Genomic DNA, 83,884 nt, shown 5'->3' on the forward strand with positions numbered 1-83,884 from the left:
TGCATGTGCCGGTAGGCTACTGATGACGGAACATCAGGTTCCTCGTCGGGGTTGCCCCCGTTGGAACAATTACTCAGGCGACTTCACGTCGCACGCGTTTGATGAACTCGGACGGCTGGTAGCCGCCCTCGCCAAAGCCAAACTCCATATTGGCCATAGCGCGTTCCATGCGCGTAGCCTGGCGGTCGGAAAACACCAGCTCGCCGTTGCCGTCCATGAGGTTGATGAACTCATGGATGTTGTCGCCCAGCATCGACGCCAGGAACCCGTCACCGAACTTCTGCATCAGCTTCTGCGCAGTGACTTGCCCGATGGTCGGGATGCGCTTCAAGGCTTTCAGCACGGCCGAGGACTGGTCGCTGCCGGACAGGCTGCGCGGGCGGATCAGCGTCCACAGGGGCGCGGCGCAATGGCTGCACTTCCTGCGGTACTCCTCGGCTTCGAGCGCGACCGGGTTGACCGGCTCGCCGTCGAGGTCGGTGATGACCGTGCCGCAGTCAGGGCACGCTGCCACGTCGCCATGGCGGGTGCGCCGCGTGGTGAAGACGGGCTTCCAGTGGAATCCCATCCGCATCCGCACGCGCCCCAGGACAAAGAACTCCTGGCCCGTGGGCTGCACACCCAACTGCTCGCGCAGCTTGATGAGTTTGACCAGCGTATCCGGGCCGTTGAGCACCCAGACCTTGGCGCCTGCCACCGTCTCCTGGATCTCACGCCGCCACTTGTAAACAAGGTGCGGCGGCGAAAGTACCAGGGTGCGGCAGTAGCCTTCGGCGTTGAGAACGGCGGCCGTGGCGATGCCAACGGTCGTCTTGCCGCAGCCCATTTCGCCATTGACGATCGCGGCGCGTTCGCCACGGTCGATCAGCAGCTCGGCGGCGGCATGGACGACTTCGGCCTGAGCCTGGAACAGCTTGCGCTTGAGGCTGGCGACGACGAGTTGGCGATGCGCCTGCGGTTGGCCGGTATAGACCGGCGGGTTGGCGCGGTTGAGCGAGTCGAGCAGTTCGTCGCCGAACTCACCGACGAAATCCTGAAGGCTCAGGGTCAGAGGGGATGATTCCGCGTCGAGCAGTTCGCCCTGTACGGGCGCGGCGTCAGCGGCAGTGGTTTCGAGATCGAGGGACATGGTGATGCTCCAATGAAAAATGGGGCATGCACCACCCCCAGCGGGGCAATGGCACGCCCCGTGGTGGGAAGTACATCGGCGCGCGGCCGAAGGTGGTTGAAGATGCTGGCCTGAGTGGCCTGCGGGTGAACCGTGCTCAGTCTTCGGACGGCAGCACGATGGCGGTGACACTGCGCCCCGCATCGGTGATGATGCGAATGGCGAGTCCCGGGTGGATCACATAGTGCGATTCCAGCGACGCGCCCGATTGAAGTGCAACGCCGTTGGCGTGCCATTGGTAGACGTTGACGTCACCCCAGTCGCCACGGGTGTGGCGCCTGAAGTACGGAATCGGGTCCAGGCGACCCGCGCGGACAAGGCGATCAATGCCTCGGCTGAAGATGAGCGCCCCGATGGGGAACGCCAGCCTCTGGCAGTAGGTTTCGATGCGATGCGATGCCATGGGCTCCTCCTTGAAAGGCTATTGAGCCACGACACCCCTGGCGGAGTGAAGTGGCTCCGTCAAGTGGATGGGATGACGAGGCGGCGCCTTCAGATCAGGTCGCGCTCTTCGGGAAGCTGGACCACCGTGGTCTGGTGGTCTTCGCTGGTCTTCACGAGCAACACCAGTTCCGGCGTGATCCGGTACTGGGAGATCATCAGGTTGTCCTGTTGGATTGCGACGTCGTTGGCTTGGCGGGTGGCCTCATCGATCTCGCCCCAGTCCCCGCGCACATGGCGCTGGACATAGGCCAAGGGGTCGATCAGGCCTCGCCGAGCCAGCCAATGCACCTTCTCGCTCAACTTCAACGTACTCGGTGCGAACAAGGGTTGCTTGCGCGGCGCAGGCCGCTTGAATGGATTGGGGAACATGGTGTTTCTCCTTCGAGGTGGTACAGCAGGACGGCAGCGCGTCCGGTGGATCAGCGGATGGTCAACACCTCGCCCCGTGTCGGGGAGCCAGGCGTCATGTCCCACGCGCGGATGACAGGCACGAACTTGTCGGTGAGGATGCGTGTCTCGGCGATGGAGCCGTCTTCGCGTTCGGTGAATTCCCGCTGGAGCGTCTTGTCCTTGTGGGTGTCACCTTTGACGACGAGCACGCGCCCCGTCTGGGAGCGCACGACGCCGGAGATCGCGCCCGCGGCCAGAGCCAGGGCGAGATGCCAGTGGGACAAGGCCCGCGCCGGTGGACGCAGCGACTGCTGCGCGGTCCCCAAGTGCGTGTCCAGCGACGGCCAAAGGCCTTGCAGCCGGCCAACCTCGTCGGCGAACTGTTCGGGCTCCATCGTCACGCGGAAGAAATGCTCCGGCTCGGCCGGACTGGCGGGGACGATGTACGGCAGGAACGGCCATTCGCTCGGCAGTTCCTCGGCTTCGACTTCGCCAAGCCCAACCTGCAGCAGCAGATTGCGCACGGCCTTGACGCCATCGGGTGCCAGCTCCCGCTGACGGACCCGGCGGCCGAAGATCACCACCTGCTTGAACTGCGTTTCCACCGCTCGGTAGATACGCAGATCGGTGTAGTGGCGCGTCAACCAGCCGACCAGCTCCGCGTCGAGCACGTAGCCGGGGACGATGAAGACCAGCACGCCGCCGTATTGCAACAGCGACAGCGAACGCTGATAGAACAGCTTTTCGAGGCGGGCACGGCCCTGGCCCTGATAGCCGATGTTGCCGTTGACGTCCTTGGACAGGTCGCCATACGGTGGATTCAGCCACAGTAGTCCGAAGGACTGCTTGGAGATCATCGTGTCCATCAGGTCCGCGTGCAGGCAGTGATCGACCAGGCCGCGGGCATGGCGCGCCCGCTCGGCGTCGAATTCGACGGCGAACGCCTTGGTCTGTTCGCGCCCGAGGGCATGAGAGGCTTCGGCGATTGCCACGCCTTCACCGGCGCAGGGATCGAGGATGCACATCGGCCCGTCGCTGGGCATCAGTGCGTTGAGGGCTCTTTCGAGCGTGGGTTCGTCGGTCGGGTAGTACCCATTTTTGGCGAAATTGCGGGCGAGCCGCGGGAACATGAGAGCCATGGGAGTCTCCTGGTTGGCGGGGATGAATGACGGAAGCACGCCAAGGCGTGCCTCCGAGGGTGGGTCAAGCCGCTACCGCTTCCGGCGTCCAAATCTTGGCCGGATAGGGATAGGCGGTGAGCGCGTCACTGCGGATCAGGGAGCCCAGCGCCAAGCTCAGCGCCGGCACGTCGATGGCGAGCCGATGGCCTTCCAGCGGCCCGAGGGCGAACGGAAGGCGGGCCAGCATCTCGCGGCTTTGCAGCAGTTCCAGCACGGTCTCGCGCCAGTGGTCGAGCAGCGGCAACGGGCAGGTGTCCCGCACCAGCATCCACAGGCGGTCAAGCCGGTGGGCGCTGTCACGTGGCAGCAGTGCCAATGCGCTGGCGTTGGCCTTGTCGGGCTTGACGCAGCGCCGGTCGAACAGCCACACGTTGGACAGCGAACCGAACAGCGTTCGCCGGTAGGCGCGCGTGATGCGCTTTTCCAGGCGATCGACGTTGCCGATGAATACCGGGACGCTGCCGCCCTGGTCGGTGATGACGTGGAACTGGTCCAGTCCCTGCTCGTCGCGCCCGAGGGTCAGGCGTGCAAGGAACTGCTGGACGGCGGTGTCCCGCGCCCAGATGGACAGGAAGATCAGGTTGCCCTGGTCATCGCCGACGCAGGCGTCGGCCATCACGTCCGGGCATTCGTCGATGCGGTACAGCGTGGAAGAAGTGTTTGCGGGCATGGTGGTGTCCTCGGATGAACGGGAACAGCACCGCCCGCTGGGGCAAGTACTGCCCCAGGGGGTGGAAGAAAACCGCTCAGTCCGGCTCGAACTGTTGGGTGTGCGGATTGAAGTGAAGCGCCTCGTCCACCGCGGTGATCGGCGTGAAGCCGTCCAGGTAGATGTTGTTGAGGTACTGGTCGCGGTAGGTCAGCGCCTGCCGTGCCTGCTCCTCGGTGAGGCCGTTGTCGATGAAGTACCCCAGCATTTCCTCGTCGGAGGAAACTTCGTCGTTGGACAAACTGCCTTCAACGAGCTTCAACAGCGAGAGCGGGAGTGCAGCCAGGATCGGGTCCATGTCGGTTCCTCCTGGCTCAGGCCAACAGCGCCGCGGCGGGTGCCGTGACAGCCGTGGGTGTGCGCCGCCGGGCGTGGTAGGCGCGAACGCCTGCACGCCAGTCGGCGGACTGCTCCGGTGCGAGGTCCAGATAGGACAGCGGGCACGAGTAATAGTACGGATGCATGGACTCTTCCAGCGGCTTGTAGCCCCACTGGTTGCCGCTGCGTTCCAGCAGATCGCAGCGGATGTAGCGCAGGGACTGGCCCGGCGCGAGATCACGATGCACACCTTCGACCTTGGCGGTCAGTTCGACCACGGACCACAGCACGTTGCCGCGCAATGCGTGAGCGATAACCTTCGCGCTGACGCGCTCGGTCTGCTGTGGTGCGATCAGTTCCGCGATCAGTTCAGACCGCGATTGGGGAGAGAAATACCAGCCCATGAGAGGCCTCCTCGAAAAGTTGAGCTGGAGGCCTCCCCGTGGGGAAGAACCCCCAGTGGGTGATGGAATGCCGCAGGTGCAGCGAAGGAAAACCTATGCCTTGGCCTTAGTCCCAGTCGTCATCGTCGCGATCACAACCGGCCGGGCAGCAGCCGAACTCGATCCCATGCGAGCAATAGCCATGCTCCGCATTCCAGTCCTGGGTTTCCTGCCGTTCGGCAGGTGTTGCGTAGTCCCATTCCTGGGCCGCGATTTCGAGAGCCTGAGCACGTTGCTCATCCGGCAAACGATTGGCCTGTGCGTCGATCGCCGAACTGAAGAGCGTCACGTAGTGGTCGTAGGACAAGCCGCAACCGCGCTGGGCGTGTGCGGCGGCCGCCTTGCAGAGTTCCCGCCACGCGGGTTCATCCAACGTTGAACGCGGGGTATCGCAAGCGATGGTGAACATAATGGGGACCTCCAGAAAATGGCCAGGGCCTCCCCCGCATGGGGAAGGAACCCCGGCAGGTGGATGAAGAACACCGCGCATGCGGCGTCTGCTCACGCAGCTTGTGGTTCGGCCTGGCGGCTCCACTCCTGCGTCTTGAAGTCCAGCGCGTAGCCCAGCTCGCCCAGGCGGGCGATCTGCGCGCGCAGGGTGCGGCGGTCGATGGTCGAATCCAGTTTCACGGACTCGCCCAGCGGCCACAGCAGGCCGAACAGCGCGGCGTCACCGTCTTCGGTGCTGCCGGGGGCAGCGGCCGCAGCAGGCGGTGGCGCATCCACGCCGAAGGGCGTGGTATCGACCAGCGGGTCCGCGGACGCCTGCACGGGTGCGGGCTTGGCAGGCCTGGATGCCTTGGCGGGCTTGGCCGGCGTTGCCGCAGGCTGCGCCCCTTGCTCTTCATCGAGCGGATCGACGTCCTGGGTGGCGAAGCTGCGGGCTTCGTCGCGGCTCAGTTTGTCGATGCCATTGAGCGTCATCCCGTCGAGGCTGGCGCGGATCTCGAACCGCATGCCGCCCCCGACCGGGTAGGACTTCGGAAAGATGTAGCGGATCACAAACTCCCCGTCGTATTTCCCTTCGGGGTACTGCTCCAGTTCCGGGTCTTTGACCTCGAACGTACCGAGGTGCGTCGCGAGGCGGCCGACCGTGAACGGGCCGTTCTTGCCGCGAATGGTGCGCAGCGTGAGCTGGCCGGGGACGACGATGGGCGCGACCGATTTCTCGGGTGCCGGTGTGGCTGCCATGATGGTTCTCCTTGAAGAATAGGAAAAAGCAAGGCCCCGTGAGGGGCCATGCCGGATCAGAACGAAGCAGCCAATGCCGGCTCCTGCTCCTCGACTTGCGCCTCGGGCTCGCGCTCGGCGGGCTCGGCAGGCTGGTCTGCAGCGGGGTCGGCAGCAGTGTCGATGGCTTCGTCGGCTTCGGACGCGGATGCGTCTTCGGCCGGCGACGCCTCGGCTTGCGCCTGGCTCGTCGGATAGACCTGGGTACCGTCGATCTTGATGAGACCGATGTGGACCAGCGTCGATTCCAGGCTTGCGGCCGGTTCCCCGGCGTGCTCGCCCTTGGTGCGGATGTACGGATCGATCTTCATGTCGTTCAGACGGAAGGCGATCAGGACCTTACGGTCCCCCTCGATGGCCTGGACGCACCGGCGAGCCAGATGCTCGGCTTCCGGGGTGGCGACGATGATGTCGAAGTACCGATACTCCGGTTCATCGACAGGCCCGGCCAGTGCTGCGACCGTGCAAGAGAGGAACGAGTCGCCAGCCTTCGGGGTGACGTCCTTCACACGATTGAGATAGCCGATGCCGCGGGTGATCAGCTCGTGCTGCTCGATCGAAGCCAGTTCGGCCCGGTCGATCAGTTCGGCCTTGAGCAGTCGCGCCTTGAGGGACGCGGCGGCCTGACCCTTCTGCTCACCCTTGTCGCGGATGTACGCATCGCCCCACAGGTCACCGAGGCGAAAGCGCACCAGCGGGCGCTGCTTGGGATCGTCAACGCCGATGTAGCGCTGAACGAGCTTCTTGGCCTCGGCTCCCGAGACCTTGACGTCGAAGTAGCGGTAGCTGGGGTCCCGGGCGGGGCCGACCAGCGCGGCGATGGTGCAAGCCAGGAAAGGCTGCGCACGGCGGCCGCCCCGGACGGGCACTTCACGGACACGCTGGATGTAGCCGATGCCCGAGGTGTGGAGGTCGAAATACGATTTCTCGTTGGACGTGGTGTTCATGGTGAATCTCCATTGGGATGAAGCGGAGACACACCGGCCCACGCATGCGGGGAAGGTGCGTGACCCCGCGGTGGGTTGATAAGGCGAAAGCATCCGCCACCAGAGGCTGGTGGCCGCTCGCGGAAGGATGCGGTGCGAGCTGGCTCGGTCACGCAGTGGGAACTGCGCCGCAACCTCGAAGACCGATGGTTGCCTGGCATGTCGCTGACGACGTCAGCAGGCATGGGGCCAGCATGGCGGGGCCTCGCGCGCGCGGCAGCAATCAATCGGCACCCGGGCGCTTCCCTTTGTCCGCGCCACCCGGCGCCTGTCACAGGCACTTGGCGCCGCGCAGGTGCTCGGGGGTATCGGCGCGCGGACGGCCGGGACGGCTCCAGGCGCCGCCACCGCGCGCGCCGATCAGCCGCCAGCCGGCGGCGCGCAGGCTGGCGCCACCTTCGTCGGGCATGGTGTAGGTGAGCAGGCGTATGTAGCCCAGCGCCCTTGCCGCCTGCCAGGCCGCGCCGTAGAGCTTGCTGCAGGCGCTGGGTGTGCCGTCGGTGCACAGCCGCGTGACTTCCAGCGTCCAGGTGCCGCGCGACCGGGCGGCCGACAATGGCCACGCCGTGGATCAGGTCGCTGTCGCTCAGCGTGACGGCCAGGGCGAACTTCGCGCCCTGGACCGGGCGGTGGTGGCGATGGTGCGACAGAACGAATGCATTGGCCGTGCGCAGCGACACCGGTAGGAGGTGCAGCCTCGGCGAGGTCGATGGCGTGTTCATGCGGTTGTCTCCGGTGGCATGCCGGCGTTGTGGCCGGCGGGGCGTGCCTCGGCGGCTGGAGACAAACGCGCACGCGCGGCGATGGCGGCGGTGCGAACAAAAGAAGGCCCCCGATGCGGGGGCTGCGAGGCGGTTGCCGCGTCAGGCGGGAGGCACCACTGCTAAGGACAGGTGCGTGGCGGTGGCGGAAAGCACGAGATCGTCCGCCGAGTGCTGGAGGCGCGTGAACAGGCCGTCCTTCGGGTCGAAATACTCCGCGAAGTCATCGCCGCCCAGCTCGCGGCCGGCGAGGTGCCACCAGTCATCGAACGGGTCGGTGTCCGGGTTGCATCCGACGGCGTAGGCGAGCAGTGCCTGGCGCCCATCCGGGCGACGCTCCCCACGCTCGGCGAGGAAGTACACGCCCTGATCCTTGACCAGGACAATGCGGCACTGATTGGGGACGTCTCAGAAAACGGAAAAAATCGTACGCTAAGCCGGTTGCAGCGGTCGTAGCGGCCTGAACTTGCCCGCGCCGATCTTGGCGCTGCTGCGCCAGAGGTAATCGCCGGTCAGGTTGATGTGCTCCCAGCCCAGCGGCGACAGGTACTGCAACAGGGCGTCATCGACAGTCTGGCCGTGACCGCGTAAGGCGTTTGAGGCCCGTTCCAGATAGACCGTGTTCCACAACACTATGGCCGCCGTCACCAGGTTGAGGCCGCTGGCCCGGTAGCGCTGCTGCTCGAAACTGCGGTCGCGGATTTCGCCCAGCCGGTTGAAGAACACGGCGCGGGCTAGCGCGTTGCGGGCTTCGCCCTTGTTCAGTCCGGCATGCACGCGGCGGCGCAGCTCGACGCTTTGCAGCCAGTCCAGGATGAACAGCGTTCGCTCGATGCGGCCCAGCTCGCGCAGCGCCACGGCCAGGCCGTTCTGGCGCGGGTAGCTGCCGAGTTTCCTGAGCATCAGCGAGGCCGTCACCGTGCCCTGCTTGATCGAGGTGGCCAGCCGCACCTTGGCGTTGATCGCCTTGCCGGACGCCTGGAACTGCTGCTGATGCTTGTGCTTGGCAGCGTTGAACAGCTTGCCCAGGATGCGGTCGTGCAGGTCGATGATTTCGTCGGTGACGGTGGCCATGCCCTCGATGGCGAGCGCACCAGGGTCGCGTAGCGGCGCTGTGCCTCGAACTTGGCCAGATCGGCGGGCGTCATCTGGCCGCCTTCGCGGGCGATCTTGAGCAGGCGGTTCTGGTGCACCGACCGCTCGATGCCGGAAGGCAGGTCGAGCGCCTGCCAGGCTTTGAGGCGCTCGATGTGTTCGAGTATGTGGCGCGAGTTCGGCTTGACGGGCGACTGGCGCAGCCAGGCCAGCCAGGTCGTCTTGCCGTTGTCGTGGCGCTTGAGCAGATCGTCGAGGCGGTGCCGGTGGGTGGCCGACAGGGGATCGGACAAGGCCGCGTAGATGCGGCGGTTGGCGCGGCTGTAGGCGTTCATCGAACACCTCCCTTTTCCTCATCCGGCGCAACAGGACAGTTGCTTCACGTCCTTGTTGAAGGTCTGCGCCGCGAGCTTCAGTCCCTCGACCATGGTCAGGTAGGGGAACAACTGGTCGGCCAGCTCCTGCACGGTCATCCGGTGGCGGATCGCCAGCGCGGCCGTCTGGATCAGTTCGCCCGCTTCCGGCGCGACCGCCTGTACGCCGATCAGCCGCCCTGAGCCAGCTTCCGCCACCAGCTTGATGAAGCCGCGCGTGTCGAAGTTGGCGAGCGCCCTCGGCACGTTGTCGAGCGTCAGCAGCCGGCTGTCGGTCTCGATGCCGTCGTGGTGCGCTTCCGCCTCGCTGTAGCCCACGGTCGCCACCTGCGGATCGGTGAACACCACCGCCGGCATCGCCGTCAGGTCCAGCGCCGCGTCGCCGCCGGTCATGTTGATCGCGGCGCGCGTGCCGGCCGCCGCCGCCACATAGACGAACTGCGGCTGGTCGGTGCAGTCGCCGGCAGCAAAGATGTGCGGTGCGCTCGTGCGCATGGCGCGGTCGATGACGATGGCTCCCTGCGCATTGACTTCGACGCCTGCCGCTTCAAGGTTCAGGCTGCGCGTGTTCGGCGCGCGACCGGTGGCGACCAGCAGCTTGTCGGCGCGCACTTCCCCCTGCCCGGTGGTGAGCACGAATTCCCCGCCCGCATAGGCAACGTGGCTCGCCTGGGTGTGGTCCAGCACCTCGATGCCCTCGGCGCGGAAGGCGTCTGTTACGGCTTCCCCGATGGCCGGGTCTTCTCGGAAGAACAGCGTGCTGCGCGCCAGGATCGTGACCTGGCTGCCCAGCCGGGCGAAGGCTTGCGCCAACTCGACCGCCACCACGGAGGAACCAATCACGGCCAGCCGCTCGGGGAGCGAGCTGCTTTCCAGCGCCTCGGTGGAGGTCCAGTGGGGTGTGTCCGCAAGGCCCGGGATTGGCGGAAGCGCCGGGCTCGCGCCGGTGGCAATCAGGCAGCGGTCGAAGTTCACCTCGTGCGTGCCGCCGTCAGCGGTCGCCACGGTCAGCGTGCGCGTGTCCCTGAACCGGGCCTCGCCGCGCAGCATGGTGATGGCCGGAGTGCTTGCCAGGATGCCTTCGTACTTGGCATGGCGCAGCTCCTCGACGCGGCCTTGTTGCTGGGCCAGCAGCCGCTCGCGCAGTACAGCGGGCGCTGCGGCCGGCAGGCCAGCATCGAACGGGCTTTCGCGGCGCAGGTGGACGATGTGCGCGGCGCGGATCATGATCTTGGACGGCACGCAGCCGACATTGACGCAGGTGCCGCCGATGGTGCCGCGCTCGATCAGCGTGACGCGGGCGCCTTGCTCCACGGCCTTCAAGGCAGCCGCCATCGCCGCGCCGCCGCTGCCTATCACAGCCACGTGCAGCGCTTGTTCACCGCCAACATGCTTCGTTTCGCCACCGAGCCAGCCCAGCGCCTTGTCTAGCAGGCCGGCAGGCTTGTTCGGCGTGTCGGTAAGCCGTGCGCGATAGCCGAGCGTGGCCACTGCGGCAACCAGCGGGGCCACGCTCACGCCTGCATCCGCCTCGATTTCGGCCTGCCGCTGCGGATAGGACACCGAGGCCGCGCGCACGCCGGGCACGTTCGTCAAAGCCTGCTGGACGTGCTCGGCGCACGACGTGCAGGTCATGCCTTCGATGTGGAGGGTGATCGCCTCGGCCATGATTACGCCCTCACTGCTTGACGCTGGACGGGTAACCCGCGTTTGCGGTGGCCTTGGTCAAGGCGTCGGCATTGGTCTTGGCCTCGTCGAAGGTGACGACGGCCTCCCGCTTCTCGAAGCTGACTTCGGCCTTCTCGACGCCGGCGACCTTGGACAGAGCCGTCTTGACCGTGATCGGGCACGCGGCGCAGGTCATGCCGGGCACCGACAGGGTGACGGTCTTGGTGGCAGCCCAGGCGGGCGCGCTTAGAGCGGCGGCCAGGGCGATGAGGGTGGTGAGGGTGGTGAGTTTCTTCATGGTGATCTCCTTTCAGTAGAACAGCGGCAGGACGTAGGGAAACGCGAGGGCAACCAGAACCAGGGCGGCCACGATCCAGAAGATCACCTTGTAGGCAGTCCGCACTTGGGGCACAGCGCAAACGTCGCCGGGCTTGCAGGCATGGGCTGGTCGGAAGATGCTGCGCCAGGCGAAGAACAGCGCGATGAGCGCTGCGCCGATGAAGATCGGCCGATACGGCTCCAGCACGGTCAGGTTGCCGATCCACGCGCCAGAGAAGCCGAGCGCGACCAGGACAAGGGGGCCGAGGCAGCAGGCCGAGGCGAGGACGGCCGCGACGCCGCCGGTCGCCAGTGCGCCGCGGCCGTTCTTGGGTTCCGACATAAGGTTCTCCTTCCGGGACTTCGCTTGATGCTGTAACGTTACTTCCGTAGTCAACTACGGAGTCAAGCGCCATGGAGAACGCTCAAGAGAATCTGACCATCGGGGCCTTCGCCAAGGCAGCCCGGGTCAACGTGGAGACGATCCGCTTCTATCAGCTCAAGGGCTTGCTACCCCAGCCGGAGCGGCCCTACGGTCGCATCCGCCGCTACGGGCAGGCGGACGTGGCGCGGGTGAAGTTCGTGAAGTCAGCCCAGCGCCTGGGATTCAGCCTGGATGAAGTCGGCCAGCTCCTGAAACTGGAGGACGGCACCCATTGCAGCGAGGCGGCCGAACTGGCTGCTCACCGGCTGGCCGATGTGCGCGCACGCATGGCGGACCTCACGCGGATGGAAGAGGCCCTGTCGACGCTAGTGAGAGAGTGCAACGCGCACCATGGCAATGTTTCCTGCCCGTTGATCGCAGCTTTGCATTGCTGCTAAAGGGCCCACTTCGGCTCTTAGCGTACGATTTTTTTCCGTTTTCTGAGACGACCCCTGATTGGCGATGGCTTCGGTCAGCACGGGGCGCAGGTCAGCGCCTTTGAATCGCAGTGACATGGATGAAATCTCCTGTGTGGAAGAATGAGAAAGGCCTCCATCCGATGGGATGAAGGGCCTGTAGTGCACGCGGCCGGAACGGCTGGAACGCCGTGGCGGATGCCTCGGGTCAGCCGCAGGACCGCCTGGTTTCGCTGCGGGGCGTCATGCCGGGACGGCCTGGCGCTTGCGGGCCGCTTTCGCGTCGAGGATGCTCACGTCGATCTGGCGCCAGCGCCCGTCGTCGATGAGCCTCTCCAGCACTTCGCCGAGCATGTCGAAATACACCTCGTCGTGCCGATCGACCAGTTCGACCGATTCACCGTTCTGACGGTGCAGTTCCACCACGTAGGTGTCTCCGCCGCGGTCGTAGAGGATCGTCACCCGGCCCTCGAACTTCGCGGTCGAGACCGTGAAGCTGATCGCCGGCGGGGTCTCGATGATCTTGGAGGGCGTGGGATCGACCCAGGTGAAGTCGCGGGCACCGGCATCCACCAGCATGTGGGTGATGCGCCGGAAGCGATCGGGGGCCGGCATCTCCTCCAACTGCTCGATGAGCTGGCCCAACTCCATGCACTGCGGCGTGGGAATGGGCAGCTTGGCCGGCGCCGAGCCGAGGATGTGCCTCGTGATGGTGTACGGCGTGCCGTCCGAAGTCTCCTCGGTGATGACCTCCGGCGTGTCCGCGCGCAGTCCGTCGAAGCGACGACGGGCATAGGGTTGGACATGCACCTTGGCGCCTTCGGCAGGAACCGTGGTCACCAGGCTGGGATCGAGCACCGCGAACTCGGAAGGCTTGAGCTTGACGACGATGGCATCGTCGGTCGCGGCGACCACCTTGCCGTCGAAGGGTTGGGGGTCGATGGCGAAGCCCAGCGTTGAGGACAGCGGCTGATCATCGAACACGCGGTACTTGAACGACCGCACGTTGCGGGGCACATGGCCTGCGACCAGCGAAGGCATCATGGATTTGATGAGGGAACGATCCATGGGGAAACTCCTTGAGGAAAAACAAGGGATTCCCCGCCCGCAAGGGAGAGGTCCCTTGTGGGTGGCGTGGATGGACGCGGTAGGTCCGTAGGAAGAAACGACCAGCACGGTTTCCCGCGCTTGCAGCCTCGAAGGTCTCGACTGCCTGGGCATGTGCCGGCAACGCCGACGAACATGGGGCAAGCATGGCCCTGGGGCGGTCTGCCTGCCCGCAGGAAACGGCACCGCACCACAACCGTTTTCCTGTGCTGCGGGCAAGAAAAAGCCCCTCGAAAGGGGCTGGAGGAATCAGGCTTGGTACACGAAGTAGTGCTCGCGCTGACGCGGAAAGAACACGTGTTTCCACGTGTCGCCGCTTGTGTTGCCACCGTCGAAGACGACCATTTCGTAGTCGTCCACGTCGGTGTCCACCAGGTCGGCGCTGGCGATATGGCGCATGTGCAGCGTGCCGCTCATGCGCTCGAATACCAGGATCTGGCCGATGGCATCTTCCTGGCTCATGGCGTTGACGCAGGCTCCGAGTTGGTGCTCGAAGTCGGATGCGGGTGTGATGAGGTCGGGGAACATGGGATCGCTCCTGTGAAAGTGCGCCGGCCCGGCTCTCTGGCGGGAGACCGGGCCGGCATGCGGTGAGGACAAGGAAGGCCGGGGATGTGTGTGGCAGCTATTCGCCGGCCAGCGATAGGCCCGGCAACACGGGTGCGTCGGCATCGAGGATGAGGATGCGCACGTCGGCCTGGCCGGCCAGTTCAAGGATCTGTGCCAGCTCGTCCGGCATGCCCTTGCTGCGGTGCTCCTGCCGAAGCTGCTCGGCGGCGATCCCCTCGACGTCCTGCAGGTGCTGGTCCGTCCAGGGCGTGGAGATCAGCTTGACGCCGATCGCCGGGCTGTAGGGAATCCGGAACGCGATGAACAAAAAGGCCTCCGGCGTCGCGAGGTCAGCCAGGTTGGCCAGGTACTGGCCGGTTTCGCGGCTGATGTGCGCGCTGCTGATTTCCCAGCACCGGCTGTAGTAGCCGGTCTCGAAGCTCAACCGCTGCACGACTTCCCGTGCGGCCTCGGCCGAATAGGTGTCGCCAATGTGGACGAGGCGGCCGTCGAAGTCGTCGCCGTGGATCGCGTACACCACGGCACCCACCATGCCTTCGCCGCTGCCCCCTTCAGCCGCGTCGCATTCGGCGATCAGTGCGGCGCCGACAGGTTCGGTGCCAGTCCTGACCACCGCGAAGTCGCTGGTGATGATGCAAGGAGAAGAAACCAGCGCCGCGTCGCAGAGGTGCTGCTGGCTCGGGTGGATGTTTCGCCAGACATGCGGGCTTCCGTCCTCGTAGCTGATGGACAGCGTGCGGACGATTTTCAGATTCCAGTAGCCGCGTAGAAAGGGATTGGGATTCTGGGACATGGGATTTCTCCAACAGAATAATGATGGAGCAAATCCCCGCCACCGGGAATTGACCCCGGTGGGTGGAAAGAAAGGAAACAGCGTCAGGTGACGCTGATCGTTGGCGTTTGGGCCAATCGCTCGGCGACGCGCCGGCGCAAATTCATGCGGAATGGCTCGTCGCTGACGCCCGCCAGCAGATTGATGGTCTCCAGCGCGATCAGGGCCGAAGCCTCTTCGATGTCGGCGGCCACAATGGTCTTGCGCAATTGGTCGCCGAGCTGGAGGGCCTGGGAGGAGGAGCTGATGAAGCGGACCTCGCGGCTCAGGTAGCAGCCGTTGCCGCCGAACTCGAACAGCCGCGGCTTGCTGCAGTACCAGCAGCCCTCGAACTGGATGGCGGTCAGGTGGTGCCCGTCATCGAACCGGGTGGCGATCAGAAACAATGCGTCGAGATCGGCGGTGTCCTCGAACGAATGACGGTCGATCAAGTTCCCCAGCTCTTCGTCCTCATCGGCACGGAAGTGCACGGCGAGCAGTTCGAGCAGCGGCGGGATCGACAGCCCTTCGTCGTCCGGCATCGGAATACCGAGTTGCGTGGTCAGGTCTTCCAGGCCATCGAGCACGTCCGGCCATTGCGGATTGGTGGTCTCGGCGATCTGGGCGATGTAGGCCTGCCCGTTGCCGGGGTGGCTCTCGTCCAGCGCGAAGGCGCCGAACAGCGCCTGGATGACGGGCGTCACACGGTCGAGCACGAGAACGCCGGTGGCTTCGTAGTAGTTGTTGGCCATGAAGGCTCCTTTCGATGAATGAACGGAGCCAGCCCTTGCGGACGATGGCATCCGCAGGGGAAACCGCCTGATGCCGGATGGCGCTGGGCGGGGAGAAAACGCGAGGGACATGGCCTCGAACGAGGCGCATGTCCCTCATGGGGTCCCGTGAACGCAGTGATGAAGGTGTGCCAGGGACCGGCTCACCAACCGCTGTAGTTCAGCAGCAGGTCGGCGATCACCTGGCGACGTGGCAGATCGAGGCCGTCGAAGTCCGACAACCCGTTGAAGTGGCAGCGCTTGAGCATGGCACCGCCCTCGCGCGCGTTGTAGAAGCTGACCATCGCGGACAGGAACATGCGTTCCCCGCTGCTCAGGACGCCGAGGGCGTCGTTGAGGCGCAGCATGTCGGGACGCAGATCCCACTTGCTCTTGGCCTGGTTCAGACCTTCACGGGTGCCATCGCCAAACCATTGCGGGCCGGCGATCTCGACACCACGCTTCCATGCCTCGAAAAAGGCTTGGGGCGCGGCGCTGAAATGCCGTTCTTCCCGAACGATCTGATCGACGACTTCCTGTGGCAGTAGCTGGTTCATGACGTGATTCCTCCAGTTGGATCAGGGAATGGCGAGCTGGGACCAGCCGCCTCTTTCGAGGGCACGTTGAGCCGCGGCATGGCTGCGGAAGTACTCACGAGATTCCCGCGAGACGGGACCTTCGGTATCGCGCGTGCCGATGTAGTGGCCGGCGGCGCTGTGCAGGACTTCGAGCGGCAGGAACTTGCCGCAGTAGGTCAAGGCCAATTGACCGAATCGGCCGAAAGAGGCTTGCTGGGACATGGATGGGCTCCTTGGAAAAGCGGGGCCCTGTCCCTCACGGGATGGCAGCTCCCGCACGCGGTTGAAAAAAAGCATCAGCGTCTTGGGGACGCGCGTCCGCGCAATGGATGCGATGCGGACTGGTGGGTTGCGCGGAGAGAACCCCGCGGCAGCCTGAAACCCTGGCTGCTGGCATGTGCTGACGAATCAGCGAACATGCGGACAGCTTCGTGAGGGTGCCGCGCCACGTCAGTTGGAAATCGGCATCTGGTCCAGCCCCGATTGATGTGCGCAGGGACAAAGAAAAGCCCCGCAACGAGTGCGGGGCGGTCATGACGGTGCGGTGAGGCTGGATCAGCGGGGCTTGTCGCCCAGGACATGCTGCTTCCAGATGGCGAATGCCTCGTCCGCTGGCAGCTCGGCCAGGATGACGATGGGCTGGTCCTGTCGGCTGCGCAGCTTTGCGAAATATGCCGCGCGTTCGGCAATGGCCTTGAGCTTGATGCCCTTGAGGAACAGCAGCCGGCCGTCCTTGATGAACAGCACCTTGTTGCCGATGTCGCGGTTGAACGCGGTGCGCAGCTTGCGCTCTGCGTGCATGGCATCGGCCAACTGGTCCACGAGGAAGTCGAGCGTCATGTCGATGAGAAGTGGCTCGTCGTCCTCGCGCTCGACGTCGAGCGATGCCGGCGGCAGGCTCTTGGCAAATTCCTCGGCTTGGGCCAGCAGCGCGGCCTGGCCTTGCAACGCGCGCACGAACGTCGAGCCGCCGTGTCCGTCATTGCGGGCTTCGGCGATGGGCCTGCCGTCGAACATGACGGTGGCGGTGAAGCACAGCGTTTCCTCGCTCGCGAAATCCGCGACCTTGAGGTTCTTGAGCGTGATGCGGTCTTGTCGGGTGATGGTGTCCATGGAAAGTCCTGATATCGACCGGGTTGACGACACGCCCCTGACGGGACGCGGCATACATCCCGTGGGTTGGAGGAAGGTGGCATCGATGCCCGGTGGGCAGCGTTCGCCGGAGAGATGCCGGGGCGAACTGGCGGGTGGCGTGGGAGGAACCCACGGCAGCCTTGACACCCTGGCTGCTGGCTGTTGCCGATGCGTCGGCAATGCAGGAGGGAGGATCACGCGGCCCGCCGGCCGCGTCGTGCATCAATCCGAAGCGCTCGATCCCGTCTTGTGCAGGCACTGCACCAGCCGCTGGCCCAGCCACGCGACGCACGGCACGGCCATGGAGTTGCCGATCGCCTTGTAGCGCGGCGCGTCGGCGGAGGGCCTGCCGCGGTACGGCACCAGCGTGTAGTCGTCGGGCATGCCTTGAAGCCGCTCGCATTCGACCGGCATCAGCCGACGCACCCGCCACTGCGACCAGTCGCCCGGACCGGGGTTATTCCAGTCGTAGCGGAAATGTGCCTCGAAGTCCGGTGCCAGCACATGGGGCTTGTCGGCACCGCCGCTGCTGGTGCGCAGCGCGGTCGAGACGCCATCGCCCAGTTCAGCGGCCAGGCCTTCGGTGCGACCGCGCAGCGCCACGCCGATCACCATCGGCCGGCCTTGGCCCGGCTTGCCGCCACCCGTGGAGAGCGTCCCGGCAAGCTGGCCGTGGCCGGATTCCAGCCGCAGCTCGCCGCGCGAGTTCTGCGCGAACGCGATGGCCGGCACCACGCCGGCGTTCGCGTGGCTGAGGCGATGTCTGCCGGCACGCAGCGTCGGTGCATGGTTCGTCGTCGCATCCGCCCCGCAGCCCTGTGCGGTGAAGGCAATGATCGGCACACCCTTGCCGGTGCCGTCCTCGCTGCAGCCCTTGCCGCCGTTGGCGGTGCTGAGCGTGTGGCTGATGCTGCCCGCGATGGACTGCGCCACGAAGGTCTCGACCTCGAAGTCGTTCTTCGGGCCGGGCGCCGCGGTCAGGCAGGCCGCGACGTCGATGGGTCCTGCGGTCTTGCCCCCGCCGAATCCGAACGTCACCGTGGCCTTGCCGTAGGGCTGCTTCAGTCCTGCATATCCCGAGTACCAGCCTGCTGCCGCAGCGCCCGATCCAGCAGCGCCGGCAGCGTCTTGCCACGGCGCGAAGCCCGGCGAAGAATCCCCGCGCAGGCCTGGGCGCTCAAAAAGTACCTCGGCGGGATCGACGCCACCTCCACCACTTGCCACAAGAAACACGCGACGGCGCCGTTGGGCGACGCCGAAATATTGAGCATCGAGCAAGCGCCAGGCGATGCGGCGCCGGGGTCCAGACACACAACCTGCGTGCGCCCATTTTTGCCCTGGCGGTTCGAGCGCACGGCTTTCGCCGGCCAGTGCGCCCAGGAAGTGTCCGAAGGCGTTGCTGCAGTCGCTGAGGACGCCGGGGACGTTTTCCCAGACGAGCGTTGCCGGCGGGCGGCGGTCTTGGCGGCGGGTTTGGTCGATGGCATTTGCAAGCTCCACATAGGCAAGGGTCAGGGCGCCGCGCGGGTCAGCCAGGCCACGGCGGGCGCCGGCCACGCTGAACGACTGGCACGGCGTGCCGCCGACCAGGAGGTCTGGCGCGGGCACGGTGCCGGCGCGGACCTGGCGGGCGATCGTGGTCATGTCGCCCAGGTTGGGCACGAGGGGGTTACGGTGGGCGAGCACGGCGCTCGGGAACGGCTCGATCTCGGCGAACCACGCGGCTTCGAGGCCGAGCGGTTGCCAAGCGAGGCTCACGGCCTCGATGCCGCTGCAGACGCTGCCGTAGAGCAGCGGCGTGTTGCGTGGCGGTGCGCAAAGTTTCGGGTGCATGTCGGTCTCCTGTTCGTATGGCGCAGGGCCATCGCCCTGGCCGGGGCGTTGAAAGGCAGGAGAAAGGCGCCGAAGGCCCCAGGGGCCTTCGGCTCGGGAGGAAAGAAGAACCACCCGTGGGCTGATTGGCAGGCCCGGTCGTCGCTAGAACCGTCTGCTCATCCAGCAATCACACCCGGCCCATGTCGTGGCTGGGGCCGGCATCGTCTGGCGCACATCCGCGCACAAAGGGAGCCCGTTTTTGCGCCGGCGGGCACCGGCACCGAATACCGCTGACCACGAAGGGTCTCCGGGTGGCTCGCACAGGCAAGCCATCGGGGGACCCTTCGCAGCGTGCGGAAGAGATGCGGACGGGGAGAACGCGCGGGGTGCGGTTCGCGGAGAAGCTACCTTCAGGTCCCGCGGCCGGGGGCGGCTGAACGGGACGCGCACACGGACAAGAAGGCGTTGCGCGCTGGGCGTCCCGCAGGGCATGCGGAACACGGGCCACGCCGCCGATGGCGGGCACGGCTCACGGGGAACGGGGGTCGGTCAGGAGCCTTTGCGGCCGCTCTTGCGTGGGCGCGAGGCACCACGCTTGGACGTGCCGGTTTCGACCGGCAGCGTGCCTTTGCAGTCGGGATAGCGACTGCACGACCAGAACGGGCCGCTCTTGCCGGTGCGTTGGCGCGTGGGCGCGCCACACTGCGGACAAGCCGGTCCTTGGGGCACCTTGATGGACAGGGACGTGCTGCCGTACTGCGCGATCAACTGCGAAATCCATGCAGCCTGCTTGCCGATGAACACATCCAGGGTGAGTTGTCCGGCCTCGATCATGTCCAGCGCCTGTTCCCAGACGGCGGTGGTGCCGGGGTCGGCAATCGCCGCGGGCACGGCGTCTATCAGCGTGAGCGCCGCATCCGATGCGCGGATGGAGCGTCCCTTCTTCACGATGTAGCCGCGGGCGATCAGCCCGCTGATGATGTTGGCCCGGGTCGCCTCGGTGCCGATGCCCGTCGTGTCCTTGAGCTTCTGCTTCAGGCGCGGGTCGGTCACGAAACGCGCAACGCCCTTCATCGCCTTGACCAGTTCGCCCTGGGTATAGGGCTTGGGCGGCATCGTCTTGAGGGCCTTGATGTCGGCCCCGGCGACCTGACATGCCATCCCGTCGCGCAATGCGGGCAGCACCTGGCTGCGCGGGGCATCGCCGTCCTCGTCGGCGCTGCCTTCACGTTCTGGCTCGGCCAGCACCAGGAGCCAGCCCTTGACGACGACCTGCTTGCCCGTGGCCACCAGCTTCTGCTGGCCGCAGGAGAGGTCCGCCACGGTGCGGTCGAACTCGTGGTGCGGGAGGAACTGGGCCAGGTAATGCGCCCGGATCAGCCGGTACACCGCCTGCTCCTTCTCGCTCATGGCGGAGAGGTTCGCGGGTTCGAGCGTCGGGATGATGCCGTGGTGCGCCGTCACCTTACTGTCGTTCCAGGCGCGCGAGCGCTGGGCGCGGTCGAGCTGGCCCATGATCGGGGCCAGCGTGGGATCGGTCTTGAGCAGGCTGTCCAGGACCGTGGGCACCTCGGCGAACATGCTTTCGGGCAGGTAGCCCGAATCCGAGCGCGGGTACGTCGTGGCCTTGTGCGTCTCGTACAGAGCCTGGGCGATCTCCAAGGTTTCCTGCACGTCCAGCCCAAGCTGCTTGGAACAGACTTCCTGCAAGGTGCCCAGGTCGAACAGCAGCGGCGGGCCTTCGCGCACGCGCTCGGTCTCGACCGACACCACCTGGGCACTGCCCGCGGCGCGGATCTGTTGCGCGGCCTGCTGTGCGACGGGCTGCTGCAGGCAGCGGCCGGCGTCGTCGGTGCTGGCGTCGGGTGCCACCCACTGCGCGGTGAACGTCTGACCGCCTGCGGACAGGGACACGTCGATGGCCCAGTACGGCACGGACACGAAGGCCGCGATCTCTCGGTCGCGGTCCACCACGAGTTTGAGCGTCGGGGTCTGTACACGCCCGACCGACAGCACGCCGTCGTAGCCGGCCTGCCGCCCGAGCACGGTGAACAGCCGGCTGAGGTTCATGCCGACGAGCCAGTCGGCGCGCGAGCGCGCCAGCGCCGAGTAATACATCGGCAGCGTCTCGGCCGAGGGCCGCAGCTTGGCGAGCGCGGTGCGGATGGACGCATCGTTGAGCGCCGACAGCCACAGGCGTGCTATGGGGCCGCGGTATCCGCACAGGTCGATGATCTCGCGGGCGATCAGTTCACCCTCGCGGTCGGCATCGGTGGCAATGACGAGATGGGTCGCCTTCGCCAGAAGCGTTTTGACGACCTTGAATTGCGTGGCGGTCTGCGGTTTGACCTCGACCCGCCACTGCTGAGGGATGATGGGCAACTGCTCCAACGACCAGCGCTTGAGCGCCGCGTCATAGACCTCGGGTGCTGCCGCTTCGACGAGATGGCCGATGCACCAGGTGACCGTGACGCCGGAGCCGTTGAGGCAGCCTTCACCGCGCTGCGTGGCGCCGAGAATCCGGCCGATGTCTTTGCCCTGGGAGGGCTTCTCGCACAGAAACAGCCGCATGTCCGTCCATCCGCTTCCCGTTGTTCATGGAGTTGCTGGGATCGAGGATGCCGAGCGCCTGTTGGGGCAGCAGCAAACAAGCTGCATGCGGCAGCGACCGCTTTCACGAGATGGGATGGCTGAGGCGGGGATGGCGTGCGGCCGGCGATGTGCGAGTCGGGAGCCGCGATGTTCGGGAGCGCGTGGAAGCCGGTGGACGCTGGTGGCGCTGTCCCCTGGGGATAGCTCGCGAGGACATGGGGGGCGGCAACGTACTGCGGCCGCCCCCCCGTCGGATCACTTCCTGCGCTTGGGCTCCTTCGGCGCAGCCGGTTCCTGGGCGGCCTGGGGCTTGGGCTGCGCGTCCTGTGCGGTCTCCTGCGATTTGGGGCTCAGGACGACGGACTCGATGCGGAACGGCAGGATGCCGACGCTGCGCGCGTTGATCTGCCAAGTCTCACGTGGCTGATCCTCGTTGTCGGTCCAGGGTTCGCGCTCCATGCGGCCGACGACCAGCACGCGCATGCCCTTCTGGTAGAGGTCCTTCCAGTGCGCGGCGTCGCGGTGCCAGATTTCCACCGGCGCCCAGAAGCCGCCGCGATCCTCATAGTCGCCGCCCTTGGTGGGAACGGGGTTGTCGAAATACACGTTCAGCCGCAACAAGCGCCGCGGTTCGTCGTTGCCGTTGGGGAACTCCCGGTACTCGGGGGGCGAGCCGATGTTGCCTTCGCCCGAAAAATGCGTGCTCATGTTGCAATCTCCTTGGTGGTTGAAATACCCGCACCTGGTCGGCGCCGGGCGCGTGCTGGGATGCCCGGCGCAATCACCGATCGCGCATTGCGGCGGGAAAGGACGTGAGCCGGCGCAGGTAGGCGTCTTCCGCCTCGGCGGCCTTGCTGGCGCACTCCTGCGCCTGCCTGCCCAGGGTGTGCAACAGGCTGATCTGCATGTTCAGCGTGATGCGCTGCAGCTCGATCGCGTGCAGGTCGGCCAGCAGGTTGACCGGCGTGCTGGTGCTCGCCATCAGCTCCTGCCACAGGGCCACGCCCATGGCCGAGCGGTCGTGCCTGCGCCAGCGCAGGAACGTCGTTCCCGCGCCAGTGGTCTGCTGGGCCAGTTCCACGGGCAGCAGGTGGAAGGGATGCCCACTGGCCTGTTGCAGCACTTGTCGCTGCGCCAAGCCGATCAACTCGTCGCGCATGGCGAAGCACTGGCCGGCCCAGGCCTCCAAGTCCCCTTTACCTTTAAAAGGCTTTAAAAGGCCTTTTAGAGAGGCCGCGTGTTCCAGGCGCATGAAGGCTCCCTGTTGCAGGCCCCGGAAGTAGCGGGTCGGCTGGTTCAGATCGCTCATGCGGATTCGTCCTCGCCGGCAGTGGCTGCGTTTTCGGACGGGTCGGCAGCAGCGGCCGCATCACCATCGACGCTGGTAGCGGCTGCGGCAGGACTCTCACCGCGCTGTTGCAGACCACGGCGCACGATGGGTGGCGCAAACTTCGAGCGGCGCGTGCCTTCGAGCACGTCCTGCGGCAACTCGCCGAACTTCTCCAGCGCGGCCCGCGCTGCCGCATTCTTCGCCGCGAAATCGTCGCGGGTGCAGCCCGAATAGCGATACTGCTGGGCCAGCGAGAACAGGCTGCGCAGCGCGTGCGCGCCCTCGTTGAGCCAGCGCTCTAAGGTGCTGCGGTCGATCAGCGCGGTGTGGTGGGCGAGGATCAGCTTGCGCGCGATGTCGTCGTAGTCGGCCAGGAGATAGACAGCGGCAAAGCCCAACTGCGCATTGACGAACAGCGGCAGCTTGACGGGCTGCACGTTGAGGTTCTCGCCCAGGGTCAACGCGGCGGGCACGCCGGCCAGGGCCTGGTCCACCTGTTCGCGCAGCGTCTGCAGCGTGGTCTTGGTCTGGTCGAGCTTGTCCTCGATGCGCAGCATCCACCAGTCGCTGTACGGGTCGTCCTGCTCCGAGCCGCGCTTCATTTTGTTCATGACGGCGATGTAGCCGTTCAGGCCGACGATGCCCGGTCGCCCCTCGGCGGCGGCGCGGCCATGCCAGATGCGCGAGGCGTGGTGGGTGTGCAGCGTCAGCGACATTGCGCTGCGCAGGGAGCCGAGGTTGAGTTGCAATGGTTCGTTGCTGGTTGCCATGGTGATCGCTCGCTGGTGGACAGGGAGCCGCCAGCATCCGCATGCGGCGGAAGGCAGTCAGTCAACAAACCGAAATGAGCCGGCCCCCGGTTCTGTGCGCGCTGGCGGCGCAGCGCGCAACGGTCCCCTGGGGACCGCTCCGCAGATGGGCATTCACGTTGGCGCTCCGGGCCTCGGTCGTCGACGGGTTGCGTGCTGCACCGCACGTCGCGCTGTCGTTCGACACCATCCTTCGCAGCACGGCCGTCCCCAGGGGACCGTTCCGCTGAGCGCCATGGAGGTTTGCTTCATGGCCTTGCCAGGCGCTTTGCCCAGGTTTCGCGCAGCAGGTCGCGCCGTCACCCGGCGCTTCACCGCACAGCCGTCCCCAGGGGACCGTTTCTGCCGACCGCCATGGAGATCTACTTCACGGCTTTGACGAGCCCTGTGCTCAGGTCTTGCGCAGCAGGTCGCGCAGGCGCTCGATGTGCTGCCGGGCCACCTCGGGCGGCACGACGTTGCGCGGCGGCTCGGATGGTGGCGCTCGCGCCGCCGATGGTGTTGGCGGTGCCGGGCCGGTCTGCTTGGCCCACGCATTGAACTCGCCGCGCATGGCGCGCTGGATGATGCCGAACAGATATCCGGCGGGGTTGCGGATGCCATGCTTGCCGCACCGTGCGGCCCATTCGTCCAGCACGGCCTGCCCCAGGGCAGCGTCCACCTGCTGCAACGCCATCCTGGCTCCGGCCTGCTGTTCCGCCTTCAGTTCCGCGAAGCGCTTGGGCCATTGCAGGTCGCCCAGCGCACGCGCCTGCGCGGTAGTACGTACTTCATTAATACGACTACTACGTACTGTACGGTCCTGCTTCGGATTCCGAAGAGCGCCGTCTGGCGCGGGTTTCGGCCCTGCTTCGGATTCCGAAGAGGGGCGTTCGCCATTCCGAAGAAGGCTCGCGGGCCCTTCTTCGGAATCGTGGATCGCATCCTCCTGTGGATAACTTTGAGTGGCGGTGATGCCCTGGTCGGCCAGGCGCTCGGCGAGCACTTGCAGCCGCGACGGCAAGGTGCGTCCGGACAACATCGGGTCGTCCGCGATCTCCTGGAGGGTGTTGAGTCCCACCACCTGAACGGCCTTGGCCGAATGCCCCAGCGACTGGCTGACCAGGGCCAGGTAGTCGGCGTCGAGCTGCATGGCCTCGAACGGTGTCAGGGGTTCGTCATGCAGGACGTAGAGGTTTCCGAGGATGCGGCCGGTCTTGGGGTCGCGCCGTCGTCGCACGAGGCTCAGCCAGCGCGTCAGGCGCAGCAGCGTCAGCGCCCGCGCGACGGTCTCGTGGGAGGCTTGTCCCGCGCAGGGCATGGACGCCAGCCAGGGGCGCAACTGCTCATAGGTCGGGAACGCCGTGACGCCGTCGTCGTTGAGCATCAGCCGGAACACCTGCCAGGCGTTGCGCTCCAGCGGTGTCAGGCGGCGGTCGAGGAACAGCCGCCGCGGCACGCTCTCGTGCCGATTGCCACTGAACAGGAAGGCGTCGCCGGACGCGGCAGGCGTGGGCACTGCCATGGGCGCTGGCGCGCTGGGATGTGGCTTGGGCGTGAGGTCCTTCAGCGCAGCGTCGAACAGGTCGGCGAGTGCGACGGGGCCTTGACGCGGGGCTCGTGGGGCGGTGTCGTCCACGGCCATGGCCTAGCCCAATCCCTGATCGACCCAGTTCCTGATCGCGGCCCAGACCACCGAGAGCGGCAGTGACATACCCTCGGCCAGGTCCATGGCCGCATCGAGAATCGAGGTCTCGTCCTCCAGATCGACGTTCCTGCTGCTGGTCACGGCTTTCCATTGCCGCCACAGTTCGGTGTCCTGGGTCTCGTCCAGGACGGGGTGGCGCCCCTTGCGCTTGGGCAGGCCGAGGATCTCCCGCCGCAGGGCGACTTCCTGATGGGTCAGGCCATAGAAGCGGCTGACCATCTCCGTGCTGGCCCCCAGCCGCAGCATGCGATCGACCGTGGCGATTTCCTTCTCCACGTCCTGTGCCTGGTTGAGCAGGCGCTGCAGCACTTCGCGGTTGACCGTGACCGAGCACCACGAGACGCTGGCGTTGGCCAGCACGCTGATCAGCGCGGGGTGCTTGAGCGCATCCAGCTCGGCCTCGCCGAAGCCCATGGCCTTGCAGCGGCGCAGTTGGCCGTTGCGAAGGTCATACAGCGCCTGGGCGATCACGGCCTGGTTGAGCGGATGCGATGTGGACATGCGACCTCCCTCGCTCACGTCCCGGGCGCCGTGGTGCCGGCTTCCAGGTCCAGCAGACGCCGGGCCAAGCGGAGCAGCCGAAAGAGCTTGACCAACGCGGTGTCGCTCAAGCGCCTTGCGCCGCTGCCATGGCCTTGGCTCTGGCCGTGCAACAGGGTCGGCAGGTCGGCGGCGAGCTGCGCGCCGTCCAGGCCCGCTTCGGCGACGGGCTGACCCGTCAGCGAAGTGAGGAGCGTCAGCACCGCGCGGCCGAGCGGCGACGGGGCTTGGCCGCGGGCGCGGCACGCAAACCCGATGCCATCGGCGCGATCCTCGATGTACTCGTCCAGGCCTGCCTCCCCGGCGATCTCGCGCGCGAACTGCGCGATGTGGATGCGCAGCCGATCGGGCGTGTCCAGGCCGGCGTCGATGTACCAGACATCGGAGATCGGATAGAGTCCGCCGGCTTGCACCGGGATGGACTGCAACACGCTCGCCGAGAAGTCGGGCGGCAGCGCATCGCCCAACTGGTCGGCGACCATGCGCTGGATCGACTGCAGCCGTTCGGTCGTCGGTGCCGGCGAGACGATGTGCTCACGAAGCAGATCGCTCGGTGCAGCCGCCGGGCTTCCCGTGGCCGCTTCGCCAGCCGCCGTGTCGTCGTGGCGCAAGGTGGGCTCGGACGCCGGAGGGCTGGCGGGTGGAGGACCGGCCGCCGCTGCAGGCGTGGCGATGGACGATGCTGCGCCCGGCGGAGTCGGCGTGCCGGCGGTGGGCGAAGGCAACGCCGGCTGCGCCGCAGGTGGCGTCGGGTCACTGACCAGCGCCCGGTGGCGGCTTTCCGATTCGGTCAGGTCCAGCGCCAGCACGTCGTAGCCGATGCCCAGCAGCTCGGACATCTGGCCGATCAGCTCGTCTTGCACGCGCTGCGGCGCGAACTCGTCGCCCTGCGTGTCGAACTGCGCCAGCACCTCCTGAAAAAAGCTGTCGAAGTCCAGCGGCAGCGAGCGGTCCTTGGCGTAGTGCTCCCAGGTGCGTTTGCAGGCCGTGCGCATGACCGACAGCCGCTCGACCTGGTGGCGCCCAAGGCCGCCATAAAGCACGGTGGGAATGGCGGGCAGCAGGTAGCGCACCGCGTCGGCCATGCGGGTGATGTGCGACCGCTGGACGGGGAAGCCATCGGCCGCCAGGCGGCGGGCCAGTTCCGACTGGCTCAGGGCGGCGCCGCTCTCCTGCTCGTAGAACTCCCGTGCTTTCTCGACGCCGAGCGCGCGCTCGATGAACGTGAGGCCGCCGCGCAGTTCGTTCTCGGCAAGATGCCCGGTCAGCGCGACGATTTCACCGCGCTCCGGCCATGGTCGGAACAGACACGATATGCGGAAGAAGCGTTCTTCCTTGGTCTCCGACCAGAGTTCGCGCAGGATCGCCAGCCGCGTGTTGCCGCCGTTGCGGATGATGTAGTGGTCCCCGCCGGGCCGGCGCGTGATAGCCGGCGCCGCGTCCAGGCCGCGCTCGCGGATGGACGCCTTGATTTCCTCGTAAGCCGGGTTGCGCTTCATGCGCGGGTCATGGTCGTAGGGCCGCAACTGGTCCAGCGTCACGACCATGGGCGTGTCCGCGATCGGGTCGCTCAAGGCCGTAGCCGCTGGGCCGCTGCGCTCGAAGCCGGCCGCGAGCAGCTTGCCTGCCATGTCCTGCGAGGTCATGTCAGCCATGGCCGCACCCCTCGCAGTCCCCACGACCGCCGGCCGGCGCCATGCGGGCCTCTCGCTCGGCGCGGCGGATCTGCGCACGGGCGTTCAATTCGGCCCGGTGGTCACTCGCTGTCGAACTCGTGTAGATCGCCGCGCAGCCGGCCTTGGTGAACTTGAGGTGCCCGCCCGGCGTGCGCTTGACGTGCCAGCCCTCACCGACCGCGAACTCGATCAGGGCGCGCAGCCGCTTGTGGCCGCGGGCCAGCTCATGTGCGTTCGCCATGGGGCCTCCCAGGATCAAGAGGTCGCTGCGGGCGGCCGGATACTTGAGCCAGTCGGTCCTGCCATTGCGGGAACAACTCGCTGGCGAGCGCGCGCATCGTGTCGAGCGCGGCAGGGGCGACTCTGCCGGGCGGCTGGCGGTGCTCGACCCGATGCACCGGCAGGCCGCGCGTTGCGGCACGTGGATACGCTTCTATGGCCGGCACGTCGGTGGCGAGCACGCGGATGCCGGCGCTGTCCTGGAACAGGTCGCGCAGGGCCTGCTGGATCAGCCGTGCGTTGGCGGACACCGGGTGGACGCGGTTGATGAGCAAGTGCAGCGGCGGCGGTTCGATACCCAGGTGCCGGTACGGCGCAATGTCTTCGAGCAACTGCATGGTGCCGCGCCGCAGCTCGCGTGCCGCGAGGATTTCCGGCGTGACGGGCGACAGCGCGAGATCGGAGGCGAGCACCGCCATCTCCAGCAGCACGGAACGCGCGCCCTGGGTGTCGATCAGCACCAGGTCGTAGAGGGGAGCAAGTGCTGGCAGCAGATGCCGCAACCGCAGGCGGCCATCCGGCGCATGCAGCAACAACGTGTTCAGCTCGCCCCGGTGGTCGTTGGACAGCACCAGGTCCAGGCCCGCGATGATCGTGCGGGACACGAGCTGGCCAAGGTCGCGCTCGTTGAAGGCCAACAGCTCATAGATGCCGCCCGGCGCGCGCTGGGTCAGTTCGTAGTAGGAGGACAAGGTGGGCTGCACGTCGAGATCGAGCAGCAGCACGCGCAGGCCCGCGTCCGCGGCGAGCCCGCCCAGGTTGGCGGCCGTCGTGGTCTTGCCGACGCCGCCCTTCGTTGAAATGATGGACACGACCTGCATGGCGCTCTCCGGCTGGGAATGGGAAGTCCGCGGGAGAGCGGGTCAGGTCCGGTGGTTGAGGCGCTCGGCGATCCACTGGTCGATTTCGATCGAATCCCAGCCGACAGCGCGCACGCCCAGGCGCAGCGCCTGAGGGAACTGGCGCTTCTTCATCAGGTTGTAGATGTGGGCGCGTTTGAAGCCGGACTTCGCTTCGACTTCATCGAGCCGCAGGATGCGGCGCTCGTTCGGCGGGAGTACAGGGGTCTGCGACATGGCGGTCACTCCTGAACGCTCGGTGGCGTTTGTTGGCGTGACCTCTATTCAATAGACCTGGCTGCGGAAAGACATTGCAAATGCAATCTCCGCGATTGCACATACAAGCTGGATAACCTCATGCGCTTGCGCTACGAACGTACCTCTTAGCGTTGGCGAACTTTCCGTTTAAGGTGCGCTCAGTGATGCCCATGGTGCCGCCGTAGTGGGCGACCAATGCAGAGACAAGGGCCTCCTGCGTTTTGAAGCTGGAATAGGGCACGCCTGAAGGCGACTGGCTCAGCATCAGCGTCAACATCCCTCCAATGATGTTGAGATAGGTCGTTTCCGCCCGTTCGCTGATCTCGCATTGCTTGGATGCCAACAGCACCGAGGATTGCTTGAGTAGCGTGTCGTGCTGCTCCTGCAGTTCTCGCATCTCACGTCGGGCTTGTTCAAGCGCGGCCTGAAGGGCCAGCCGCTCCACGAGGATCGCCTGTCCTGTTTCCATGGTGATGAAAGGATGCGCCATGCGTTCGCCACGGCTGAACAGAAATCCTGGCCGGTGCTCGGGATAGTGGGTGCGCATCCAGCGTTTTAGATCGACATGGCGAACAGTCAGATCCAGAGAATTGAGCAGCTTCGGATCATTGAGCGTGATCCCGTTCTTGCCGTAGGGCAGCTCTCCGTTGAGGATGCCGTCATAGATACGTTCCGAGTGCAGCCGGCACTCATTCCATCGAGGGCAGTTCAGCGACCGAGGCAGGACACGCGGTGACGCGATCGTGGCCAGGATCATCGGGAGATACCGCAGCAACCCAGCCCATCGGATGGCCGCCTCGATGGGACGATAGAACACCTTTGATGTTGAAATGTCCTTGTGCATGTCTTCGTCTCCTTTCGGGTGCGCTACATCACCGGCTCCTTTCTTGCCCAAGGGCTGTTGTGTCGTTATGGCCTGCGACGGACGCTTGAGGCGATGCCCTAAGCGAAGGCGGAGGAGGCCATTGGCGTCCGCCGCAGGTGGCCTTGTCTTGCTTGATATGCAAGAATCGATCAGTTGCCGGCCCATCGAGCGATGAGGACGCAAGCTCGATATTGGCGCTCACGGTACCAGCGTCATAGGTGGCGCAAAGCCCATCAAGACCGATTTGGTATGGTCTGATATCCAGACGGTTCAAGACCAGCGAGTTGAAGCGTTCGACGCCCCTACGTCCAGTTGGTGACTGGAAATCAGCGGTTAGTGATGCATCGCTCCACATGCTGATATATCGACAAAGTATCTGCCGCAGTACCAGTGACCCTGCCAGGTTGCCCCAGCACATAGGAGACGGAGATGGCTGAACATTCCCATGAACATCAACATCACACATCCGGTCAGATGGGTAAGCACGGCCGACCATACGCCAAGTTCTGGGTGAACATGGTGTTGGGCCTCGTCGTCATGTACTTCGTAATGTTCAGCATGATCGACGGCGCCAGGGACTTCAGAAACAATCTCAACATGCTCTACATGGCGGTCACTATGTGGGCGCCAATGGGCATCTTCATGCTAGCGACAATGCCCGGCATGTTTCCAAACCGGCGGCTCAATCTCGTGCTGTACGGCTTGTTTGCCGTTCTCACACTCGGTTCTTTTGCCGCGACCCGTGCTCAAACCGGAATCGGCGATCGACAGTTCATCGCGTCTATGGTCCCGCACCATTCGGGAGCGATCCTCATGTGCCGCGAGGCGCAGCTCTCAGATCCGGAACTCGTCAACCTATGCCAAGCGATTTCCGATGGCCAGCGCGCGGAGATCGAGCAGATGAACCGGATTGCTGCACGCCTTCGTTGAGGCTGGCTGCCACTACACTGGCGCCGCGTTGCGCTCCGGCGAAGTTAGCCGCAGCGATGTAAAGATGAGTACTTGCGGTGTTCCGATGCCGGCGGTTGTGTCCTACAGCCGTCCAGGTGCCAGGCAGTCCACGCGACACCACCCCGCGCTGCCTGCGGAGCGAGCGCAAGTCATGATCGTCGCAAGTTGGAGTTCGATAGCGAACCCGCTCAGCAGCTGGACGCATCAGGCGTAACGACGGGTGGATGGATCATCCTTGGACGCTGGTGGAAGTGGTTGGATGAACTTTGTTGCCGAGGGCGAAAAACAAGGCTATAATTGAGTTCTTCGCTGATCACCACAGTGGAGAAAGTGATTGGGAAACAGAGACTTAGCGCTCTAGTGCATGACTCGTCTCCCGCTCCAGATTTTTTCTGGCAGCGCGTGGTACGGCAAAGCGCTGCAGGTGCAGGACAATGCGGGAGTAGCTCAGTTGGTAGAGCGCAACCTTGCCAAGGTTGAGGTCGCGAGTTCGAGACTCGTCTCCCGCTCCAAATTTTGATCTACAGACTTCTACTGGGGTCTGTAGGTCATTGAAAAAAGGAGCTTCGGCTCCTTTTTTCATTCCAGCGAGTGCCACGGAAATCCACCCACAGCTACCGTTTTTGAGTGACCAAATAAGGCACAAGAATACGGGTGGGTCGGCTACCGGATAGTTGCTGGGGCTGAGCGGGAACCATGACGAGCATAGGGCCTAAGTCATTACTTAGGAGTCTCGAAATGGCGCTCTCTGATCTGACCGTCCGGCAGGCGAAGACCACCGGAAAACGCTACACCCTCTCCGACAACGACTGCCTGGGCCTGATGGTCTCAGCCGCAGGCGGCAAGTCATGGCAATTCCGCTACTACTGGCTGGGCAAGCAAAAGCGCCTGTGCCTAGGCGGCTATCCTGCCCTCAGCCTGCGTGAAGCCCGGACCGAGCGAGACAAGGCCCAGGCCCTGCTTGCCAGGGGGATCGATCCCCAGGTCGAGCGCGACCAGAAACGGCACGCGGCCAAGCTGGCAGGCGAATACACCTTCAAGACCGTCTTCGATGCTTGGGTCGAGCATCGCCGTAAGGAACTCAAGGAAGGCCGTCAGAGCACGCTTTCCCAGATCCTACGCATCTTTAACAAAGACGTGCTGCCCACTCTGGGGAAGATGTCGATCTATGACATTCGCCGCCCTCAGCTTCTGGGCGTCCTGGCGGCGATCGAGAAGCGCAAGGCGTTCACTACTGCGGAAAAGGTCCGCACCTGGTTCAACCAGATGTTCCGTTATGCCCTGGTCATCGCCGAGGGGCTGGAGGTCAACCCGGCCGCAGACCTGGACGTGGTAGCCGAACCCAAGCCCCCGGTAGCCCACAATCCCTACTTGCACCTGCCCGAGATGCCCGAGTTCCTCCAGAAGCTCCGGCTCTACAACCCCCGTGGCTGGCAGACCCAGCTTGGCGTCCGGCTGCTGTTCCTGACCGGGGTGCGCACCGGCGAACTGCGGTTGGCCGAACCCGAACAGTTCGACCTCGACCGCGGCTTGTGGATCATCCCACCGCAGATCGTCAAGCAGCTCCAGGATGAAATGCGCAAGGCAGGGAAGCGGCCGCAGGATGTGCCCCCCTATATCGTGCCGCTATCCCTGCAGGCCATCGAGATCGTGCGCTATCTTCTGGGGGTGATGCGGCCGGCGCAGAGGTACCTGCTGTCACACCGCAGCGAACTCAAGAAGCGCATCAGCGAGAACACTCTCAACAAGGCCGTGCAGCTCATGGGCTATGAGGGGCGCCTGACCGGCCACGGCATCCGCGGCACCATCTCGACGGCGCTCAACGAGATTGGCTACCCGAAGATTTGGGTGGACGCGCAGCTTTCCCATTCCGACCCCAACAAGGTGAGTTCGTCCTACAACCACGCCAAGTACGTTGAGCCGCGCCGTCGGATGATGCAGGACTGGGCCGATCGGCTCGACCTGCTCGAACAGGGCGAAGTGGAAGCCGCGAGCGCGCACCTGACCATCCGTATCGACGGAGTGCCGGCGATGGCGGAAGCGGAGGAAGCGGTGGAGACGGCCCCCACGGTGGCCGAGCCCACTCTCACCAGCGTCTCGCCCGTTGTAGCAACACCCATTGTCGTGACCTCGAATGGCGGCGGGATCACGTTCCAGCGGCTGTCTCAGGTGCCGCCGCCTCCGACGCATGCCCCAGAGCCGGAAGTGTCCGCGATCCAGCGCGAGCGCGAGGAAATGCTGACCATCTACGAGTCTCCAAGCAGCTTGCCGGTCCCGCTGTTCGGCAAGCTGGCCGGAAAGTCCAAGGACCAGATCAACCGCGAACTGAAAGCGGGCAAGTTGCTGTCCATCAGTTTGGGCAATCGGGGGCAGCGTGTTCCCGATTGGCAACTGGTGCCGCTCAAGCACAAGCTGGCCCAGGTGCTCATGAACCAGTGCCCGCACGCGGATTCGTGGGATCTGTACCGCATGCTGACCCAGCCGCACCCTGACCTGGGGGATCGCGCGGCCATTGATGCGGTCACGCCGACCAACGTGCCGGCAATCATCCGGGTCATCATGGGCGACTACCAGCACCATGCGGATATGCCCGAGGCCATTGCCCCGTACCCCATCCCCGAGGATGTGCGGCAAAGCGTTCGTCGGCTGGTGGATAGCGCAGTAGTTCTAGACGGAGCATAGGGCTCTCAAACCTTGCAGGGGCCTTGTGGCCCCTGCATTACGCTTGCACCGCCTCCACGAGTTCGCTCAGCGTGCGCGGTGCGGGAGCGAAGAACACGGCGCCGGTGTGCGCCGTCGAGAAATCGAGCAGGCGGTCGTGCATGCCTGGCGGATCGCCGAGGAACATGCGCTCCAGCATCTTCTGCGTCACCCACAGATGCCTGGAGTAGCCGATGAAGTAGGTGCCATATTCGCCCTGGCCGGGGCGGCCGAAGGGCATGTTGTCGCGCAGGATGTCGTGCTCGGTGCCGTCGTCGTCCACGATCGTGGCGAGGGTCTTGTGCGATTTCTGGCCGCTCGTCGCGTCGGGCAATTCGACATTGCTGACGATCTCCCGGCCGATGATCCGCTCTTGCTCGTCCTTGGCGAGCCGAGCCCACGGCTGCATTTGGTGCAGATACTTCTGCACCACCAAGTAGCTGCCGCCGGCGAACGCCTGATCTTCACTGCCGACCAGCGTCGAGGCGCCGATGTCGTGCCCGGTCGGGTTGGCCGTGCCATCGACAAAGCCAAGCAGGTCGCGGGAGTCGAAGTAGCGAAAACCGACCACCTCGTCGGCCACCGTCACGCTGCTGCCCAGTTGGTCCAGCAGCAGGCGCTCGAATTCAAAACAGAGGTCCTCACGTTCGGCACGGATGTGAAAGAACAGGTCGCCGGGCGTGGCAGGCGCGGTGTGCTTAGCACCCTCGATGGGCAGGAAGGGCCGTAGTTCCTTCGGGCGCTTCCCGGTCTGGAAACGGTCCCATAGCGCCGATCCCAGTGCAGTGATACACGACAGCCGGCCGTTGAGATCGCGGAAGCCCACCGTTTTGATCAGGTCGTCCAGCCCGTCCAAGACGCCGGCGACCACCTGAAGGGCCTCGTGGCCCTCGGCGACCGTCAACGTGAGAAACACCGCCGCGCGCGACAGCGGCGCATCGATGCTTTGCGAGTCAATTGGTACTCGGTCCCAACCACTTCCAACCATTCGTGCCTCCAAAGACCATGTTCATTCATCATATTGCCAGAGATGAAAGTGCTATCACTGGCGCGCTAACAGGCGCGTGCCGCTGTAACTACCCGCACGCAGCCTCGGCGAGAGCGGGCTATGGGTTGTTCGAGCAAGCCGCGCTGTCCCTGGCAACCAGCATTGCCCTGTGCTCGAACCGCTCAGAAACAACATTGGCTCGTCCGTGGGGCCGCTGCAGGTATGTCACGATCTCGTAGGGGCCGTCTGAAAGCGGTCGCATAGTGATCCCCCACGCATGGGCACGCTCAATGCGCGATTGCGCGGAGAGCCCCACTCCGTAGCCAGCGGTCACCCAAAGCGCCATCATCTCGAACGAAGTCACATGCTGAATGCTCTGCTGGCTCAACGGAAGAAAGGACAGTCGCTGATCCAGCAGTAGGCAAGTCTCCGCCGGCCAGCGAAACACCGGATAGTCCAGAAGCTCGGCAAGCGTGATCTTCGCCTGGGCAACTAAGGGGGACCCCAGCGGCACTGCAACAGCCACGTTCTCCACCCAGAGCGGTTGGCTTTTCACGGCCGGAGCACCAGCGTTCCGAAGCGACATTCCAGCGTCGTAGCGGCCTTCCTCAAGGCCCGTCAACAGATCATCGGCTGAGGTCTCAAAGAACGTGATGGTGACTTCTGGTTCCTCCGCGCGCTGTAGGGCAAGAAGCGTTGTGAGGCAAGAGGATGGCACTCCGGGCGCGATAGCAAGCCTGAAATGGGAAAACTGGCTGGTGGCGTCATGCATGAGGGCCCCCAATAAGCGATCTGTCCAGAAAGGCAAACCAGCGTTGCAGGAAAGAGTGAAGTTTAACGTCGTTATCTTTAACGTGGTTAATTGTGGCAGATTGTTTGACGCTTCTGCTAATGCAGAAATCAACAATTCAGCCAGGCCGTCCTTCTGGCACATCGACGTATGAATCCGAGTCGGCGTCAGCCTTCGGAAAGGCCGTGCGCGCTGCGCGCGTCGCTCAAGGAGTCGCGCAAGACGAGTTCGCATCTCGGGCAAGCATTTCGCGTTCTCACATGGGTAAGATCGAGCGTGGTGAGCACGTGCCCACGCTTCCGCTCATACTGAAAATTTCTACGGCACTTGGAATAAGCGCGGCTGACCTGATGACGGCGACCGAACGCAATCTGCGTGCCGACACTGATCCCTGAGTGTCTAGCCTGCCAGCTCCGTCAACCGTCCGAAGAGTCGCGAAGGCGAACGATAAAACGCTCCACCGAAGCCGATAAATTGCCGCCGTCGGGCCGAAGCAGGTAGGTGGTGATCACGGCGGAATCCATCGCCAAGGGGCGGATCACCACATCCGGCCGTTGGGAGATGGGAATCTTGGTCGCCGTCATAAAGCCGATGCCGTAGCCGGCGCCGACCAACGTGAGCATCATGTCTAGCGAGGACACTTCCTCGACAACATTCAGCTTGTGCTCCAACGTGTTGAGCAGCCGCTTGAGTTCGCGGCAATAGCCCTCGCATACCTGCGGGTCGCACAGGACAAGTGGATGGCCTTGAAGTTCTTGAAGTGGCACCTCCTTGTAGGTGAGCAATGAGTGACGAGCTGGCACCGCAATCACCAGCGGGTCATGCCAGATTGGTTCGGCAGCGATACCGTCGCCGACATCGGCCGTGTGCGCGAACCCGATCATGAAGTCGCCCGAACGCAAGCCACGCACTTGCTCTGCCAGAGGCACTTCTGACAAGCGTATTTCGATCTCCGGCTCCTCGGCGCGGCAACGAGCCAGAAATGCCGACAGCCGTGGATCGATAGCCCCATCTGATACAGCGATGCGCAGGCTACCGCGCAAGCCCGATGCCACAGCCTTGGCATTTTCACGAGCCTGTTCCAGCACTGTGAATAGACGGCGAACATCTTGCAAGAAGACCGCGCCCGCCGCCGTTAGAACTGTTCCTCGTCGGTTTCGGTCGAAGAGCACTACGCCCAACTCGTCCTCAAGTTCCTTGATGGCTCGTGATAGCGGTGGTTGTTCGATATGCAGGCGCTCAGCCGCCCGCGTGAAATGTAGCTCCTCAGCAAGAACTACGAAGCAGCGAAGATGGCGCAGCTCCATAGGCCACCCTCCCGTTCCGACTTATCCAACACTGTGCTATCTCCCTATAGAAGTGACTGCCATTCTGGCGGCGGCGAGTTCGGCCACATCATTGGAAACTTCTGGCTGAATGAGCCAGGGCTGGGTTGACCGTGCGATGGCCCGAGGCAGGCACAACACCAGGCGAGCCTGATCAAGTCCGTGGGGTGATAAGGATCAGACGAAGGCTATCTCCAGCCACGCACGTCAATGGATGCCGTGCATCGTCCCCGTCTGACCCTTGGCCGATTGCGAACCAAGCGCTTGAACACGCTTGCGGTTGATCATCACCTGCGGATTGCTGAGGCTCTGCTCCTGGTCCGAGCCAAGGCAAGTACCTTGGGGCAGACGGCAAATGCCGGCGAAAATATTCGCCGGCTCAAGTTGCTGCCCGGAGACTGGCGGGACCAGAATGCCTCTCACCAGAAAGTGTGAGACATCCTGATGCTTAGCCCGCGCCGGATGCTTAATGCCGCACTGAACCATGCGGGTCGATGACGTACTTGTATGCAGAACCCGCGTCGAACTCTTTGTACGCGGCGGGCGCGTCTTCGAGCTTGATGAATTTAGTGTTCATCATCGGCGAAAGGTAAGGCATGCGATCGTTCAGTATCGCCCGCATTAACGCGTGGTTGTAGTTGGCCGTCGGAGATTGACCAGCCGACATTCGCGGCGACTTGATCCAGGCGTTGGACCATTCCAGATCCATATGGCCTTTCTTGGCTTTCGGGTCTTTCGAGATCGGGTTTGCGCAGTACACACCGACCGTACTGGTCATTCCGCCGAAGCGGACATATTTGAGCATTGCGTTGGTAACAGCGCTCTCCACGATCTTGTCAGCCTCCGCGCCAAACCCGCGGCAGTCCACACCAACATAGTCGATGACGCGATCCACCTCCCTGTGCCCGGTAATGCGTTCGAGATGCTCCTCGATCGGCACGCCGTCGGAAAGGTTGATGGTTTCCACGCCGTGTGGCTTGAGAAGGTCCAGCCGCTCTTGAATGTAATCGGCAACGATGATGGCGCCTGCACCCAGAAGTCTGGCGCAGGCGGCACCCGCTCTGCCGACCGGCCCGGCACCGAAGATCAGGATGTTTTCGCCGACGACGTAGGCCGGTGCGGCTGGCCAGTCCGGGCCAGCGAACCCATGGAAAGCTGTGGGTAATACGTCAGAGAGAAGGGTCAGGTCGCGGATTTTTTCCATGGCGGCATCCTTGTCAGGGAAGCGAAGGAGATTGAAATCCGCATACGGTACGAAGAGATAATCACCTTGCCCCCCCGTCCAGCCACCGAGGTTGAACCCGTAGGCTCCGCAGTCGATTTCGGGGTTGGTGTTCTCGCATACATCGGAGCGCATATGCTTGCAGTTGTAGCAACGCCCACACCCCACATTGAAGGGAACGGAAACGATGTCGCCCTTCTTCACGACTTCGACGTCTGATCCCACTTCGATCACTTCGCCGGTCATTTCATGGCCCATGGTCATTCCCTTGGGAACAGCAAACGAACCGCGATAAATGTGAAGGTCGCTGCCACAGATATTTGTGGTAACTATTTTGAGGATAGCGCCATGGGGTGCGCTTTTCCCTTGAGGGGTTATCAGCTCTGGAAATTTGAAGGTGTTGACCTTCATTTCCAAGGGCTTCTCGAAAGTCACGATTCGGTTACCGGTCGGAGTCATTTCGTCACCTCTGTGCGTTAATGTTTCCATCTTCTAAATCGAAGTGGGAAACGAGACTTACCGCTGTCAAGAAGAACGATCGTGGTACTGCCTAGCCGTTGGCCGCGTCTCCTTCTGCGGTCTTGACAGCATCGGATCAAGCTCAGAAGTGGTCAAACTGGAATAATCTATGTGCAGATAGGCACGATCTATCTACGCGGGATCGTCGAGCCGTGCTCGTCTCCTAGCCGGGAGAGGGCAACGATCATGGCTACATCGCGCCTCCTAGCTTGATCTAGGAACAGTCAGCTCGACCCAGCGAGACATGAGGAGGCCGCATGCAGCAGGTACTCCTGTCCCCCGAGTTGCCCCTGGACCTGGTGGCCTTCGATGGGTTGCTCAGCACGTGGCGCCTGTTAGCGGCGCACACGGCATGCCTGCAATCTTCGCCTGGTTGAAGCAATACAGAGTTGCTCTTCAAGACTCGCTATTTCAGGGGGCTTTGAGATGAGTCTGCTTTGGGCTGGAACCGACGATGGATCGATATAACGGATTGAAGAGTGGCGGCGAGTTCGGGGGTGTGCACCATTTCGAGCAATGCACGCGATGACGGTGCCTCGAACGCATTTTTCCCGGCAACGAATCCGACATTTGAGTGCGACATTGGTCCATTGATTGCGATTGCGTGGAGATTTGGAATGTGCGCGAGTTGGCCGGCGAGAGATTGCGGAAGAACTGCCGAATATTTTCCTGTCGCCACGTGTGCCGATAGCACGTCAATTGAATCAGTGCGAATAGTCTGCGCGGTACATTGCATCAGCCTATCTTGAATGGGTTCAGGTACTGCCGAGTTCAGCACGCAGAGTTGTCTATTGAGAACATGGTCCCACGTTGTGCTTCGGGGTTGCTGTGTTCTCGCGGCGTGAAAAAGGAAAATGCGTTCACGGTACAGAAGGTGAGTATCGAAGTCTTCCCCTGGGATATCCTCCAAATGCATGAGTGCGATATCCAAATTGTTTTCTCGAATCGCCTGTAGCAGGGAAGAAGCGCCGGAAACCAGAACTGATTGTTGAAGTAAGGGTGTTTTTTCAGCAAGGGCGATGCTTAATGTGGGCGCTACACCGGCAGTTCCTGGGAGTATCCCTAGCCGGAATTGCCCCTCTATACCTCGCCGTAATGCGGAGAGTTCTCGCTCCAGCCCTTTGCAGTCGTCATACATCTGCTGAGCCCAAGACAGTACGCGCATCCCTTCAGAAGTGAGGCCGTCATAGCGTCGCCCATGACGCACGATCTCGACACCCATGTCTTCCTCCAATTGCTTAATGCCCGCGGAGAGTGTCGGCTGAGAAACATTGCAGCTTTTGGCCGCGTTGCCAAAATGGCCTTCACGGTGCAAAGCAAGCAAGTATTCAAAGTTTCTTACGATCATAGATTTTCTTCTGATAAAGTTGATTAGATTTTATACTTTCACGAAAAACCCTGCGCACGCTTCGATCCGCGTCCAACCTTGGGCACGTAGCTGGCACGCATGAAAGGCTGCCGCGCGCAGTGCCCATACTGTAGGTTCGACTCGTCATCGACGGTCAGCACCACAACGCACGGGACAGCCAATAGCGCGAACACAGGTGCTTTGCGCTGTGGGGCGAGTCGTCCTCATGTAGCTTAGCAGTTGGCGCGTTCTGGAAGGGAGTAAGCGTGAGTGGTGAGGCACGCAACCGCAAAAGGCGGTGCTAAGCTCTTGAACTGTTCGGGTCGTGGCCGTTGAAGCGGCGAGAAAATGGAGCCTGCCATGGCCGTTGTGGCGCAGCTAGTACACCATGCCCCCAGCGTTTCCTTAGCTGCGATTGACGGGCATGCCTGGCGGTAGCTCAATAACAGCCATTTATGGATGAAGGAACGAGGGGAATAAGGCAGATGAAAATATTCACGATTGGATTCACTAAGACCTCCGCGCGGTCCTTCTTCACCAAGTTAAGTGCTTCTGGTGCCAAGCGCCTTGTCGATGTTCGCCTGAATAATGTTTCGCAATTGGCCGGCTTCGCTAAACGCGAGGATCTTCGATATTTTTCCGAGGCGTTGTGTGGGATGGAATATGAACATCTACCAGCACTTGCTCCAACCAAAGACATGTTCGAGGAATATAAAATAAAAGGGGGAGATTGGGATATCTACGCCAGGAAATTTCTGGATTTAATGTCGTCCCGAAGGATTGAGTCAATCGATAAAGAAAAGATTGATAACAGTTGCCTGCTTTGCAGCGAAGACAAGCCCCATCACTGCCATCGGAGGCTAGTGGCCGAGTACCTTGCAGGCAAATGGCCGAATGTTGAGATCGTGCATCTTTAGAGGGGCGACGTAGCTCCACGTTTCCAACGCCTCGTCTGGAGGGCTAAGAGAGACAAAGGCGCGTATCGGCGGGAGCCGGCGCCACACATTGGGCGTACAGAGCAACCTCGCCCGCCACGGCTCGATGTCGGCGCTCAACGAGGCGAGTGGCTCTAGGTGCATTGGCAGACGGGCCGTTGGCTGACGTCGTGGCGATCGGCGGATATGCACTGGGAAGCCCGCCCATGTGTTGGGCTATCATGTTGGCGACGCCTGCGCCCAGGTGGGGCGCGGCAGGATCGCCGTCATTTACACCCCAGTTTGGTACTGCTATAGGTCTTCTGAAATAGCCGATACATCAGGACAAATTGAAGTAGCTCAATTAGGAGATATCTAATGTCAACCGGTATGTTTATTCTGCACTCCAACTATACGCCGGCGGGGGACCAGCCAGAGGCGATAGCGCGCCTGCTGTCGGACATAGAAGACGGTGCGACGCACCAGACGCTGAAAGGTATCACCGGCTCAGGTAAGACCTTCACCATGGCCAATGTGATTCATCGTCTGAAGCGGCCTACGTTGATCTTGGCTCCTAACAAGACGTTGACCGCGCAGCTTTATGGTGAAATGAAGCACTTCTTTCCTGAGAACGCGGTCGAGTACTTCGTTTCCTACTACGATTATTTTCAGCCCGAAATCTATATGCCGGGCACCGATCGTTTCATTCCAAAGGACTCGGCCATCAATGACCACCTTGAGCGCCTGCGCCTGTCCACGACCAAATCCTTGATTGAGCGTCGTGACGTGATCGTCGTCGCTTCGGTGTCTTCAATCTACGGCCTGGGTGATCCAGATGCATACCGAGCGCTACAGATCGCTCTGTCCCCTGGGGTCAAACTAAACCAGAGAGAGCTAATTCGTCGCTTGGCTTTGCTGCAATATGATCGCACGGAGCGCACTCTCAAGCGTGCAACGTTCCGCGTCCAAGGTGATGTGATTGACATTTTCCCCGCTGATTCCGAGTACAGGGCGGTTCGGGTGGAACTGTTGGATGACACTGTTGCGTCTGTCCAATGGATGGACCCTGTTACCGGCAAGACGTTGGGAGAGATAGACCATTATTTGGTTTCGCCAAAAACGCTTTTCGCACCGCCCACGAACAAAATAGATTCCGCGTCCAAAAAGATACTCGCTGATATGGAAGAGCGGGTTGCCGAGCTGAACAGGAATAATCGCTTGGTCGAGGCAAACAGGCTGTACGAGCGGATCACGCATGACGTGGAAATGATGCGCGAGGTCGGCTATTGCTCGGGGATGGAGAATTATTCCTGCTACTTCAGCGACCGAGACGCAGCTTCTCCTCCGATCACGTTGCTGGATTATTTGCCGAAAGACGGGCTGCTGTTCGTCGATGAATCTCATGTCATGGTGCCACAGATATCCGCAATGTACCGGGGGGATCAGGCGCGCAAGGACACGCTGATCGATTACGGGTTCCGTTTGCCTTCATCGAAGAACAACCGGCCATTGAACTTTGACGAGTTCGAGAAGGTCAAGCCTCAGACCATCTTTGTTTCCGCTACTCCGGGCGACTACGAGCTGAGGGTGTCGAAAGGCAGGGTTGTCGAACAGGTTATCAGGCCAACGGGACTGCTTGACCCCAAGGTTGAAGTGCGGAAAGCGGATGGATACATAGATGACCTGCTTGCCGAAATATCGAAGTGCGTGAAGAGAAAGAATCGAGTGCTTGTGACTACGCTGACGAAGGTCAGTGCAGAAGAGCTAACGGATTTCTTGACGGACAACGGGATTCGAGCGCGCTACATGCATTCGGACATAAAAGCGGAGGATCGTGTTGAGATCATCAATGGCCTGCGCGCAGGAGAGTTCGATGTTTTGATTGGGATTAGTCTTTTGCGCGAAGGGCTGGATATTCCAGAGGCATCATTGGTTGCCATTCTCGATGCAGACCGTGCAGGGTTCTTGCGTTCGGCCCATGCGCTCATTCAGATGATCGGTCGAGTCGCTCGGAATGAAAACGGCAAGGCGATCTTGTACGCCGACGCGGTGACGCCGGCGATGAAGCAGGCGATCGATGAGACCAATAGGCGCAGGCAGCTTCAAATTGCCTTTAACGAGGAAAATGGGATTTCTCCAGCCTCGTCTGTGCGAAAACTAGCAGGGGAAGAGACGAATACGGAGGAGCCCACCGTTCATTCCGAGGCTTTCTGCGAGAACTTGTCCGACCTTTGCGATCAGATCACTGCCAAGGAACAGCAGCTACTCGAATTTACCGATACCGGTGACGAGCAGCGCGTCGAAGACATTCGTCGTCAGTTGGATGGGTTGTACCGGCAATTCATTTACATCTAATCGTTCGCCGGCATTGGGTTGCATGGCCGACCGATCTGCACCTGGGGCAAGCGGGCAGACGGTCGGCTCATCATTCAACCGGAGGGGTGAGCCGCCGAGGCTCAGTGCCCCGCTTTCCAAGGTGTTTGCCCTACAGCGTCTTGCGACGTGTCAGCGCAAAGCTGGCAACGATCCAACGGCGACCAGCATTTCATCAAATACCGCTCGAACCCTTCCCGGAATGGGGCCACGCTGAGGCCGATAGACGTACAACCCCCATGCCGGAGGTTCTTCGTTCTCCAGCACTCGCACGAGCTTCCCGCTGGCAATGTAGGGGGCGGCCATGTAGTCCGCCAGTTGCGCGAACGCGATCCCGGCCAGCGCCGCTCCCATTTCCATGTCGGCATTGTCGGCGACGAGAGTGGGTGCGGTAGGTGTCCACTGGCGTCCCGCCTTGAAGTGCCAAGGCCAGGGACGGCCGGTATTGATATCCAAGGCCACGGTAACTGGCAGGCTGCTTAGCGCATCGATGTTTGCAGGTACGCCCACTTTCTTGATCAGGCGCGGAGCGGCAACGATGGGGAGTCTCATGTCGGCGGCCTTGCGTGCGACGAAGCGGCTATCGCGCATGAATCCGACCCTGATCCCGACGTCAATCCCTTCGTCAACCGTATTGCTGATGCGATCGGACAGGCGCACATCCAGCGTGATGCCTGGATGACGCGCGGCCACGCGCTCCAGTGCCGGTAGCACCGCTCTGGCGCCCAAGCTGTGCGGTGCGGTGATGCGAACCGTACCGGACAGAGAGGCCTGCTGGTCGGAGCCAGGCGGTCGCCACAGATCCTCGAACCGCTCCAATGCGGGGCGCACTTGGTCTAGCAGCCCTTCGCCGAAGGCGGTGATGCGCACCTGGCGCGTGCTTCGATGAAACAACACCTCGCCGTAGTGTTGCTCCAGTTGCTGGATGGCACGGGTTACACCTTGCGGAGAAGTCCCCAGCCGGACGGCCGCATCGCGAAAACTGCTGCTTTCGGCCGCCACCCGAAAGATGCGCAGTAGTTCCATTTCCTTGTTCATGACGCACGCCTCATGGCCGGTTTCGCTGCTCGTTAATTGTTCCAGATTGTGGAATTATAAAATCGCAACAATTCCATATACAAGGGGAGCGCGGTTGCCCAGACTGACAACACCCCGGAATGCTCCGCTCCGAACAACCCAACAAGGAACGCGAATGAACGCTGCGACTCTCATCACTGCCTACTACGACGCCTTCAACCGCGGCGACCGCGAGGCCATGCTGTCAATGTTGACCGATGACGTCGCGCACGACTTGAACCAGGGCGCTCGTGAGGTCGGTCGCGAAGCCTTCCGCGCCTTCCTGCAGCGCATGGACCGCTGCTATGGCGAGCAACTGCGCGGGATCGTGGTGATGGTCAGCGCCGACGGCCTGCGTGCAGGCGCGGAGTACGTGGTGCATGGCGAATACAAGGTGACGGACGACGGGCTGCCGGAAGCCCAGGGCCAGCGCTACGTGCTGCCGGGCGGCGCGTTCTTCGAGATCCGCGATGGCAAGATCGCTCGTGTCACCAACTACTACAACCTCGGCGACTGGATCGCACAGGTTGGAGGGGACGCCTGAAATGACCAGCGACGTGCAGGTGCTGGTTCGTCGTGGCGCGGACATTGCCGAATGGTTCGATGCCGTGGCAGGCCTGCGGGCGAGCGTCTTCCGCAGCTTTCCTTACCTATACGAGGGCGACACCGAATACGAGAAGCACTACCTCGCCATGTACGCCCGTTCGGCAGACAGCCTGCTGGTACTCGCGCTCGCTGATGATGTGGTCGTGGGTGCGTCCACGGGGTTGCCGCTCGGCGATGCGGAGCCGGCCTTCCATGTGCCGTTCGCCGATCGAGGAATCCCGGTGGAGGCAGTGTTTTACTGTGGCGAATCAGTCCTGCTCCCGGCCTTCCGGGGCCTTGGCCTGGGCCATCGCTTCTTTGACGAGCGCGAAGCGCATGCCCGTTCGTTGGGCGGCATGCAGTGGGCATCGTTCGCGTCGGTGGATCGTGCAGACGACGATCTCCGGCGTCCTTCCAACTACCGCAGTAATGACCCCTTCTGGACCCGTCGCGGCTACGTGCGGCAGTCGGACATGAAGGTTACGCTGCCCTGGAAGCAGGTGGGTGAGCCGAGCGAAACCGAGCAGACGCTCACGATGTGGCTGCACTCCCTGGAGAACGCGAAATGAAAGTAGCAGTTGCGAAATACTCAGTGGGTCAGCCCGCGGACTTCGAGGCATTTGCTGCGCGGCAGCGGCTGGCTCTGGAGGAGGCGCGCCGTGGCGGGGCGGAACTGGCCGTGTTGCCCGAGTATCTATCCCTCGAACTGGCTGCAACGTTCGAGCCTGGCATCCGCCATGATTTCAACGCCTCTCTGGCCGCGCTGCAGGCCTTGCAGCCTGCGTGGCTGGCACTGTATGCCGACCTGTCGCGCGAGTTGTGCATGACCATTCAGGCCGGTACGTTTTTGACCCAGGTTGGATTGGACCGCTACCGCAACCGGGCTTGGTGGTTTGCGCCTGACGGCACACGCGACTACCAAGACAAATTGCAGTTGACGGGGTTCGAGAAAGACGCCGGCGTCATCGAGGGTGGCGACGAACTCAAGGTGTTCGATTTGAAAGGCGTGCGTGCCGGCATCGCTGTTTGCTATGACAGTGAGTTTCCATTGCCCGTGCGAGCCCAGCGAGAGGCGGGAGTGCGCCTGCTGCTGGTTCCGAGCTGTACCGACACCCAAGCAGGTGCAACCCGGGTCCGTGTGGGCTGCATGGCGCGGGCACTGGAGAACCGAATGTTCATCGCGCAGGCCGTGACGACCGGAGCTGCTGACTGGAGTCCGGCGCTGGACACGAATACTGGCGAGGCCACGATCTATGCACCCATGGATCGCGGATTCCCTGAGGACGGCATTCTCGCGACGACGTGCGGCACGCAGGCATGGGCAATCGCAGATCTTGACGTCGATGCGCTCGAACGAAACCAGGAACAGGCCCAGGTTGCCGTCGATCGCGACTGGGACGGCCAGATGTTGCCTGCACTGCGGAAGGCTCGGTACTCGGGTCGTCAGGTCGCCTAGCCGGTCTCATCTTGATAGCTTCAGCTCGATGAGTCGGCTTAGATAGATCATGTCTATCTGCGCATAGATTTTTCCAGTTTGACCAGTTTTGAACTTGCCCCGATGCTGTCGGTACATGCAAGAAATATTCATTGATTTGAATATTTTGCGCTTCTTGGGAACAAACCTGTACTAGCCTGTAAGAGTGCTCGAAGAGCACAGAATTTGTGGCGAAGTTCGGCCGCATATACTATGGGGGAGTATTGTATAATGCGGCGGTGTACCCAAGTTGAGAGGTGTTCGATGCCACATAGCCCGGAAGAAAAGAAGCAAGCCCTGACGCGCATCCGGCGCATCAAAGGTCAGGTCGCGACTCTTGAGCAAGCGCTCGATGCAGGTGCGGAATGCCCTGCAATTCTTCAGCAGCTTGCGGCCGTTCGTGGGGCAGTCAACGGATTGATGGCGACCGTTCTGGAGAGCTATCTGCGGGAAGAGTTTCCCCGTAGTGACATCAGGAGCGATTCGCAGAACAAGTCCATTGACGAGACCATCTCTATCGTCCGCTCCTATCTGCGGTAGAGGCACCAGGGTGCCCTCGGTGAGGGCAAATTTAGTTAGCTAGTAAAGGAAGCGACATCATGAAATCACGTGCAGCAGTTGCCTTCGGGCCAGGAAAGCCGCTGGAAATCGTCGAGATCGACGTCGAGCCGCCGCGCAAGGGCGAGGTGCTCATCAAGATCACGAACACCGGCGTTTGCCATACCGACGCCTTCACCCTGTCGGGCGACGATCCGGAAGGTCTCTTCCCGGTCGTGCTGGGTCATGAAGGTGCGGGTATCGTCGTGGAGGTGGGTGAAGGTGTGACCAGCGTGAAGCCTGGCGATCACGTCATTCCGCTCTACACCGCCGAGTGCGGCGAGTGCCTGTTCTGCAAGTCCGGCAAGACCAACCTGTGTGTCGCGGTTCGCGCAACCCAGGGTAAGGGGCTGATGCCCGATGGTACGACTCGCTTCTCGTACAACGGTCAGCCGCTTTACCACTACATGGGTTGCTCGACCTTCAGCGAATACACGGTCGTCGCCGAAGTCTCGCTGGCCAAGATCAACCCGGACGCCAATCCCGAGCACGTCTGCCTGCTGGGCTGCGGTGTGACCACCGGCATCGGCGCCGTGCACAACACGGCCAAGGTACAGCCCGGCGACTCGGTGGCCATCTTCGGCCTCGGCGGCATCGGTCTCGCTGCGATTCAGGGTGCGCGCCAGGCCAAAGCGGGCCGCATCATCGCCATCGATACCAATCCGGCGAAGTTCGAGCTGGCTCGTACCTTCGGCGCGACCGAATGCCTCAACCCGAAGGACTTCGACAAGCCGATTCACGAGGTTCTGATCGAGATGACCGGCTGGGGTGTCGATCACACCTTCGAGTGCATCGGCAACGTCAACGTCATGCGTTCGGCTCTGGAAGCTGCCCACCGTGGCTGGGGCCAGTCGATCGTCATCGGCGTCGCCGGTGCCGGCAAGGAAATCTCGACCCGTCCGTTCCAGTTGGTCACCGGCCGGACCTGGAAGGGCTCTGCTTTCGGCGGGGTCAAGGGGCGTACCCAACTTCCGGGCATGGTGGAAGACGCAATGAAAGGCGAGATCGATCTCGCCCCGTTCGTCACCCACACCATGGGTCTCGACGAGATCAACCACGCCTTCGACCTGATGCATGAAGGCAAGTCGATTCGCACGGTGATCCACTACTGATCGCCCACTCTCCATTCAAAACCAACCACCAAGGAAATTAACCATGTCCAATCCTGTCATTTCCGGCGACGGCATCTTCTCGCACGTCTTCATCGGCGCCGCCGACGTCCAGAAGTCGGCCGCGTTCTATGACGCCGCTCTGGGTGCTCTCGGCATCAAGAACCTCGGTCCTTTCGGCAACGGATGGGTGCTTTTCGGTCGCGAAAAGCCGGCTTTCATCATCGCCCGTCCGGGCAATGGTGAAGCGCCTTCCAGCAACGGCGTGACGATCGGCTTTGCTGCCGCCACTCCCGCCGAAGTGGATGCCTTCCACGCCGCCGGCCTTGCCGCAGGCGGCACCGACGAGGGCCAGCCTGGCGCACGTGGTCACCTGCCGGGTGCCTATGCGGCCTACCTGCGTGATCCGGCGGGCAACAAGGTCTGCTCGTACACCTTCGTCTGAAAGCTAGGAAGCTGAGGGCGTTCTGAAAGGGTCAGCACAAGCCTCTACACGGCGAGCCTATTAGACGGACCGTGTAGAGCGGTGCCTACTCATGAAGATCGGCCCGCAGCCATGTGCGAAACGCATGGCTGCGGGCATTTGCTTTGAAGCGTGTTTTTCAACCAAGAAGAAATGAGGTCGTTATGAAAGAGCCGGCCAACATCAATACGACGACCGTACAACCTGCCCCGACCGCCACCGTGTACGGCATGCCGGCCTACACCGATCGTGCTGCCGCCGTGGGGGAAGTGCATGCGCGCCCGCATCTCTTGATTCAGGCCCCTCGCGGCATATTGCAGCTCGCTTTCATGACCGAAGGCGACCAGGCCAGGGATCAGATGGCGATGAGCGAGTTGTCTCATCGCTTCGGCGTTGCCGAGCCCGACCATGCTACGCCGCTCCACGGTGTGACATGGGATGAAGGAGACCTGCACTGCGAAAAGCACACCGAGTTCTCGACGTATCTCTGGTGCGCTTCCCTAGATTCCGAGACGGGAGAGCCGTGCGGCGAAAATCCGTTCAAGCATGGATTTGTTCCTCCCGGCCCGGTCGTATCCGGCATCCGTTTGAGACTTCTTCCGTGGACGCCGGAAACGGAGAAGGAGGTCGATCGCTTCGATCCTGCCAGCCTGTGCTACTCGCTGGTGGAGAACGGCTCTGCCGCCATCCTGACCGATTTCCGACAGGATGCGGATGGCCTGACGCAGATCCTCGTCCTGGCCCGCGATTTGACCCCGGCGCGGGCGGGTGCGCTGGCTCAACGTCTGCTGGAGATCGAGACTTACCGCACCTTGGCGTTGCTGTCCCTGCCGTTGACACGATCGATGACGTCGGAACTGCGACGCATGGAGTCGCGCCTTGCGGCGATCACCGACGAGATGTGTACGAGCTTGGTGGAACGGCGCGACAGCGACGTGCTGCTGTCCGAATTGACCGGCCTGGCTGCCGAGCTGGAAGCTGGCGTTGCGGCGAATCTCTATCGCTTCGGCGCCAGCCGTGCCTACTACGAGATCGTCGAGGAAAGGCTGGCAGCGCTTGCGGAAGAGGCCGTATCCGGGTACTGCACCTGGGCGGATTTCCTGCAGCGTCGCATCGCTCCCGCCATGCGGACATGCCAATCCGTAAAGGAGCGCCAGACCAAGCTCTCCGACAAGCTGACCCGGGCCATCGCGTTGCTGCGTTCCTGGATCGACGTCGAGCTTGAACGCCAGAACCGCGATCTGCTGGCTTCGATGAACAACCGGGCCAAGATGCAATTGCGCCTTCAGCAAACCGTCGAAGGCCTCTCGGTCGCGGCAATTTCTTATTACGTCGTGAGTCTTCTCGGCTACTTGCTCAAGGGCATTCCGATGGTTCACGACAGCGTGGCGCCGGTGATGGCGGTTCTGGTGCCTGCGGTGATGCTGACGATCTGGTGGATCGTGCGCAGGATCAGACACGCCCACGGCGACACGGCAGCGGAAGAGAAATCTTCCTGACGAGCTGCCGTCCTGGCGCGCGAGAGCTGCGCCGTTCCTTTGAACATAGGAGAACACCATGGAACGCATCGAACATCACGCCAGCTTTGATGGTTGGCAGGACGTTTATCAGCATGAATCCACGACGCTCGGTTGCACGATGAAAGTCGGCGTCTATCTGCCTCCGCAGGCACAGCACGGCAAGGTGCCGGTGCTGTACTGGCTTTCAGGCCTCACCTGCACCGAGCAGAACTTCATCACCAAGTCCGCCGTCCAGCGCTACGCAGCCGAACATGGCATTGCCGTCGTCGCGCCCGATAGCAGCGCTCGCGGCGAAAGCGTTGCCGACGATCCCGCCTATGACCTCGGACAGGGGGCGGGTTTCTACGTCAACGCCACACAGGAACCCTGGGCTGCGAATCATCGGATGTATGACTACGTCGTGCAGGAACTACCGGCGCTGATCGAGGCCCACTTTCCCGTGACAGCGGAGCGGAGCATCAGCGGCCACTCCATGGGGGGACACGGTGCTTTGGTCATCGCCCTGCGAAACCCGGGCCGTTATCGCAGCGTCTCGGCCTTCTCGCCCATCGTCGCTCCCACCCAGGTTCCCTGGGGACACAAGGCCTTCGAGGCGTATCTGGGTAGCGACCGGGAGGCGTGGAAGCAGTACGACACCGTGGAGCTGATTCGCACCGTGCAGGAGCGTCTGCCGCTGCTGGTGGATCAGGGCTTGGGCGACGAGTTCCTGGAGAGTCAGCTTCAGCCCGATCTGCTGCGCAAAGCCTGCGACGAGACGGGACACCCGCTCACGTTGAATCTGCGCCCGGGCTACGACCACAGCTACTACTTCATTGCCAGTTTCATTGGCGAGCATATGGCACACCACGCATCGGCGCTGAAACGCTGAGAGAGAGGAGATCAGGTCATGACAAAGACCTCCAAAAATCGACATCACGTCGTCATTATCGGAGCGGGCTTCGGCGGGATCGAGGTTGCCAACCAGCTTGCTGGTGCCGAGGTCGATGTGACGATCATCGATCGGCGCAATCATCACCTGTTCCAACCCTTGCTTTACCAGGTTGCAGGGGCGTCACTTTCGACATCCGAGATCGCCTGGCCTATTCGCTATCTCTTCCGCAATCGCCCGGAAGTGAACACCTTGATGGCGGAAGTGGAAGGTATCGACCAGGACGCGCGTCAGGTCATTCTCAACAATGGCTCGCGCCAAACCTACGACACGCTCGTACTCGCGACAGGTGCTACCCATGCCTATTTCGGACACGACGAATGGGGGGCTTTCGCGCCGGGGTTGAAGACGCTGGAAGATGCCACGACCATTCGAGGCCGAATTCTCGCGGCCTTCGAGGAGGCCGAGCGCACGAGCGATCCTCAGCAGCGTGCCGCGCTGCAGACGTTCGTCATCATCGGTGGTGGTCCCACCGGGGTTGAATTGGCCGGAACCATCGCCGAGCTGGCGCGAGACACGCTGGCGCGTGACTTCCGCTCGATTGACCCGAGCACGTCGCGGGTTGTACTGATCGAGGCGGGCCCGCGTCTGTTGTCCGTCTTTCCAGAGGATCTGTCGGCCTATACGCGCCAAGCACTCGAAAAGCTCGGGGTCGAGGTCGTGCTGGGTACGCCGGTCACCGAATGCTCGGCCGACGGCGTGGTGTATGGCGGCAAGCCCCTTTCGGCCAAGACCATCGTCTGGGCCGCCGGGGTCCAGGCGTCTCCCGCGGCCCGCTGGCTGGGTGCTGCGTCTGATCGTGCGGGTCGAGTGGTCGTTGGTCCCGACCTGACGGTGGCCGGCCGCCCGGAGGTCTTCGCCATCGGCGATACCGCCTCGTGCACCATGGCCGATGGGAAGTCCGTACCGGGCATCGCCCCCGCCGCCAAACAGCAAGGCAAGTACGTCGCCAACCTCATTGGACGGCGTTTGAAAGGCAAGCTCGCTGACGGGCCTTTCAAATACCGGCATCAGGGGAACCTGGCCACCATCGGCCGCAGCCTGGCCGTAATTGACATGGGGCGGGTTAAGCTGCGTGGAGCCTTTGCGTGGTGGATCTGGAAGCTCGCGCATATCTACTTTCTGATCGGTACGCGAAATCGTCTCAGCGTCGCGTTGAGCTGGGTATGGAACCATAGCATCGGCTACCGCGGCTCTCGCATCATCATGCATGCGATTAGCGACAAAGAGCCCACGGCGTTGGATAAATCCGGCTCTCTGGATTGAGGTGCCCACCTTATCGGAACGTCAACTATTAGAAATGCCAGGGAGAGGAACTTGACCGATCTATTCACGACAAAGCCCAAGCCTCCCTTGGCCGAACTCCTGCGGCCCAAGACGCTGGATGAATTCGTCGGGCAACGGCACTTGCTCGGCCCCGGCAAGCCGCTTCGTCTCGCGTTCGAGGCGGGCAAGTTGCACTCGTTCATCCTCTGGGGGCCGCCAGGCGTGGGCAAGACCACCTTGGGGCGCCTGGCCGCCAGTGCGACCGACAGCCGATTCATCGCCATCTCGGCCGTGCTTGCCGGGGTGAAGGACATCCGGCAAGCCATCGACGAGGCCCAGGCAGAACTGGACAACCATGGTCGATCGACGGTGCTTTTCGTCGATGAGATCCACCGCTTCAACAAGGCGCAGCAGGATGCCCTACTGCCCCATGTCGAGTCGGGGCTCCTGACCCTGGTGGGGGGGACGACCGAGCATCCGGGGCTGGCGGTCAATTCCGCTCTGCTCTCGCGCGCGCAGGTCTATACCCTCGAACCGCTGTCCGGCGACGAACTGAACCAGCTCTACGAACGCGCACTGCCGCATCTCCAGGGCGTCACGTTGGACGCGGACGCGCTGGATCTGCTCAAGGGCTTTGCCGATGGCGATGGCAGGCGCTTCCTCAATCTGCTTGAGCAGGTGACGAATGCTGCGTCGGGCGCTGGCAAGACCGTGGTCGATGGCGAGTTCGCCAGGCTGTCCACCAGTCCATCGCTGCGCAGGTTCGACAAGGGCGGCGACGAGTTCTACTGGCAGCTCTCAGCCTTCCACAAGTCGCTACGGGGCTCCGACCCTGATGCGGCCCTGTATTGGCTGGCCCGCATCCTCGACGGTAGCGGCGACGTCAGCCAGGTGACCCGCCGCATGGTGGTAGTGGCCAGCGAAGACATCGGCAATGCCGACCCGCAGGCGCTGCAACTGGCGCTCAATGCCGCGCTGGCTTATGAGAGGCTGGGTTCCCCCGAAGGCGAAATACCGATTGCCCACGCAGCGACCTACCTTGCTGCCGCCCCCAAGTCGAACGCTGCCTATGCCGCCTGGAACAAGGCGAAGGCCTTCGTCAAGAACAGCGGCTCCCTGCCTGTGCCTCTCCATCTTCGCAATGCGCCGACGAAGCTGATGCAGCAGATGGGGTATCACGAAGGCTACCGCTACGCCCATGACGAGCCCAACGGCTATGCCGCTGGGCAAAGCTACTTTCCCGAGGGCGTGGCGCGGCCGGGCTGGTATCAGCCAACGGACAGAGGTGTTGAGCGCAGGCTGGGAGAAAGGCTTACTTGGCTGCGCTCGCTGGATGATGGGACGCTGCCAGAGGCGGACGCCTGACCGGTCGCCTCCGAAACCGGCTCATCGCGACTTCACGAACTACAGGAACAGGATAAGAACATGTCAGCCACTTCTTTCGGTGCATCCTCGGCGAATATCAGCCGGGGACGCGTTGCCCGCTATCTGCGCACGGAGTCTGGTGCTGCGGTGCTGCTGGTGATCGTCACGGTCGTGGCGCTGGCGTGGGCGAACTCGCCGCTATCCGATGCCTATTTCGCGTTGTGGCACCTGGACGTCGGGTTTGACTTCGGGCCGCTGGGCCTGCACATGGATCTGCATCACTGGGTCAACGACGGCCTGATGGTGGTCTTCTTCTTCCTGATCGGCCTGGAGGTGCGTCAGGAGTTTGCCCACGGATCGCTCAGGGACCGCAGCCGTGCCCGTCTCGCTCTGATCGCGGGTGTCGCAGGTGTCGTGCTTCCCGCGCTGGTGTATGTCCTGATCGTGGGGCTGGCCGGAAGTGAGGGCCTGCACGGGTGGGGGGCGGTGGTCGGCACCGATACGGCATTCATGCTGGGCACCCTGGCGATCGTCGGCCCGCGGCTATCCGGTCAGTTGCGCGTGTTCCTGCTCACCCTGACCGTGGTCGATGACTTCCTCGCCGTGTCCATCATCGGCATCGTCTATAGCGAGGAGATTCGGATCGTCCCGTTGTTGATCGCCCTCGCCAGTCTCGTTGCGTTGTGGTGGCTAGGGCGCACCCGCCAGTGGCGGGCAATGCCGTATGTGCTGATCGTGATCGTGCTGTGGCTCGCAACCGTGTACTCCGGCATCCATGCCTCTCTCGCCGGGATGGCCGCGGGGCTGCTGATCCCCGCCTACGCGACGCAACGTCACAAGGTCGTCGCGGCAAAACAACTGTTCCGCGACTTCTGGCAGTCTCCGAGTGCCGCATCGGCCCGCGCGGTGGACTGCGGGCTGTCCCGGGGTATCTCGGTGAACGAGCGATTGCACGAGTTCCTGCGGCTGCCGACGGCGCTGCTGATCGTGCCGGTGTTCGCCTTGGCGAACGCCGGAGTGGACGTGCGTGGCGGGCTGCTCGCCGAGGCCTTCGGCTCGCCAGTCACGTGGGGCGTCATCGCAGGGCTCGTGCTCGGCAAGCTCCTGGGCATCGGGCTCATCACTCTCGTCGCCGTCCGTCTCGGCCTGGGCCGGCTGCCCGAGGGCGTCGGGGTGGGGAGCGTGTTCGGTGGTGCGGCACTGTCCGGGATCGGGTTCACCGTGTCGCTGCTGATCATCGGGCTCGCGTTCGGCACGACCTCCGACCTGGGCCGCCAGGCGACGGTCGGCGTGCTCGTGTCGATGGTGTTCGCCACGTTGCTCGGGTGGCTGATCTTCAAGGTCGCCGCCCAGCGGTGGGGTGAGAAGACCGCTGACCTGCCGATGGTGCTTGAGCCACCGGTCGATCCGGAGATCGATCACATCCGCGGGCCGGAGGACGCCCAGCTCACACTCGTCGAGTACGTGGACTTCGAGTGCGCGTACTGTGCGCACGCCACCGGTTCGTGGGACGATCTGCGCGCCCACTTCGGGGACGACCTGCGGTATGTGGTGCGCCATCTGCCGCACCACCCGCACGGGCCGATTGCCGCGCGGGCGTCCGAGGCAGCGGCGAACCAGGGGATGTTCTGGCCGTGGCTGGACTTCGTGTTCACCCGTCAGCATGCGCTGGAGCGCGAGCATCTGATCGGCTACGCCGCCGAGCTTGGGCTCGACGTCGAACGGTTCATCGCGGATCTCGACAGCACCGCGGTGATCGAGCGTGTCGAGCGCGACCTCGCCAGTGCGGTCGCCAGCGGTGCGCACGCCACGCCGACGTTCTTCGTCGAGGGTCGTCGTCTGCGCGGCAGCTACGACGCCCGCACTGTCACCGCGGCGCTCGAAGCCAGTCGCCGCGGCCCCCGAACTCAGGAAGTCCCGTCCTGAGCGGGACGAACTACAGGATAAAAACATGCCAAACAATTCTTTCGGTGAATCCTCTTGTACGGCTGCGGCCAGCGGCATGGTGGAAGTGCGCGGCGCGCGCGAGAACAACCTCAAAGAGGTGGACGTTTCCATCCCGCGTAACGCGCTGGTGGTGTTCTCCGGCGTTTCCGGCTCCGGCAAGTCCTCGCTGGCCTTCGGCACCATCTACGCCGAGGCGCAGCGGCGCTACTTCGAGTCGGTGGCCCCCTATGCGCGGCGCCTGATCGACCAGGCCGGCGTGCCGGACGTCGATGCGATCGACGGCCTGCCGCCGGCGGTGGCGTTGCAACAGCAGCGGGGCTCCAGCAACGCGCGTTCCTCCGTGGGCAGTGTGACCACCCTGTCCAGCCTGGTGCGGATGATGTATTCGCGCGCCGGCGCCTACCCAGCCAACCAGCCGATGCTGTACGCCGAGGATTTTTCGCCCAACACGCCGCAGGGAGCGTGCCCGACCTGCCACGGCCTGGGCCATGTGTACGAGGTGACCGAGGCCATCATGGTGCCCGATCCCTCCCTGAGCATCCGCGAGCGGGCGATCGCCTCCTGGCCCCCCGCCTGGCAAGGCCAGAACCTGCGCGACATCCTGGTCAGCATGGGCTACGACGTTGACCGACCGTGGAAGGACCTGCCGAAGAAGGATCGCGACTGGATTCTGTTCACCGAGGAAACACCGACAGTGCCGGTGTACGCCGGCTTCACGCCCGCCGAAACTCGCGTCGCGCTCAAGCGCAAGATGGAGCCGAGCTACATGGGCACCTTCACCGGCGCCCGGCGGTATGTGCTGCACACCTTTGCCAATACCCAAAGCGCACTGATGAGAAAGCGCGTGTCCCGGTTCATGGAGGGCAAGCCGTGCCCCACCTGCCACGGCAAGCGGCTCAAGCCCGAGGCGCTGTCGGTCACTTTCGCCGGCGTGGACATCGGCGCGTTCATGCAGATGCCGCTGGACCAGTTGGCTGCCTTGCTCGAACCCATTGCCCAGGGCGATTTCCGCGCCCATGCAGCGGGGGAGGCTACGGACAAGGAAGCGACCCGACGCGACCGTGCCGAACGCGCGGCCTCCGGCCGTGCCGTCCATGCGGTATCGCCCGACGTGCGCCGCACCTCCGCGCTGTCGGAAGAAAAGCGCCTCGCCGCGCAGCGCCTGGCCGGCGGTGTGATGGCGCGCCTGCGTCAACTGCGTGGGCTGGGCCTGGGTTACCTGACGCTGGACCGGGCCACGCCGACGCTTTCGGCCGGCGAGTTGCAGCGCCTGCGGCTGGCCACGCAATTGAGTTCCCTGCTGTTCGGTGTTGTGTACGTGCTCGACGAGCCCTCGGCGGGGTTGCACCCCTCCGACAGCCAGGCGCTGTACGACGCGCTCGACCGGCTGCGTGACGCCGGCAACTCGGTGTTCGTGGTCGAGCACGACCTGGACCTGATGCGCCGCGCGCAATGGCTGGTGGATGTGGGGCCGGATGCCGGGGAGCGTGGCGGCCGCGTGCTCTACAGCGGCGAGCCGGACGGCCTGCGCAAGATTGCCGAATCGCGCACCGCCCGCTATCTGTTCGACGAAATCGCCGCGCCGGGAAGCCGGGCACGCGAAGCGACCGGCTGGCTGGAGCTTCAGGGCATTCATCGTCACAACCTGCATGGCGTGGACGCACGCATTCCGCTGGGCGTGCTGACGGCCGTCACCGGCATCTCCGGCTCGGGCAAGTCCAGCCTCGTCGCGCAGGCGCTGCCGGAGCTGGTGCTACTGCACTTGGGCCACGAGCCCGAGGACGACGCGGCCGAAAGCGCCACCAGCGAAGGGCCGGCAGTGATCGAAGCGACTGGCGGTCATCTGGCGGGCGACGTGGACGCCATACAGCGCCTGGTGCAGGTGGACCAGAAGCCGATCGGGCGCACGCCCCGGTCCAACCTGGCCACCTACACCGGCCTGTTCGACCACGTGCGCAAGCTGTTCGCCGCCACGCCCGATGCGCGACGCCGCCGCTATGACGCCGGGCGCTTCTCGTTCAACGTGGCTAAGGGGCGTTGCGAGACCTGCGAGGGCGAGGGCTTCGTCAGTGTGGAGTTGCTGTTCATGCCCAGCGTGTACGCCCCGTGTCCGACGTGCCATGGCGCACGCTACAACGAGGCCACGCTGAAGGTGCGATGGAACGGGCGCAACATCGCCAAGGTGCTGCAGATGACCGTGGACGAAGCCAGCGAATTCTTTGCGGGTGAAGACGCCGTGGCCCGGCCCCTGCAATTGCTGCGCGATATCGGATTGGGCTATCTGCGCCTGGGGCAACCGGCCACGGAACTTTCCGGTGGCGAGGCGCAGCGCATCAAGCTGGCGACCGAGCTTCAGCGCAGCCAGCGCGGCCGAAGCCTGTACGTGCTCGACGAGCCAACCACCGGGCTGCATGCATCGGATGCCGACCGGCTGCTGGTGCAGTTGCAGCGCCTGGTCGATGCCGGCAACACCGTGGTGATGATCGAGCACGATATGCGCGCGGTGGCTCAGGCCGATTGGGTGATCGACGTGGGGCCTGGTGCAGGCGCTGCCGGCGGCAGCATCGTGGTGGCGGGCTCCCCTCAGCAGGTGGCCCGAACGTCTGGCAGCCGAACCGCTCCGTTCCTTGCGCAGGAGTTGGCGCGGGCCGAGTAGCTCAGTTCGCCAAATGTTGCCAGCTTTCGCGGGGTATTGATCGTCGCCAAACGACGGTGGCGATCAATGCCCGAATCGCGTCATCCTTCCTGAGTCAGAGCAAGATAGGGATTGTTGGGCGGTATTTCGGGGAATGCCAAGGACCCATCTTCAAGGAGGTAGCCATGCAGTCGGCGGGACTTCCTCGGGCCCGTGACCTCACAGGTCCAAATGTTCAGGCCATTGGGGTGCTTGCGATGTAGCTGCAGCTTCTCGAAGCGCTTCTGCACCCACTGCCAATCCTGTTGATTCTCCTGCTTGGCGAGCGCGGCCACTTCGGGATGCTCCTGCGCATAGCGTTGGAACACACCCGGGCTGACCAGGTAGGCCGTGTCATTCACCGTATGCACGAGCGCCTTCGCGTCATTGATGATGAGCCGTCGTGAGGTGATTCCCTGCTTCAGCCAAACCATGAACTGTTCCGCGGATGGCTTCGTTGCCGATGACCCAGGCGTAGGCGCGGGTACAGGTGATGGAATGGACGTCGCGGCTGTTGCTGGCGCGGGAGGGTGGAGGAACTCTTCGGCATCCTGACCAACGCCGGCCGACTCACCCAAGCCCACCATCGCGAGCAAGTCCTCCATGACGTCGGGCACGGGCTGGGCCGCGGGCGGTGAAACGATGGTGGTGCTGTCGTCCTCCCAAATTGGAGGCTCTTGACCTCCCTGCGCTGGGTTCACCGAGACGGTTGGCGCGGGAGCCGACATGCTGGCGTCGTTTTCCGCGGGCGTCGCGTCGATCTCTACCGTGCCTGCGAAAGGTGCTGGTCGCTCGCCAGACTCCCAGATCAGCGCGGGAGCGAGACGCAACAGGGTGAACGAATGGGACCAGCCGGTCGTGCTGGTGACGGTCGCGCGCCAGACCGCTTTGCCGTCCGAGGTGGGCTGGAGCATGCCGTGGTCCTGCAGTACGTTGAACACGGCGGTGTTGTTCGCAGGAATGCCATCGATCCCCTGAGACAGGAGGTGTGCGCGCAGTTTGTCCGAGACCGTCTTGCTCACCAGCCACAAACCATCCTCGGTGAGCCAGCCATCGGAGGCTTCCGGCTGGTTCAGCTTCAACTGTTCCTTGAGCAGGTAGCGCAACCCGTCCAGCAGCTTGCGTTGCAGTGCGTGCTTGGGCGCGGCCATGGCGCGCGCCGGATCGCCGCCCAGCTCCTGGGCCACCGACGCCCGGTCTGCTTGCACGACGAGTTCCCCTAGTACACCGGCATGTTCGTACTGACCGGCCAGCACATAGAGCAGCGGTGCCCAGAGAGCCGGATAGTCGCTGAGCCAGTCCAGGACGTGGCGGTCGAGCAGTTGGCGATAGAGCAAGCCTGTTGCAGCGCTGTGCAGGCGGTATTCGCGGTCGTCACGGTAGCGAAATCGGTACGCCTGGTGCAGCGGGCCATGCCACGGATGCCAAGTACTGCCGTCGGCCAGTTCGACGTGTAGATCGACGGCGATCTTGCCAATATCGTGGAGCAGCGCAGCATAGGCGACGGCGGCGGTCCAGGCTTCGGACTGCGCCGCCTGGTCTTCGGGACTGGCACCGATGGGCAGCAGATGGGACTGCCGCAGTTTCAGGCTGTAGGCCACGATCTCCAGGCCGTGGTCGAGCATGCCGCCCGGATAGGCATGGTGATGCGCCTCGGAGGCCGGAAAGGCTTGGACCAGTTCGGCGTAGCGTTCCAGGGGCGTGCGGTACAGGGTGGCGAATTGCCGGTGTGAGAGCGACGTGCGCTGCCAGATGTGCTCCAGCAGCTTCTGCCGGCGTGGGGTGGCCAGCAGCGATGCGGCCGACTCAGGACGCAGCAGCCCTTTCGGGAGGTCGGTGACGGGTGGTGGCGTCGGTGCGGCAGCGACCGGGGGCCGTTTTCGCTGGAACAGGGAGAGCATGTGAGGTGTCCTAATGACGGGCCGACCGGGAGGCCTTTTGGCCTTTTCGAGGTAGGGCCTTTCCCCTTGCACCCCATTCCCTTGCCATTTCGACCCTTTGGCCTTTAACCGTTTCGGTATAGCGGGGCCTGGACCGCGGCTCCACCGTCAATGTGGAACCCGCTCGAATGCATTGGACGGCGACCAGGCGCTGGCCTCGGTCTATGCTGCGAAGGCGCTGCTTCCGCCGGGTACGTTGCTCTCTAGGCGTCAAAGTTGACAAACGCGACAAAGGCGACTAGAGTGAAGCCTGTCTCAAACCTACTCGGGAGATGACCATGCCCACTGCCATTGAATTCATTGCCGACCGTCTGCCGCGCGTCACGGTGGAAGATGTACGCCGCTTCGCGGATACCGTCGAAATCCGGGATGCCACGGCTTTCGCGGCCGAGTTGCAGGCGTTCGTCCACGAGCGCGTGGAAGCGGTGACACTGCCCGCCAACTTGCAGGGGGAGACCGTTGGGCAGGCCCTTGCACGCAAGGCGGCCGCGCTGCGCGCCGACACGCGCTGGGCACCGAATGAAACCGACGTCCAGCGAGGCCGTGCCGTGCTGCTGGAAACCTTCAACCAGCCGCACAACCTGCCGCCCGCGGAGTTCGCCAAGCTGGCGGACAAGTCGCGCCAGCAGATCTACAAGGACATCCTCGCGCGTCGGCTGCTGGCGCTGAACGTGGGGCCACGCGGTCAGAAGCTGCCCGACTGGCAGCTCGACCCGGTGAAACAGCAGTTGACCCAAACCGTGCTTCAGGAGGTCGAGGGTATCGATCACTGGACGATCTACCGCGCACTGTCCGAACCGCTCGAAGGCTTGGGCGGTCGCTCGCCGGTGGATGCGGTGACGCATGGCACGATCGACGACGTGGCCGAGGCCGTGTTCAACGTGCTGGGCGTTCAGGTGCATTGAAGCGAGACTGCCATGAGCCACGAGCTGCCTTCGTTCCTGATCGATGCCGGTGAACTGCTCCAGCATGTGAGCCGCGTCGTCTATCGGGGCAGCCCGCTGTACTATGGTCGCAGCAGCACCAATCGCTACGACGACCCTGCCCGAACCTACGGCGTGCTCTACCTGGGGCGCGACCTGCCCACGGCGCTGATGGAGTCGGTGTTTCACAAGCATCAGTGGCTTGATGACGCGAAGCGCTCGATCGCATTGAAAGAAGTCCAGGGCAGGATGGTGCGCGCCGTAGGGGTGATGGCCGACGTGCTTCTGGCCGATCTCACGGCACCAGGCGTCATGGCGGGCTACTTTGGCCTGAACCTGGAGCAGTTGGCCAGCCGTGGCTACACGCACACGCAGCAGGTGTCCGCTCATGTGCATGCGATGGTCGGCGACGACGGCCAACCTCTGTTTGACGGGGTACTCTATCCGTCGCGCAACAACTATCCCGCCAAGAGCATCGCCCTGTTCGAGCGTGCGGAAACGAAGGTCAGCGTCATCGAGGACATCGATCTGGTTGACCATGTGGACTGGCCGCGTTTCGTTGCCACCTACCGCATCGGCGTGGAACCCGACCCCGGCCCGATAGAACCGGATGACGAAGCGTCCTGAAGCAGCGAGAAGACACATTGGAAGCCCGAAACGGAATGAAGTGGAGCACACTGGAATAGGCATTCCTCAGTAGCAGGAGACGACCATGAACACCACAACCCGCACCAGCACCGCAGAACGTATCGGCCGCGCCTTTGGCCGTGGATGGCGTGCCTATGCGCGTGGCGAACGGCGGGTATCGAATTGGTTGGTGGCCACAGGGGTGCCTTCGGTTGGTGTCACAGTGCTGCTGTGGGCGGTCAAGCTGGCTGTGCTGGGCGCGCTGCTCTACGCCGCCTTCTGGTTCGCACTCGTGTTGCTGGGAGTCGTGGTGGCGGGATGGGCGGCGGCTGCCAATACCTCGGAAGAAGACGAGTGGCCGTTCACCGACCTCACCGAACTGCGCAAGACACCCGGCTACGATCCCAATCTGTACAACGATACGTCGCACGAGTTGTACACCGACGACTGATCGGCACCGCGCTACTTCAGCTTACCTCCGGTAAGGGCCCCAGCGCCCTTACCGCCTGCTTGGCCGGCGCTCTTGCTGCCATCTGAAAGCCCCTGGATGACGTGCCCGGCCCGAATCCCAACCCAGGTAAGGCTCGCAAGCCAAAAGCCCGGCAAGACCAGGAACATCGTGCCCATGACGAACATCAGGAGCAGGTCGCCAAAGGCATTATTCAGCCCCACCAGTGGATCGAAGTTAGTGTGTGGCCGGTTCCAGCCGAAGCCCCACCCATAGAGCGCATCGAGGATGGTGCTGTCGATCCAGCGTGCGAGTTGGAACCAGAAATCGGTGAAGAACAGCGCGAACTGCACGACGCTGACGGTGACGACCGTCTTCAGGTCATAGGTTCCGACGACCAGTACGAGCGGGATGCAGATGACCAGTGCCATCTTGAGCAAGGCAAGCACCATGGGCAGCGCCTGGCGCACCACGTCCATGGCGGGAAATGCGGCAAGTGCCCCGACCGCCATTCCTACATCCCCCGTGGCCCGCGTCACGATGTTCGGCAGGGTCTTGTCGATCTGGCCGCCGTAGTCGGTATAGACCGAACCCTGGTTGAGCTTCTGCTGTCGCGGTGACGCGATGGTACGGACCACCGAATCGTCCACCTCGGTACGGCTCAGGAACCCGGCCCAGCCCGCCAAGCGATTCAACAGGCTGGGGTCCACCTGGCTCAGCAGCCGTGCCCGCAGGCCGTTGCTGCCATCGGCCCACCACTGCCTGCAGGTCGGGTAACCGCCGCCACTGGCCACCTGCGCAAGCCCTGCGTCGCGGGTGTCGTCATAGGGCCATGACTCGCGCGCCGTGCTGGAACGGTAGCTGTCGTAGTAGCCGCCGGTATCCGTGAAAAACCTCGAACCGATCCAGGTCACGTCGTTCATTTGAGCTTCGTCCAGCTCCGGCCGCGCCATGAACAATTTAGCGCGTGCAGGTCCGTAGCAGTCGTGTGTGAAATCGGCCACTTCCTGAGCCAGAACTGGGTCGTTGATGCGGGTAGCGTCGATCTCCATGCGCATCTGTCGTAGGTCTGTCCCGCACGGAATTGCCGCCACCGAGGCGCTGGTGACGGCGCGCGAGAGCGCGTGCATGAAGGCCCACCAGACCGGCACCTTGGCACTCTGGTTGTTGATGGTGCTGAAGGACTGGGACCAGCCGGTATCCGTGGGCTGCGGCACGTTGACCTGGCACTGGGCCGAGCGCGAGCTGTCGTACTGAATGGTGTTGAGATCCACGTCGATGAAGGGGATGCCGGCGAACATCACCACTACGATGGCGACGAACACCCGGTTCTCGATGCGTGCGGCCGAGAGCACGCCCTTGTTGCCTTCGTCGGCACCCTCCGCACGGGCCTTGAGCCATTCCTGCACGATGATCGTCACGAAGGGCAGTGCGAATACCCCGCTGGATACCAGTACCGCCCAGATGCCGTTGTTGACGATCCAGGACACCAGGGTCAGGTAGTACTCCAGGTAGTCGGTCGTGAAAAGCGTCATGGCTCGGCCCTCCCCTCAACCCTGCATCAACAGGCTGGCTTCAAGCGCCACGATGGCAACGACGCCGGCGATCTCGCTGCGCACCAGGCGGCGCCGCGCTTGCGCGTCGTCCTCACGCGCAAGCAGCCGGCGACGCATCCAGACCCAGCCGTAGGCCGTCGCGCCATACAGGCACAGCCGCCAGACCAGGAAGTAGCCCGCTGCTGCCGCCAGCCAACGCTCCCAGCCCGCGACGCTTCCGACGAGGTAGATGCCAACGATGTTGGCGCTCACGGCGACGGCCGCGAGTACCACCGTCCACAGCAGCGCCTTCGCTGCGCGCCGGCTGAACAGCCAGCGCGGGCGCAGCCAGGTCGCACGCATCAGGCTCATGGCCGGCCTCCCGGATTGCCCTTCTGCAACTGATCGAGGCGGTCAGGCACTGGATCGCCTTCGTAGATGCCACGCGAGCCCGCCGCGCGCGTGCCGTGGCGCTGGATGATCGCCATGGGCGAGTTGTTCGCCAGCTCCCGGCGCAGCTCCAGCTCGGTCTTGAGGTTGCGAATCTCGCGATCGAGCGTGTCGCTCTCGTGGTTCACCGCCTCCACGGCGAGCTGGTTGGCCGCCACGTTGGGTTCCTTCTTGCCGGTCAGCAGAGTGCGTTGCAGCAGTAGCGCCTTCTCCAGCACCGACGCCAGCGCAACCTCGGACGCCAGGCGCTGCGACAGGAGGTGCTGATCCGGCTCGTCGCGCAGTGCCTCGACCACGCCGCGCGTGATGGGCAGCGACGCACTGCCGGCCTCCCGCAGGTTTTCGGGCGTCGTGTTCTTCGCCTTGGATACCAGGTCTTGGAGCGCCTGCAGCTTGGCGTCGTACTCCTCCTGGATCAGGGGCGTCAGCCCGACGCCGGGCACCGTCTCCGTCTTGGTGCAGGCGTCGCAGGTGCGCTGCTCCTTCTCGCCGAGCACCCGTGTTGCCCACTCGATGGCCGCCTGCGGCGTGGTCCAGGTTTGGCACGACAGGCTCGTGCAACTGGCCGGAGCGATTGCCGACGTGTCGGTCACCCCGCGGCCATTGACCAGGTTGTAGCCCGCGCGGGTGACGTCACCGACCACCTTGATCGCGGGCTGACCGGAGCCGCCGGCATTGCTTCCCCCGACCCAGGGCACGCCATCGTTGCCACGGCGCGTCTCGGCCTGCTCGATGGCCGAGACGGCATCCGTGCTCGACACTGCATCACGCAACGCCATGCCTTCGGCCATCTGGCTCCAGCCGAGTTGGCCGCCCGCCGTTTCGGCCATCTTTTCGGCCATGGCGCGGCACGTCAGCTTCGAGCGGTCGAAATCCAGCCGCGCTTGCAGAACGCCGTTGGTGAGCAGGTTGTAGAGGCCTGGATCTGCCCGCTGGATGATCAACGCCGGCAGGGACGCCACAGCACTCGTAGCACTCTGGATCACCGAGGACATGATCTGCTGAAAGCCATTGGTGACACCGTTGAGTTGATTCTTCAACGTGGTCTGGATGCTCATGTCGCCGCAGATCAGATTGCTGTTCCAGCCGACACCCACGCCGAGCGAGCGCATGCCGGCTGCGCGACCCATCGAAACGGCGCTGCCGCCGCCGATGGAATACATGACGTCATCGCCGATGACGTTGCCGCTGGTCTGGTAGCCCAGTTGGCCCCAGGCCACGCCGCTTGCCAGAACCAACGCGCCGGTAAGCGCCAAACAGATCCTCTTGCCACGAGCCGGTGGGGAGAACTGCATAGATTCGGAACGCTTCATCGCGACACCTCAAAGGAAATCAACGCTGCCAAGGAACGCCTGTCCACGGCGTTCGCAGCAGGCATACGGCCGCCACAGCGCCCAGGCGTAGTCGCCTTGCTGGGCCTGGGTCAGGAAGCCGGTGCGTGGGAAAACCGTGCAGGACGAGGACAGGACGGGCGTGAGTTCCTGCCACTTGCCAGTCGAGGCATCACCCTCCATCAGCGCGCCGGCGGGCCAGTAGCCATCGCGGGCATTGGCAAGCAGCGGCTGGTACACGTGCAACTGCCCGCGGCGCGTGACGACATCGCCCGCACGCTGGGCCACCACGGCTCCCGATTTGTGGTCGTCGGTCTGGTGTAGGAAGCCGCCGCGGGGATACACGTTGCCCCAAAGGTTCATCGTGGTGCGTGCGCCGACCTCGCGCATGCCGGGAATCAATGCCTCCGGGTAGGCCATCTCGGGCACGTTGTAGCGCCAGGCAAGCGTGTCCAAGGTGCTGAGCAGATACGGCATGAATGCCGTTCCCGCGCCCTCGCAGAAGTAGCCCGAGGACGAAACAAACTGGTTGAACACCTCGACGCCGGGATGGCCGATCACGTCGGCGTTCTTGAATTTCGCGAGATTGTTTTCGTGATCCTCGTTCGTCGTTCCATCGCCGCCCGCTTGGGCGGACGGGTTGGCCGTACTCATCGCCCGGACTTCGACCCACGGGTTCTCGCCCGTGTTGCTGTAGCTGGAGACGACCGCATCGGGAATGTAGTGGCGCACCTTGACAGAGGTGCGCACCGTGCAGCCTCCCCAGGTGCAGTAGAGCCAGTAGCAGATACCCACCACCCGGTACTCCAAGCAATCGGGCGAGGCCACCGAGGCAACGATGGCGGTGGTGTTCAAGGCGTAGCTACCCGTGGCGCTGAGCAGCAGCAAGGAAGCCACGCCAGCCCGCATGCGGCGCATAAGGTCGAATGGCCGCTTCATGGCTGGGCCCTCCGACGCTGCTCAATGCGCGCGACGGCGCGCGCCACATCCGGCTCGCCATAGACCACGTAGCGCTGATCCACCACGACAGCCGGGATGCTGGTGATGCCCAGGCTCCATGCGTCGGTGACGCCTTGGTATGCGGAAGCGATGCGGCGCTGTAGGTCGGCGCCGCCTTGGTTCAGCCGACGCTTGACGGTGGCCGCCGCCTGTTCGGGGGCGGCGGGCAGTTCAGCAGAAAGCTCCGCTTCAATCCGGCGGGCTTCGTCCAGCTCGATCAGCCGCTCGCCGCCCATGGTCTTGACCGGGTGGTGGCTGTCGGTGACGACCAATACGTCGGCCGCGAAGATGACGGGGCTGAACACGGCCAGGGACGCCGGCAGCGCCACAACCAGGCCAAGGGTTCGCCAGCCCGACGCGAACGTGGAAAAGGATGCCGGCATGTCGCGTGCCCCGAAAGTTGATCAGGGCCATAGTCAAACGCGAACCTCATGCCACCCCAACAAACAATGCGCATCGCGGGCTGCCCGCATACCTGCTTGTCCCGCGCCAATAAAAAAACGGAGGCCGAAGCCTCCGCGAGGATCAATGAAGCAATGCGACCGTTACAGCAGGCCGGACTCCGCAAAGGAGAACGGGGAACCCTGGCCGACGATGATGTGGTCCAGTACCCGCACATCGATGAGCGCCAGCGCGGCCTGCAGTTGCTGGGTCAGCATGCGATCCGCGCTCGACGGTTCGGAGATGCCCGAGGGGTGCTGGTGGGCGAAGACCACCGCGGCGGCATTCAGCTCCAGCACACGCTGTACGACGACACGTGGATAGACCGAAGTCGCGTTGATCGTGCCCTTGAACAGCGGCTCGTAGGCCAGCACCTGGTTCATGCTGTTCAGGAACACAGCGGCGAATATCTCGTTGGGCTCAGCGACCAGTTTCAGGCGCAGGTAGTCCCGCACAGCGGCCGGTCGGCTGAGGCACGGTCCAGCTTTGAAAACCCGCCTCTCCAGCAGCACGATGGCTTGCTGGATGATCCAGTCCTCGTGTTGGGCAGCGGTGGCGGAAAGCGACTCCAGGCAGGAGTCGTTGACGACGAAAGACATGGCGAACCTCCAGACGGTGAGATCGGAGGGCGCGCGCCCTGGGAGGGCAAGCCCTCCTGGGGAACGAACAAGGTGCATCCATCACCGCGGCAGCGGTGATCGTTCGCGACCAGGATGCGAGGCGAACGGGTTGCGGTCAGCGCAGCGGACTGCGCCGTAGCCATGAAGACCGGGGCTACCTGGGCATGTCGCCGACGACGTCGGCAGGCATTTCGGATGGGGGTGTGCCGGTCGGACCATCAGCCGCCAGCATGTCCATGGCAGACAACAAGGCGTCGCCCTCGATCGGTCCCTGCAGCAGGATGGCCTGGCCCGTCTGGCGATCGAGCAGGCGCAGTGATGGAGTGGCGGTTACGCCGCTCTTGGTGGCTTCCGCAGCCTGGGCGCGGATAGCCGCACTGGGTCTTTCGCTTGACATGCACTGCTCGATGGCTGGCGTCGATTCGGGGTAGCGCAAGCCATCCGGCAAGCCCTGGCCGTCGCTGCGCGTGTGGGCATAGACCCATTCGACCGCCTGCCAGAACGCGGCATGCCCGCCAGATTCGGCTGCGCATTCGGCCAGACGTGCCTCGGCCGACGCAGCCGGCTCGTGCGCGGCCAGCGGCTGGTGGTGCCATTGCAGCGCCACGTCGGCGTTGGTGCCCACCCACCGCTTGAGCTGCGGGAAATACTCCCGGCAGAACGGGCACTCCAGGTCAGCATAGAGCGTCAGCGTGAAACGGCCTTTGGGGTTGCCCATTAGCCAGGGCGGCCCGGCCACCGGTGCCATGCTGACCGGCGTGGGCGGCTGCGGCGGGGATTCGCCGGGCGACCTCGACACAAGCCAGATCAGCAGCAGCGCGACCAGCACAGCAGCCAATGCCCAGGGCCAGCGGGGCCGCCCGTTGCGGCGGCGGAACGCCTGGACCTGCATCGGAATGGAAGGACGTTTCTGTTCCATGGCGTTCTCCGTCTTACGACAGTTCCAGGGCCGGCGACTCGATGCCGCGCGCCTGGTCGATCTTCTCGGCCACCTTGAAGGCCGCTTCCAGTTCGGTGCAGCCGTAGTGCTGCATGAGCTGGTAGCGCTCGGCCTTCTCTTCGGGTTCGGTCTGCGCCAACGCCAAGTACAGGCTGGGCGGCACGGCGCGGAACAGCACTTCCATGCTCTTGGAGAGGATGACGCCCTCGGTGAATTTCCCCGCCTCCTTGCGCGCAGAAAGCATCAGCGCTTTCTGCGCGGGTGAGAGTTCGCGGAAGCGTGCGATCTTCTCGACCTCATCGGGCGGCATCGACAGGCAGATCCACCACTCAATCATGTTGAGCATGGGCTCCGCGGCACGCGGCAGATCGTCGATATTTTGTGTAGCCAGCCAGAACCAGGCCCCTAGCTTGCGCCACATTTTTGTAATTTTTACGACGTAGGGCGCGAGTAGCGGGTTCTTCGTGATGATGTGGCCTTCGTCGGTCACATTGATGATCGGACGGCCCAGGTACTGGTCGCGCTCGGCGATGTTGTTCACCGTGCTGATCAGGCTGATGTAGGCGATGGAGAGCTGCGCGTTGTAGCCCTCCCGAGCATAGGTCGCGAGATCCACCAGCGTGATGTCGGCCTCGGGCCACGGCGTGCCATCGCGATCGAACATCTCGCCGTCCGTGCCTTGGCAGAACATGTCCATCGCGTCCGCCATCTCCAGCAGCCGCACGCGCCGCATCTCGGGCAGCGTCGGGTCCTGGCCGCGCGTGCGCAGCGCGTTGCGCACGTCGCGCGTGAGCACCGTGCGTTTCTCGGCCACGCAGTGCTCGGCGGCATCGAGGATGCACTGGCGGATCAGCGAGCGATCGGCCCGCGTCATCCGAGCTTCTTCCTTGTCCTCGCCGCCTGTGATCATCAGCCGTGCCGTGATCTCCAGTTCACCCAGCACGTCGCGCTGCTCGTCCTCCTCCATGACCGAGGAATCGGCTGGCAATTCTTCATCCAGTGCATCGGCATCAAGCGTCTGCACGTTGCTGGGCGTTTCGATCAGCCGGCGAGCGTCGGCGAACGGCGCCAGGCTGATGCCTGAGCCAGGAGCCAGCTTGACTCGGTTTACGGTCAGACCCAGGCGCTTGGCGAAGTCGCTGAACAAACCGAAGCTGTTGCCGGCTTCCACGATGAACAGCCGCGGCCGGTAGATGGCCGTGACCTGATTCAAGAGGTTGTTGAGCGTTGCGCTCTTGCCCGAGCCGGTGGGGCCGAATAGGAACAGATGGGCGTTCATCTGCCTGTCCAAGCGGTTCAGCGGATCAAACGTGATCGGCCCGCCACCGCGGTTGAAGAACGTGTTGCCCGGATGGCCCGTACCCTGGCTGCGACCCCACGCCGGCGAGAGATTCGCCACATGCTGGGCGAACATCAGTTGGGTGAACCAGTTCCGCCGATCCTGCGCAGGGTTGTAGCAGCACGGTAGCCAGCGCAGGTAGCTGTTGAGCGGCGCGACTTCATCGTCCTCGCGCACGGGCTGCAACCCCGCGTTGAGCATCACGTTGGCGAGGTCCAGGCCGCGCCTGTCAAGCTCGGCTTCGTCGCGTCCGCGCAGATAGAAGGCCAGCGTGCCGCGGTAGAGCTTGTGCGCGCTGCCGATGAGCGAGCGCGCCTCCTGCACATCCTTGAGCGTCTGCTCCGATGCCAGTGTTTCGCCGACAGCCTTCTTAGCCAGGTGATTCAGGTGCGATTCGAGGATGTCCTGGGGCGTCGCCACCATGGTCAGACACATCGTGGTGTCTTCGGGCATCTGATCGAAAAGCGTGTTGATCGCATCCCCCTTGCGGGTTTCGCCAGTCAGGTGTCCCGTACCGGGCGGCATGCGTAGTCGGTCGGTGACCAGCACACGGTGCGGCATGCCGTCGAAGTACCAGGTGCCGTGCCCGGCATCGGAGCGAGGCTGACCGAAGAACAGCCGTTGGCTGAAATCCCGACCACTCGCCAGCTCGATCTCGCCTTCCTCCACCTCGTCGGGATAGCGGGCCAGCGCATAGAAGCGCTCTCGATCCTCAGCGCTTGGCCCGAGCATCGTGGGGCGTGGGTTGAACCACCGCAGCAACCAGTCGTGAACATCGGCCGCGACCATGCGCCGGGCTTGGATGCCGGCGTTCGCCAGGCCGCCGCAAAGGCGATCGCAGACGATGTTCAGCATTTGCTCGGGTGTCTGGCCACGGCGGTTCGCCTGACCGGTGGCCCGGCGATAGACCACCATGCGCACGCGCCGCGTCTGGCCGCGCCAGCGCAACCGCGTGACCACCGTGTCCTCGAACAGGCCGCCGGGCTTGGCCACCGCGCGCAGGTGGTGGCCGAAGAAGCGAAGATAGAACTCGGTGAAGGCCGTGCCGCGAGCGCGCGGCTGCACGTAGTTGCGCAGGGTCTGCATGTACTGGTCGAAGCTGGGTTCGTCCTGGGCGTAGAGCTGGAGCACCCAGGGGTTCTCGTCCAGCTCATCGAACGAATCCTGGAGCGCGTTTTCGAGCGCGTCGCGGGCATGCGCGAGCCAGCCAGGCTCCCGACCTTCGGTGCCCAGCGGGACCAGCTCGTAGAAGGCTGCGACCGATTGCCCGTCCTCCAGCAGCATGGACTTCGACGGCGGCAGGAACTCCACCCACGGCAGCAGCTCCGCGAACGACTGCGCGACGTCGTACAGCGCCTGCTCGTCCGCCACGGTCGCCGGCTTGCGGCCCTGGATCGTCGCTCCGGGTTCGGCGATGCCGGCCTGGCGCAACGCCTCGACGTGGCGCTGCCAGCCGTCCGGCTGCTCGTCATTGCCACCATCGGATGCAGCCAGCTTCGGCCAAGGGAGTTTCCAGCGCATCAGTAGTCCTCCACGCGCTCGCCCGGCATGGCGTACTGCACGCGCTGGTACAGGGGGAAGACTGTCGTGTAGCCCGGAACCGGCACGGGGTCGGTACCCGCCAGGTGCGGGTACACATACATGACAAGGTCGGGGTTCGGCAGGCGGTGGAACTGGCGATAGACCTCGTTTCGCGCCGTGCGCGTGTAGCGCATCTGTTCGGCGGGTGCGGCCTCCACGTCGGCCTCGGTCAGCGGCCGGCGCAGGCTCTGGCGTGCATCGAGCAATTGCCTGCGCGCCACCTGGCCGGCGCCACCGCTGCCGTCGCCGGCGTTCTGCTGCCAGATGTCCATCATCGTGCTATCGCCGTGCGGGAGCAGCTTTTCCTTGCTGGTGGCACAGCCGCCGAGCACCGCGACGGCGAGGGCCAGCGCCAGGCCCTTATTCAAGTTCGAGAGCATGGCTTTCTCCTGCGCGGTGATCGACCTTGCGGCCTTCGGGATCGAAGTCGATGGCAAGCGGCTTTTCGAGGTGGACGGCGACCTTCGCGCCGGGCTGGACATAGACGGCGGCGAAGGCCTGGCCGTATAGCTTGTTCACCCAGTCGGCCATGTCGCGCACGCCACCGGCCAGGATGCGGCCCACGGCTTCATTGCCCGAGATGCCGACGCTGCCGATGGAGCCGTCGGCGCCGACGTAGGACATCTGGCCGCTGTCGCTGTCGATCAGCGAGGCGACGCCGGCACCGGCGGCGGTAATCAGGGCTTGCGAGCCAAGGTACTGCTGGGCGTTGCTGCGACGCTCCCCGCTGACGCAGGGAATGCCGTATGGGTCGCTGATCCAGCCCAGGCCTCCACTTTGAGAGTTCTGCTGCTGGTTGTTCTGCTGGTTGCCGTCGCGGTCTTCGGGGATGGTGCGGATCGTGCCGTCGTGGAAGACGAAGGTGATGCTGCGTACCTGGCCGCGCACGCACGAGAGCGTCCAGTCGCCCGATGCGGTGCCGCTGAACACGGCACCGGCCACGTCGGGAATGTCGATGCCATTGGCGGTCAGGTTGTCCGATCCGACCAACACCTTGAAGGGGTACGGATCGTTGACGGTTCCGTCGATCGGCACGCGGCCGATCAGCGCCGTCATCGCCACCGACCCCATCAGCGTCGAATTGGTCGGTACGGTATAGACCGCCTTGGCGCTCTTCACGCCTGCGGCGCGTGCGCCTGCGTTCGCCACGGTTTCCGCCGTGGTTTCCAACGTGCTCTGTGCGGGGCCGAAGCTCGTCGGGAAGCTCATGCCGCTACCCGTGCCACGACTGCTGTTGCGCCCCTCGACTTTCCTCGCATCGTCGGGTTCGACCCAGCGCACGCCGCCTTCCATGCCGGCCTCGTCGCCGTCACGCAGCCCCAGACCCACCGGCAGGTCGGCATGGCCGCCGCCACGTCCCCCGATACTGTCCAGGCGCCGTTGCAGGTCGGCAAGCAGCCCTTCGGTCTGCTGGCGCGCGCTGGCTGCCTGCTCTTGGTCGCGACGTAGGTTAGTGCGCTCGGAGTCGAGGGCCGAATTGATGCGCTGGTCAATGGAGTTCTCGCGCTGGCGCAGTCGCTGGTTTTCTTCGCGCTGGGATTTGTTGTCCGAGAGCGCGGTCTGAAGCTCGGTGCGCAACTGCTTCACTTGAGCAACGAGCGTCGCCACGGTGTCGCGCGGGGTATCGCCCTCGATGCCCAGCGCCTTCATTTCCGCTGGAGTGAGCTTGGCGCCGGCATCCGCGGTCGGTGGTGCCGAAGTGCTGCCACCCGAGAACAGCCGGATGGCGACGAACAGCACCAGCACGGCAACCGGGATCATCAGCCACTTCAGGAGTCCATTACTGCGCATGGCGGACCTCCTTGCGGTCGGTGCCATCCTGGGAACTGGCTTCCGGTTGTGGGAGATGCACGGCCGGGTCGAAGCGGTTGACCGCTGGTAGCAGCGATTGCGCCAGGCCACGCCCGCGCGTCACCAGGTACAGGACGGTCGTGTCCTCGGGCGTCCCGCGGGGACCAAGCGCCTCGTGTTGGAAGGTGGCGGTGAGGAAATCGCCTTGCAGCACGCGCGGGTCCAGGGTGATCCAGCCGCTGCTGCTGTTGGTCAGGCGCACGGCGGTCACCCACTGGTCTTCCAGACGCCACGACGCGAGCGCGACCGCGCGCACGGGCAGCGTCGGCATCAGCGTGCCGAGGTCGAGGTCACGGCGCAGGTTCACCCGCATGACGCTCGGCAGCGGCTCCACGGTGCGTAGCGGCGCGTAGAGGTTCTGTGCGGCGAAGCGCGTCAGGACAACCGGCACCGGGGTCTCGCGTCGCGCCGCTCGCGCGCCGGCCTGGTCCTGGGCGCGCGCCGGAGCTTCGTTGTCATCGCCGGGCTGATCGCCATAGCGCGCCGGGGTGCTGTTGCCCTCGACGATGCGCACTGGTTCCAGCTCGGCTTCCCCGTCCTTGGCTGGCTCCGCCGCAATGTCCAGCAGGATCAGCGCGCCCGTGTCGGCGTCCTGCAATTGCAGCCGCGTGGGTTCGATCGGCTCGCTGGCGCGCAGGTACACCGCACCGCCCGCGCTCTGCACCCGCAGGCGCTCGCCGACGCCCGCGGGCACGCCCACGCGGACGTTGCGGTCGATAAACACGACGCGCTCCTGGCCGACCTTCAGCGGCAACGCCAGCGGCATGCGTTCCCAGCGCAGGATCTCCACCGCCTGGACAGCGGGAGCCGCGGCCACTGCCAACAGCCCCAGCAACGTGAGTACAGGATGCTTCATGGGATTTCTCCTTGAGGCGCTTGCGGAGACAGGCCGCCAGACGCCGGGCGCGTCGGCTCCGGCGTGCTGATGCGCTGGGGCGCGCCCTCATAGCAGTCGAGCGCCAGGCCGAACGGGTTGCGGGCAGGATCGACGTCCACCCGCGTGACCTTCACGGGATAGCGCACCAGAGCGCGCTTGACTTGCTCGGCGCCGTAGTACTCGTCGGCGGTGATGTCCAGCGTCACTACCCAGTCGCGGTCGGAAACCACGCGCACGCGGGCCGTGGGGTCGTCGCCGTAGCCGCGGCCGGGGATTTCGTAGATACCGCGCACGCGCTGGCGCAGCTCGCCCGTGCTGCGGCGGTAGTCGTAGTCCGCGCGCAGGAAGGCCTGGCAGGACGGGGTGAGGTACGGCGAGAGCGTGTGGAGGTTGCGCGCGTAGTCCTCTTCGCCATTCGTCGGCCAGCGGTTGAGCGTCTGGAACACGTAGAACGTGAACGCATAGACCGATTCGGGCGGCACTTCCCACCACTTCCTGGTACTGCCGGAGCGCAGGTCAGGCGGAACGTGGATGGTCAGATCGCGCGGAGCGCTCCACCAGCCGCCACCCATGACCAGGGCGACGATGATCAGGGCACCAGTCCCCAGGCGAAGCGTCTTGATGTGCGCCTGCAGGTGGGTGATCTCGTTCTTGAAGCGGCTCATCGCGCGCTCCTTCGGGTGGTCCAGAAGCCGGAACGTGAGATCAGCACATGGCCGCCCACCCAACCCGCCATCAGTGGATGACGTGTCGCAATGCGCCATTGCAGTTGCCGATACAGCCAGGTGTCGGGACGCCCGCGCTTGAGGCGGCGGAGAATGCCGCCGCCGATAAACACGCCCAAGGCCACGCCCAGGACGACGAACGTGGGAGCTAGCGCGATCGTGCGGAACACCCACGACAGCGGCGCGCCGACCAGCAGGCCGGCGCCGCCGGACAAGCCGCAGCAGATCCACAGCTCGTCGGCGGTGAGGCCGCGCACGACAACGGGATGGCGGTTGAGCCGGTGCGGAAGGAACGTCACGGTCCCATCCGCACGGACGTGCTGCTGCTCGGACATACCAGCCTCGCTTACAGGATGCCGGTGGCTTCGGTGAGCAGCCAGATGCCGATCACGAGCAGGACGGCGCCGATGGCGACCGTGAGGCCGAACTGGCCCCACGTCTTGCGGCCGGTGTGGATTTCCGCGTAGGTCCCGTAGGCGTGGTAGCAGACGCCGATGAACATCGACGCCACGACCAGGAGGGCCACGAGCATGATGATGTCGTAGCCGTAGTTACGGATCGTTTCCATGATGCCGTTGCCCGTGCCGCGGGTCGGGTTCTCCAACTGCGGCAGACCCTGCGCGAACGACAGCGCGGGCAGCGCAGCGGCGCCCAAGGCCACGGCGGCGCGCTGGGCAAGACGGGAAGTGAGGATGCGGTTGTGCATGGTCATGCCTTTCAGGTCAGGAGAGGAGGAAGAAAGTCAGGACGAGGTACATCGCGACGAATCGGATGCAGACGCCGAGGAACTGGCGTTGGTTGAGGCGGCTCTCGGACCACCCCACGTAGGCCGTTCGCATGGCCCAAACGCCCCAGACGAGCAGGACCGCGAACACGACGCCGACCAGGACGGTCGCCATCGCTGAAGGTGCGATGCCGCTGTTGGCTTGAAATGCCGAGACCTGGGCGCCGTTCATGGCTTGCCCTCCGCGGTCGTCGGCGGTGATGGCGGGACGACCCGCTCCGTGCGGTAGTCGCCGGTCAATTCGGACGGGTCGCGCGGCTGGGCGCGCGACGGTGTGAGATGGGCCTGGATGCCGGCGCGCACGCGCGCCAGGTCAGCCAGCAGCCTCGGGTAGTCGAAGTGGTAGCGCTCGCCCGGCTGGATGGGGGCATGCGCGGCGCTGTCGGTGACCGTGTGCTCCAGCGCGTCGAGTTGGCGCAGCGCTGCGACCAGCTCCTGACGCTGCGCTGGGGACTCGGCCAACGCCATCGAGGACTGGCCCAACACAAGGACCGTCACGAGAAAAGTGGGCACGCCGCGATGCGCGGCGCGCAGCCAGATCGGAGCCAACATCGCGCCATTCCTGTGTGATCAGCAATGGCTAGATCGTGGAGATCAGGGCTGTTTCAGGCCGCAAACAATAGGAACCTGCGGATGACCGGATTGATCGGCTAGAGGTACTTCTTGAAGCTGCCCGCAGTCAGGCTCACGGCCAGTCCCAGCAAGGCGGCGCTCGGCAACAGGATCAGCAATGGATGCACCGAGATCGGCAGTGCCAGGTACGTGATCCACGGCAGCACGGCCAGGGGCATAAGGCTGGCTTTCGCGCGGTGGTAGATGAACCCGGATTCGCGGCCCGCGCCGAACCTGCGCACGTCGCGTCGTACCAGACCATCAATCAGACCGACGAAAGCGGCCGTGAAGATCAGCGGCAGCGTGAGCACCAGGACCAGCAGGCGCACTAGGAAGGTCAGCGTCGTGAAGGCCGCGGCGATCAGGTAGCTCTCGGCCCAGACATAGACTTGGCTGATGTAGTAGCGGAAGTTGCGCGCCTGCTCGTGGCTGGGTGCGCGGACGCGCTCGGCGGTCTGGCTCATGCGCGCCAGCAGCCCGGAGCGAACAAACACCCATTCGTAGCCTGTATCCACCAACTCGTGCGCTGTGCGCCCCGGCTCCTGCACGACCACGCTGCGCGTGAAGTGGCTGGACAGGTGTCCAAGCTCGTACTGCAACATCTGCTGGGAATGGCGCCAGCCCTGGTCCTTCCAGAACAGGTGCATGCCGACGCACTCCACCACGATCGAGAACAGCAGCGAGCCGATCAGCACTCCAAGCAAGCGAAACGGCAAGGTGACGGTGCCGACGATCAGGCCCTGGCGCTGGTTCTGCTCCCGCTGCGCGGTCGATGCGGCGTCCTTCATGGCGCGGCCTCGTCGGCATTGTGGTCGGTGGCGGTGGCCACCGCAGCAGACTCGGCTGGAGCCGCATCATCCAGCAGGTCATCGGGCAAGGCCGCATTCTGCAAGGTCGGGGAACTGGTGAACTCCCACCACTGCGTAGCCTCGCTGTAGCTCTGGCGCATGTACCCCGCCAGTTGTTGCAGGTCCGCCGGCATCACTTCATCCGGGTCTGGTATCGGCAGCGGCATGCGAACCTTCCAAAGCTGGCCGCCCTGCAGCAGCGCGAAGCACTGGCCTTTGGGCAGGCCGACTACGTGCGATGGCTCGATCATCGGCACGCTGGACATGCTGATGCGGTCCTGGGTGTTCGACGTGAAATCCGTCGCGCCGCGGATGTCCGAACTGTCGGTTGCCCCTGAGACGATGGTAGTGGTATAGACCTCGACCTTCGGCAACTGCCGCGTCAGCAGTTCGGCGGTGGCCGTCTCGCGCACGCGCAGCATGAACAGGTTGTTGAAGTTGCCGATCACCTGGCCAGCTTTCGCGCGGTTGCCGATGCGGGCCTCGATGTCCGAGAGGGTCTGCGTGTACGCGGTGACTTGCAGCCCGGCGCCGCCGCCTTTGTTGATAAGCGGCACGAATTCGTCACCCATGAGTTCATTGAATTCGTCCGCATGGACGTTGATCGGCACGCGCGCGCCAGCAGAGGCGTCCGGCAGGCCATCGTCGATCCCGTGCTTGTAGATATGGCCCGCCACCGAAACCAGGTCGGAGAACATGGAGTTCCCGACCGCTGCGGCAACCTCGGCGTCGGACAGCGCGTCCAGTCCCACATAGACGATGGCGCGCTTCCTGATGACTTGCATCCAATCGAAGATCGGGCGCGGGTCGGCCAGGTCGGAATAGTTCGGTGCCAGGAGCTGCGCGATCTTGCCGCTCGTGAGCTTTTCCAACAACGGCAGCAATGACGCGACGATCTTGTCGAAGTAGGTCTTGTCGTACCGAACTGCCGAGCGCAGTCCGTCGAGCACCGGGTCGTAGTTGCGCGCCTGGGAGAGATACTGCTCCAGCGCAACCACGCGCTTCTCGCGCCCGATCATGTTGCGCGGAATGTTCTTCTCGTTGAGCTTGGCCTCGATCTGGACGATCACCTCCCAGGCCTTGGGCTCGGTCTTGGCGAAGTAGTGCTGGGCGTACTCGATAAACAGCGCGTCGATGTTGATGACGTGCCGCTGGATCAGCATGTAGTCCGGGCGCTGTCCCAGTTCCACTAGGGCACGGGCAATGATGTTGACGAAGCGCCACGCGAACTCCCTGAAGGCCGCGCTATTGCCTTCACCGGAGAGTTGCCCTGCGATACGGGTGGCGACTTCCGAGATGCGACCGAATCGGCCCACCGCGTTGTAGCGGGCGCTAATCTCCGGCCAGCCCAAGTGGAAGATGTAAAACTCGCCTTCACGGCCCGCGCGCTTGGCCTCGACATACATGCGCTTCAAGAGGTCCGCATCCCCTTTGGGGTCGATGACGATCACGACTTCGTGTTCGCCGGCAGCGCTCTTGCGGCGGATGTCCTGGGTCACGAACAACTCGGCCAGTCGCGTCTTGCCCACGCGCGTGGTGCCCAGCACCAGCGAGTGCCCGACACGCTCGCCGAGCGGTAGGCTGACGTCCACCTCGTCCGGTTCGATGCCGTGCAGGCGTGGCAGGCCGCCCACAGGCGGCAGCGGACGCACCGGGTTGAAAGGCACATCCCAGCCCGTGAGCGCGGACAGCCGGGATAGCGGGAACGGCGCGAACTCCAGCCGCTCCTCCAGTCGCCGTGCCAGCCGGTAGGCAGGCGTCGGCTCGACGTATCGGCGGAACTCCGGCCGGTACGTCTGCATCAGCCTATGGGTGTGTTTTTGTTCCCACAGGAACCCGCGCCCGATGAAAAGCCGCTGCTGGCTGACGGGCACGTCCTTGCTCGTCATCACGTAGCGCGACAGGCGGCGGATGTTGCGCCGGTAGCGCAGGATCACGCGGGCATCGCGGTAGCGGATCGCGCCATAGGCGCCGAACGCCAAGGCGCTGCCGACGCCCATGGCCGGGCTCAGCGCGAGCGACCATGGGGCCACCAGGGACAGAAACGCGGCGCCTGCACACGCTGCGACGGTGTATAGCTCCACCGCTGGGCGTAGCAGAACCTCGACCGGCTGTTTCCCCGACATGGCTTCATTGCTCGATGCCGGTGGCCGTGATCAGCGCCGGGTAGTGCCGCAGGCCCAGGCGATCGGCCAGGTCGTCTCCGGCTACGGGCGCAAGCGGCACGCCCGGCACCAGGGCACGCAGCCGTGCCAGGCCCTGCGCGGTCTCGACATTGACCACCAAGCCGACCGCGCCGCGTTCGCGCAAAGCAACGCTGCGGCGCTGCAACCAGGCCCGGGAGGCGTCGTCGTCGCCGATGACCACGAACGGCCGCAGGCCGGGCGCTTCGATCACGCGCCGCGCGACGGTGCCGGGCGTGAGCTTGGCGCTGCGCACCGGCAGCATCGCTGTCTCGTCCGCGGGTGTGGCGGGAACCTGTGGCGTCGGAATGGGGGGACGGGCCGGGACATCGGCGCGCGGCTGGAGGTTGAGGGCCTCGTAGTACGGCAGCGCCGACGTGCCACCGCGATCTTCGACCACGATCAGCGGATCGCCGGCACGCGATGCCAGCGGCAGTCCTGCCAGCAGCACAAGCAGGCCCCGCAGGGCCAGATGGGATTTCGTCATGGGGAAGTCTCCTGGCGCGCGGCGAGCACCGCCGCGTTTGGACGTGCGCCCTGCACACGCGCGAGATGGCGCGACACGCTGCGCCGGTAGCGGGCGGCGGGTTCGCCGCCCGCAGGACGGTGGTAGCGGCCGATCGCGAGCAGCCAGTCTTCGCCGGACGTGTGCTGCTCGTTCAGGATTTCAGCGGCGATGGCGAGGTTGCGATACGGGTCCAGCAGGTCACACGCGCTGGTGAAGCGGTGCTTGTGGTAGCCGAGGTTGATCTGGCCCAGGCCTGCATCGATGCGCGTGTGAGGCGTGGCGCGCATTGCCTGTTGCAAGCCCGAGCAGGCATCGGCGCGCGTGGCAAAGCGGCGCGACTGGCCGGCGACATTGAGGGACCACGGCCACGGGACGATGCGCCCGTTGCGTCGAACTCCGCTCTCCTGCAAGGCCACGGCGTAGAGCACGGTCGAGGGGATGCCCGCCCGCTGGGCGGCGAGCTGGTAGGCGGGTGGCGGAATCTCCTGGGCATGGGCGGCGCAGGCGCACAGGCCGGTAGCGAGCACCAGTGCGCGCAAGAGCTGCGAGACGGAGGTGGCCGCTACGGCTGGCGCTGCCATTGGCCGTTCACCTCGCGCACAGTCGCGGGCAAGTCACCGGGCAGGCCCAGCGACAGCCAGCGGCCACCGTCGTGGTTGAGGGTAATGCTGCCGCTGCGCACGCGTGCCGGGTCGATCTGCGCGCGCTTGGCCCAGTCGCGGATGCGTGCGTCGTCCTGGCGGCTGCCCACCATATACAGGTCGAACTCGGCACCCGAGGATTGCAGCCGCTGCACGAGCTGCCCACAGACCGCGCAGCCGTCCTTGACGAACACCGCCATGCGACCGCTGCCGCGCGCGGTGCCGGTGCCCGGCCCGTCGTCGGGCAGGTTCACGCGCTGCATGCCGGGGTTCAGGCGCTGCCAGGCTTCGTCGTAGGCACGTTGGTAGGCGAGCAGCTTCTCGACGCGGCGTGCCTCGACTTGCACCTGCAGCTCTGCATAGCGCCGCCGTTCTTCGTCGGTGCGTGCCTCGATGCCTAGGGCAGACAGCGGGTCCAGGTTGGGCGAGTAGATGCCCAGCGGCCCATCCATCAGCTCGCGGTAGCGCGCCCATTCCTGGGGTTGGAGGCCCCAGTTGCTTGCTACTCGGTCGTCCAGGACGCGGGCGGCCAGCGGGCGCTCCTGGCTCTGCGCATTGCGGGCGGGAGCTGTGGCTGGCTGCTGCGCCCACGCGGGCCACTGGACTGAAGCCAGCAGGAGTGCGGAAAGGATGATCGACGGCTTCATGTCGTGTGCTCCGATCAGGGAATCGCCACGCGACGGGTCTGGTCGCCGGCTTGGAACACCGCGGCGCTGCCATCGATTGCCTGCAAGCGCCATGGACCGACCGCATCACCGGGCAGCAGCACCTGTAGCTGGTCGGGCGTAGAGTTTCCACTGCTCGGCACGACGGACACGCTGAGCTGGCCGGCGCGCAGTTCGGCGCCGACGATGCGGAACGGCAGTGGCGGCGGTTCAGGCTTGGCGGCGGGCTTGCTCGATGTGCGCGGCTGGGTGGGTGTTGCTGCACGCGCGGCGGTCTGGCGCGTCTTGATCTGCTCGATCTCCGCGCGCAGCGCCTGAAGGTCGTCGGCGGCTGCGTAGCTGCTCAATGTTTTCTCAACCTGGGAAGCGCGTGCTTCCAGGATTTGGCGGGTTTCTTTGAGGTCCGCCGCCGTTGCGACAGGCGGACGCTGCTGGATGGTTCCGATGGTCTCAGCCAGGGCCACCGTCTGCGCTTCGAGGCGTTGCAAACGGGAGTCGAGCCGTTTCTCGTCGGCCTGGTCGCTCATCGCCTGGTAGCCGAGGGCCACGATGACGCTGAGACCGAGCAGCCAGAGCCAGAGCAGGCTTTGCATCACCACGGCGACAGCCGGGCGCCGCGAAGATTGGGGAGTGTTCATGGCTGGCCGCCTGGAATGGAGGGCATCAGTGGGAAGGTCTGCACCGCATCGGCGGCGGCCGGTTCGGGCATTGGTTCGATGGCCACGCTGTCGCCGGGCCGCTCGAAGCAAATCTGTCGTGCGCGGTCATCCGCGTGCAGTTCCCAGGCCGGACCAGCCAGGGTGAGCAGCGCGTCGCGCAAAGTCATGGGACCGAGATGCAGGTGCGCCGCCGGCAGCGGCAGTGCATACAACTCGATCACGGCATGTGCTGTTTGACACAGGCTGTAGCCGCTGCGTTTGAGCACATGCCGCAGCCCATCGCCGACCGTGACGCGGGCATCCGCCGGCATCGAAACATCGATGGTCTGCAACAGCAGGTCGCGCTGCGCCGCCGTGGGGGCCAGCTCGACCAACGTGTAGCGCCCGTAGCGCACAACGGGGATGTACTCGGGTGCTTCGGGTTCGGGCGCGGTCGAGACTTCCTCGAAGGCATCGGGTGCGTGCGGTGCAGTCGTTGTCGCGCAGCCGCCAGCCAGTACCAACCAAAGCAGGCCGAGAAATCCCGCCAGCAGGCGGCGTTCGGGATGGTGAAACCACGGTGGAGAGGGGCACATGGCGCGTCGTCCTGAAACATCGAGCCCTCACCATCGCCGCTCGGGTCACGAGCAGCAGCAAACAATGCGAACCAGGCAGCGCCCGATTTCCCGACAGCCTCACTCCAAAGAAAAAGGCCCCCGAAGGGGCCAGTGAAAGCGCAGATCGGACTCTGCCGAATCAATCCCGAGCCAGCTTCAAGCCGGGATCGACCTGTGCCAGTTGGGCATGCGCCCAGCAGCGCACGAGCTGGCCGTTCTCGCCGAGCGGCCGGTCCGCCACCGCCGCCGAGTACTCGTCGGTGTCGCTGGTGTCGTAGCAGACGACCTTGATCTCGCCGGTGTCGCAGCGGATGGAGTGGATCTGGCCGTCGGTCATATCGACCACGACGACCTGCGGGGCAAGGCCCAGTTCGCGGGCGGCCGACAGGATGGGGCCATATTCGGCAGCGTCGAAGCAGACGAACGGCCCTTCGTACCGGGCTTCTTCGGCCAGATCCTTGGCTTTGTAGTAGTGGGCACCCTGATCGTATTCCTCCTGGGTGGTTCTGACCTTGAAGACCGGCATGTCGGGGGTGCCGGAAACATCGACGCAGGCAACAGCGACTTGCATCTCGATCTCGCCGCCGTCTGCGGGTTCGATCGAAGGGGTGTTGGTGTTCATGGAAATCTCCTTGAAATGAAAATGCGTAGCCATGCCCGCGAAGAACACGGGCATGGCTACGAGGTAGGAACAACAGAAAGCCGGCGGCACTAGGCCGGCGATGGCGTGGGGGTCAGGCGGCGACCAATTGCCGGGCCAGTGCGACCTCGACGGAATCACCGTCCTGGTTGAGCACATCCAGCCCCGATTCGGGCACGTCGCCCGAGGTGGACTGCGAGACCATGATCTTCTTGGCCATCAGCTCTAGGCAGGTCATCTGCGAGGAACCGGCGTAGCCGAGGTAGATCACGCGCACGGACAGCTTCTGCCCGATGCGCCAGGAGCGGCGTGCCGCCTGCTGCAGCGAGTACACGTTGTAGCCCGACTGCATGAACACGATCGTCGGAAACTCCAACAGGTCCAGTCCCGTTTTAACCAGCTCGGGGTTGGTGATGAGCACATCGATGCCACGGTCCAGTTGCTCGGCGATCCAGTCCTCGCGACGGCTGGCATCCACGCTTGCGCGCAGCACCGCCACCCGAAAACCTTCTTGCTCTAGCAGCACCTTCAACCGGCTGGTCGTGTCGCGTGTGCCGGTATAGACCGTGTAGGCCAGGACCTTGCGCCCCTGCGCCTTCTCCTCTTTGCAGATGTCGATCAGCTCGCGCTCTTTCGGCGTCAACTCGAACTCGTTGAACTGAGCCGGGACGAACGCCAAGGTGTTGCGCGTGCGCGGATGCACCACGGTTTCCGACCGGAAGCAGCAATCTGGCCAGGCCAGCAGCACGTTGAGCACCACACCCAGCAAAGTCGTATCGCGTCGTGCAAGAGCCTGTTTCAGCTCCGCGGTCAGCCGACCCGCCAGATCGCGGTAGGCCGCGGCTTGCGCCGTGTCCATCGCGACTTCTCGGAACTCCTCGTCATACGGCGGCAGGACGTTGCCGCCGATGTCCTTGAGCTTGAGGAAGATCGTGAACGGCAGGATGCAGCGCAAGACGCCCTTGGGGCCGAAGCCCGGGGCCTTGACCGTGCGCACCGATACCTTGGTGCCCTTGGCCGTCTTGTGCGCCGTGCCGGTGCTCTCGGAGTAGATGTCCTTCAAGACCCCGTGATCGCGCATGAACGCCATCGCGGCCGAGGTCATGCTGCCGCTCGTGGTCGGGCGGTAGCCGTCTTCGATCATCCGCCCCGGAAGGGCTCGGAACAGCAGGTAGAACAGGTCGTCCCCGTAGCCGCCCATCAGCGTGCCAGTCAGCAGCAAGGTCTTGCGAGCCTTCGCTGCCAGCACACCCATGGCCTGGCCTTGGGCACTGCCGCCGTTCTTGTACTCGTGCGCCTCGTCGGCGATGAGCAGGTCGAACGTGCCTTGCGGCAGGTAGTCGGGTAGGGACAGGCCATTGCTGGCCCATCCCCCCCTAAGAACCGTACGTGAGAGTTTCCCCTCATACGGCTCAAGCCTTT

Annotated in this window: 85 protein-coding genes, 1 tRNA gene and 4 pseudogenes; 22 read left to right on the forward strand and 68 right to left on the reverse strand. The window is 64.1% G+C overall.

The features are described 5' to 3' along the window. Positions 1 to 94: 94 nt before the first annotated feature. The 17 genes and pseudogenes from H0X95_RS28135 to merT form a co-directional block, all read right to left on the reverse strand. Positions 95 to 1,129, reverse strand: a pseudogene (locus tag H0X95_RS28135) (DEAD/DEAH box helicase); the annotation flags it as partial. Between the two features lie 136 nt (positions 1,130 to 1,265). Then, positions 1,266 to 1,571, reverse strand: a complete 306-nt coding sequence (locus H0X95_RS28140; RefSeq protein WP_011804740.1) for a hypothetical protein — start codon at positions 1,569 to 1,571, stop codon at positions 1,266 to 1,268. Between the two features lie 89 nt (positions 1,572 to 1,660). Then, a complete protein-coding gene (locus H0X95_RS28145) occupies positions 1,661 to 1,981 on the reverse strand; it encodes a hypothetical protein (protein WP_003098896.1) in 321 nt (106 codons plus the stop codon). Positions 1,982 to 2,031: 50 nt separating this feature from the next. Continuing rightward, positions 2,032 to 3,165, reverse strand: a complete 1,134-nt coding sequence (locus tag H0X95_RS28150) for a DUF6094 domain-containing protein (protein ID WP_302478251.1) — start codon at positions 3,163 to 3,165, stop codon at positions 2,032 to 2,034. Between the two features lie 40 nt (positions 3,166 to 3,205). Continuing rightward, positions 3,206 to 3,853, reverse strand: a complete 648-nt coding sequence (locus tag H0X95_RS28155) for a hypothetical protein (RefSeq protein WP_003098901.1) — start codon at positions 3,851 to 3,853, stop codon at positions 3,206 to 3,208. Between the two features lie 76 nt (positions 3,854 to 3,929). Then, on the reverse strand, positions 3,930 to 4,190 hold the full coding sequence (locus H0X95_RS28160) for a hypothetical protein (protein ID WP_003098905.1): 261 nt from the start codon (positions 4,188 to 4,190) through the stop codon (positions 3,930 to 3,932). Positions 4,191 to 4,206: 16 nt separating this feature from the next. Then, entirely contained in the window at positions 4,207 to 4,614 is a 408-nt protein-coding gene (locus tag H0X95_RS28165; protein WP_011804742.1) for a hypothetical protein, read from the reverse strand. Positions 4,615 to 4,720: 106 nt separating this feature from the next. After that, positions 4,721 to 5,062 (reverse strand): hypothetical protein, encoded by a 342-nt coding sequence (locus tag H0X95_RS28170; RefSeq protein WP_023108442.1) that lies wholly within the window; start codon positions 5,060 to 5,062, stop codon positions 4,721 to 4,723. 92 nt (positions 5,063 to 5,154) lie between these two features. Then, positions 5,155 to 5,844: a DUF3275 family protein gene (locus H0X95_RS28175; RefSeq protein WP_011804693.1), complete on the reverse strand. Its 690-nt coding sequence runs from the start codon at positions 5,842 to 5,844 to the stop codon at positions 5,155 to 5,157. A gap of 56 nt (positions 5,845 to 5,900) precedes the next feature. Further along, positions 5,901 to 6,830: a DUF3577 domain-containing protein gene (locus H0X95_RS28180; RefSeq protein WP_011804694.1), complete on the reverse strand. Its 930-nt coding sequence runs from the start codon at positions 6,828 to 6,830 to the stop codon at positions 5,901 to 5,903. Between the two features lie 310 nt (positions 6,831 to 7,140). Further along, positions 7,141 to 7,591 (reverse strand): annotated as a pseudogene (locus H0X95_RS36075) (XF1762 family protein). Positions 7,592 to 7,732: 141 nt separating this feature from the next. Beyond that, positions 7,733 to 8,029 (reverse strand): annotated as a pseudogene (locus H0X95_RS28190) (DUF3085 domain-containing protein); the annotation flags it as partial. Between the two features lie 33 nt (positions 8,030 to 8,062). Next, positions 8,063 to 8,581, reverse strand: a pseudogene (locus H0X95_RS36400) (Tn3 family transposase); the annotation flags it as partial. Continuing rightward, entirely contained in the window at positions 8,545 to 9,060 is a 516-nt protein-coding gene (locus H0X95_RS36405; protein WP_003098931.1) for a Tn3 family transposase, read from the reverse strand. The pseudogene H0X95_RS36400 and the gene H0X95_RS36405, both read right to left, overlap by 37 nt. 18 nt (positions 9,061 to 9,078) lie before the next feature. Then, positions 9,079 to 10,767, reverse strand: coding sequence for a mercury(II) reductase (gene merA, locus H0X95_RS28200; RefSeq protein WP_196446301.1), 1,689 nt, complete (start codon positions 10,765 to 10,767; stop codon positions 9,079 to 9,081). Between the two features lie 10 nt (positions 10,768 to 10,777). Next, positions 10,778 to 11,065, reverse strand: a complete 288-nt coding sequence (gene merP / locus H0X95_RS28205) for a mercury resistance system periplasmic binding protein MerP (protein WP_003116826.1) — start codon at positions 11,063 to 11,065, stop codon at positions 10,778 to 10,780. 12 nt (positions 11,066 to 11,077) lie between these two features. Next, positions 11,078 to 11,428, reverse strand: a complete 351-nt coding sequence (merT, locus tag H0X95_RS28210; protein WP_011804695.1) for a mercuric ion transporter MerT — start codon at positions 11,426 to 11,428, stop codon at positions 11,078 to 11,080. Positions 11,429 to 11,499: 71 nt separating this feature from the next. Between merT and merR the strand changes: the two genes are divergently transcribed. Next, the gene (merR, locus tag H0X95_RS28215) at positions 11,500 to 11,907 is read left to right on the forward strand and encodes an Hg(II)-responsive transcriptional regulator (protein ID WP_003098939.1); all 408 of its coding nucleotides are present in this window, start codon (positions 11,500 to 11,502) and stop codon (positions 11,905 to 11,907) included. A gap of 261 nt (positions 11,908 to 12,168) precedes the next feature. Here merR and H0X95_RS28220 read toward each other — a convergent pair whose 3' ends face one another. The 19 genes from H0X95_RS28220 to H0X95_RS28310 form a co-directional block, all read right to left on the reverse strand. Continuing rightward, on the reverse strand, positions 12,169 to 12,993 hold the full coding sequence (locus tag H0X95_RS28220; RefSeq protein ID WP_003098941.1) for a hypothetical protein: 825 nt from the start codon (positions 12,991 to 12,993) through the stop codon (positions 12,169 to 12,171). 288 nt (positions 12,994 to 13,281) lie between these two features. After that, a complete protein-coding gene (locus tag H0X95_RS28225; RefSeq protein WP_003116828.1) occupies positions 13,282 to 13,560 on the reverse strand; it encodes a hypothetical protein in 279 nt (92 codons plus the stop codon). Between the two features lie 97 nt (positions 13,561 to 13,657). Further along, positions 13,658 to 14,395, reverse strand: a complete 738-nt coding sequence (locus H0X95_RS28230) for a DUF5983 family protein (protein WP_175202487.1) — start codon at positions 14,393 to 14,395, stop codon at positions 13,658 to 13,660. 83 nt (positions 14,396 to 14,478) lie between these two features. Further along, a complete protein-coding gene (locus H0X95_RS28235) occupies positions 14,479 to 15,165 on the reverse strand; it encodes a hypothetical protein (protein ID WP_175202486.1) in 687 nt (228 codons plus the stop codon). 182 nt (positions 15,166 to 15,347) lie between these two features. Further along, positions 15,348 to 15,740 carry a hypothetical protein gene (locus H0X95_RS28240; RefSeq protein WP_003050375.1) on the reverse strand — a complete coding sequence of 131 codons (393 nt, stop codon included), beginning with the start codon at positions 15,738 to 15,740 and terminating at the stop codon, positions 15,348 to 15,350. Between the two features lie 21 nt (positions 15,741 to 15,761). Continuing rightward, complete coding sequence (locus H0X95_RS28245) at positions 15,762 to 15,983, reverse strand: hypothetical protein (RefSeq protein WP_003120032.1); 222 nt, start codon at positions 15,981 to 15,983, stop codon at positions 15,762 to 15,764. Positions 15,984 to 16,316: 333 nt separating this feature from the next. Beyond that, positions 16,317 to 16,874: a hypothetical protein gene (locus tag H0X95_RS28250; RefSeq protein ID WP_023108433.1), complete on the reverse strand. Its 558-nt coding sequence runs from the start codon at positions 16,872 to 16,874 to the stop codon at positions 16,317 to 16,319. 243 nt (positions 16,875 to 17,117) lie between these two features. Beyond that, positions 17,118 to 18,728, reverse strand: coding sequence for a DNA cytosine methyltransferase (locus tag H0X95_RS28255; RefSeq protein ID WP_175202485.1), 1,611 nt, complete (start codon positions 18,726 to 18,728; stop codon positions 17,118 to 17,120). A gap of 531 nt (positions 18,729 to 19,259) precedes the next feature. Next, the gene (locus H0X95_RS28260) at positions 19,260 to 21,281 is read right to left on the reverse strand and encodes a DNA topoisomerase III (RefSeq protein WP_033962290.1); all 2,022 of its coding nucleotides are present in this window, start codon (positions 21,279 to 21,281) and stop codon (positions 19,260 to 19,262) included. Between the two features lie 276 nt (positions 21,282 to 21,557). Then, a complete protein-coding gene (locus H0X95_RS28265) occupies positions 21,558 to 22,010 on the reverse strand; it encodes a single-stranded DNA-binding protein (protein ID WP_003120036.1) in 453 nt (150 codons plus the stop codon). A 73-nt stretch (positions 22,011 to 22,083) separates the two neighbouring features. After that, positions 22,084 to 22,611: a DUF3158 family protein gene (locus H0X95_RS28270; protein WP_003090100.1), complete on the reverse strand. Its 528-nt coding sequence runs from the start codon at positions 22,609 to 22,611 to the stop codon at positions 22,084 to 22,086. Continuing rightward, positions 22,608 to 23,402, reverse strand: coding sequence for a PFL_4669 family integrating conjugative element protein (locus H0X95_RS28275; protein WP_003090099.1), 795 nt, complete (start codon positions 23,400 to 23,402; stop codon positions 22,608 to 22,610). The genes H0X95_RS28270 and H0X95_RS28275 overlap by 4 nt, the downstream gene beginning before the upstream one ends. 430 nt (positions 23,403 to 23,832) lie before the next feature. Beyond that, a complete protein-coding gene (locus tag H0X95_RS28280) occupies positions 23,833 to 25,065 on the reverse strand; it encodes an STY4528 family pathogenicity island replication protein (RefSeq protein ID WP_023113902.1) in 1,233 nt (410 codons plus the stop codon). Positions 25,066 to 25,068: 3 nt separating this feature from the next. After that, positions 25,069 to 25,629 carry a DUF2857 domain-containing protein gene (locus H0X95_RS28285; protein ID WP_003090097.1) on the reverse strand — a complete coding sequence of 187 codons (561 nt, stop codon included), beginning with the start codon at positions 25,627 to 25,629 and terminating at the stop codon, positions 25,069 to 25,071. Between the two features lie 14 nt (positions 25,630 to 25,643). Continuing rightward, entirely contained in the window at positions 25,644 to 27,323 is a 1,680-nt protein-coding gene (locus H0X95_RS28290) for a ParB family protein (protein ID WP_023108429.1), read from the reverse strand. Further along, positions 27,316 to 27,585 (reverse strand): hypothetical protein, encoded by a 270-nt coding sequence (locus H0X95_RS28295; RefSeq protein WP_003050422.1) that lies wholly within the window; start codon positions 27,583 to 27,585, stop codon positions 27,316 to 27,318. The genes H0X95_RS28290 and H0X95_RS28295 overlap by 8 nt, the downstream gene beginning before the upstream one ends. After that, positions 27,569 to 28,444 carry a ParA family protein gene (locus tag H0X95_RS28300; protein ID WP_003090095.1) on the reverse strand — a complete coding sequence of 292 codons (876 nt, stop codon included), beginning with the start codon at positions 28,442 to 28,444 and terminating at the stop codon, positions 27,569 to 27,571. Before H0X95_RS28300 ends, H0X95_RS28295 begins: the two co-directional genes overlap by 17 nt. A gap of 42 nt (positions 28,445 to 28,486) precedes the next feature. Then, a complete protein-coding gene (locus H0X95_RS28305; RefSeq protein WP_003090093.1) occupies positions 28,487 to 28,699 on the reverse strand; it encodes an AlpA family transcriptional regulator in 213 nt (70 codons plus the stop codon). A gap of 118 nt (positions 28,700 to 28,817) precedes the next feature. Next, positions 28,818 to 29,564, reverse strand: a complete 747-nt coding sequence (locus H0X95_RS28310) for a hypothetical protein (protein ID WP_003120040.1) — start codon at positions 29,562 to 29,564, stop codon at positions 28,818 to 28,820. A 450-nt stretch (positions 29,565 to 30,014) separates the two neighbouring features. Here H0X95_RS28310 and H0X95_RS28315 point away from each other — a divergent pair, with 450 nt between their 5' ends. The 3 genes from H0X95_RS28315 (at position 30,015) to H0X95_RS28325 (ending at position 33,218) form a co-directional block, all read left to right on the forward strand. Then, positions 30,015 to 30,515 (forward strand): DUF305 domain-containing protein, encoded by a 501-nt coding sequence (locus H0X95_RS28315; RefSeq protein WP_003098996.1) that lies wholly within the window; start codon positions 30,015 to 30,017, stop codon positions 30,513 to 30,515. 457 nt (positions 30,516 to 30,972) lie between these two features. Further along, positions 30,973 to 31,048, forward strand: a tRNA-Gly gene (locus H0X95_RS28320). A gap of 226 nt (positions 31,049 to 31,274) precedes the next feature. Continuing rightward, complete coding sequence (locus H0X95_RS28325; protein WP_023093402.1) at positions 31,275 to 33,218, forward strand: tyrosine-type recombinase/integrase; 1,944 nt, start codon at positions 31,275 to 31,277, stop codon at positions 33,216 to 33,218. A 37-nt stretch (positions 33,219 to 33,255) separates the two neighbouring features. Here H0X95_RS28325 and H0X95_RS28330 read toward each other — a convergent pair whose 3' ends face one another. Further along, the gene (locus H0X95_RS28330) at positions 33,256 to 34,224 is read right to left on the reverse strand and encodes a Dyp-type peroxidase (RefSeq protein ID WP_023093403.1); all 969 of its coding nucleotides are present in this window, start codon (positions 34,222 to 34,224) and stop codon (positions 33,256 to 33,258) included. 118 nt (positions 34,225 to 34,342) lie between these two features. Beyond that, the gene (locus H0X95_RS28335) at positions 34,343 to 35,158 is read right to left on the reverse strand and encodes a substrate-binding domain-containing protein (RefSeq protein WP_023093404.1); all 816 of its coding nucleotides are present in this window, start codon (positions 35,156 to 35,158) and stop codon (positions 34,343 to 34,345) included. Here H0X95_RS28335 and H0X95_RS28340 point away from each other — a divergent pair. Further along, the gene (locus H0X95_RS28340; protein WP_071536335.1) at positions 35,116 to 35,409 is read left to right on the forward strand and encodes a helix-turn-helix domain-containing protein; all 294 of its coding nucleotides are present in this window, start codon (positions 35,116 to 35,118) and stop codon (positions 35,407 to 35,409) included. The genes H0X95_RS28335 and H0X95_RS28340 overlap by 43 nt on opposite strands. 21 nt (positions 35,410 to 35,430) lie before the next feature. Here the strand turns inward: H0X95_RS28340 and H0X95_RS28345 are convergent, their stop codons facing one another. The 3 genes from H0X95_RS28345 to H0X95_RS28355 all read right to left on the reverse strand — a co-directional run bounded on the left by H0X95_RS28345 (position 35,431) and on the right by H0X95_RS28355 (position 39,428). Beyond that, positions 35,431 to 36,321, reverse strand: a complete 891-nt coding sequence (locus H0X95_RS28345) for a LysR family transcriptional regulator (RefSeq protein WP_023093405.1) — start codon at positions 36,319 to 36,321, stop codon at positions 35,431 to 35,433. Between the two features lie 484 nt (positions 36,322 to 36,805). Then, the gene (locus H0X95_RS28350) at positions 36,806 to 38,020 is read right to left on the reverse strand and encodes a glutathione-independent formaldehyde dehydrogenase (protein WP_023093406.1); all 1,215 of its coding nucleotides are present in this window, start codon (positions 38,018 to 38,020) and stop codon (positions 36,806 to 36,808) included. Between the two features lie 466 nt (positions 38,021 to 38,486). Continuing rightward, positions 38,487 to 39,428, reverse strand: a complete 942-nt coding sequence (locus tag H0X95_RS28355) for a LysR family transcriptional regulator (protein WP_028698648.1) — start codon at positions 39,426 to 39,428, stop codon at positions 38,487 to 38,489. Between the two features lie 485 nt (positions 39,429 to 39,913). On the opposite strand from H0X95_RS28355, the gene H0X95_RS28360 reads away from it, so the two are divergent. Together H0X95_RS28360 and uvrB are read left to right on the forward strand one after the other, a co-directional pair. Further along, positions 39,914 to 40,345, forward strand: a complete 432-nt coding sequence (locus tag H0X95_RS28360) for a DUF488 domain-containing protein (protein ID WP_023628836.1) — start codon at positions 39,914 to 39,916, stop codon at positions 40,343 to 40,345. 375 nt (positions 40,346 to 40,720) lie between these two features. Next, a complete protein-coding gene (uvrB, locus tag H0X95_RS28365) occupies positions 40,721 to 42,697 on the forward strand; it encodes an excinuclease ABC subunit UvrB (RefSeq protein ID WP_023093409.1) in 1,977 nt (658 codons plus the stop codon). Positions 42,698 to 42,847: 150 nt separating this feature from the next. Here the strand turns inward: uvrB and H0X95_RS28370 are convergent, their stop codons facing one another. Further along, the gene (locus H0X95_RS28370; protein WP_023093410.1) at positions 42,848 to 43,753 is read right to left on the reverse strand and encodes a LysR family transcriptional regulator; all 906 of its coding nucleotides are present in this window, start codon (positions 43,751 to 43,753) and stop codon (positions 42,848 to 42,850) included. Positions 43,754 to 43,907: 154 nt separating this feature from the next. Here H0X95_RS28370 and H0X95_RS28375 point away from each other — a divergent pair, with 154 nt between their 5' ends. The 12 genes from H0X95_RS28375 (at position 43,908) to H0X95_RS28430 (ending at position 57,681) form a co-directional block, all read left to right on the forward strand. Beyond that, positions 43,908 to 44,315 (forward strand): ketosteroid isomerase-related protein, encoded by a 408-nt coding sequence (locus H0X95_RS28375; protein WP_017514126.1) that lies wholly within the window; start codon positions 43,908 to 43,910, stop codon positions 44,313 to 44,315. A 1-nt stretch (position 44,316) separates the two neighbouring features. Beyond that, positions 44,317 to 44,925: a GNAT family N-acetyltransferase gene (locus H0X95_RS28380; RefSeq protein ID WP_023093411.1), complete on the forward strand. Its 609-nt coding sequence runs from the start codon at positions 44,317 to 44,319 to the stop codon at positions 44,923 to 44,925. Continuing rightward, the gene (locus tag H0X95_RS28385) at positions 44,922 to 45,812 is read left to right on the forward strand and encodes a carbon-nitrogen hydrolase family protein (protein WP_023093412.1); all 891 of its coding nucleotides are present in this window, start codon (positions 44,922 to 44,924) and stop codon (positions 45,810 to 45,812) included. Before H0X95_RS28380 ends, H0X95_RS28385 begins: the two co-directional genes overlap by 4 nt. A 282-nt stretch (positions 45,813 to 46,094) precedes the next feature. Next, a complete protein-coding gene (frmR, locus tag H0X95_RS28390) occupies positions 46,095 to 46,370 on the forward strand; it encodes a formaldehyde-responsive transcriptional repressor FrmR (RefSeq protein ID WP_023093413.1) in 276 nt (91 codons plus the stop codon). A gap of 59 nt (positions 46,371 to 46,429) precedes the next feature. Then, entirely contained in the window at positions 46,430 to 47,539 is a 1,110-nt protein-coding gene (locus tag H0X95_RS28395; RefSeq protein WP_011871467.1) for an S-(hydroxymethyl)glutathione dehydrogenase/class III alcohol dehydrogenase, read from the forward strand. Between the two features lie 43 nt (positions 47,540 to 47,582). After that, positions 47,583 to 47,981, forward strand: a complete 399-nt coding sequence (locus H0X95_RS28400; RefSeq protein ID WP_023093414.1) for a VOC family protein — start codon at positions 47,583 to 47,585, stop codon at positions 47,979 to 47,981. A 182-nt stretch (positions 47,982 to 48,163) separates the two neighbouring features. After that, positions 48,164 to 49,498, forward strand: coding sequence for a DUF3422 family protein (locus H0X95_RS28405; protein ID WP_023093415.1), 1,335 nt, complete (start codon positions 48,164 to 48,166; stop codon positions 49,496 to 49,498). Positions 49,499 to 49,556: 58 nt separating this feature from the next. After that, entirely contained in the window at positions 49,557 to 50,387 is an 831-nt protein-coding gene (gene fghA, locus H0X95_RS28410) for an S-formylglutathione hydrolase (protein ID WP_023093416.1), read from the forward strand. An 18-nt stretch (positions 50,388 to 50,405) separates the two neighbouring features. Next, entirely contained in the window at positions 50,406 to 51,713 is a 1,308-nt protein-coding gene (locus H0X95_RS28415; RefSeq protein ID WP_023093417.1) for an NAD(P)/FAD-dependent oxidoreductase, read from the forward strand. A 51-nt stretch (positions 51,714 to 51,764) separates the two neighbouring features. Next, positions 51,765 to 53,078, forward strand: coding sequence for a replication-associated recombination protein A (locus H0X95_RS28420; protein WP_023093418.1), 1,314 nt, complete (start codon positions 51,765 to 51,767; stop codon positions 53,076 to 53,078). Positions 53,079 to 53,138: 60 nt separating this feature from the next. Beyond that, positions 53,139 to 55,004: a Na+/H+ antiporter NhaA gene (nhaA, locus tag H0X95_RS28425; RefSeq protein WP_023093419.1), complete on the forward strand. Its 1,866-nt coding sequence runs from the start codon at positions 53,139 to 53,141 to the stop codon at positions 55,002 to 55,004. A 25-nt stretch (positions 55,005 to 55,029) separates the two neighbouring features. Next, positions 55,030 to 57,681: an excinuclease ABC subunit UvrA gene (locus tag H0X95_RS28430; protein ID WP_196446302.1), complete on the forward strand. Its 2,652-nt coding sequence runs from the start codon at positions 55,030 to 55,032 to the stop codon at positions 57,679 to 57,681. An 80-nt stretch (positions 57,682 to 57,761) separates the two neighbouring features. Here H0X95_RS28430 and mobH read toward each other — a convergent pair whose 3' ends face one another. Beyond that, entirely contained in the window at positions 57,762 to 59,600 is a 1,839-nt protein-coding gene (gene mobH / locus H0X95_RS28435; protein ID WP_023093421.1) for a MobH family relaxase, read from the reverse strand. A 317-nt stretch (positions 59,601 to 59,917) separates the two neighbouring features. Here mobH and H0X95_RS28440 point away from each other — a divergent pair, with 317 nt between their 5' ends. From H0X95_RS28440 to H0X95_RS28450, 3 genes are all read left to right on the forward strand, one after another. Beyond that, the gene (locus H0X95_RS28440; RefSeq protein WP_023093422.1) at positions 59,918 to 60,544 is read left to right on the forward strand and encodes a hypothetical protein; all 627 of its coding nucleotides are present in this window, start codon (positions 59,918 to 59,920) and stop codon (positions 60,542 to 60,544) included. 12 nt (positions 60,545 to 60,556) lie between these two features. Continuing rightward, positions 60,557 to 61,189: an RES family NAD+ phosphorylase gene (locus H0X95_RS28445; protein ID WP_023093423.1), complete on the forward strand. Its 633-nt coding sequence runs from the start codon at positions 60,557 to 60,559 to the stop codon at positions 61,187 to 61,189. Between the two features lie 85 nt (positions 61,190 to 61,274). After that, positions 61,275 to 61,640, forward strand: a complete 366-nt coding sequence (locus H0X95_RS28450; RefSeq protein ID WP_023093424.1) for a DUF3742 family protein — start codon at positions 61,275 to 61,277, stop codon at positions 61,638 to 61,640. 11 nt (positions 61,641 to 61,651) lie between these two features. On the opposite strand, the gene H0X95_RS28455 is transcribed toward H0X95_RS28450, so the two are convergent. The 25 genes from H0X95_RS28455 to H0X95_RS28575 form a co-directional block, all read right to left on the reverse strand. Further along, complete coding sequence (locus H0X95_RS28455) at positions 61,652 to 63,172, reverse strand: conjugal transfer protein TraG N-terminal domain-containing protein (RefSeq protein ID WP_023093425.1); 1,521 nt, start codon at positions 63,170 to 63,172, stop codon at positions 61,652 to 61,654. Between the two features lie 15 nt (positions 63,173 to 63,187). Then, a complete protein-coding gene (locus H0X95_RS28460; protein ID WP_432419698.1) occupies positions 63,188 to 63,538 on the reverse strand; it encodes a hypothetical protein in 351 nt (116 codons plus the stop codon). Between the two features lie 2 nt (positions 63,539 to 63,540). Further along, positions 63,541 to 64,935 (reverse strand): integrating conjugative element protein, encoded by a 1,395-nt coding sequence (locus tag H0X95_RS28465; RefSeq protein ID WP_023093427.1) that lies wholly within the window; start codon positions 64,933 to 64,935, stop codon positions 63,541 to 63,543. Between the two features lie 9 nt (positions 64,936 to 64,944). Continuing rightward, positions 64,945 to 65,892, reverse strand: coding sequence for a TIGR03756 family integrating conjugative element protein (locus tag H0X95_RS28470; RefSeq protein ID WP_034084949.1), 948 nt, complete (start codon positions 65,890 to 65,892; stop codon positions 64,945 to 64,947). Beyond that, positions 65,889 to 66,335, reverse strand: a complete 447-nt coding sequence (locus H0X95_RS28475) for a TIGR03757 family integrating conjugative element protein (RefSeq protein ID WP_023093429.1) — start codon at positions 66,333 to 66,335, stop codon at positions 65,889 to 65,891. The genes H0X95_RS28470 and H0X95_RS28475 overlap by 4 nt, the downstream gene beginning before the upstream one ends. A 162-nt stretch (positions 66,336 to 66,497) precedes the next feature. Further along, a complete protein-coding gene (locus H0X95_RS28480; RefSeq protein WP_023093430.1) occupies positions 66,498 to 66,992 on the reverse strand; it encodes a JAB domain-containing protein in 495 nt (164 codons plus the stop codon). 175 nt (positions 66,993 to 67,167) lie between these two features. Beyond that, positions 67,168 to 67,932, reverse strand: coding sequence for a DsbA family protein (locus H0X95_RS28485; protein WP_023093431.1), 765 nt, complete (start codon positions 67,930 to 67,932; stop codon positions 67,168 to 67,170). 13 nt (positions 67,933 to 67,945) lie between these two features. Continuing rightward, positions 67,946 to 70,813 (reverse strand): conjugative transfer ATPase, encoded by a 2,868-nt coding sequence (locus tag H0X95_RS28490; RefSeq protein WP_023093432.1) that lies wholly within the window; start codon positions 70,811 to 70,813, stop codon positions 67,946 to 67,948. Then, a complete protein-coding gene (locus H0X95_RS28495) occupies positions 70,813 to 71,253 on the reverse strand; it encodes a TIGR03751 family conjugal transfer lipoprotein (protein WP_009459662.1) in 441 nt (146 codons plus the stop codon). Before H0X95_RS28495 ends, H0X95_RS28490 begins: the two co-directional genes overlap by 1 nt. After that, positions 71,234 to 72,664, reverse strand: a complete 1,431-nt coding sequence (locus H0X95_RS28500) for a TIGR03752 family integrating conjugative element protein (protein WP_023657222.1) — start codon at positions 72,662 to 72,664, stop codon at positions 71,234 to 71,236. The genes H0X95_RS28495 and H0X95_RS28500 overlap by 20 nt, the downstream gene beginning before the upstream one ends. Further along, positions 72,654 to 73,580, reverse strand: coding sequence for a TIGR03749 family integrating conjugative element protein (locus tag H0X95_RS28505; protein ID WP_023093434.1), 927 nt, complete (start codon positions 73,578 to 73,580; stop codon positions 72,654 to 72,656). Before H0X95_RS28505 ends, H0X95_RS28500 begins: the two co-directional genes overlap by 11 nt. Continuing rightward, on the reverse strand, positions 73,577 to 74,266 hold the full coding sequence (locus tag H0X95_RS28510; protein WP_023093435.1) for a PFL_4703 family integrating conjugative element protein: 690 nt from the start codon (positions 74,264 to 74,266) through the stop codon (positions 73,577 to 73,579). Before H0X95_RS28510 ends, H0X95_RS28505 begins: the two co-directional genes overlap by 4 nt. Next, a complete protein-coding gene (locus H0X95_RS28515; RefSeq protein ID WP_023093436.1) occupies positions 74,263 to 74,661 on the reverse strand; it encodes a TIGR03750 family conjugal transfer protein in 399 nt (132 codons plus the stop codon). The genes H0X95_RS28510 and H0X95_RS28515 overlap by 4 nt, the downstream gene beginning before the upstream one ends. A gap of 11 nt (positions 74,662 to 74,672) precedes the next feature. Further along, positions 74,673 to 75,032, reverse strand: coding sequence for a TIGR03745 family integrating conjugative element membrane protein (locus H0X95_RS28520; RefSeq protein WP_023093437.1), 360 nt, complete (start codon positions 75,030 to 75,032; stop codon positions 74,673 to 74,675). A gap of 16 nt (positions 75,033 to 75,048) precedes the next feature. Further along, the gene (locus H0X95_RS28525; protein WP_009459672.1) at positions 75,049 to 75,282 is read right to left on the reverse strand and encodes a TIGR03758 family integrating conjugative element protein; all 234 of its coding nucleotides are present in this window, start codon (positions 75,280 to 75,282) and stop codon (positions 75,049 to 75,051) included. Then, a complete protein-coding gene (locus H0X95_RS28530) occupies positions 75,279 to 75,662 on the reverse strand; it encodes an integrative conjugative element protein, RAQPRD family (RefSeq protein WP_023093438.1) in 384 nt (127 codons plus the stop codon). The genes H0X95_RS28525 and H0X95_RS28530 overlap by 4 nt, the downstream gene beginning before the upstream one ends. Before the next feature lie 98 nt (positions 75,663 to 75,760). Then, on the reverse strand, positions 75,761 to 76,510 hold the full coding sequence (locus H0X95_RS28535) for a TIGR03747 family integrating conjugative element membrane protein (protein ID WP_023093439.1): 750 nt from the start codon (positions 76,508 to 76,510) through the stop codon (positions 75,761 to 75,763). Beyond that, complete coding sequence (traD, locus tag H0X95_RS28540; RefSeq protein ID WP_023093440.1) at positions 76,507 to 78,696, reverse strand: type IV conjugative transfer system coupling protein TraD; 2,190 nt, start codon at positions 78,694 to 78,696, stop codon at positions 76,507 to 76,509. Before traD ends, H0X95_RS28535 begins: the two co-directional genes overlap by 4 nt. Before the next feature lie 4 nt (positions 78,697 to 78,700). Next, entirely contained in the window at positions 78,701 to 79,240 is a 540-nt protein-coding gene (locus tag H0X95_RS28545; protein WP_023093441.1) for an integrating conjugative element protein, read from the reverse strand. Next, positions 79,237 to 79,842, reverse strand: a complete 606-nt coding sequence (locus H0X95_RS28550) for a transglycosylase SLT domain-containing protein (protein WP_023093442.1) — start codon at positions 79,840 to 79,842, stop codon at positions 79,237 to 79,239. Before H0X95_RS28550 ends, H0X95_RS28545 begins: the two co-directional genes overlap by 4 nt. Beyond that, complete coding sequence (locus H0X95_RS28555) at positions 79,824 to 80,549, reverse strand: TIGR03759 family integrating conjugative element protein (protein WP_023093443.1); 726 nt, start codon at positions 80,547 to 80,549, stop codon at positions 79,824 to 79,826. The genes H0X95_RS28550 and H0X95_RS28555 overlap by 19 nt, the downstream gene beginning before the upstream one ends. 14 nt (positions 80,550 to 80,563) lie before the next feature. Then, positions 80,564 to 81,205 carry a hypothetical protein gene (locus tag H0X95_RS28560; RefSeq protein WP_023093444.1) on the reverse strand — a complete coding sequence of 214 codons (642 nt, stop codon included), beginning with the start codon at positions 81,203 to 81,205 and terminating at the stop codon, positions 80,564 to 80,566. Further along, positions 81,202 to 81,801, reverse strand: coding sequence for a PFGI-1 class ICE element type IV pilus protein PilL2 (gene pilL2, locus H0X95_RS28565; protein ID WP_023093445.1), 600 nt, complete (start codon positions 81,799 to 81,801; stop codon positions 81,202 to 81,204). The genes H0X95_RS28560 and pilL2 overlap by 4 nt, the downstream gene beginning before the upstream one ends. Positions 81,802 to 81,961: 160 nt before the next feature. Continuing rightward, positions 81,962 to 82,444, reverse strand: coding sequence for a hypothetical protein (locus H0X95_RS28570; protein ID WP_023093446.1), 483 nt, complete (start codon positions 82,442 to 82,444; stop codon positions 81,962 to 81,964). Positions 82,445 to 82,556: 112 nt separating this feature from the next. Next, positions 82,557 to 83,884, reverse strand: a 1,328-nt coding sequence (locus H0X95_RS28575; protein ID WP_269060593.1) for a helicase-related protein, incomplete at its 5' end; no start/stop codon positions are given.

Origin of the sequence: Burkholderia sp. 9779_493 (genome assembly GCF_015712215.1) — a bacterium.
GTDB lineage: Bacteria > Pseudomonadota > Gammaproteobacteria > Burkholderiales > Burkholderiaceae > Burkholderia > Burkholderia cenocepacia.

Bases quoted from the DNA above. Each gene is read 5' to 3' on its own strand.
- H0X95_RS28355 (WP_028698648.1), bottom strand. From the start codon at position 39,428: ATGATCGTAAGAAACTTTGAATACTTGCTTGCTTTGCACCGTGAAGGC.
- H0X95_RS28570 (WP_023093446.1), bottom strand. From the start codon at position 82,444: ATGAACACCAACACCCCTTCGATCGAACCCGCAGACGGCGGCGAGATC.
- H0X95_RS28240 (WP_003050375.1), bottom strand. From the start codon at position 15,740: ATGAACCAGCTACTGCCACAGGAAGTCGTCGATCAGATCGTTCGGGAA.
- H0X95_RS28235 (WP_175202486.1), bottom strand. From the start codon at position 15,165: ATGGCCAACAACTACTACGAAGCCACCGGCGTTCTCGTGCTCGACCGT.
- H0X95_RS28145 (WP_003098896.1), bottom strand. From the start codon at position 1,981: ATGTTCCCCAATCCATTCAAGCGGCCTGCGCCGCGCAAGCAACCCTTG.
- H0X95_RS28180 (WP_011804694.1), bottom strand. From the start codon at position 6,830: ATGAACACCACGTCCAACGAGAAATCGTATTTCGACCTCCACACCTCG.
- traD (WP_023093440.1), bottom strand. From the start codon at position 78,696: ATGTCGGGGAAACAGCCGGTCGAGGTTCTGCTACGCCCAGCGGTGGAG.
- H0X95_RS28345 (WP_023093405.1), bottom strand. From the start codon at position 36,321: ATGGAGCTGCGCCATCTTCGCTGCTTCGTAGTTCTTGCTGAGGAGCTA.
- H0X95_RS28265 (WP_003120036.1), bottom strand. From the start codon at position 22,010: ATGAGCACGCATTTTTCGGGCGAAGGCAACATCGGCTCGCCCCCCGAG.
- H0X95_RS28370 (WP_023093410.1), bottom strand. From the start codon at position 43,753: ATGAACAAGGAAATGGAACTACTGCGCATCTTTCGGGTGGCGGCCGAA.
- H0X95_RS28165 (WP_011804742.1), bottom strand. From the start codon at position 4,614: ATGGGCTGGTATTTCTCTCCCCAATCGCGGTCTGAACTGATCGCGGAA.
- H0X95_RS28490 (WP_023093432.1), bottom strand. From the start codon at position 70,813: ATGCGCTGGAAACTCCCTTGGCCGAAGCTGGCTGCATCCGATGGTGGC.
- H0X95_RS28475 (WP_023093429.1), bottom strand. From the start codon at position 66,335: ATGCCGGCATCCTTTTCCACGTTCGCGTCGGGCTGGCGAACCCTTGGC.
- H0X95_RS28495 (WP_009459662.1), bottom strand. From the start codon at position 71,253: ATGCTCTCGAACTTGAATAAGGGCCTGGCGCTGGCCCTCGCCGTCGCG.
- H0X95_RS28335 (WP_023093404.1), bottom strand. From the start codon at position 35,158: ATGTGCCAGAAGGACGGCCTGGCTGAATTGTTGATTTCTGCATTAGCA.
- H0X95_RS28520 (WP_023093437.1), bottom strand. From the start codon at position 75,032: ATGCACAACCGCATCCTCACTTCCCGTCTTGCCCAGCGCGCCGCCGTG.
- H0X95_RS28505 (WP_023093434.1), bottom strand. From the start codon at position 73,580: ATGAAGCATCCTGTACTCACGTTGCTGGGGCTGTTGGCAGTGGCCGCG.
- H0X95_RS28160 (WP_003098905.1), bottom strand. From the start codon at position 4,190: ATGGACCCGATCCTGGCTGCACTCCCGCTCTCGCTGTTGAAGCTCGTT.
- frmR (WP_023093413.1), top strand. From the start codon at position 46,095: ATGCCACATAGCCCGGAAGAAAAGAAGCAAGCCCTGACGCGCATCCGG.
- H0X95_RS28440 (WP_023093422.1), top strand. From the start codon at position 59,918: ATGCCCACTGCCATTGAATTCATTGCCGACCGTCTGCCGCGCGTCACG.
- fghA (WP_023093416.1), top strand. From the start codon at position 49,557: ATGGAACGCATCGAACATCACGCCAGCTTTGATGGTTGGCAGGACGTT.
- nhaA (WP_023093419.1), top strand. From the start codon at position 53,139: ATGTCAGCCACTTCTTTCGGTGCATCCTCGGCGAATATCAGCCGGGGA.
- merT (WP_011804695.1), bottom strand. From the start codon at position 11,428: ATGTCGGAACCCAAGAACGGCCGCGGCGCACTGGCGACCGGCGGCGTC.
- H0X95_RS28245 (WP_003120032.1), bottom strand. From the start codon at position 15,983: ATGTCCCAGCAAGCCTCTTTCGGCCGATTCGGTCAATTGGCCTTGACC.
- H0X95_RS28395 (WP_011871467.1), top strand. From the start codon at position 46,430: ATGAAATCACGTGCAGCAGTTGCCTTCGGGCCAGGAAAGCCGCTGGAA.
- H0X95_RS28515 (WP_023093436.1), bottom strand. From the start codon at position 74,661: ATGTCCGAGCAGCAGCACGTCCGTGCGGATGGGACCGTGACGTTCCTT.
- H0X95_RS28305 (WP_003090093.1), bottom strand. From the start codon at position 28,699: ATGTCGCAGACCCCTGTACTCCCGCCGAACGAGCGCCGCATCCTGCGG.
- H0X95_RS28535 (WP_023093439.1), bottom strand. From the start codon at position 76,510: ATGAAGGACGCCGCATCGACCGCGCAGCGGGAGCAGAACCAGCGCCAG.
- H0X95_RS28560 (WP_023093444.1), bottom strand. From the start codon at position 81,205: ATGAACACTCCCCAATCTTCGCGGCGCCCGGCTGTCGCCGTGGTGATG.
- H0X95_RS28510 (WP_023093435.1), bottom strand. From the start codon at position 74,266: ATGAGCCGCTTCAAGAACGAGATCACCCACCTGCAGGCGCACATCAAG.
- H0X95_RS28455 (WP_023093425.1), bottom strand. From the start codon at position 63,172: ATGACGCTTTTCACGACCGACTACCTGGAGTACTACCTGACCCTGGTG.
- pilL2 (WP_023093445.1), bottom strand. From the start codon at position 81,801: ATGTGCCCCTCTCCACCGTGGTTTCACCATCCCGAACGCCGCCTGCTG.
- H0X95_RS28480 (WP_023093430.1), bottom strand. From the start codon at position 66,992: ATGTCTTTCGTCGTCAACGACTCCTGCCTGGAGTCGCTTTCCGCCACC.
- merP (WP_003116826.1), bottom strand. From the start codon at position 11,065: ATGAAGAAACTCACCACCCTCACCACCCTCATCGCCCTGGCCGCCGCT.
- merR (WP_003098939.1), top strand. From the start codon at position 11,500: ATGGAGAACGCTCAAGAGAATCTGACCATCGGGGCCTTCGCCAAGGCA.
- H0X95_RS28315 (WP_003098996.1), top strand. From the start codon at position 30,015: ATGGCTGAACATTCCCATGAACATCAACATCACACATCCGGTCAGATG.
- H0X95_RS28170 (WP_023108442.1), bottom strand. From the start codon at position 5,062: ATGTTCACCATCGCTTGCGATACCCCGCGTTCAACGTTGGATGAACCC.
- H0X95_RS28230 (WP_175202487.1), bottom strand. From the start codon at position 14,395: ATGTCCCAGAATCCCAATCCCTTTCTACGCGGCTACTGGAATCTGAAA.
- H0X95_RS28465 (WP_023093427.1), bottom strand. From the start codon at position 64,935: ATGAAGCGTTCCGAATCTATGCAGTTCTCCCCACCGGCTCGTGGCAAG.
- H0X95_RS28530 (WP_023093438.1), bottom strand. From the start codon at position 75,662: ATGTTGGCTCCGATCTGGCTGCGCGCCGCGCATCGCGGCGTGCCCACT.
- H0X95_RS28555 (WP_023093443.1), bottom strand. From the start codon at position 80,549: ATGAAGCCGTCGATCATCCTTTCCGCACTCCTGCTGGCTTCAGTCCAG.
- H0X95_RS28545 (WP_023093441.1), bottom strand. From the start codon at position 79,240: ATGACGAAATCCCATCTGGCCCTGCGGGGCCTGCTTGTGCTGCTGGCA.
- H0X95_RS28155 (WP_003098901.1), bottom strand. From the start codon at position 3,853: ATGCCCGCAAACACTTCTTCCACGCTGTACCGCATCGACGAATGCCCG.
- H0X95_RS28285 (WP_003090097.1), bottom strand. From the start codon at position 25,629: ATGTCCACATCGCATCCGCTCAACCAGGCCGTGATCGCCCAGGCGCTG.
- uvrB (WP_023093409.1), top strand. From the start codon at position 40,721: ATGTCAACCGGTATGTTTATTCTGCACTCCAACTATACGCCGGCGGGG.
- H0X95_RS28175 (WP_011804693.1), bottom strand. From the start codon at position 5,844: ATGGCAGCCACACCGGCACCCGAGAAATCGGTCGCGCCCATCGTCGTC.
- H0X95_RS28485 (WP_023093431.1), bottom strand. From the start codon at position 67,932: ATGGAACAGAAACGTCCTTCCATTCCGATGCAGGTCCAGGCGTTCCGC.
- H0X95_RS28260 (WP_033962290.1), bottom strand. From the start codon at position 21,281: ATGCGGCTGTTTCTGTGCGAGAAGCCCTCCCAGGGCAAAGACATCGGC.
- H0X95_RS28415 (WP_023093417.1), top strand. From the start codon at position 50,406: ATGACAAAGACCTCCAAAAATCGACATCACGTCGTCATTATCGGAGCG.
- H0X95_RS28360 (WP_023628836.1), top strand. From the start codon at position 39,914: ATGAAAATATTCACGATTGGATTCACTAAGACCTCCGCGCGGTCCTTC.
- merA (WP_196446301.1), bottom strand. From the start codon at position 10,767: ATGGCCGAGGCGATCACCCTCCACATCGAAGGCATGACCTGCACGTCG.
- H0X95_RS28330 (WP_023093403.1), bottom strand. From the start codon at position 34,224: ATGGTTGGAAGTGGTTGGGACCGAGTACCAATTGACTCGCAAAGCATC.
- H0X95_RS28445 (WP_023093423.1), top strand. From the start codon at position 60,557: ATGAGCCACGAGCTGCCTTCGTTCCTGATCGATGCCGGTGAACTGCTC.
- H0X95_RS28470 (WP_034084949.1), bottom strand. From the start codon at position 65,892: ATGAAGCGGCCATTCGACCTTATGCGCCGCATGCGGGCTGGCGTGGCT.
- H0X95_RS28500 (WP_023657222.1), bottom strand. From the start codon at position 72,664: ATGCGCAGTAATGGACTCCTGAAGTGGCTGATGATCCCGGTTGCCGTG.
- H0X95_RS28275 (WP_003090099.1), bottom strand. From the start codon at position 23,402: ATGGCAACCAGCAACGAACCATTGCAACTCAACCTCGGCTCCCTGCGC.
- H0X95_RS28380 (WP_023093411.1), top strand. From the start codon at position 44,317: ATGACCAGCGACGTGCAGGTGCTGGTTCGTCGTGGCGCGGACATTGCC.
- H0X95_RS28385 (WP_023093412.1), top strand. From the start codon at position 44,922: ATGAAAGTAGCAGTTGCGAAATACTCAGTGGGTCAGCCCGCGGACTTC.
- H0X95_RS28140 (WP_011804740.1), bottom strand. From the start codon at position 1,571: ATGGCATCGCATCGCATCGAAACCTACTGCCAGAGGCTGGCGTTCCCC.
- H0X95_RS28280 (WP_023113902.1), bottom strand. From the start codon at position 25,065: ATGGCCGTGGACGACACCGCCCCACGAGCCCCGCGTCAAGGCCCCGTC.
- H0X95_RS28270 (WP_003090100.1), bottom strand. From the start codon at position 22,611: ATGAGCGATCTGAACCAGCCGACCCGCTACTTCCGGGGCCTGCAACAG.
- H0X95_RS36405 (WP_003098931.1), bottom strand. From the start codon at position 9,060: ATGAACGCCTACAGCCGCGCCAACCGCCGCATCTACGCGGCCTTGTCC.
- H0X95_RS28430 (WP_196446302.1), top strand. From the start codon at position 55,030: ATGCCAAACAATTCTTTCGGTGAATCCTCTTGTACGGCTGCGGCCAGC.
- H0X95_RS28325 (WP_023093402.1), top strand. From the start codon at position 31,275: ATGGCGCTCTCTGATCTGACCGTCCGGCAGGCGAAGACCACCGGAAAA.
- H0X95_RS28250 (WP_023108433.1), bottom strand. From the start codon at position 16,874: ATGGACACCATCACCCGACAAGACCGCATCACGCTCAAGAACCTCAAG.
- H0X95_RS28300 (WP_003090095.1), bottom strand. From the start codon at position 28,444: ATGCAGGTCGTGTCCATCATTTCAACGAAGGGCGGCGTCGGCAAGACC.
- H0X95_RS28450 (WP_023093424.1), top strand. From the start codon at position 61,275: ATGAACACCACAACCCGCACCAGCACCGCAGAACGTATCGGCCGCGCC.
- H0X95_RS28550 (WP_023093442.1), bottom strand. From the start codon at position 79,842: ATGGCAGCGCCAGCCGTAGCGGCCACCTCCGTCTCGCAGCTCTTGCGC.
- H0X95_RS28525 (WP_009459672.1), bottom strand. From the start codon at position 75,282: ATGAACGGCGCCCAGGTCTCGGCATTTCAAGCCAACAGCGGCATCGCA.
- H0X95_RS28295 (WP_003050422.1), bottom strand. From the start codon at position 27,585: ATGGCGAACGCACATGAGCTGGCCCGCGGCCACAAGCGGCTGCGCGCC.
- H0X95_RS28340 (WP_071536335.1), top strand. From the start codon at position 35,116: ATGCAGAAATCAACAATTCAGCCAGGCCGTCCTTCTGGCACATCGACG.
- H0X95_RS28255 (WP_175202485.1), bottom strand. From the start codon at position 18,728: ATGCACCCGAAACTTTGCGCACCGCCACGCAACACGCCGCTGCTCTAC.
- H0X95_RS28400 (WP_023093414.1), top strand. From the start codon at position 47,583: ATGTCCAATCCTGTCATTTCCGGCGACGGCATCTTCTCGCACGTCTTC.
- H0X95_RS28220 (WP_003098941.1), bottom strand. From the start codon at position 12,993: ATGGATCGTTCCCTCATCAAATCCATGATGCCTTCGCTGGTCGCAGGC.
- H0X95_RS28225 (WP_003116828.1), bottom strand. From the start codon at position 13,560: ATGTTCCCCGACCTCATCACACCCGCATCCGACTTCGAGCACCAACTC.
- H0X95_RS28290 (WP_023108429.1), bottom strand. From the start codon at position 27,323: ATGGCTGACATGACCTCGCAGGACATGGCAGGCAAGCTGCTCGCGGCC.
- H0X95_RS28375 (WP_017514126.1), top strand. From the start codon at position 43,908: ATGAACGCTGCGACTCTCATCACTGCCTACTACGACGCCTTCAACCGC.
- H0X95_RS28350 (WP_023093406.1), bottom strand. From the start codon at position 38,020: ATGACTCCGACCGGTAACCGAATCGTGACTTTCGAGAAGCCCTTGGAA.
- H0X95_RS28310 (WP_003120040.1), bottom strand. From the start codon at position 29,564: ATGCACAAGGACATTTCAACATCAAAGGTGTTCTATCGTCCCATCGAG.
- mobH (WP_023093421.1), bottom strand. From the start codon at position 59,600: ATGCTCTCCCTGTTCCAGCGAAAACGGCCCCCGGTCGCTGCCGCACCG.
- H0X95_RS28405 (WP_023093415.1), top strand. From the start codon at position 48,164: ATGAAAGAGCCGGCCAACATCAATACGACGACCGTACAACCTGCCCCG.